The following is a 115,343-nucleotide window of genomic DNA, read 5'->3' on the forward strand; positions in this document are numbered from 1 at the left end:
CGATTACATCGAAATGTTCTATAACCCTAAACGCCGACACAGCAGTGCTATGCAGCTGTCTCCAATAGAGTATGAGAAACGCTATTTCCTGAGCTTGGAGAGTGTCTAGGAAACCAGGGGCGATTCAATATTCACGAACGGTAGCGACATCTTTGAAGTTCTCATCGATGAATTTCGTGTAAACAATGCCTGAAGCAATGCCGATGGTTTTGCCTTTCAAAGCCGTCCGTAACGCCTCTACACCTTCTCGGATTTCTTTCGGATCTGTCCCTAGCGTAACAGCGTTGCTCGCCCCAGGTTTGCCAGGAAGAAGTGCGGCATCCAGGGCGACAAAACTGGCGGGTGTTTGAGCATAGGGGATTGAAAAGGCCATGACCTTTTTCCGGTCTTCGGTGATGACAATCGCATCCATCAACACGTCGAATTTACCCGCGTTGAGGCTCGCGATCATGCCATCCCAGTTCTGGACGACGATGTTGCATCGCAGCTTCATCTTTTCGCAGAGATGATCCATGAGCTCGGGCTCAAAGCCACTGATTTTTCCACCTGGTAATGTCAGATTCCAAGGCTCGTAAGCACCTTCGGTTGCGATATTAATGGATGTCCACTCTTTTGCCTGCAACACAGAGCTCCCTGCCAACGCCATTGCAGCTATAGCCATAGAACCTAACCAACGCGATTTTTTATATACCATTTTGTTTTTCCAATACCTTATATTGATAAGCTTGTGGTTGCGGCCCGGTTGAGCTTGGGCGTAGGCGCTACCGTTATGTGTCGAAGGCTGGGTCTTGTGGTTGCTCACTCCTCTTTTACTAAAATCCAGTATGTACGCTGAGCGTGCACGAAGTGATGTTTGAGGTGCGGTAAATATAAGCAAGAATGTTGCCAGTTCTAAATTGGCCCTAACCGCCTGATTTTTCGAGGCCCGTGCGGATAGGGGGGGTTATGTTGCCTCTTTATGGGTCAATAAGTAGCGCTGTGAGCACATTAGGCTCATTTGGCCACCGTCGCATGCGCCTATAGGTGGGTCCAACCAGAGGTTACCCGCTGCCCGTTTTTAATGTGATGAAATTGTCTACAAAAATGGGTTTGAAACCCAAGTGTTCGAGAAACCTCGACATCCCTGCTACTGAGAGTGATAGGGTTGCTGTATTGATAAGTGGATGACACAGTAGCCGTTCCGACAACCAAATCGATGGGTCTATCACCACTTGTGTGAGGCGTGCTGAATCATTACACAGCGCCAGCAAAGAAACGGCTCCGCGTTCAACGCCGAGGGTTTCCATCAGGCGACCAGAAGAGGCGAACCTTAGGCCTTTGATGCCCAGTGTTTGTGAGAGCGCATGCAGGTCAAGCCGCTGATGGCTCTTGATAACTACCAAGGTGTGATGATTTCCTTTTTTGTCACACAAAAAAATATTTTTAAGCGATTCGCCCTGGATGGCGATGTTCAAGCGCGCTGCGTCCTCACACGTGTGAACCGCTTCGTGCTCTACGTACTGATAGGGAATTGAAAGGGCGTCCAGTAACTGAGTGGCGTTAGTTGAATGGCGCATGGTGAGGGCTCGCTCGCACTACGGGTTGAACTTTTACCGATGGGTTTTTGTTGTATGACAAAAAGCCTGCCACTCAGAAAGTGGCAGGCCGGGCAATTTCCACGCTGCTAGTTCAGGTGTTTTGAAAGAAGCGCGTTGATCTTGCCGCTCCGAACGTGATCAATGACACTGACCATGTCGTTGTAGAAAACGCGATCATTATCCGCTACGGGGACTTCGGTTCTGACCAGGTCATAGACTGCTTTGGTGGTACTCGATGCCTTGGTCACGTCATGGAAGTCTAGCGCCTGGCAGCCGACCAGTAGTTCAATGGCGAGGACGGATTCCAATTTCTGGGACACTTTGTAGGCTTTGATCGCTGCATTGTAGGCCAGACTTACCGGGTCCTCCTGGTTGCCACAGGTAGAGACACTATCAACAGAGGAGGGGTAAGACAGCGTTTTCATTTCAGCGTACAAACCGGCTGCCGTGTACTGCACGATCATGTACCCGCTATTCAGGCCAGGGTTGCGAACCAAAAATGCTGGCATCTCGCTGAAGTGCGAGTTGACCATGCGGTCAGTCCGCCTTTCGGATATTTTTGCGAGGTTGGTAAGGGCGACACACAGGGTGTCCGCCGAAATACCTACGTAGGTGCCATCAAAGTTTGCGCCCGAAATGGCAATCCCGTCGTCATCCCCCAAGGGGTAAATAACAGGGTTATCGCCAGACGATCTTATTTCGCGCTCAATGCTGTCCCGGGTGTAGTTGATGAACTGCTTGGAGGCGCCGTGCACTTGAGGGATCGCTCGAAGGCTATACACATCTTGTAGGCGGTAATCGATGTTTTCATCGACTAACTTGCTGTCCTTGAGAATGGTCTTTATGGTGGCTGCTGTGGCTGCCTGTTCTGTGTGGGCTTTGATCGAGTGATAGCGGGGGTCGAAGGCTCGGATGGTGCCTTTGAGTGCTTCAAGTGACAGAGCGGCCGCAACGTCCGCGACCTCAGCGGCTTGCATGGCATTGTAAAGCGCCAGGATGGTAATGCCGGTCACCGAGGTGGTGCCGTTCAACATCGCGAGGCCTTCTTTGCACTGCAAATCTGTTGGTTCCAGTCCAACTTGTTTTAAGGCGGTGGCGCCGTCAATGAGTTCACCACCTTTAACGCTGGCACGGCCTTCACCGAGCAGAACCAGCGCCAGATGGCCTTCTACCGCCAGATAGCCTACCGATCCTTCGCCTGGGGCATAGGGCACGACATCATTGTTCAATAGGCCAGCGATCAATTCGAGCAGTTCAAAGCGGACCCCTGAGTAACCTTTGCCCAAACTGATCAGGATCATCAACTGGATCGCGCGTACCTGTTCACGGGCGAGGGGCTCCCCCACAGCGACCGCGTGGGACCGTACAATATTGACTTGTAACTCTTTTGCATTTTCGGGCGATATCACATGCTTGACGTTATCGCCGAACCCCGTCGTTACGCCATACACCAAGCGATTCTCATCAAGGAAGCGCTCAATCAACCCCCGTGATTTTTTCACCCGGGTGACGTAGCTGTCCGCAAATGAGACTTTGGCTGCGTACCGGGCGACTGCCACGAATTCTTCAATTGTCGGCTCTCGGTCGCCTAGAACAACGTGAGTGATCTGCTGGGGCATGACGTTCATCGAAGACTCCAAAAATGAAAAGTTGACGGGCTGGTTGGCAGCGCATCGCCCCACCCTGAGCCTGAATTGAGCTTAAGGGTTGCCTTCGTTGAAGAAAATATGGCATTTCCTGTGAGTTTTTGTAGAATTTCTAAACTATTTTGGAGGCCACCATGAGCCGTCTACCTCCCTTGCGAGCACTGCAGGTGTTTGAAACCGTTGGCCACTGCGGAGGGATATCTCAGGCGGCCAGGCGTTTAGGTATTTCGGTTGGCGCGGTAAGCCAGCAAATGAAATTGCTCGAAGACGCTTTGGGCATGAAGTTGACGCTAAAGGATGGGCAGCGTATTCGGCTGAACACGGTCGGCGAGCGATTCCATGCGCGTTGCTCGACAGCGTTTGAAGAGCTGAGGGTGGCGGTTTCCGAAGCTGAAAGGGCAAAAAATCCAAACAACCTGTATGTCAGTTGTTTGCCTTCATTGATGGTCAAATGGCTCGCACCGCTCGTCGACGAGTGGGGGAGTGGCGAAAGTGATCTGGATATTTATCTCGACAGTACGCTAGAGGATACCTCGGAGGAGGAAATCGCCGATTTCAGGATAGGTTATGGGGAACACCCTCAGCACGCAGCGCACAGTGTGCTTCTCTTCAGAGACTGCGTTGTACCTACCTGTTCACCGCTTCTGCTCGAAAGGGTAGGGTGTGCGCGTGAACTGCTTGAGCACCGGCTGATAGGGATTGACTCTCGCCCGAAATTTGATTCACCGCCCTCTTGGACACAATGGTTCGAGGCATTGGAGGGTAAGACGGGAGTGCCCATCGCCATACGCCGAAACTACTCCTCCTCCAGTGCTGCTATTCAGGCGGCCATCGATCAGCAAGGCATTGTATTAGCCCAATTTTCAATGATTGCACGTGATGTGGGTGCCGGCCGATTGGTAATCCCCTGGCCGTTCGCTGTACCTCTCCCTGCGCCCTACTATTTAAGTTGGCATCCAAATACGCTTCACAAGCACCAGTGCCGAGCGTTCCAGCGGTGGATAATCGGGCAGGGGCAAAAGCAGGATAAAATTACGGCTGCAATGCTTGTTGATTCTTGGCCTTCTGCGGTCATGGATCACTCGTAGATCCCTTGCCTCAGTCGCTCCCGCAGCACGCGTGATGGCAGGTTCGTGAGGGTGATCAAGTAGTCTCGCGCTGCTTTTAGAATCAGTTTTAATCTATTTATAACAAAACGATCTGCAAGTTTTCCGCGCCTCGCGCCACAGGCATCAGGAAACCGGAAAACCTGCAGGCCACCGCCAATGCCTTTTTACCTCGACGATGCCCAGCGCGAAGACTTGCTGCGCTTGCAACGCAGCTTCACCGGACGCACCGAATGGCCAACCTGGCTGCTGCTGGCGCTGGTCTACGGCGGCTGGTTTGCCATGTTGCCATTGAGCCACCTGCTGGGCGTCTGGCTCACCACGGCTGTGCTGATCCCGCTGCTGGTGTTGTGGCTGTCGTTGCAGCATGAACTGCTGCACGGCCACCCCACGCGCCTGAACTGGCTGAACAAAGCCCTGGGCTACATGCCCTTTGCCGTCTGGTACCCCTACACCCTGTATCGCGACAGCCACCTGCGCCACCACCGCGATGAGGACTTGACCGTGCCCGGCCTCGACCCGGAGAGCCGTTACCTGAGCGCCCACCACTGGCAACGCAGCGGTGCTGTGGTGCGGGGGCTTTCGTGGGTTGGCAAGACGGTGCCGGGGCGGCTGTTGATCGGCGCGCCACTGGCCTTGTTCGGCCTGGCGCGCGAGGAGTTGGCGCGGCTGGCCCGCGGCGATCGCCAGGCTTGGGCCATGTGGGCGACCCATGGCGTGTGCTGCGTGCTGATGCTCGCCCTGGTTGCCCGCTTCAGTGCGCTCTCGGTGGCGCATTACCTGTTCCTGGTCAGCGTGCCGGCGCTGGGGGTGGCGATGCTTCGTTCGTTCTACGAGCACCGGCCCAGCCTGCGCCCGGAGCAGCGCACGGTCATCAACGAGGCGGGCCGGCCCTGGTCGTGGCTGTTCCTGCACAACAACCTGCACCTGGTGCATCACGATATCCCGGGGCTGCCCTGGTACTTTATCCCCCACGTTTACCGCCAGCACCGCGAGCAATGGCTGGCGCGCAGCGGCGGTTTTCTGGTGCGTGGGTACGGTGAGCTGGTGCGCCGGCACAGCCTGGCACCCATCGACAGCCCCCGACACCCTTTTGCCTGATCTGGAACCCTGCCCATGACTGAAGGATTCGCCGAGCTGTCCATGTACGTCGCCCCGCCGCGGGTGTGTGAGGCCAGCGAGGCCTGGCTGACGCGCATCGTGCAGTTGCTCGATGCCCGTCGCGAACCTGTCGCCGACCTGGAGCCGTTGCAGGTGTGGCGTTCGCCCCGCCTGTTGCTGGCGCAAACCTGCGGTTACCCGTTGATGACCCTGTTGCGCGGCCAGGTGCGGCTGATCGGCAAGCCGCGCTACGAACTGCCCCACGCCCAGGCAGGCAACCATTGCAGCCTGGTGTTGGCCCGCGCCGATGACCCGCGCCAGACGCTGGCGGCCTTCTTTGGCAGCCACGGCCTGGTCAACAGCCCGGACTCCAACTCTGGCATGAACCTGTTCCGCCACCTGTTGGCACCCTTGCAACGCGAGGGCCGGTTCTTCGCCGGCGTCACCTTCACCGGCGGCCACCGCAACAGCCTGCGCGCCTTGCGCGAGGGAAGAGGCGACCTGGCGGCGATCGACAGTGTGACCTACGACTACCTGGCCCGCGACCATAGCTCGGAGGTTGACGGCCTGCGCATAGTCGCTCGCACCGCCAGCGGCCCGAACCTGCCTTTCATTGGCCCCTTGGGGTTGAGCGATGAACAGGCCGAGGGCGTGCGCTTGGCGATGAATCGCGCCCTGCGCGAACTGCCGGAGGTGGCCAACGTCTTGGCCATCAGCGAAGTGCTGCCGGCCAGCGAAGCCGAATACCAGATCCTGCTGGAGTACGAGCGCGAAGCAGCGCAACGGGGTCTGCCCGTTCTTGAATAGCTAAATAGAATATAAAAAGCACTTTTAAATATTTTTAAAGAATAAGCGATCCGTCTAGGATCGGCTCACCGGACCACCGGACATACCCCATCTGCATTTTTTATGGAGCGCCCATGTCCGGTCGCGAAAACCCGCACGGCGAGTACGTCGGCAGCCTGTTCCGCAGCCATTATCCGTGGCTGTGCGCACGCTTGCGCCGGCACTTGGGCCCTGGCGCCGAGGACGTTGCCGCCGATACCTTCGTGCAACTGCTCAGCGCCCCCGACGTGGTGCCGATCCAGCAGCCGCGCGCGCTGCTGACCACCATTGCCCAGCGCCTGATGTACCAGCTCTGGCGGCGGCGGGACCTGGAGCGGGCTTACCTTGACACCTTGCTGGACGACGAAGAATGCCTGGCGCCGTCACCGGAGTCGCTGGCCCAGATGATCGAAGCGCTGCAAGCGATCGATGCCTTGCTCGATGGGCTACCCGCCAAGGTCAAGGCGACGTTCCTGCTGTCGCAACTCAACGGCCTGACTTATCCACAGATCGCCCAGGAGCTGGGTATTTCCCAGCGCTCGGTGAGCGACTACATGGCCAAGGCCTTCAACCGTTGCCTCAAGCTCTCACTGGACTGACATGCACAACGTCGACGAACAGCAACGCTTGATCGAGCAGGCCACCCAATGGCTGGTCCTGCTGCGCTCAGGGCAGGCCAGTGCCGAGGACTACCTGGCGTTCCAGGCTTGGCGTGGTGAGGACCCGCGGCGTGAGCAACTGTGCCAGCGGCTGGAGATCACCTTGGGCGTATTCCAGGTGCCGCTGGCCTTGGGCATCGACGGCCAGCGGGTCCAGCGCGTGCTGCAGGCGCCTTCCGGGCGTCGGCGGTTCCTCCAGCGGGCGCTGGTCGGCGCGGGGGTAGCAGTGGGTGTGGGCCTTAGCCTCAAGCACTCGCCCTTGCCTGGCCTGGGGCTGGGCGCCGACCTGAGCACCCGCACTGGCGAGCGCCAGAACATTCACCTACCCGATGGCAGCCAACTGCTGCTCAATGCCCAGAGCCAGGCCGATGTACGGTTCGATGCCCAGCAGCGGCTGCTCAGGTGGCGAGGGGGAGAGGGCCGGCTGGAAGTGGTCGACGACGCTCGCCCCTTCGTGGTGCACACCGAAGTCGGCAGCATCAGTGCGCAGTCCGCCCGGCTGCTGTTGCGCGAGCGTGATGGGCTGTGCCGGGTCTGTGCGCTGGCCGGGGTGCTGGAGGTCAGCAACCTGGGCGGTGACCGGCTGCAGTTGCGCAAGGGGCAGGGGGTAAGTTTCGACCGTTTGAGCTTTGCCGCGGTGCTGCCATTGCGCGGTGGCGAAGGGGCCTGGGTCGATGGGCTGCTGGAGGTACGCGATACCCCGCTGGCAGAGGTGATCGACGCGCTGCGGCCCTATCGCCAGGGGGTACTGCGGCTGGAGCCGGCGGTGGCCGGGTTGCGTGTCAGCGGCTTGTACCGGCTGGACCAGAGTGACCTGGTACTCGAAGCGCTGACGCGTACCCTGCCGATCAAGGTCAGCCGGTACAGCCAGTATTGGGTGACTATCTCGGCAGCCTGACACCAATAACACGTGGCACAGGCGCTGGAAATCGCCCGGTTCTAACGACATAACCAATTGATCTGCAAGATTTCCCACCCCCATGCCACACCTCAGTTGTAAACGCTGCCGAGGGGGGCAGTGTCATTGGGTTCCTTGGGGGGAATCGTTGTGCGCCATACCGATAAAAACCGTTCCAGCATTCGTTTCAAACGCAACGCCCTGGCCTTCGGGCCGCTGCTTGGCCTGCTGATCGGCGCCGCTCAGGCTGCCGATCAGCAGGCGTTCCACATCCAGGCCGGCCCGCTGGACGAAGTGTTGCTGAACATCAGCCGGCAAAGCGGCCAGGTGATTTCCTTCTCGCCGGAAGTCGAGCGTTACTCATCGGGCGCCATCGACGGCAACCTTACCGCCGAGCAAGCCGTGGATGCCGCCCTGCGCGGCACCGGCCTGCAACTGCAAGTCAGCCCGGGCGGCGCCTTCATTATCAAGGAAGGCGCTGCTGCGCCCACTACCGCCGCCGCACCGGTCGTGCAAACGTCGGCGCCCAGTGCGCCAACCCTGGACCGGGTCATCGCCATCGGCACCCGGCGCAGCGATGCCACGGCCCTGACCAGCGCAGCGCCGGTGGATGTGATCGACAGCCAGGAACTGGTCAAGACCGGCGCTACCACGCTGAACCAGGCGCTGTTCCAGTTGCTGCCGTCGTTCAACTTCCCGCAGAACCAGAGCGCCACCCGTGGCCAGAACCCCAAGGGGGCCTCGCTGCGCGGCCTGGCGCCGGACCAGACGCTGGTGCTGGTGAACGGCAAGCGCCGCCACGCCTCGGCAGTGGTGAATATCTCCGGTGGCGTGCCGTTCATTGGCGCTCAGCCGGTGGACCTGGACATGATCCCGATCAGCGCCATCGATCACGTCGAGGTGTTGCGTGACGGCGCTTCGGCGCAGTACGGCTCGGACGCGGTGGCGGGGGTCATCAACATCGTGCTCAAGGAGCGCGACAGCGGCGGCCAGTTCAACACGCAGCTGGGCAAGTACGGCCAGGGTGACGGCTTTCGCAAGAACGTCGATGGCTGGTACGGCCTTGGCCTGCCGGGCGACGGTTTCCTGACCTTGAGTTTCAACGGAGTCAACAGCAAGCCCACCGACATCGGCGACAAGTACATCGCCGATGGCCAGTTGCAGGAACACCGCTGGGGCGGTGCCAGCCGCGACAAGTTCAACCTGGCAGCCAACGCCGAGGTGGGCCTGAACGACCAGTGGCGGCTGTACAGCTTCGCCACCTATGGGCAAGACAAATCGATCAACAACACGCCGCCGCTGCTGCGTGACAACCCCAACAACGTGCAGGCGCTGTACCCCGAGGGCACGATCCCGAAGTACCGCTTCCGCTATGAGGACGCCTCGGTCACCGTCGGCTCGCGGTTTGAGGACGAGCAGATCGGCCGCCTGGACATCAGCGCCACGTATGGCCGCGACAAACACGACGAAGTGGCCTTCGACACGCTCAACCCAAGCTATGGGGTGAACAGCCCGACCAAATTCGACATCGCCACCCTGATCAACTCCCAGACCAACCTGGCAGTCGATTACGCCCGCGATGTCGGCGTGGCCTGGTCCACCCACCCGCTCACCGTCTCGGCGGGTGTGGCCTACCGTCGCGAGCAATATGAACTGCAGCCTGGCGATTTTGCCTCCTACTCCTTCGGCGGCATCGACGGTGTACAGGTGGGTGGGGTGCAGGCCTCGGGCCTCACGCCCGACGACGCCGGGACTTACAAGCGCGAGGTCGGCGGTGTGTACTTCGGCCTGGAAAACCAGGTCACCGACAAGTTCCAGGTTGGTGTTGCCGGGCGCAGCGAGCATTATTCCGACTTTGGTTCGGCCACCACCGGCAAGCTCTCGGCGCGTTATGAGTTCACGCCGCAGGTCGGCCTGCGGGGTACCATCAACAGCGCTTACCGCGCACCGACCCTGGGCCAGATCGGTACCTCTTGGACCACCACCACCAACGTCGATGTCAACGGCAACCCGGTGCTGACCCGCATTCTGCCGGTCGACCACCCGGCTGCCCAGGCCCTGGGCGCCCAGTCGCTCAAGCCGGAGAAGTCCACCAACTACTCGCTGGGCCTGGTGCTGCGCCCCACCGAACAAGCCTCGCTGACCATCGACGCCTACCAGATCGACATCCGTGACCGGCTGCTCTACAGCGGCGGCATTTCTGGCCCCGACGCCGAGCGCATCCTCACCGCGGCAGGCTTCGGCCAGTACAGCTGGGCGCAGTTCATGACCAACGCGGCCAACACCCGCACCCGCGGCGTGGACATCGTCGGCAAGTACAACCTGGGACTTGAGCGCTACGGCGACCTGGCGCTGACTGCCGGCTACACCAAGGCACGCACCACCATCGAGAAGATCCACGGCAACCCCTACGGCTTCGACGTGCTGACCCGCGAAGCCCAGGGCTTCCTCGAGCACGGCTACCCGGAAGACAAGCTGATCCTCGGCGCCACCCACTACTACGGCCCCTGGACCATCAGCCTGACCCAGACCCGTTACGGCGAGTACCGCAAGTACGCAGCCTCGGCGGCCAATGCGCAGTACGACCAGACCTTCTCGGCGCAATGGATCACCGACCTGGATGTGAACTACGCGTTCACCAAGCAACTGCGTGTCTCGATCGGTGCCAACAACCTGTTCGACAGCAAACCGGACGACTTCAACACGCGTCTGCGCCAGACCCCTGGCCAGCAATACAGCTACCTGGCGCCGTCCGCGCCGGAAGGGGCGTTCTACTACACCCGGCTGAGCTACGACTTCTAAGAGGTATCGCATGACTGTAATGAAGACACTGCTGGGCGGTGCGCTGCTTGCCCTCGGCCTTCTCGGCCAGCCGGTGACGGCGGCCGAGAAGGCTGAGCCTATCCACTTCGGTGACATCACCTGGGAAAGCGGCAGCCTGATCACCGAGATCCTGCGCACGATCGTCGAGCAGGGCTACGGCTACCCGACCGACACCCTGCCGGGCAGCACGGTGAGCCTGGAAGTGGCCTTGGCCAAGAATGACATTCAGGTGATCGGCGAGGAGTGGGCAGGGCGTAGCCCGTTCTGGGTCAAGGCCGAGGCCGAAGGCAAGGTGTTCGGCCTGGGCGACACCGTCAAAGGGGCCACCGAGGGCTGGTGGGTGCCGGAGTACGTGATCAAGGGCGACCCTGAGCGCGGCCTGGCGCCCCTGGCGCCGGAACTCAAGTCGGTGGCAGACCTGGCGCGCTACAAGGATGTATTCCGCGACCCGGAATCGCCTAACCAGGGCCGCTTCCTCAACAGCCCGACCGGTTGGACCTCGGAGATCGTCAACAGCCAGAAGCTCAAGGCGTATGGCCTGAGCGACAGCTACGTGAACTTCCGCACCGGCTCCGCTGCGGCGCTGGATGCCGAAGTGGCCGCGGCGATCCGCCGGGGCAAGCCGGTGCTGTTCTACTACTGGTCGCCCACCCCACTGCTGGGCCGCTACAAGCTGGTGCACCTGGAGGAGCCGCCGTTCGACGCCGAGGCGTGGAAGACCTTGTCCGACCCGAACAATGCCAACCCCAAGGGTTCACGCTCGCTGCCGGCGCGCCTGGCGATCGGCGTTTCGGCGCCGTTCCATGCGCGCTACCCCGAGTTGGTGGCGTTCTTCGAGAAGGTCGACCTGCCCATCGACCTGCTTAACCAGACCCTCGCCCACATGGCTGAAAAGCGCCTGGAGCCGCGCACCGTCGCGCAGGCGTTTCTACGTGAACAGCCGCAGGTGTGGACCGCCTGGGTACCGGCCGAGGTGGCCAGCAACGTGAACCGGAGTTTGAAATGATTGGACGTATCGTGATTGCCCTGGGCCTGGCATTGACCAGTGCCCTGGCCCAGGCCACCGACCCGCAGGTACTGCGTATCGGCTACCAGAAAAGCTCAGTGAACATGGTGCTTGCCCGCGAGCACAAACTGTTGGAAACGGCGCTGCCTAACACCCAGGTGCAGTGGGTCGAATTCGCAGGTGGCCCGCAGCTGATCGAAGCGCTCAACGGCGGCAGCCTGGACGTGGGCAACATCGGCGACATCCCGCCGATTTTCGCCCAGGCGGCGGGTATCGACCTGCGCTACATCGGCGTTGAGCCCAGCGATGGTCGCGGCGAAGCGATCATTGTGCCCAAGGGCAGCCCGGTGCAGCAGCTGAGCGACCTCAAAGGCAAGCGCGTGGCCCTGCAGCGGGGCTCCAGCGCGCACAGCCTGTTCCTCAAGAGCCTGCTCAAGGCCGGGATGCAACTAAGCGACGTGCAACTGGTGTTTCTGCCAGCGGCCGACGCACGCCCAGCGTTCGAGCAGGGCAAACTCGATGCCTGGGTAATCTGGGACCCGTACTACGCTGCTGCGCTGATCGATGGTAGCGCGCGGTTGCTCAGCGATGGCCAGGACGTGCACCCCAGTGGTACCTATTACATCGCCAGCCACGCGTTCACCGCGCAGCATGGCGATGCCATCGCCGCTGTGCTCGAAGCCTTGCGCCAGGCGCAACGGATCTCGGTCGAACAGCCCGAGGCCAGCATCGACAGCATGACCCGGGTGCTGGGGCTCAAGCGCGAAGTGGTCGAGCGCTTTTTCGAGCACCGCTACAACGCCCCGATCCGCCCGTTGGATGATGCCGCCATCGATACTCAACAGCGTATCGCCGACCTGTTCTTTGCCAACCGCCTGATCCCGCGCGCGGTGCAGGTAGGGGATATCGTCTACCGGCCGTAGTCGATCCCGCACGTGCACCAGGGCAGGGGTTTCAATCGGCCTGTTGGAGGAGGAAGGTGAGGGTCTCGCCTTCCTTCGTATTCAGCAGGTACATGGGCTGCCGGCTGTGGTGCGGTGTATCCAGGAGGGCGCCAACCCGGTAGCCCTCGTGGTCGCGCAGGTGGCAGATCAGGCCCTGCTCGGTTTGCTCCAGCGGTTCGATCTTCCAGTCATCGATCACTTCACTTCTCTGGTAGAAGCCCAGGTAGCTGTTGCGGCTCAGCCCAAGCTTTTTCGGCGGGTGCGAGTGGTCGGGCAGGGTGATGTGGTAGTGCAGTCGGTCTTGCGTATGGGCCTCGAAGGCAAAGTGCAAGGCCAGGGAGGCGGCGTTGCCGCCTGCCATCAGCCAGTCGTCCTGTGGCGTGATGCCCCAGTGCCATTTATCGCGGCTGCAGCTCAGCCGCAGGGGCACATAGCGGTCGGCTGCAATCGCGTACAGCGAGCCGTGGAACGATCGGGCGTAAGCGCTCTGAAGGGCTTGGTCCATGGGAGTGTCTCCGAGGTCAATGGGCCTTGCACCTTATGGCCCATGGACGTGGCGCTGGAGACAGAACCTTTTCCCGGCATCCCCTCAGGCAGTGCTGTCGCTTTCGAGCAGCATGAACAGGCGATACAGCACCACGGTGCTGAACAGCTGCAGGAAGCCGCTCAGGCTGTCCAGGGCCAGTTGCACGCCGGGTGAAGGGTCGGGGAAGGCCATCAGCAACAGCCCGTCGATCAGCCAGATCGGCGCCAGTACACCGAGCACACAGATCATGATGCGCATGAAATGCCCGGTGGTCATGCGCGCGCTTTCCCGCATCGACTGCACCACTGGCAGGCCACGCAGCACCAGCAGGTACTCGGCGAACACCAGGTTGATCATGATCCATATCCCGGGGAAGACCAGCAGCGCCAGCCCGGCCATGATCAGCAGCGAGCTGATCAGGATCAGCAGGGCCAGTGGTGGCCACACCTGCACGGCGCGGGCGAACAGGTCGCGCTTGGGCACGTCCTGACCATTGCTGCGGGTGTCGAGGTAGAGGATCAAGGCGGCACTGTAGAGCGGGTAGATCAGCAGGGTGATCAGCATGCCGTAGGCCGGCGAGGCCTGTTCGCCCATCTGCCGGTACAGCAGCTGGGTCAACAGGGATTCCAGCACCACCAGTGGCAGGCACAGCGGGATGATGTTCGCCAGGTGGCGGCGGAAGAAGTACAGGGAGTCGCGCAGAACGCTCAGCGGATTCATCAGTCAACATCGCATGGCAGTAAAAGCAGGGCATAACTTTAGCCCAGAGCGGTCATTTGCTGAAAAAAGTTTCACCCCGCAAGTGATTGAATCCGCTGCCCATGCGCCCCATCTTTGACACGTCCGATGTCCCGCTTCCCATGAGGTAGCCCCATGAACACTGAAGAACAAACCCTGATCGATGGCCTGTTCGGCCGTCTCAAGCAAGCCGAGGACCCAAGCCAGCCACGTGATGCACAGGCACAGGCGCGGATCGAGGAGCACCTGCGCCAGCAGCCGGCGGCGCCTTATTACATGGCCCAGGCGATCCTGGTTCAGGAAGCGGCGATCAAGCGCCTGGACGAGCAGAACAAGCAGTTGGAGGCCGAGCTTCAACAGGCCCGTAGCCAGGCCGAGGCCAGCCGCTCGAGCAGCAACAGCGGCGGTGGCTTCCTGTCCAGCATCTTCGGTGGCGGGTCGCGTAATCCAGAGCCGGCACCGCAGCCACAGCGGCAGTTCTCGCCGCCCGCACCGTCGGCACCGGTGGCCCCGCAAGGTGGCTGGCGTGAGCCGAGTGCACCGGGCTACTCGCAGCCTGCGGCCGCGCAGCCAGGTTTTGGTGCGGCGCCCGCCCGTAGCGGTGCCAGCAGTTTCCTCGGTGGCGCCATGCAGACGGCGGCCGGGGTGGCCGGTGGTGTGTTGCTGGCGCAAGGTATCAGCAGCCTGTTCAGCCACCACTCGCAACCTGAAGAGATCGTCGAGGTGATCAAGGAAGAACCGGCACCGGCCAGTGACACTGGCGGCTGGAATGACCAGGGCGGGCACCAGCAGGTGGCCGACAATGGTGGCTGGGGCAGTGGTCAGGGCGGCTTTGCCGATACTGACTACGACAGCGATGACGGCGGCTTCTTCTCCGACGACGACACCTTCGTCTGAGCGGTCTGGCATACTGCGGGCATTTCCAGGGGCGCTTGGCGCCCCGTTCTGCCGAGGGTATGTAGTGAAGAAGATCGCGCTGTTCGCCGATGTGCAGAACCTCTACTACACCGTGCGCCAGGCCCATGGCTGCCACTTCAACTATGCCGCGCTGTGGGCTGATGTCAGCCGCGAAGGCGAGATCGTCGAGGCTGTGGCGTATGCCATCGACCGGGGTGACAGCAAGCAGCAGCAGTTCCAGCAGATCTTGCGCAACCTGGGGTTCGATGTGCGGCTCAAGCCGTTCATCCAGCGCAGCGATGGCTCGGCCAAAGGGGACTGGGATGTGGGGATCACCCTGGACGTGATCGATGCGGCCAGCCGGGTGGACCAGGTGGTGCTGGCTTCGGGCGACGGCGATTTCGACCTGTTGCTGGAGCGGGTAATCCAGCGGCATGGCGCCGAGGCCGTGGTGTACGGCGTGCCTGGGCTTACAGCGCTGTCGCTGATCCGGGCTGCCAGCCGGTATGTGCCGATCGAGGGGCGCTTGTTGTTGAAGCATTGAGTCGGCGGTGGCGGATTGCCTCGGCAATTGTTCCGCTCATTTAATGCTGTTTTGTAACTGATGTTTGCTTGCGAGCCTCCCTAGACTAAGCACCCGTAAACGGATTTCGAGTGCCTTCCCATGCCTGCCTCCCGTCGTTTCCCATGGCTGCTCATCGGTGCCTTCCTGGCGTTGTACCTGGTCTGGGGCTCCACCTACCTGTTCATTCACATTGGCGTCGAGTCCTGGCCGCCGATGTTGATGGCGGGTGTGCGCTTCGTCACCGCAGGTGGTCTGCTGTACGGGTTTCTGCGCTGGCGCGGTGTGCCGGCACCGACCTGGCCGCAGTGGCGGTCGGCGGGCGCCATCGGTTTCTTGCTGCTCAGCTGCGGGAATGGTGGTGTGACGGTGGCTGAGCATGCGGGCGTGGCATCGGGTGTGGCAGCGCTGGCGGTGGCCACGGTGCCGTTGTTCACCCTGTTGTTCGGCTTGCTGTTCGGCCACCGCAATTCGCGCCTGGAGTGGGCTGGCATCTTGCTGGGGCTGGTGGGTATCGGCCTGCTCAACCTGGGCTCGAACCTGCAGGCAAGCCCCATCGGTGCAGCACTGATTGTGTTCGCCGCCGCCGCCTGGGCGTTCGGTTCGGTATGGAGCAAGAACCTGCCGCTGCCACAAGGCCCGATGGCCAGTGCCGCCGAGATGCTGGTGGGGGGCGCGGTACTGCTGCTGGGCAGCGCCGTGTCGGGAGAGCGCATGACCCAGATGCCGACTGCGGCAGGCTGGGGCGCGTTGGCCTACCTGGTGCTGTTCGGCTCGATCCTGGCGTTCAGCGCCTACATGTACCTGCTCAAGAATGTGCGGCCAGCCGCTGCCACCAGCTATGCCTACGTCAACCCGGCGGTGGCGGTGTTGCTGGGCATCGTCTTTGCTGGCGAGCAGATCGGTGTGGAGGAATGCCTGGCAATGGCCGTGATCATCGGCGCGGTGGTGCTGATCGGCCTGCCCCAGTGGCGCAAAGCGCCTGAGCCTGCGTTGAAGGGCGAAATCTGCAAGTAGGGTGGGGTGTTGCGGTAAACTTGCCGCCTTCGCTGAACCCCCTGACGGTATTGCCATGAATTTCGCCAAACTCGGCCTGATCGAACCTTTGCTGCGCACATTGCAGCAACTGGACTACACCACCCCGACCCCGGTGCAGGCCCAGGCCATTCCTGCGGTGCTGGCCGGCCGCGACCTGATGGCTGCGGCCCAGACCGGCACCGGCAAAACCGCCGGCTTTGCCTTGCCTGTGCTGCAGCGCCTGGCGCTGGAAGGTGAAAAGGTCGCCAGCAATTCGATCCGCGCGCTGGTGCTGGTGCCAACCCGTGAGCTGGCCGAGCAGGTGCACAACAACGTTCGTGAGTACGCTGAAAACCTGCCGTTGAGCACCTATGCCGTTTACGGTGGGGTCAGCATCAACCCGCAGATGATGCGCCTGCGCCGTGGCGTCGACCTACTGGTGGCCACGCCGGGCCGCTTGCTCGACCTGTTCCGCCAGAATGCGGTGAAGTTCAACCAGGTCCAGACCCTGGTGCTCGACGAAGCGGACCGCATGCTCGACCTGGGCTTTGCCGAGGAGCTGCAGGCGGTGTATGCGGCGCTGCCGCGCAAACGCCAGACGCTGTTGTTCTCCGCAACCTTCTCCGACCAGATTCGCATGCTTGCAGGGTTGGCCCTGAACGACCCGCTGAGCATTGAAGTGAGCCCGCGCAACGCCGCCGCCACCTCGGTCAAGCAGTGGCTGGTGCCGGTGGACAAAAAGCGCAAGGTCGACCTGTTCTGCCACCTGCTGCGCAAGCAGCGCTGGAAGCAGGTGCTGGTGTTCGCCAAGACCCGTAACGGGGTGGATCAGTTGGTCGAGCGGTTGCTGGCTGAGGGCGTTAACGCTGACGGCATTCACGGTGATCGCCCGCAGGCGACGCGTCAGCGTGCGCTGGACAGTTTCAAGGCGCGTGAAATTCAAGTGCTGGTGGCCACCGACGTCGCAGCCCGCGGCCTGGACATCGACGACCTGCCGCTGGTGGTCAACCTCGACTTGCCCATCGTTGCCGAGGATTACGTGCACCGCATCGGCCGCACCGGCCGTGCCGGTAACAAGGGCGAGGCGATCTCGCTGGTGTGTGCCGATGAAGTGCAGTTGCTGGCGAGCATCGAAACACTGACCCGCCAGACGCTGCCACGCCATGAAGAGCCGGACTTCATCCCGGATCACCGAGTGCCGATGACCGATGCCAGCGGCCAGGTGATCAAGAAGCCGAAAAAGCCCAAGAAGCCAAAAGAGAACAGCGCCAAGCGCGGTCTTGGTCGCTGGATGGACAGCGGTGAGGAGCAGGCGCCGGTGAAGGCCGTGCGTAAAGTACCCAGCTTCAACAGCGGGCCGCGCAAACGCAAGCCCTAGTAGGCAACGCCAGCGCGTGCTTTGCAGAAGCGGGCTGGGTCAGCCTTGAGCCTTGATCCAGGCTGAGGCAGCCCGGCCGGCGCGAAGGCCGCTGGCAAAGCACGCCGTTAGCAGATACCCCCCGGTCGGGGCTTCCCAGTCCAGCATCTCGCCGGCGCAGAACACCCCCGGCATCGCCTTTAGCATCAAGCCCTCATCCAGCCCTTCGAAGCGCACGCCGCCGGCACTGCTGATTGCCTCGTCCAGCGGGCGGGTACGGACCAGCGTGATCGGCAGCGCCTTGATCGCCTGCGCCAGCGCGGGCATATCGGCAAAGGTCGCCTGATCGGTCAGTTCACGCAGCAGCGCCGCCTTTACCCCGTCGATGCCCAACTGGCTGTGCAGATGCTTCGCCATTGAGCGCGAGCCCCGGGGCTTGGCCAGCGCCTGGGCAATCTTGTCCACAGGCTTGTCCGGCAACAGGTCGAGCAGTACGGTCGCCTGGCCATCGCGGTTGATGGCTTCGCGCAGGGGGGCTGACCAGGCGTACACCAGGCTGCCTTCGACACCTTGGGCAGTGAGGATGAATTCGCCCTTGCGTGGCGCCGTGCCCGGCATGCCAAGGGCGATGTTCTTCAGCGGCGCTCCGGCGAATTTGTCCTTGAGCAATGCACTCCAGCCGGCCACTTCAAACCCGCAGTTGCTGGCTTGCAACGGTGAGATATCCACAGCGCGTTCGGCGAGCCATGGCTGCCAGGCGCCGTCGGAGCCCAGCCGTGCCCAACTGCCACCGCCGAGGGCCAGCACGACCGCATCCGCGTTTACCTGCAGTTCGCCCTGTGGATAAACCACCCGCAGCGAACCGTCGCTGTTCCAACCGACCCATCGATGCCGGTTGTGGATAACTACCCCGCTGTCGCGCAGGCGCTTGAGCCACGCACGCAGCAGTGGGGCGGCTTTCATGTCGGTGGGGAAGACCCTGCCTGAAGTGCCAACGAAGGTTTCCACACCCAGCCCGTGAATCCACTGGCGCAGGGCGTCGGCATCGAAGTCGCGGAGCAACCCGTCGATGGCATCCTGGCGCTCGGCATAGCGCGCGACGAACTGTGGATAAGGTTCGGAATGGGTAATGTTCATGCCGCCGACCCCTGCCAGCAGGAATTTGCGGCCCACCGACGGCATGGCGTCGAACAACTGCACGGCAAGGCCCGCCTGGGCCAGCGCTTCAGCAGCCATCAAACCGGCAGGGCCACCGCCGATCACGACGGCGAGGGGAGGGGAGGCGGGGCGTAGATCGGACATGGGGGCGACGGGCTGTGGAAAAGACTGCGCATTCTAGCCCAGCGCGGCCTGCATAAGCACTGATCAAAAAATAATCAATGCCACGCAGCTCAGGCGGGCAAAGGGCTGCAGACTGTTTCCCGCAGGTTATCCACAAGCGGTTCCACAGTCATTGTGAACAACCCATGACCTTCGCTGCACTGTGGTGAAGGATGCCATGGCGCCGTGCCAAGGCTTCGCGGTCCTTGCTGTAGCCACCGCCGATTACGCCGACCACCGGGATATCGCGGCCCAGGCAATGGCGCATGACATGCTCGTCACGTGCGGCAAGGCCGGCATCGGTCAGTTGCAGGTAGCCCAGGGCATCATCCTTGTGCACGTCCACGCCTGCGTCGTACAGCACCAGGTCGGGCTGATACAGCGGCAGCAGGTAATTGAGTGCGTCCTCCACCACCTTCAGGTAAGCCGCGTCGCCCATGCCCCGGGGCAGGGGGATGTCCCAGTCGCTATGGGCCTTGCGCGCCGGGAAATTCTGCTCGCAGTGCAAGGACACGGTGATGGCGTCCGGGGTGTCGTGGAGGATGCGCGCGGTACCGTCGCCCTGGTGCACGTCGCAATCGAAGATCAGCACCCGGTGCACACGCCCCGCTTCGAGCAGGTAGCGGCTGATCACTGCCAGGTCGTTGAAGATGCAGAAACCGGCCGGGTGGTCGTAGTGGGCGTGGTGCGTGCCGCCGGCCAGGTGGCAGGCCAAGCCATGCTGGAGTGCCATTTCGGCAGTCAGCAGCGAGCCGCCCACGGCGCGCACGGTGCGCCGGGCCAGGGCCTCGCTCCAGGGCAGGCCGAGGCGGCGCTGGTCCTCACGTGACAGCTCGCCATTCATGTAGCGCTCGATGTAGTCGCGATCGTGGGCCAGGGCGAGGATGTCGTTGGGGCAGATTTCCGGGCGCAGCAGCGCCTGGTCGGTGGTCAGCCCGCTGTCGACCAGGTGGTCGCGCAGCAGACGAAACTTGTCCATTGGGAAGCGGTGCTCGGGCGGGAACGCCGGGCTGTAGTCGTCGTGGTAGATCAGCGGCAACGGCATGGTGGGTTCGCAATCGGGGCCAGTGCTGATCTTGCCAGTTGTTGAGTGGTGGGCCAACTTCCAGACCGGTTCGCAGGCAAGGGTGCGCAACGGCCGCCGTTATTTACCTGCGCTCGCCAGCACCCGCTGCCAGTCCGGCTCGTTCAGCCGCCCCAGAATCCGCGCCTTGCCGTCGCCGTTGACAGACACGAACAGCGCGCTGGCATACCCGCTCTCACGCTCGCCGGCGGCCACCTGCTGCTGGCGCTGGAAGTGATCGATGCAGCCATTGTGGGTCACCAGCACCAGGTTATGCCCGGGCTGCTTGCGCGCCAGGGCCTCTTTGGCGAACTGGTTGTCACAGTTCTCCAGCCAGTCTTCGCTCGCCACGGCCTGGCCCAGGATGAAGTGCGCGGTTTGCCGGGTACGCAGTTTGGGGCTGCTGATCAGGTCGGTATTGCCCAGCCCAAGGGTACGCAGGCCCTGGCCTACCCGTGTGGCGGCCTCGCTGCCCGCGACGGTGATGCCGGTTGCATCGTCCAGGCAGGGGCCTGGCGCGCTGTCGCAGCGCTCGGCATGGCGGATCATCACGATGACGGCGCCTTCGGCCCAGTCCTGCAACAGGCCGCTGTCACTCAACTGTTGTTCGTTGCCCAGGTCCACGATATGGGTCCTCGTTGCCAACCAGGTGCTCAACGCCGCCACCACCATGCACAGGCCAAGGGCGGCACCGAGGGCGTTGCGGGACAACCGTCGCTTGCGACGGGCGTGGATGGCGGGGTGTCCCAGGGTGGTGCTGTGCAGCATGCGTCGCTCCGATGGCAGGGCCGCGCTCTGTGCCGCGGCGGATGGCGGCATTGTCTGAAGCGGCCTGTCGGAGCCCGGTGAAGGGGGTGTGAAAATTGCATTTCGCCTACGCTGTAAACTGCAGGACGGCAAAACCGGAGTACGCCCCATGACACCCATTCTTGGACTGGAAAGCGCACGGCTGGTGCTGCGCCAATGGCAGGACGATGACCTGCGCGAATTCGCTGCGCTGTGCGCCGACCCACAGGTGATGCGCTACTTTCCAGCGCCTTTGACGCGCCTGGAGAGCGCCGCGCTGATTGGCAAAATCCGCGGGCATTTCAGTGAATACGGCTTTGGCCTGTGGGCGCTGGAGCGCAAGGACAGCGGCGCCTTCATCGGCATGACCGGCCTGCTCAACGTCAACTTCGAGGCGCCCTTTGCGCCGGCTGTGGAGATTGGCTGGCGCCTGGCCCGGCGCCACTGGGGCCTGGGCTTTGCCAGCGAGGCCGCCTGGACCTGCCTGCGCTGTGCTTTCGCCCAATTGCGCCTGGAGGAGGTGGTGTCGTTCACTACCGAGGGTAATCTGCCGTCGCAGAAAGTCATGCAGGCCATTGGCATGGTCCAGGACCTGCACGGCAGCTTTGAACACCCGCGGCTGCCCAGTGGCGACCCGCTGCGCCCCCATGTGCTGTACCGCATCGACCGGGCGCGTTGGGAGCAGACCTTGCGCGCTGAATGAGCGGCCATGCGCGGCGCCAATGACAAACCCTGTATCATTTGCCTTCATGAAAGCGCCGTAGAGCTGTGATGCCTTGCTAGGAGAACCCCCGATGAGTCATGTGTTGGACGACCTGGTCGACCTGTTGAGCCTCGAGTCGATCGAGGAGAACCTGTTCCGTGGACGCAGCCAGGACCTGGGCTTCCGCCAGCTGTACGGTGGCCAGGTGTTAGGGCAGTCGCTGTCGGCGGCCAGCCAGACGGTTGAAGATGCGCGCCATGTGCATTCGCTGCATGGCTACTTCCTGCGCCCGGGCGATGCCAGCCTGCCGGTAGTGTACTCGGTAGACCGGGTGCGCGATGGCGGCAGTTTCAGCACCCGGCGGGTGACGGCCATTCAGAAGGGCAAGACCATTTTCACCTGCAGTGCGTCGTTCCAGTATGACGAGGAAGGGTTCGAGCACCAGGCGCAGATGCCTGATGTGGTCGGGCCGGAAAACCTGCCTACCGAAGTCGAACTGGCCCGCGCCATGGCCGACAACCTGCCCGAGCGCATTCGCGACAAGGTGCTGTGCGCCAAGCCCATCGAGATACGCCCGGTCACCGAACGTGACCCGTTCAACCCCAAGCCCAACGACCCGGTGAAGTACGCCTGGTTCCGCGCCGACGGCAACCTGCCGGACGTGCCAGCTTTGCACAAGTACCTGTTGGCCTACGCCTCGGACTTTGGCCTGCTGACCACCTCGCTGCTGCCCCATGGCAAATCGGTGTGGCAGCGCGACATGCAGATCGCCAGCCTCGACCACTCGCTGTGGTTCCATGGCAACCTGCGCGCCGATGACTGGCTGCTGTACGCCACCGACAGCCCGTGGGCCGGCAATGCACGTGGGTTTTGCCGGGGCAGCATCTACAACCGGGCCGGGCAACTGGTGGCATCGTCCACCCAGGAAGGTTTGATCCGCCATCGCAAGGACTGGGCATGAGCCTGGCCGATATCCGCAACTGGGTGTTCGACATGGACGGCACCCTCACCGTGGCGGTGCATGATTTTGCCGCCATCCGCGAGGCGCTGGAGATTCCGCCCGAGCACGACATCCTCACCCACCTGGCAGCGCTGCCGGCGGCGGAAGCAGCCGCCAAGCATGCCTGGTTGCTGGAGCATGAACGTGACCTGGCGGTAGCCTCGACGGCAGCCACCGGCGCGGTAGAGCTGGTGCGGGAGCTGGCCGGGCGTGGTTGCCGGCTGGGGATTCTTACCCGCAATGCGCGTGAGCTGGCGCATGTCACCCTGGAGGCCATCGGCCTGGCGGACTGCTTTGCGGTCGAGCACATCCTTGGCCGTGACGAGGCGGCGCCCAAGCCCAACCCCGATGGCCTCTTGAAGATCGCCAACGCCTGGGGTGTGGCGCCGAGCGAACTGGTGATGGTGGGCGACTACCGTTTTGATCTCGATTGCGGGCGAGCCGCCGGGGCGCGCACAGTGCTGGTGAACCTGCCGGATAACCCGTGGCCGGAGCTGGTGGATTGGCATGCAGCGGATTGCCGGGCGTTGCGGGCGTTGCTGGGCTGATTGTTCCGTTGGCAGTGCTGGCTCAATCGCGGGCAGGTACTGTCTATGCTCAACCCCAGTCTTTCCCCGAACGGAGTACCAGCCATGACCCATAAAGCCATCTACGTGCAACCCGGCGGCGGCTACGACAAGGTCGAAATCGGCACCAGCAAGGCTGCTGCCCCTCAAGCCGGCGAGATCACCGTGCGCCTGCATGCCAGCTCACTCAATTACCACGACTTTGCCGTGGTCAGCGGCATGTGGGGCCCGAGCGAGCGGCGCATACCCATGGCCGATGGTGCGGGCGAGGTCACCGCAGTCGGCGCCGGGGTCACAGAGTTCAAGGTTGGCGATCACGTGGTCAGCACCTTCTTCCCGGACTGGCTTGACGGCCAGGCGCTGGTCGAAGGCTTCGCTGCGGTCCCAGGTGACGGCATCGACGGCTACGCCCGGGAGCAGGTTACCGCCCGCGCCACCGCCTTCACCCTGGCGCCCAAGGGCTACAGCCATGCCGAGGCGGCCACGCTGACCACGGCTGGGCTCACCGCCTGGCGCGCGCTGATGAGCGACGATCACCTCAAGCCCGGCGACACCGTGCTGGTGCAGGGCACTGGCGGTGTGTCGATCTTCGCCCTGCAATTTGCCAAGCAGGCAGGTGCCTCGGTGATCGCCACCTCATCCAGCGATGCCAAGCTCGAGCGCCTCAAGGCGCTGGGTGCCGACCACCTGATCAACTACAAGACCACCCCGGCCTGGGGCGAGCAGGTACGTGAGCTCACGAATAACCGCGGCGTCGATCATGTGATCGAAGTGGGTGGGCCGGCGACCCTGGAGCAATCGATGATCGCGGCCCGGATCGGCGGGCACGTGTCGTTGATCGGCATCCTCACCGGTGTTGCCGGGCAATTGCCGCTGGTTCAGGCACTGGTGCGGCAGATCCGTCTGCAGGGCGTGCTGGTGGGCAGCCGCGCGCAGCAGCAGGCGATGGTGCGGGCGATCGATGCCAATGGCCTGCGGCCTGTAGTAGACAAGCATTTCGAGCTGGAACAGATCGTCGAAGCCTTCCGCTACCAGGAGAGCAACAGGCATTTCGGCAAGATCTGCCTGACGTGGTAAGCGGCACTGCTGTGTAACCAGGCCTTACAAGCCAATACATTTGCGCACATCGGCAGGGGGAGGCGGCTGGCTAGAATGCCCCGCTTCAGATGCGACTGATTCTCTACAAGAGGATTCCCCCCGATGTGCCTTTCCTTTCTTGCCTGGCGGCGCCTGCTGCCTGCCTTGATGCTGCTGGCCTCCTGCGCCGGCTTTACGCCAACCGCCAGCGCCGTGCAAGTGACCGATGTGCTGGGCCGCAAGGTCGAGGTCGACCATGCGCCGCAGCGTATCGTGCTCGGCGAAGGCCGGCTGTTTTTTGCCCTGGCCTTGCTCGACCGTGATAACCCCTTCCAGCGCGTCGTGGGCTGGCAGAACGATATGCGCCTGCTCGACCCGCACACCTACCAGGTGTACGCGCAGAAGTACCCGCAGATCGCCAGGTTGCCGCTGATCGGCCAGGCGTCCGAGCAGAGTGTCAGTGCCGAACAGATCCTCGCCCTCAAACCTGACCTGGCGGTGTTCAGCATCGCGGGCGAAGGCCCGACCCAGCACAGCCCGGTGGCCGACCTGTTGGAGAAGGCCGGGGTACCGGTGTTGTTCATCGACTTTCGCGTCCACCCCATCCGCAATACGCGCGTGAGCCTGGAGGCGCTGGGCTGTTTGCTTGGCCGAGAGCCACAGGCGCAGGAGTACTTGAGCCTGTACGACCGCCATCTCCAGCACATCACTGACGGCGTGGCCGGGCTCAAGCAGGGCGAGCGGCCCAAGGTCTTCCTCGAACTGCTGGCTGGGGTGTGGCAGGCGCCGGGGCATACCACCGGCAAGAGTGGCCTGGGCAGCGTGGTCGAAGCAGTGGGCGGGCATAACATCGGTGCCGACGTGGTGCCGGGTGCGTTGGGCGATGTGAGTGTCGAGTACGTGCTGCAAGCTGACCCGGACGTGTATATCGCCACCGGCAACCGTGCGCCTGGGGTACTGCTGGGGGCCGGGGTGTCGGCCGACACGGCGCGCCAGAGCCTGGCAAGGATCACCGCCCGCCCCGAGTTCGCCCCGCTGCGGCCGATCCGCGCCGGGCAGGCCCATGGCTTGTGGCATGACTTCTACAACTCGCCCTTCAACATCCTGGCGGTAGAGGCCATGGCCCGCTGGATTCACCCTGAGCGCTTCAAGGATGTCGACCCGCAAGCGACCATGGCGGCGATCAACCAGATGCTGAAGGTAGGCCTGGACGGCCATTACTGGATCGACGCTCAGTGACTGCGCAGGCCCCCGCAGGGGCTGCGCTGGCGGCCCGTCACTACCGGCGGCTGCTCTGGCGGCGGGCAGCGCTGGTGCTTGGGCTGGCGTTGCTGTTGGTTGCTGCAGTGCTGGGCGACCTGGCCAGTGGCGCCTCGGGCATGGGCCTGGGGCGCTTGCTGCAAGGCATCTTCGACCCGACGACCCTGAGCGCCACGGAGCGGGTGATCATCTGGAACGTGCGCCTGCCGTACTCGCTGATGGCCGTGCTGGTGGGCGCAGCGTTGGCGCTGGCGGGCGCCGAGATGCAGGCGATTCTCGACAACCCTCTGGCCAGCCCTTTTACCCTGGGCGTGTCGTCGTCCGCGGCGCTGGGTGCATCGCTGGCGATCGCTTATCCGCTAGGGGTCGCCTGGCTGGCGCCGAGTGCGCAGGTGACGCTGATGGCGTTCGTTTTCGCCTGCCTGTCGGTGCTGTTGCTGCAGGCCATGCCACGCTTGCGCGGCGCCGGGGTGCAAAGCCTGGTGCTGTTTGGTATCGCCCTGGTGTTCAGTTGCAACGCGTTGGTTTCGTTGCTGCAGCTGCTGGCGACCGAAGATGTGCTGCAGCAACTGGTGTTCTGGACAATGGGGAGCCTGGCGCGGGCTGATTGGCAGAAGCTCGGCTTGCTGGCCGCAGTGCTGTTGCTGGTGCTGCCGTTTTCATTGCGTGCCGCGCCGGCGATGACCTTGCTGCGCATGGGCGAGGAGCGGGCACGCAGTTTTGGCGTGGATACCCGGCGCCTGCGCTTCGCTTCGTTGCTGCGCATCAGCCTGCTGTCGGCCACGGCGGTGGCTTTTGTCGGGACCATTGGCTTTGTTGGCCTGGTCGGGCCGCACATCGCCCGCCTGCTGGTGGGCGAGGACCAGCGCTTTCTACTGCCGGCCAGTGCCTTGGTGGGGGCGCTGATGCTGGCGCTGTCTTCGATTGCCAGCAAGCTGATCATGCCAGGGGTGATCGTGCCGGTGGGGATCGTCACCGCGTTGGTCGGTGTGCCGGTGTTCGTGGTGTTGGTGTTCCGTCGAGGGAGGGCGTTGTGAGCCTGTCGATCAACGATATTACGGTCGCCTATGGCCCACGGCAGATCCTGCATGGGGTGAGCTTGCCTGAGCTGCCGGCGGGTAGCCTGGTGGCGTTGGTGGGGCCTAATGGTGCCGGCAAGTCCACGCTGTTGCGCGCCTTGGCGGGGCTTGAGCGGATGAAAGGCACAGTCAGCCTCGATGGCCAGGATGTAACGCGCCTTGGCTTCGCCGAGCGTTCGCGGCGCCTGGCGTACATGCCGCAGCAGCTGCCACCGGGGCTTGCCTTGGGCGTAATGGAGAGCATTGTTGCGGCCTTGCGGGTGAGCGGTAGCGATGACTTGCTCGGCCATGCCTACCAGGCGCTGCGCCAGTTGGGCATCGAAGGCTTGGCCGAGCGCACGCTCGATAGCCTTTCGGGTGGCCAGCGGCAGTTGGTGGCGTTGGCGCAATTGCTGGCGCGTAACCCGCAGGTGTTGTTGCTGGATGAGCCGACCAGTGCGCTTGACCTGCACTACCAACTGCGGGTGATGGACGCGGTGCGCGAGCGCGTTGTCATGCATCGGCTGCTGGCGGTAGCCGTGTTGCACGACATCAACCTGGCGGCCAGCCAGGCCGATTGGCTGGTGGTGCTGCGTGAGGGCAGGGTGGTGGCGTGTGGGGCGCCCGAACAGGTACTCAGGCCGCAGCTGTTGGCTGAAGTGTATGGGGTACAGGCGCGGGTCGAGCGGTGTTCGCAGGGGCGCCTGCAGGTGTTGGTGGACCGGGCGCTGGCCTGAGGTCTGGCGTTGGCTTGCCCCGCGAAAGGGCAAGCCGCTGCCACGCATATCCAGATGAAAAACAAAACCTTCAAATGGCCAGCAGGCGTGTTTGGATATGCCATTCACGACATCTGGCGTTTATGGAAATGCCCTGTCGTGATCGAACAGTTCCGGGGCGTTCTCGTGTAATTTCCCACAGCCTCACGAGGCTTAAATGAACCTCGAACTTCGCTGGCGCGTTGCCCTATAAAGCGTGCAAAAGGCCTACAACAGAGCGCGAGCAACGTGTCGACTAATTGATTTGAAAGGAGATATTTTCGCCTACGCCTGCCCGTCCTTTCCTTGTGTCAGCAAAAAGAGAACAACATCAATGAACACCGTGGGATCTGATGGCAACCTTGCACAAGGTTTCAAGCCACGTCATGTAACGATGCTGTCCATCGCGGGCATCATCGGCGCCGGACTTTTCGTAGGCTCCGGGCACGCCATTGCGGCGGCCGGGCCAGCCACCATTATTTCTTATTTCGTGGCCGGCACCCTGGTGGTGCTGGTCATGCGCATGCTCGGCGAAATGGCCGTGGCGCATCCCGACACCGGTTCGTTCTCCACCTATGCCGACCAGGCCATCGGCCGCTGGGCCGGCTATACCATTGGCTGGCTGTACTGGTGGTTCTGGGTGCTGGTGATCCCGATCGAGGCACTGGCTGCCGGGCATGTGCTCAATGCCTGGTTCCCGCAGGTGGACAGTTGGATCTTCGCCCTGGCCTCGGTGTTGCTGCTGGCATGCACCAACCTGTTCAGCGTGGCCAAGTACGGTGAGTTCGAATTCTGGTTCGCCATCCTCAAGGTCACGGCAATTCTTGGTTTCATTGGCTTGGGCTTTGCGGCCCTGATGGGCTGGTTGCCCCACCGTGAAGTCAGCGGGCTGAACGGGCTGATTGCCGAGTATGGCGGCTTTGCGCCCAAAGGCTGGTCGGCTGTGATCGGCGCGTTCATCACCGTGATGTTCAGCTTCATCGGCACCGAAGCGGTGACCATCGCGGCTTCGGAGTCCAGCGACCCGTCGCGCAACATCGCCAAGGCCACACGTTCGGTGATCTGGCGCATCAGCACCTTCTACATCCTGTCGATCTTCGTGATCATCTCGATCGTGCCGTGGAACGACCCACAACTGGCGGTGGTGGGGTCGTACCAGCGTGCACTGGAAATCATGAACATCCCCAACGCTGCGTTCATGGTCGACCTGGTGGTACTGGTGGCGGTGACCAGCTGCATGAACTCGTCGATCTATATCGCTTCGCGGATGATGTACTCGCTGGCCAAGCGCGGCGATGCACCGGCCTTCCTCAACAAGACCTCCAAGGTAGGCGTGCCACGGGCTGCGGTGTTTGGCAGTACCCTGATCGGTGCAGCCATCGCCATCCTCAACTACTTCGCGCCCAAGGGGGTGTTCGAGTTCCTCCTGGCCAGCTCCGGCGCTATCGCGCTGCTGGTGTACATGGTCATCGCCATCTCCCAATTGCGCATGCGCCGCCGCCTGGAGCGTGAAAACGCCGAGCTGAAATTCCGCATGTGGCTGTTCCCTTGGCTGACCTGGGCGGTGATCGTCTTCATCGCTGGCGCGCTGGCGGTGATGATGTACACGCCTGAGCATCGGGCGGAGGTGAGCTCGACCCTGGGCCTGGCGATCGTGATTTCGTTCCTCGGCATCGTCACTTCGCGGGGGCATGCGCAGGTGGCTGGGGTGCGGTCGATGGGGTGATTGGCAGCACCGGGTAGCAAAAGCGAAGGCCCCCTTGGATGGGGGCCTTTTGCTTGTGCAGAAGCCGAGGCTAATCGCCCACCATTTCGATGTACCTGGACACTGCCGGGGCTTTTTCGAAACGCCGGTAAATCAGGCTCAACCAGGAGCTGGCGTCACAGTCGCTGATCCGCCGGTAATTCACCTGCGGCAGGCTGATGCGCTGCACCACCGACGCTGGCACCACTGCAATGCCTTGCCCCAGCGACACCAAGGTAATCACTGCCACAAGGCTACCGGGTTGCGGGCCAAGTCGCGGAACGAAACCACCCTGCGCCGCAGCCTCCAGCGTGCCCGAGATCTGCTCGGGGAGGATGAAGGTTTCCTTGGCCAGGCGTGCTGCCGGGATCTGCGGCAACTCGTTGATCCGCGAGCTGGCGGGCAAGGCGAGCACGAAGCCTTCCTGGTGCAGGGCGATGGCTTCGAGTTCTTCGGGTATATCCATGGGCGAGCGTACGTAGGCGAGGTCGAGCAGGCCATCGCGGACCATGCCCGGCAGCTCGACCATGGGCAGTTCGCGGATGTTCAGGCGCACGCCGGGGTGGGCGTCGCTGAAGCTGATCACCTGCCGCTGCAGCATGCCCGAGTAAGCCGCCGAGGCCACGTAACCCAGCTCGATGCTGCCGCTTTCGCCACGGCCGGCACGTTGCGCGCCCAGTTGCGCGGCATCGAACTGGCGCACCGCTTGTTCGGCTTCGACTAGCAACGCCTGGCCAGCAGCCGTGAGATTGACTTCCCGCTGATTACGCTCGAACAGGCGCACGCCCAGTTCACGCTCCATGTCCTGGATCTGCCGGCTGAGGGTCGGCGGGGCGATGCCCAACTGCTCGGCGGCACGGGTGAAGTGGCCGTGCCGGGCGACGCAGAGAAAGTAGCGGAAATGGCGGATTTCCATGGTGTGTTACCTGCAAGCTAATGACGCAGGCCGCTGGGGCTAACAAGCCTTGTGTTCAGCGGCGTTATCGTAAAGGCAACACTACAAGGCTGGGGCCGTGGCGGCAAAGGTTGCCTGGGTGATTGTCGGGGCTGCCCTGCCGCCCATCGCCGCGCTGCCCGGCAACCAGCCCAGCTTTCCGGAGCCTTGCCATGCCCTCTGCGCGCTTCACCCTGTTGACCGCCTCCCTGGTCTGCGCCCTGATCATCCTCGACACCAACATTGTCGCCGTCAGCCTGCCCAGCATCGCCCGCGACCTGTCCGGCGCCTTCGCCGACATCGAATGGGTGGTGAGCGCCTACCTGCTGGCCTTCGCTGCCTGCCTGTTACCCGCTGGCAGCCTGGCCGACCGCTTTGGCCGGCGGCGTATGCTGTTGCTGGGCCTGGTCGTGTTCGGCATTGCCTCCCTGGCCTGCGGCGCGGCGCCCAGCTTGCTGTTCCTCGACCTGGCCAGGGCGGCCAAGGGGGTGGGGGCCGCCATGCTGCTGACCTCGGCCTTGGCCGCCATCGGCCACCGTTTCCACGAACCCCAGGAGCGTATGCGCGCCTGGGCCTTCTGGGGGGCCTGCATGGGCGCGACCATCACCTTCGCGCCGCTGGCGGGGGGCATGATTGCCAGCACGCTTGGCTGGCGCTGGATCTTCTACATCAACCTGCCGCTGGTGGCGGTGCTGGCGCTGATGGTGATGCGCAGTGTCGAGGAGTCGCGCGACAGCAATGCAGCCCGGCTCGACCCCATGGGCAGCCTCACCTTCGGCGGCAGCCTCGGCTGCCTGATCTGGGCCATGATCGATGCCAACCAGGTCGGCTGGACCAGTGTCGATACCCTTGGCCGCCTGCTGGTCAGCGCTTTCCTGTTCGGTCTGTTCATCATGATCGAGCGCAGCCAGCCACGGCCGATGATCGACCTGCAGTTGATGCGCAGTGGGCGCTTCATCGGCGCCTTGCTCGGCATGTTTGCCTATGCCGCCTGTGCCCAGGTGATGATGACCTTGCTGCCGCTGTACCTGCAGAACGGCCTGCAGTTGTCCGCGCTCGCGGCAGGGGCAGGGATGTTGCCGTTTGCCGTGGCGATGTTGTTGACGCCGCGCCTGGGCATGCGCCTGGCCAGCCAGTGGAGCCCGGCGCAGGTATTTGCCCTGGGCCTGGTGCTTGTCGGGTTGGGCAATCTGCTGTGCGCCTGGGCGGTGGGCTATGGCGGTTACCTGGCCTTCGCCCTGGCGAGCCTGGTGCTGGGCGCTGGTGCGGGGCTGCTCAACGGCGATACCCAGAAGAACATCATGGCGTGCGTGCCACGTGAGCGCACCGGCATGGCGTCGGGGTTGAGTACCACTACGCGCTTTGGCGCGATCGTGATCGCCATCGGCCTGCTGGGTGGGGTACTTGCAGCGCGCAGCTACTGCGTGATGCCATGGCCGCACTGGCCCCTGAGCAGTTGGGCAAGGTCAGTGCGATGGCCACCCGCGTTGCTGCGGGTGATTTGCAGGCTGCCTTGTCGCTGCTTGAGCTAGGCTTGCGCGAGGCGGTTGCACCCTTGGCGCAGCAAGCATTCGCAGGGGGCTTCGAGGCGGTGTTGCTGACGGCAGGTGTTGTCGCGTTGGTGTTTGCTGCTGTGGTGGGCGTATTGCTGGGGCGGCCGCTTCCGGTTCATGGCACCCCAGCAGGGCACGTCGCGCGCGCATAACGTTGTGCCCTGCATCCAGAACATTGGGTGTCACGGGTTACGCAACGCATCGATCACCACTTTCATCGATGGCGAGACGCGACGTGCCGCATAGTAGAGGTGATAGCCTTCATACGAAATTGCATGTTCATCCAGAACAACCTGCAACTGACCGTGGGAGAGTTCTTCCTCCATCAAGCTGGTTGGCAACCAGACAAGCCCATGCCCGTCGCAGGCCGCCCGAATCAGGGTTTTGGGCTCGTTGCTCACTAACCTGCCGGCCGGAAGCACCTGCATGGTCTTGCCTGTCGCGGCTTTAAATTCCCACGCCAAGAGGTTGTCATGGGTCGGCAGTTTAAGCCCCAGGCAAGAATGAGCGGCCAATTCGCGCGGCGTGGCGGGTGCCCCCTGAAGGGCCAGATAAGCAGGGCTGCCCGCAACGGCCATCACCATATCGGGGCCGATGCGTGCGGCGATCATGTCTTGTGCAACATCGCCACCTAGCCGAACACCAAGGTCGTACCGCGCTGCCACGATGTCTGTGAAGCGGTCTTCGCTGCACACTTCCAGACGCAGGCGTGGGTGGGCCGACAGCAAAGGTGACAGCCGCGCCCAGATAAGCGTTTGCACGGCGTAGTCCGGCGCGTTGATGCGCACGGTGCCGGCAACCTCGTCAGACTGCTCGATCAAGGCTGACAGTTCCTGGGTGATGTCGTCCAGCCGGGGTGCCACCGTCGTGTAGAGGCGCTGGCCTGCCTCGGTGGGGGCCACGCTTCGGGTCGAGCGGTGCAGCAGGGTAAGGCCCAGGCGCTTTTCAAGATGGCGCACACCATGGCTCAAGGCTGACGGAGTGACCCCTAGCTGCGCTGCTGCACGCGTAAAACTGCCTTCGCGGACCACCGCGGCAAAGGCAGCCAATTCATTGAAATTGGGCATGGCGCTTCCAGTGGTGTGAAAAAAATTCAAAAGGCCTTCAAATTATAGAGGACTACTCCACCCCTGAGGGAGCTTCTAGACTGGCTACCTGCTGTTCACTTTCTTACTGACCTCAGGGGTAGCCCATGTCGAGTCTTCAAAAAAAATGGTTCATCACCGGTGCGTCTGGCGGTCTAGGGCTGGAGCTGACCAAGGCCGCCCTGGCGGCTGGCCACACGGTGGTTGCAGCGGTGCGCCGCCCGCAGGCCCTATCGCAACTGCGTGACCAGTACGGCCAGCACCTGATTCTTGAGCAATTGGACCTGACCGACGTGCCCGCCATCCAGGTTGTGGCTGCACGCCACACCGACGTCGATTTCGTGGTCAATAACGCTGGCGGGGCTGTGATTGGCGCGATGGAAGAGTTCAGTGACGCCGAGATCCAGCAGCAACTGAACCTGAACCTTGTGGCACCCATCTATGTCACCCGCGCCTTCCTGCCGGCGTTGCGTGCCCGCAAGAGCGGCCGCATCCTGTACGTGACCAGTGTGGGCGGGCGTGTTGGCTTCGCCAGCGGGTCCATGTATCACGCCGCAAAGTTTGGCCTGGAAGGTTTTGCCGAAGCGGTTGCTCAAGAGGTTGAAGGGTTCGGCATCAAGACCCTCATCATTGAGCCTGGGTCGATCAAGACCAACTTCCAGGCCAACATCCAGTGGACCCAGGAGTCGGAGGTCTATCGCGATTCGGCAGTGGGCGCTGTGCGGCGGTATATCGAGGAAATGGGTGCAGAGAATACCGCTGGCGACCCGGTGAAAATGGCCGCGGCCATCTTCGCGCTTGCCCAGCAGGCGGAGCCGCCGCTGCGTACCGCGTTGGGTGTGGATGTGTTTGCAACGTTGCAGAAGAGTTATGCAGAGAGCTTGCGGGCGCTGGAGGCGCAGAAGGAGCTGGCGTTGTCGGTTGCTATCGAGGGGAAGAGTGGGTTTGTGCCCAGTTGAGGGGCTGAGGCATTCTGATCACAGTATCAGGAGCAGGGCCACATGGGCCTAATTCCAGCGTCTAGTCCTGACAGGGGATTGCACCTTTTCAGGTAGGCCGTTAGGCCTCAGAGCGCCCGATGCACTGCATCGGGCGTTTTGCTTTTAGCGTTCGGCACCTGGCGGGTGACCAAAGTAGGCCTTGTATGCATGGTTGAAGTTAGCGGGGTTGGCATAGCCCAGACGGTAGGCAATTTGCGCCACCTGCCACTTGCGCTGGCGAAGCAGGTCGCGAGCAAGTTCCATACGTTGCTGGCGCACATAATCCAGCATCGACTGGCCGTAGATGTGACTGAAAGCCCTGCGCAGCGTGGTTTCCCCCACCCCCAGGCTCCGGGCCAGCGCTTGAGTACCGGGAGGGTCAATGAGGTTTGCATCCAGTTGAAAACGCGCTTCATGGGCCAAGTCTGAGTAACCGCGCACGGCAGGCACTGGCTTGGCCGAATGGGGAGCAAGATGCGTCGCCAACTCCACCAGTGCTGCCAGACTCAGGCTTTCCTGATTGAGACGCTCCAGGGCCCCGTGGTACGGAGAGTAATAAATGCGCTCCAGCAAACGCCCCAGCGCAGGACAGCCGCGAAGCGCCGAAAACTGAATGCCGTCGTTAAGTAGCCTGAGTAAGGGCTGGAGTGATGAATCTTCCTCGGACAGCTCGCGCAAATAATCGCCTGCGATGCGCAGCCCTGCCATGCGCGCGTGGCTCCCAGCGGGCAGTTGATCAATGGTTTCCATGCTTTCACTCAGGCCTAACGCATGGACTGCACCAGTGGTGTATTCATTGAGCACACCGTCGACCCGATGCTGCCACTGCCCGCCGAGCACCTGCACGATGCACAAACTGTCGGGCAATATCTTGTGGATCGTCAGCGGCTCGGGGAACTGCAAGTCACAGTCGAAATACTGCAGGTCTGCCCGCACTGTGCGCGCGCGGTAGTGACCGACGGCAGAGCCAACAATCTGACGAGCGCTGTCGTCGAATACGCCGGCCTGGTCTAGAGCGCCCGGGTGATCGAAACAAAAGTGCGTATCAAGATAAGGATTCTGGCGTTTCATCGAGAAGGGGTTGATCACGTCCTTGCATGTCCGACGCATTGTACCCGGCCACCTGTCGTTGTGAACCGCAGCCTTATAGTTGTGCGTAACGGTCTACAAGGTTGGCATATCGCTGAGTGTGAATTTCAATGGCTGGCCGTGAAATTCAAGGAACCCTGAGTATGCTGCTTTATCGCAAATGGGCTGCCGTGCTAGGCAGGGTACTGGCCGTCATGACGGGCAATACCCTCGCTCAAGATTGCCCGGACGTAGCAGGCAAGGTCGCTGCGTATTCGGGTGAGGCCCAGGCCAGTCAGGGCAATGCGCAAGCGTTTCTCACTGACTATCGCCAGGCGAACTGAACCATGAGCCTGTTAAGACAATGGTCATGGGGCCTGGCGATGTTGCTGCTGCCGCTGGTACTGATGGGCTGGAGCAGCATTCAGAGCTGGCGCGCCGACAGCACACTGGAAGAAGCGCATGTGATGCGTCAGTGGCTAGCCAGCCCGAGCGATGAATTGAGGCAGCAACTGCCGCAACAATGGCGCACAACGCCGTTAATCTCGAACGACAGCCTGCGCGGTTACCTGCAACGTGAGGTCGCTCGGGCCGATGCCGACCAGGGTTGGGTGCACACGCGCCAAGTTCTGGCGTTTCTCGGTTACTGGCTGGCCGTCGCGGCCGTGTTGGCGGGCGCAGCTACCTGGTTGAAACTGCGCCTGGATGCCTGGCGCGCGCTGCGCTCGCGGGACTTTCTTTATGATCGCCTGGTCCTGAGCTGGCGCGCACTGGGACAGTGGCTGGTGATCTACACCGGGTTGATTGTGGGGGCGTTGGCGATGACCCTGCTGTATGAAGTCAGCTGGGGTTGGAGCAATCGCCATAACAGCGGGATGATGATACTGCTGGTCGTTGTACCCTTGCTGGTGACGCTGTACCTGGGCGTGCTGTTGATCGGGCGCCTGCGTCGGCAATGGCAGGATATGGAGACACCGGAATCAGGCTTTCTGGGGCGCTCAATCAGCCGGGCCAGTGCTCCGGCCCTATGGGAATGGATCGAGCAGCTAGCCGCCGCCACCAGTGCGCCCGTGCCTGACCACCTCGTGATTGGGGTCGACCAATCGTTTTTCGTCACCAGCGTTCAGGTGGCCCTGCAACCCTCGGGGCAACTGTTGACGGGCCGTACGATGTACTTGCCGCTCACTTTCCTGTCGACCATGAGCCAAGAGGAAACAGCCTCGATTATCGGCCATGAGCTTGGCCACTTCAGCAGCCGCGATACCGAGCGCGGCAGTGAAGCCGGGGCACGGTTCAGCCTGATGTACATGCATTTCCTGAACATCAGTGCGGTGGATGAAACGCCGTCCTGGATCGAACGTCCAGCGATCTGGATGACCTGGCGCTTTTTACACCACTTCCAAATTGCCGTGCATCACTGGAGCCGTGCGCAGGAACTGGTGGCGGACCGGGTAGGTGCGCAAATTGCCGGTGAGCGGCTCTTTTGCCAAGCGCTGCTGCGCGTCATCGCCCTTGACGCCGAAGTCAACAAACTGCTTGGCCAGCGTATCCACCCCAACTTGATTCAGGCGTTAGCGGAACACCTTCGCCAGGCTCCGCTGATCTTGAACGAGGCGGTGATGGGTCACGCCATCGCCCATCCGTTCGATACCCATCCCCCCACTGCCGTGCGCCTGCAGCAACTGGGCGTGGTTCTTGACGACCAGTTGCTGGCGCAGGCAACACGGGCGCCCACCGCGCACGACCGCCAGTGGTTCAGTCAACTCACTCATAATCCGCAGTCGGCTGTCGATGCCACCGAGAATGGAGTACCGGTATGAACCATCCTGATGATCCACTGGCCAGCCTGGCACAATCCCTCACCGAGGAGTTCAACCAACACAGCGGCGATCAACTGCAGGCTGCCATCCAGGAACGCGAGGAATGGCTGAGCACGGTGCCCGCGGTCACCGAACTTGCCTACCCACGCAAGGTGCGTCGCACCCTGTTGCTCTTGTCACTGTTCGCTTTCGTGATGGCCGGCGGGAGTGTTTGGGATGGCAAAAACGCGTTTATGGGAGGGATTTTTGCAATCGTGGCGCTGGTCTTACTTGGCGGCGTGTGGCTGCACCGTCGGGCCGGCGAAGAAATCCTGATGCGCCTGACCCATACCCGCCTGTGGTTTCGCAACCTTGATACAGAAATCGATCTGGTGGATATCAGCGACATCCATATCAAAGAGGGTCGCATCAAGATATGGATCACGCTGACATTGCGCGAAGGTGCCCCCTTGCCCGTCTGCAAAAACGCCGCGGGCCCATTGATGCCTCACGTCAAGATCAAGCGCTCCCGGGAGCCACAGGTTTGCCTGACGCTGTTCGGCCTGCAACTGAACGGTACTGTCCTCACGGGCGACCAGGTGCTGGAGATGCTGGACACCTATTGCAATGCGGCGCGTGTCGAAGTTGAGTTGCAGGCGTTGAAAGCTTCCTGAATGGGTAGGGGCCTACACCTGTCTGTGGCGAGGGGGCTTGCTTGCTCGCCACAGACATAGGTGTATTCGACCGTTTTAGCGGCTGGCCTCGGTACGCCACAGCACCGGCCAATAAACCTGCTCCAGCCCCATGCAGGTGTTCATTTCAGCCGCATGCGTCAGCGCGAAACCGTTACCGTCGTAGCGCCAGCGCAACGCAGTGCCACAACCACCCATGCCCATCGCTATTGCCTCACTGCTCAGCTCACCCGTCGCCGGATCAAAATCGACAACGCCGTGGGGCACTCTTTCCGGCAGATTTGGCACTTCGGCCACCAGCGCTGTACGAGCCTGCTCAGGGTGGTCCAAGGGTGTTTGGTAAATATTGTAGAAACAGTTGTAGGCCCCACAGCTGGTTTCAATGATTACCAACGCTTGATCGGCACTCAAGGCAAAGGCTTTTGCTTCTGGCGCAGCGCCTTCACTCAGGTCCTCCTGCCACTCCTTGCGCGTGGCAGCCACCACCGCATCCGCAACCTCTTTCGCCCTATCCGGTGTCAGCGCAACGGGTGCCTGCCAAGTCGGTACTGACGGCGCAGCAGGTGCTTGCGGCACGCTATTGCCTGGCTCTTGCCCCTTTGAGATCAGTGCGTCCTGTTTGCCAACCCGCCCCTGAACCGAGTCGATCAGCAAAAGAGCCGCACTCATCCCGTTTAGCGAGGCAACGGAGGTGCCGTCCTCAATGGGCAAAATCAACTCCCGCCCGTTGCGCAATTCTGCGATCAAGGCGTTGGCCTTCGTTCCGGTCAGAGCAAAAACCTCAGGCACATCACCTTCTTTGAGTTCGCCAGGCTCGAACCGATTTTTCAGCGGTTTGCCATCGAGTGTTGGCTGACCACGGGCGGCGTTGTAGCTGAACACGCCCACCCGCAAGTCGCCCTGCGGGCCGGCTTCACGCGTTACACGCAGGCTAAAGGTCGAGATGCCGATATCGTCGCGGACCGGAACGGCCCCGATAGCCGTGCAGGCGCGGGTGTTATCACAGCCGATAATCCAGTCCTTGATAGACCGCTCCAAAGGGACATCTTCGGCGGCGTTCACGCTGGTAATGACAGCAGTCATCAGGAATATGAGGGGGAGTCGGGTCATCAAACAGGCGCCTGTAGACTGGAAAAAGTGTATTAGGGCAGGGTTCGTCGCTGAAACCTATTGCATGGCTGTTACACACAACAGAAAGACCGCTTGGGACAATCGGCGCAGCGGATGCCAATTCTGGATAAACAGCATGACTCGATGAAAATGGAAGCACGCACGTGCGGTCGTAGGGCCGGGGTAATCTGAATTAATTCAGTAACATGTTGATTATGTTGGGTGAATTCTGGTTTGAATTTCACATTGGAATACCGATTGGAATACTGCTGCAAGGATTCCTGGCTAGCCGATGATGGCTCGGTCGCCCACTGTTGGCGACCCATGGCCCAAACGCGGTCACTGAGCTAAACGGCCACGGTAACTCACGCCTACCCAAAAATGTGTCCAGGTCATCCAGCATGAGCAGAATAATGACCGGCACCAGCTTGCCGAGCAGGTTGGCGCAGCCCCGCAGTTTATCTCGGTCGACGCTGCGAAGAGCTAAGTGTCAGTACTTCATCAACCACGGCTGCAGTTCCTGGAGATTATTCACCACCAGTTGCTGGGCCTCGGGAAGTATCGCCATGTTGCGGTGGTCGATCTGGTACCGCTGCAACACATACTTCACCAGTGCCCTGCGGCTAGGCACCACCAACCGCCCCTGCGTCATGCCGAAGTCGGTTTCGATAATTGCCTTCTGCGCCTCGTTCAACCGCCAATCAGGCTCGAAGATGATCGGTACTTCGACATTCCAGTCTTCATCCTGCTCGCGGCTGTTCGGCGATTGGTCGAGCAAGTCTGGCTGCCCACGCAGGCGGCTGAGGACGAAGTCGCGATACTGGCCATTCTTTTCGCAGTAAGCCCTCACGTGCCAGCGCATGCCGGTATAGACCAGCGTGTGCGGAGCGATGAGGCGTACCTCCACGTTGGGGGTGTTGAAGGACACGTATTCGGTTTCCAGGCGCAGGCCTTCCCGGCAGGCCTTGAGCAAGGGGCGCAGCACCTCCGGGCGAATAGGCCGGTCCGGCACTTCCAGCACCCGGGTATGCGCATAGGCCAGTGCCAGCCCGTCGATGTGCGGGGCTCGCTCATTGTTCTGGTAAAGCAGGTGCAGGTAGGCGCTGGCGCTGTCATCGATGAACAGCGGTTTGAAGTGCTTGCTTGGCACATAGCCCTTTAGCTGCTTGTCATATGTCAAGTTTTTGGGCGCATGTTCGGTGATGTAGGTATTGATGTCCTTCGACGCCTGCTGGCGGCTGATGCCAAAGCTCTGCATCAGGTGGCCCGTGGTCAGCCGGCCTTCCCACCAGGCAACGGTCTCGATCAAACGATAGCGAAGTGCCAGGTCCCAGCGTACCTGCTCGATGGATTGCTTGCGTTTCATACCCTCTCCATGTGCGCGATTACTTTACCTGTATAAGTCTACATTCTAGACGTGTAGCTTTGCATTACATATCTTCGATTTGTCTTCGGAATACATCGGGGGCAGCAAAGGATATGAGCATGACTGTGCCGGAAGTGGTTGCGACAGGGGCATTGGTGGCGATGGGGATCATCCTGCTGGTGCTGATTCAGCAGGCTTTGAAGCTCGGCGAGCTTGGGAAAAAGGTCGAGCACTGCCAGAGGGACTTGCGCTGGCTACAGATTTGGGAAATGGAAAACCGCGAGCTGCGGTCGGCATTGCGCGCAGAGCGGGAGCATGTTGCGCAGCTGCAGCGCAAGCTGGTGATTTTGCAGGACCTGGCTTCTGGAGAAGGGTGTTAAGGAACGATATGAACAGAATTCAACGGATCAGCGGCTGCCTGCTGGGGGGCGCCGCCGGAGATGCGCTGGGCTCCCCCGTGGAGGTGCTTGAGTGGGCTGTGATCGAGGCCAGGTTCGGGCCACAGGGCATCATTGATTTTGCCCCGGCTTATGGCAGCGCCGGTGCGATCAGCGACAGCACACAGATGATGCTGTTCACTGCCGAAGGCTTGCTGCGGGCTTATGTGCTAGGCAGTTCGCGCCAGGCATGTCATGTGCCCGGCATTGTTCATCACGCGCTGCTGCGTTGGCTGACTACCCAGGATTACCCTTCGCTGATACCGGTCGCCACCGATGGCTGGCTTATCAGGCAAATGGAGCTCTGGTCGCGTCGTGCGCCAGACATAACCGGTATGAGTGCGCTCAAGGTCAGCGGACGATTGGGTATGGTTGCCGAAAACAACAGCAAGGGCTGCGGTGCCTTGGTTCGTGTTGCACCCTGTGCATTCTTTGCCAATGCATTTGACTATGCATCGCAGTCCGGGCGACTGACGCATGGGCACCCGACAGGTTACTTGGCGGCTGGGCTGTTCGCCGACATTCTGCAGCGTGTTGTCGATCGACCAGATAGCTTGGAGCACGCTGTGACGCAGAGTTTGGCCAGGTATGGGCAAGTACCTGGTATCGAGGAAACGCGCAGCCTTGTCGAGCGCGCGATGTTCTTCTTTTACGAGGGGTACACACCCAGCCCTCAACGGATAGACGATTTTACCGGTGGCTGGGGCGCTGAACAGGTGCTGGCGATTGGGCTCTGGTGTGCGTTGACTGCGCGTTCGTTTGAAGAGGGGGTGATTGCGGCGGTTAATCATAGTGGCGACAGCAGCAGTACAGGGCTGGTCGTCGGGCACTTGCTAGGGGCGCAGTATGGTGTTGCCGTTATTCCTGATCGGTGGCTTGAGCGCCTGGAACTGCGGCAAGTGATTGCGCAGGTCGCTGAAGATATCGAGCGTGTTCCGCGGGAGTATTGCGGGGTTGGCGGTGAGTTTGATGAGCAGATTGAACTGGCTTATCCCGCGAGTTGAACGCATTGAAGAAAGTAAGTTTGCGTAGCGACCAAGGAGATTGAAAATGCCGGTAAAACCCAGACCCTTCACTTTTGAATGTGAAGGTTGTGGTTGGACGAAAACAGTGGCGCCGCGCAGTGATGCGTTGGCGCCGGGAGAGTGGATTGATCAGTGTCCTAAGTGTGGGGGCAAGGCATTGAAGGTGCGTACTGCCGGGTGGTTTGCGGGGGCGGTGGCGGATTTGCTGGCGCGGCGGCGGGTTTAGGGTATAAGCGGACAAGTCGATCAATCAGGAGCATTCAGCCATGAAGAATATCTTTGCCGTTGTCGGTTTTATCGTGATCGCTACCAAGGGTTATGAGCTGTACCGCGAATACAGCGAGATGAAGCGCGAGAAAGCGGCGCGGGAGGCGGCCGCCGGTTCGGTTTGACGCGCGCCGAGTTATGGCATTGACGACCTGTTCGAGGATATCGGGAAGGCGGTGGAGCTGAAAGGTTGTCCATTAATTTGTGCATCTGCATTCGAACAAGGAGCATTACTGGGGCTCTGCCCGGCACTCGGCAGGAAAACCGGTTAAAGTTGCGGCAATTTGCCAGTGCTGGGATGGAAGATGAATAGACGCCCACGGAACATGGCAAGCGATCGGAAACCAAGGAGGAATAAATGCGAACGCAGGTCATCGTCGAGGATCATGTTCTGCCACAACTGCTTACTTCGGCCATTGAAGCTTACGAAGTGTCACATAGAGCTCATGCTCGGGGGCGAAGCAACAAGAAGCTCGAGACGTTCGGGTTGCTGTGGGGGTATGCGTTACCGGTGCGCAACGGAGTGCCGGCGCGCCTGGTCGCGGTGGTCGCCACTGTCGAGACCTCGGCACTGAGGCACACCGACTGGGTGCGGCCTGATTTCGAGTCCATCGCGATGAAGCGGGATTTCTTCGGCGAGTACTGGCCGCAGCTTGAGCTGATTGGCACGTTCCATTCGCACCCCTACGAAGATCTGAGTGAGGTCAATGACACCAAGGGGTGGCGCGCTTCGGAGGCGGACATGGCGTTTTGGCCGGCCTTTCACGAGTTCGTTTGCCCGGACATGGATGAATTGGCGCATCTGGTGATCGCAATCACTGGGTTGGCACGTAAGGGTACTGCCGAACCAGATCGTCTGGCAGGCACTGAATATACCTCGGGTTATGTTGTCAGCGCCGACAAGCGCAAGCTGTGGATCAAGGGTTACACATCCGCGCTGCACGAAGAGATCGACGAAGATGCGCCATTTGATGAGGCATTCATGGCGGGAGAAATCGAGTTGGAGCGTTCCTACGATGTCTATGAGGATGAAGATGTACTGTTGGAAATACCCTCGCTGGAGGCGCGCTTCCGGCATCAGCTACTGCGCATGTGAACGTAAGCTGTTCATGCTGAGAAAACACCTGCGGCTGGCTGGCGAGCGAGCCTCGTCTGATCCAGTCGAGCTGGGGCTCATCTCCGAGCCCCTTTTCGACTGTGCTGGCTAGTGAGCTTATGCAGCCTCGAGCGTTGCCATACGGCCGTAGGGCAACGTGAGCAGTAGCTGATTCTCTTGCGATTGAATCAAGTGGCGAGCCTTGTCTTCGATGCGCTGCAGGACCACGGTTTTGTCACCCATGTTACCCCGTACCAGTTCACGATGTTGGGCATTGAGGAATGCCTTGTATTGTTGCATTGCGCCCTGATAACGCTCTGCGCCATCTTCCAGTATCAGTTGGGCGAGCATTGGTTTGCCTACCCGGGCCGCCAGCAAATATTCCGTATGGATGCCGAGCGGCATGATCTCCAGCATCATGTGCGCGAAGTTCACTACCAGCTCGTAGTGCTTGCTGCTCAACTCGTTGCTGTTCTGCGCCAACGCCAGAATGTTGTCGATGAACGACATCGCATGATTGCGCTTGGCTGCGGCTGATGCGAGCAAGGGGAAGGCCATCTCCTTGATTTCGCTAGCCAGGCTGCGGTCCTTTAGCAAGGTGCGGGCTACTTCGATGCTACCGATGTAGTCGGTGACCTTGTCCATGTAATAGACGATGTTTTGGGTATGCAACTCTTTGGAGATTTCGTCGACGGTGTTCTGGATCTTGTCGAGTTTTGCCGCCAGGTATTTGGTTTGGATAATCAGCGCACCGAGAATCACGCAGGTCGACGCGGCGGTGGCCATCACGGTGGTCAACTGCGCGGCCTTGAGTGCTTCTTCGGCGGACTTGAACACGGTTTCCTTGAACGGTAGATGCTGGATGACACCCGTCTTACCACTGCCCGCCGCGTAATAAGCCACGCCGTCATGAATGACAGCCTTACCTGCTGCCAGTGCATCGATAAGGGCCTTCGAAAAAGACGCCTCGTCGAGCACCCAGATTTTTTCCAGAAGTTCTGCTGCTGCCTGCATTAGAAGTGATCCTCTTTTTCATACTGCCGCCGCATGAAGGCGATTTGAATGACAGCCGGGATAGTGACCCGGTACGCCGTACCGCTGAGCAGAGGAACGGTGACGGCGATCGCTGCCAAGGGCCCGGCTATGGCCGCTACCGCGCGCCCACCTACCAGAGCCGCAGCGCCACCTAGGGTTACCCCGACTGCATTACTGAATGAAGCAGTGGCGCCCCTGGCAAGCCAGGATGACCACTGCAATGAGCCCAGGCCACCTGCACGAATTGCATTGAGGATCGCGACCAGCGGCACCGCCCCGAGCGAGCCGTTCAGGTTCATTTCTTCGGCTGTGCTACGCCGCTGTTCTGGCGACATTTGTTCCCAGCTCTTTGCCACCAACTTCTCGATAAGCTGGTTTTCGATAGCGTAGGCGCTGGCTTTGCTGTCGTATTTCACATCGGTCTTGTCGCAGACGTCGCAGAGCATTTCCTTGTAAAGCACACCCTGACGGCGGAACAGGTTGACGATTGAGTCACCAGCGAAATGTTGTAGCTCACCAGCAACCAGTTGCCAGCATCGCCGCCATTGATCTGGCTGGCCCTGCAGCTTCTTGAATTGCGGATCATCAGCGATTTCGCTTGCCCTGCGCTTTTCTCCGTCCTTGTCGAACATGAGATAGGCCGCCAGGTTGCGGATATCGTCTTCCCGGCAATATTGCAGAAAGGTCAGGTCATCATCCGCGCGGTAGCTAATACCCATTCTGAAGTCCCTATGGTTGTGTGTAGCGGTTGTCTGTAGAGGCCGGGATTGTTCGGGTAGCTTCGCTAGCTCCGAGAGCTTGCAATTGTCTACATCCGGCTTCATTCATCCTGACGAACGTTTCCCAACTCATTGCCTGGCGATAATGCAACTCGTACTGCCGATCGACGCGGCAGGCGTCTGGCCGCTGGTCATAGATGCGGCAACCGGCGTCGTTTTCATCCAGGTGCCGGCAGACACCGTCGCCGCGGTCCATCGTGGCGGTATCAGCAAGCAGATGCACGCGTCGGCAGCATTCCATGCAGCGGCTGCAGGCAAAGCGCAGGGGAGTCTCAGGCATACTCACCCATTGCGGCCTGGCACTGGACCAGGCGTTCGCGGTCCTCGCTGAGGCGGCGCTGGTCCTGGCCGAGGCTGCCACGCAGGCTCTGCAGTTTGTCCTTGATCTCGGCGAAGTTGGTCTTCAGGTGGGTATCGACCATGGTGTTCAGCGACCGCGAGAATTCCCAGGCAGTCTCATCGGCGAATGTCTGGATCGCCTGGTCGCGACGCTCGCGCTCCTGGGCCTCGCGTTTGGCCTGTTCCTCCAGGCGCTGCTGGTCAGGGTCGCCAGCGAAGGCGGAGTACAGCGTGCTGCCTACCTGGAAAGCAATCCCGATGACCGGGATGACCTTACCGACGATCTGCTCGGCAACCTTGCCCATGGTGACCGGGCCGACGCCTTTGAACAGTGTCGGCAGCCACTGCTTGCCGACTTTCAGCACGCTGACGACATGCTCGGCCTTGAGCATGCTGCTGGCCTGGCGGACGCCGGATTCGAGTAGGCTCAGGTCGATACCTTGCGATGCGGGCGCCTGGTCGGCGGGAGCTTCAGGTGTATCGAGGTCCGGTGCAGCCTGGGCATTGTAGGCCTGTGGCTGTACCTGCACCTCTCGAATGACTTCGTCCAGCATCTCGGAAGCGTCTAGGCCCAGGCGAGTGAGTGCGTCTTCAAGCTCGCTGCAGATCTGTTCGTTGGCCTGCCCGATAAGCTGCTCGATCTTGCCCTGAGCGCCATCGATGTTCTGGTTCAGCGCAGTGATCGTGCTCTTGCCTACGTAGGCGGCCTTAGCTTCAATCAACGATTTCAAACCGTGGCGAATATCGATCTCGCGACGCGCGATTTCGCCATAGAAAGCGTCCAGGCGTTTGATCGAGGCTTGGTCCTGGTGTTTGTCCAGCTCGGCTACCGTCGCATCGAGGAAGCTGCGCAGTTCGGTGGCGACACGTGCGACGATGGCCTTCTGCTCTACGGATGCAAAGAACCCGGCCAGATCGCTTTCGAACTTCGGAAAGCCCGAGCTGTTCAGCAGGTTCTGCTTGTTCTCCAGTTTCGCCTTGAGCGCGGAGCGGGCGTTGACCTCGACGATCGGGATATGCCCAAGCACTTTCTGGTTACCGGCCTTCTGCTGAATGCGTTCGCTGAGTTCGTCTTTGATGCGGGCCAGGTCGATCGGGTCGAAACGACTCTTGCAGTTGAGTACCAGGAAGATCATCTTGCCAGCAAGTACCAGCTCAAGCAGCACATCGAGGGTTTTCTCTTCCTCGACCACGCCCAGCGGATTGACTACGAAGATCACCACATCCGACTGCACCAGCTGCTCTCGGGTGATGGCTTCATGCTCGAGCGGCGCGTCGATGCCGGGCGTATCGAGCACTTCGAAATCGCCCCAGCGATAGCCTTGCACACGGGCGGTTTCCGGCACATCGGCTACCGCGGCCAGCTCTTGGCCGAGCAAGGCGTTGATCAGCGTGCTTTTACCGGCGTTGTAGACGCCGTACACCATGATGCTCGCGCCGGCCTGGGCCTTCTTCGCCCGGCTCAGTTCGCGAATGCTGGCGACAGCCTGCGGGTTGTAGGTTTCACACAGTCCATCCACTTCCTCATAGAGGGCCAGCAGTTGGGTCATCGGGCCTGGTCGGGTCATTGTGCAGTGCTCGTTTCGAGGGTGATGAGTGCCTGACGCAGGCGCTCCATTTCGATGGTCAGGATTTGGCAGTACTCGAGCATGGAGTCCCTCAGCGGCTCGTAGATGCCCCGTACCTGCTCGGTCAGATAATCTGGTAGGGCATTGGCGTACTGCTCGATGGCCACTTGGCGTTGTTCTTCCAGGTTGTCGCCGACGACCACGTTGTGTTTGGCGCGGATGGCCTCGGCGCCGCGGCCAATCATGCTCGCGGCACTCCCCAGCGAGGCCCCCGCAGCTGCGCCCGCGGGGCCGCCAACGAAGAAGCCAATGACGCCACCGAGAACCGCCCCGCCAGCGCCCCAGGCAGTTTTGGTGCTGCTGCGGGTGCCGCTGGTGTATTCCTTCTCGACCGTAACTTCCCGGTAAGCAGGGATGGCGCCGAGACGGCTGGTGTCGAACGCACGCTGCAGCGTATTTTGCTGGCTTTCACCGATGCCTTTTATGGCCTCGCCAGTCAGCTTGCCTAGCACCGTGGCCAGGCGCTCGCGCAGTTGAAGCTGTGCGTCGTCGGTGCGGGGCCCGTTGAACAGTTGGTTGACGAAACTGCGCATTTCGGTGACGCCCTTCTGGCTCAGAGTTCGCAGCTCGCGCTCTACCGCCTGCTCCTGCTTTTGGATCTGCTGGTCGAACGTCTCGGTCAGCTCCTTGATTAGGCTCAGGTCGTCGCAGGTTTCAGCTATAGCCTTGCGCAGGTTGTTCAGAGGGGTAGTCAGCTTGAGATCGACACCTGGGCCTTGCGCCAATGCCTTGAGAGTTTGGTACAAGGTACCCAGGCCACTTTCTTGCAAGTTCGAGGGGTGGCGCTCGGCAAAACGGGTCGAGATAGGCAGGATGGTGACATGGTTGGCAGCGTCATGTTGCATCTCCACCAAGTTGCCGGTGACCTCCAGGATTTGCCGCTGCTGGGTTTCCTTTGACTTCATCAATACTTCGGTGACGAGTTGCCCATCGTCGTCCTCGTCTTCATCGGTGATGTCGCTGCCGGTCAGCAGAATCATCAACGTGCGCTTACCATCGAGCAGGCTGCTGACCTCGCTCATGTCGGATTGGCGGCCCGGAGCTTGCGAGTTCATGGTGTAGAGAATCAGGTCCGCCTGGTCGACATACTTGCGCGCCAAGTCGCCATTGGCCGAATTGGTCGAATGCAACCCTGGAGAGTCGACCCAGGTGAACCCAGGCAGCTTGAAGCCTTGAATAGAACTGGTGGCCTCGGTGGCGCCGACCCTGAATTGCTTGGAACTGTACGCCTCGCCTTCTTTGTCGCCGCTGGCGACGTCGGTTCGGTCATGGGAGAAATATGTTGGTTTCAGAGTGGCGTGGTCTTTGAGTTGCGCAGTTGGCTCACTGTGCCCCCAGGCCACGTAGTTGCCTAGCGAGCTCTTGCCCGACTTGACCTTGCCGTACACGAATACCAATAGGGAATCGTTGTAGTTTTCACGAAACTCCGCGCCTCTCGCACGTATCTCGGCGCGTTCTTCCCAAACACTGAATTGATCCTTCAGGCGTCGCGCCATCTGGGACGCGCCTTCCTTGAGCGGGTTATTGTCGCTGACGGCGCTAGCCATGGTTTCGGTTTGCTGTCGCAACAGCGTGACAAAACCCGTGCGTAGCGTATCGAAGCGTTGTTGGGCCTGCGCTAAGTCTTGCTTCTTACTGGAAAACTGACCCTGCAGTTGTTGAAAGACCTGCATCAACTCATCGCGAGTAACAGTGCTCATGGATCAATTACGCCTGAAGGAGAAGTTGACGTTTCAGCTGCTGCAGCCGCTCGATACGTGCCAGGGTCGCTTGCGCCTGGGCGAGCGCTGCCTGGTCGGAGGCAGATGCCTCGGCAGGCGCGGTCACGGATTCGAGCAGATTCACGCCCTGCATGAAATGAACGATGTGGCCGCCTTCCATGGCGGGCGACGCCTGAAGAATGGCTTTGACCGTCTTGCCGTAACTCGATGTCGACGATGCGGTGCTACGGATGCGTTGTTCGAGCTGATCCCCTGGCACCCCTTCGAGCGTCAACCGGGTCATATTGTTGACACTTTCAGTGACCGGATTGTGTCTGTCTGACGAGGCGGCTAGCGTAGATGCCGCTCCCCTGAGCTGGGCCTTGAGTTGTTCCCGTCGGTCGCCTGCAAGTGACTGCACTCGGGCCTTCAGGTTTTCGCGTTCCCGCTGGCGCTTGGCTTCCTGCTCCTGCTGACGCCGTTCGCTATCGTCGTGGTGCGTGGTGCTGCTCGAAGATGACGGGCTGTCGTCACTGACCGCTTTGGCAATGGCGGCGGCAGCAGCGACTGCCGCAACGCCGATCAACCAGGGTAGAGGCATTGCAAGTCTCCTTACTTGAGGCTGTCGAGTTTGGTGCGTGCTTTTTGCATTTCGGACGTATGAGCTTTGAAGGTGCGCCGAGCGCCGTCGATGTGCTCTACGAAGGCTTTGGCCTTGACCACATACGGCTCGGTGATCTGCTCGATCAGCTTGAGGTCCCGTTCGATCTCAGCGTCGATCCGCTCGCCCAGCTCCAAAGCACGCCGTGCCAGGCGCTTATGCCGGGCCTCTGCCAGAGACTGAGCGAGGCTTTTCGAAAGTGTTTGCAGATGCTGCGCCAACTGTGGAATGCCGCTTTTCTCGCAGAGCCCTTGCTTGTTCTTCTCTACACCGCTTTTGAAGCGCGTGTTGGAGATGACGAAGCATTCAGGCGCCGTACCCAGATGAATCAAGGCCTGACGTTCGATGGTATCCTTGACTGCGGCGAGGTCGGCGTCCTGCAGCTTGTCCAGCTGGCTGATCACTAGCACCACCCGCTCGCCAACATCCTGGCCAAAAGCGCTGCGCAGCTGGTCGAGTAGGGCCACTTCTTCCTGGTCCAGTTCACCAGGCGGGGCATGAACGAACAGCACAACATCAGCAGCATCGAGGCCCTGGTTCGCTTGTTGAGTGTCATTCTGGTCATAGCCCAGACCTGGGGTGTCCACCAGTACGTAGTTGTCGAGTTCCAGCGCTTGGTTGGTACGGGTGGTACGCACATCACCGGTTTGGAAATGCTCGTCGCTGGCGTGGCCGCTGAGCATATTGAGCAGGGAGCTTTTCCCTGCCTTGACCAGGCCCCAGGCGGCAATGCGGGGCTTGCTCGGGGGGGCATTGTCGCGCTGGTTAACAAACAGCTGGTACTCCGCCTCCAGCGCCTCAAGTCGTTTGGTTCGGTCCATCAGTCAGCCTCTCCTGTCGCATCACTGTTGTTTGCAGTGCATCAGCCCACTGCCAGGCTCAGGGTTCTGAGCATGATGTCATACGGCTATTAAATATGCATTTTGACTTTATTGCCGAGCGCGATCGGTAGACATTGGCAGGAGAGTTACGTCTTTAGCCTTGAGATGTTAAGCCTTGGGCAAGCTCACAATGGGGTCGGGCTATCCAGCATCATCGGACTAATGACCAGAATCCGCTTGCCTAATAGGTTGGAGCCGTCACCCAGTTGATCTGGCATGACGCTGCTGTACAACGTGGCGACCCCCATGACACCAAGTTCGAGGAGGGATGGTAGAGTTTTAACATGCCATGGTGGCATTTTGCCATCTCAACCATGCGGTTTTTGCAGGGGAAGGCCGTAGTCGCTCTGTGAGCTCATCTCCAACGTTTGCAATCGTGACAAATCAGCTCGTGAAGCCCACCCAAGGTCCCGCTCAAGGAATGAACGCAATGATCAAAAAATCGGTGACGGAGCTCGCGTTCGTCAACAGTAAATCGCCCCTACCCACCGTCGAGGTCGATTCGCAGTCCATAGAGGACGCAGGTTTAAGCATCTACCGCACGGTGATGCAGGTACTCACCCAATTGGCTGAACAGGATGCTTCACTGCGGGCGACTCTCTATATGTACGGTACTGTCAGCGTCAATTTCCGCGAGCCGTGCTGGTCTGAGTTTTTGCTGGTCGCAGGCCCAGAAAAAGTGCTGCGTGCCTTGGGGGCTGGCTTTGAACGTTTGCCGGCCGTGAAGTCGCGCTTCAGTGATTACGTTCCGTCTTCCGCAGCCCTGCGCACCTTCCATGTCCAGGATGGCTTAGTATGGGAACAAGAGGATGCCAGCACATGGTACTCCCATGCCCAGACGCTGGCTGACCTGACCGGTGAAGTCGACGAGGCTGAAGAGGCCGACGACGATGGCGAGCTGATCGAGGAGGAGGATGCGGAAGAGACCTGGGATACCGAGGACCAGGAGGCTTCGGATGATCAGGAAGAAGACTCGACAGTCGTTATCGGAAACCGGAAGGCGGCTCGCTATCGGGCCGCGCGCTCGGATGCGAAAGTGAGCACCATACGGGCAAGGATCGAAGATGTCTTCGGATTACCGGAGGGCTCTGTCGCACTCTGTGGGCCAGACGGCCGCGCGTTGCGTGGAAACGCGCTGATCAGGACGCTGCGTAAACGTTGGGACGAAAATTGAATCGGGAAATTCTACCCGCGAAGCCGAGTTCGCTTGTACGGGTCATTACTCTGTCTTTCGCAGAATTACTCAATGCAAGCGATTGGCCGTTGGCATTGGACAGCTATCAGCGTGGTTTCGTCTGGGGGCCAGACAAGCTGACGCAACTGGTCAATGACCTAGCAACATATGCAGCACAGGCGGATATCTCCCTGCCTTACTACATGGGTGGTGTACTGCTGCATCGTAATGCAAGCCAGTCGAAGCGGTTCATTATTGATGGTCAGCAGCGCATCACCGCGCTCTCACTGTTGTACCACCGCTCTACCGGCAAGCTGCCAGTGGGGCAGGTACTCAGCTATTCGGGCCAATCCGCGCGACATATTGCTGAGGGATTGCAAGCATTGAAGCAAATGGAGGCGATTGCGCCGCAGATCATCGAAAGGCTGCGGCTGACAGTGATCGAAGTGGACAGCACTGACCTCGCTTTCACCTTCTTCGACACCCAAAACAACCGCGGGGTGCGCTTGGAGGCCACTGACCTGCTCAAGGCCTATCACCTGCGTGCGATCGACTACGCGCAAGGGAAGACTGAACTCAAGGCTGCACTGCAGCGGGACTGTGCAGAGCGCTGGGAGAGGCTGCAACGCCACCCGGCGGTGCTGAGCCCAGGTCAGGACTTCGCCCCTAACTTATTCAATCGTTTTCTCTGGCGTGCGCGGCGTTGGCGCGGATCGCACACGCCTGCGGGGAAGCACGAGCCGCTCCTGGCAGAATTCCAGCGCGACACTTGGCCCCACGCCGCCGACAGCCGTAGCCGTATTGACAGCGTGCCGCTCTACGCGACCCGGCACAATCGGCTAGCGTCCTGCATGACGTTGGCGGGAGATGGTGATTATGTGCTGCAGGGTAACCAGCTGCGAGTCGGGCAAAATCCTGCAAGCCTGCCTATCGCGTTGCGTCAGCCCATCCATGAAGGTGTAGGGTTCTTTCTATACGCAGACAAGTACGCAGCGTTGCTGCAACGGCTAATGAATGATCCTGCGCCTTGTCCGCAGGTCAGTAGGTTCCGCACGATTTACAAACAGCTGCTGCGTAGTAACCAGGAGTACCTGCGCGAGATCTTCATGCTCTGTAGCCTGATGTATGTCGATCAGTTCGACATTGAGCAATTGACCGCTTTTGCCCTGCGCTTGGAGTTTTTGCTGGGCGCGATTCGCCTGGAGAAAAAACAGGTCAAGCAGGAAACCGCGGCCAATTTCTTCAGGCTGGCCGAGCTGAACCTATTGGATGTGATTGCCCAGAGTTACCACCCGAAGCAGGTGCTGGATTTCCTTCAGCACCGACAACAAGCGGTGGCGTCTTCGTATGCTAACGAAACGGTATCAGCAGGGCAGGGGGTGCAGGGGCGATACAAGAGGGCAGTCCTGGATTTCTATCAAGGGCAGTTGGACTCCGACTGCTCGACCCTTGCGGGTAAATCGCGATGGCTCGAAACGTACTTGAAGGCTTGCCAGGAACATCGCCATGAGTATTGATTCCCGTCTCTTCACCTTGGAACAGCTAGTTAATCAAGACGACGCGGCCTGGTGCTTCAACGTGCCTATCTACCAGCGCCTGTACGTCTGGGGTGATGATCAGATCAAGACATTGCTGACCGATATGGCGAATGCCTTTGATCGGGGCGAAGACCAGTTTTTTCTGGGTGGTGCCCTGCTGGTCGAAAAAACCTCTGAGCAAGATCGCCTTAAGGGGCTGCGCCGCTTCGACCTAATCGATGGGCAGCAGCGCTTCACGACGCTGTGGATGCTCAGCACGATCGCCATATGGAACCAAGTGATGGGCGACTTCAGCAGGGTAGTGCTGAAGGACAGCGTGATTCCACGCCTGCATTTCTCGATACGCGAGCAGGTGAACACCTTCCTTGCCAGCATGATGCCTGGCAAAAGTGGAGCAAGCCCAGAGATCCCGGATACTCAAAGCATGAGAGAAGCTCAGCAACTGATGGCCTCTTTCAAGCAGACCTACAAGCGTGCGGATGGCAAGCCTGTGGATGACGAATACCTCAAGGAGCTGGCTTCCTTCGTTTACCGCAAGGTTTCTCTCGTGCTCACACAGGTGCCTGAGGGGATGGACTTGAACAAGTTGTTTGAGGTCATCAACAACCGCGGGATCCAGCTTCAGCATCACGAAATTCTCAAGGCAAGGCTACTGCGCGACATCCCCGCCGAAAGTCGTTCCCGTTACGCAGCTTTGTGGAACGCTTGTGCCGACATGAGTGGCTTTGTCGAACGTAATCTCTGCCAGGATACCCAGCTTGAGGCTCACCGTTTGGGTGATCTCTATAGCAAAGGGCAGTTGCTTCACGCAGTAGCTGTGCACGGGCTGCTGTCGCGAAGAGCTGAGGCTGCACAAGCGGAGTCTGCTGAACGACTGACCTTGGAGAACATCGTCAACGGTGCAGATTCCGAGTTTGACAATGGATACGCGACCATCGCGGCGGACGAAGGGGAGGCACCATGGGCGCGCAGTATCATTGGCTTCCCTTTGTTCCTTCTGCATGTGCTGCGTATCTGGTTGAAAGAGCAAGGGCAGCCGGATCTGCCCCGCGTGCTGGATCGGCACCTGCTTACCTTGTTCGAGGCCCATTTACTGCAGCCGGCGGAGCCCGCGCAGCGTACCGCGAGGGCACAAGGGTTCATCGACCTGCTTTGGCGTATGCGGGTGCTTTGGGATGAATACGTCATCAAGTGGGTCGATCAGGGGGATGACGAGGTTCATCATATTTGCCACACCTCGATCTCTGCCAATGATGACAAGCGTTACAACAATCGCAGCCGTGACAATGATCTGAAACAAGGCATGTCGTTACTGCAGAGCATGCTCTACCACTCCCAGGAGATCACCACCCATTATTGGTTGACTCCGTTCCTCTATTTCATCCACAAGCATGCGCAAACCGTGCGTGGCAGCGTGGAGGAGGTTGAGCGCTACTACGGCTTCCTGTGCCATTTGGATAACCAATTGCTCGGGGAAGTGACGAGCGATCCCTTGGTAGTGCGCACGCGGGCATTCATGAATGAGCCCTGGCGTACCGCCGCTGCGCTTCAATTCGAGGCAGTGTTGCCCTGCGATTACGGCGTCGACTTTGCCCATTACTGGTTCTACAAGTTGGACTTTGTGCTCTGGCATGAGCAGCATCGTGATCATGATGCATGGGGCAACTTCCGCTTCACAGCCAAGAACTCGGTGGAGCATATTTCGCCGCAGAATCCACAGGTGACCGATACCAATAAGGTCACCAACGCCTGGCTGAACCGCTTTGGCAATCTGGCGCTGGTCTCGCGCAGCATCAACTCCGAGTACAGCAATCTGCCATACAACGAAAAGCGCCAGCGATTCCTCAACAAGCGAGCCCTTGAGAAGCGGCCAGACTCTTTGAAAATGGACTTGATATATTCGAATAGCGAATGGGGTGATGCGAAGGCAGAAGCGCATCAAACTGCAATGCGGGAGGCAATGCGACGCCATTACCAAAGGGATTTCTGCAAAGACTAGCGGGTAGCGAAGGCTTGGGGTTTCAGCGAATCCCATGCCTTCATTCAGCCGCCTGCTTGTTAAGGCATGGAGCGCCCTCGACAAGCCTTTTCGGTCTCCCAAGTCAGGGGGCCATTAGTGGTTCCCGGCTTTACGACGGTTACGGCTCAGGCTAAGGTGATGGCATAAGGATATTATTCTCCGGCATTTTTTCCAAGGAAGGTTCTGGGGGCGCATTGATGCGCCCATTCCACTACGAGCTTGTAGTGCCCCAAAACGTGCTTGGCAAGGTGCTGTCGCTGTCCCCAGCGGGACAGGCGATTGGCGCATCCGTGTGGGTAATGCGGTCTTGCTGAATATCAAAAAATGCTTAATTGAAGGCGGAAGGTATGGATTTTTCGACGTTGTTGCACCTATGGGGTGCAGCAAGCTCTGAGCAGCTGATCGCACCCAAAATGGTTGTTGGTCTCGTTTTCATTCTTTGCGCTTGGTACTTCGTCCGTTACTTCTGTAGGTCATTCAAGCTTAGCGCCCAGCTGAAACGTTTGATTGTTAGCTTGCAGAATGTGAAAACTCTCGATCCACCTCTCCGGCGTTCTGAGCTGGAACGTCTGTTCAGTGGCAGCAGACTGGAGCATTCCTGGCGCGAGTATGCTGAAACGCTGCACGATCAGTTCGAGCTCAAGGAGGGCGAACAGGTTCTTCTCCGATCACGAGCCACTGCCGGTGCTGCACATTTCTTCTCACCGCAAAGTGTGGTTGATACCCCGCTGGGGACCGAGTTCTACAAGCACCTACCGGGTATCTTGACCGGTATCGGGATCGTCGGAACCTTCTTCGGCCTGATGCTAGGTCTTCAGCACTTCGACCCGAGCACGCCTGAACAGGTTAACGCCAGCGTCGATAAGCTGTTGAAAGACGTGCTGTTCGCTTTCATCGGCTCCTTCATTTCAATCATGGCCTCTATCGCCGTCACGCTTACTGAAAAGTGGCGCTTGGGACACTGCTACAAGCTGCTTGAGGCATTCAATGAAACCATCGACGGGCTTTTTGACAGCGGTGTCGGCGAGGAATACCTGGCCGAGCTGGTGCGATCAAGTGCTGAAAGCTCGGTGCAAACCCGTCAGTTGAAGGACAGCCTGGTATCCGATTTGCGGGAAATGTTACAGAACCTGGTTGATACCCAAGTCCGTGAAAGCCTCAAATTGGCAGATACCTTGTCGACGACGTACCGCGACTCTGGGCAGCTGTTGGCCGACCAGGTGAGCGGTGCAATCGAGAACAGCCTCAAATCGCCGCTTGAAGCCATCGCGGGTGCCGTGCAGGCCGCCAGTGGAGATCAGTCCGGGCAGGTACAGAATCTGCTTCAGGATGTTCTGGTTGCCTTCATGAACAAGCTGGAAGGTACGTTCGGCCAGCAGTTCAATGGCCTGCACGAGTTGATGGGCCAGACGGTTGCCGCCATGCAGTCGATGCAGCAGGGCTTCTCGACGCTGATCCAGGATATGCGTTCGGCTAGCGAGTCCTCGAATCAAAACAGTTCGACCATGATTGCCCAGCTACTGGCCGATATGCAGGCCGGACAAAACGCCATGCAAGCCGGGATGAACGAGATGCTCGCCAATCTTCAGGCTTCGGTTACCCGTATTGGCAACGAAGGAGAGGGGGCTGGCGCGCGAATGGCCGAGCAACTGGAGAAGCTGTTCGCTCAAAGCGAGGCTCGCCAACAGGCAATGGCTGAGAATCTCCAGGCTTTTGTCGAGTCGATCAAGCAGAGCATCGGCCAAGGCCAGCAGGAAACCATGGCCAAGATTGCAGGCTCGGTCGAGGTGCTGGGGGAACAGCTCTCTGCAGTCTTCAAGCAACTGGAGCAGGGCCAGCAGCAGATGGATCAATCCACCCGTGCCGCCCAGGCTGACCTGCATCAAGGTACCCGCGAACTGGTGGGCGGCCTCGATGAGCAGGTCAAGGCGTTGCTGCAGACGGTTTCTGAGCAACAGAAATCTGCCCAGGACACGGTCAATGCATTGAGCGCCCAGACAGAGCAGCATCTGCACAGCATGCAGCTAGGTGCGGACAAGATGCGGGCGGCGGCTGAGCGGTTTGAAACCGCCGGACAAAGCGTTGCGCGAGCCAGTGAGTCGACTGCAGGGCTGATGGGTACAGTCCAGGGCGCAGGAGCTGAGCTTGCACAGGCATCCCGTGAGCTGAATACCGTAGTTGCGGACTACCGGAACAATCGTGAAGCGCTCGCGAAAACGCTCGCGGTCATCGAAGGAGTAGTTGCCAGTGCTCAAGGGGAAGCCAGCGGTCGCAGTCAGTATCTCCAGGACCTGAAGGTTCAAAGCGAGCGGATGCAGGCACTTAACCGTGAAGTGTATGAATACCTCGAAAACATCAGTGGTGTGCTGGGTAACGGCTTCAAGGAATTCGGTGAAGGCATGGATCGGGCGTTGAGACAAACCCTGGGCAGCCTCGACACCGAGCTCGATAAAGCAGTCAAGAGCCTCGCTGGCGGTGTGGAAGGGGTCAAAGAAAGCCTCGAAGACTTCAGCGACATCATGGAACGTATCAGGCGGTAGCGGAGGCTAGTCGATGTTTGGTAAGCAAATGCCTTCGGCTGCCCGTTCAAAGGACGAGGGAGAGAAGCCTTTCTGGATTTCCTTCGCTGATTTGATGACCGCGATGATGATTCTGTTCCTCGTGGTCATGGTGGCGGCTTTGAGTTCTGTGACGCAGCGGATCAACCAGGCGGAACAGGGGGAGAAGCAGCGTAGCAAGGACATCAGCCAGATCTGCGAGCACCTGAGCCTCAAGGCGAAGACTGCCAGCAAGACCATCGTTGTGGACTGCAAGGACAACCGAATCAGCTTCGGCGATGCTGGCCGTTTTGGGCATAACCAGTACGCGCTGAGCAACGATGGCCAATCGGCACTTCAGGAGGTCGTGCCGATGATTTTGGACGCGGCTAACAGTGAAGAGGGGCGCAAGTGGTTCAAACAGGTTGTGATCGAGGGATCGACCGACACCGATGGTTCCTACCTGTATAACTTGCACCTCTCACTGCAGCGTTCGGAGTGGGTGATGTGCAGCCTGCTCGATAGTCGTAGCCCGCTCCAGGTCGGATTGTCGCCGGAGCATCAACAGCAGATTAGATCGATGTTTCTGGCGGGTGGTGTGTCGTTCAACAATGCAAAGGACACCAAGGAAGAAAGCCGGCGAGTGGAGTTGCGCATGCAGTTCTTTGGCTTGAAGGAGAAGGAGAGCAGTCTCAAGCCTGATGTGCCGGTGTTCACTAACACTGACGTGGAAAAATGTCAGTTGGCGATGAACCGATGACCAGCTCGATCGCGAGGCTTTCCGCTGCCATTAGCCACAGCCTGTCATCTCATCGCACGGTGCAGGCCCCAGAACCCTTGGAGCGTTTCCCTCGTCTGGCTGCTGCGGGAGTCGATCTTTACGAGCGATTCGAGCGCGCTGAAAAGACCTTGCCGCCCCCCGAAGAAAAGCGCCGTGCTGCGATCAGCAAGTTTCGCAATGTGCTGCCACTCAACGCTTCAGAATGGCGCTTGGTGTTCGCCGGCCTTTCAGACAAGAGTGAGCGAGTCGGGCCGATACTGGACGATGACCAGCTTTACGCCCGCGTGCACGATGAAGTGCATCAGCGTATCGAAAAGCGAAGTCTGAGCCGCCGGGACTGGTTGGCGCTGTGCTTCAGCTACTTTGGCTACGACGCTGCTACGCCTGCGCAGAACGCCAATTGGTGCCTGCTGCGCGAAGATGTTCAGCTCGGTTTCGAATGTGTCATAGGCCAGCAGAAGCGCGTGAAGGAATGGGTGCAGATCGTTCAGCAACATCAGGAGCTCTTTTCCGAGCAGGCAGGTACCGCGCTGGGTGACCAGATGTTCAAGGGCGAGATTAGCGACCTTTCGGCATTGCAGACGATTGCGCAGATCCCGGATAACAGCTGGCTGTGGCGCAGGATATTTACCGTACTGATTTCTCGCATTTTTATGTTGGATGACGCCGAGTTTTCTCAGCGCTTGGCCGACCTAGTCGACATTGGCCGACAGCACCCGCGGTACATGAACGACATTCTAAGTGCATGCCTGTCGCGTTACCACTTGGCAGCTTATCGAGAGAAGCCATCGTCGCTGCTCAAACAGCTCGCGCTCGACAATTGGGGTAGTCCGCAGATCCGCTCCAGACAAAACAGCTGGCTGCAGTATGTCGATAAAGATGTCTGTGCGATGGTTGTGGCGTGGTTTGCAAAGGAGGATCTGGAGCACTTCTTCAACCTGCTCAAAGGGGAGGCAGAAGTCGATCAATCCCGTCTGCATTATTGGCTGCGTTTTGCCAACCAGATGAGTTACACCCGGATTGTCATGGGTTCGGATGCCTGGCATGACAGCGGGCGAGACTTCGTCCACTTCCGAGAGAAGAACAAGGGGCGCCTCAGCCGACTGGTAGGCGGACCCGGCCATAACAATGCCGTCATCATGCAGATCGGGAACTACTTTTTCGTGGAATTCTCCGGTACGGGTAATGCCTGCTATGTGTATCAAGCAGACAAGTCGCCTTTTAACCCAGACAAGATGCAGCTCGAATTGGCGAGCGAGCTGAAGCAGCCTAATCGTGCACTGGATCGAATGCGGCATTCACCTGCACCCAGCCGCCCGGACCGCATAGAGGGTTGGCTCAGCAAATTCGATTATGCCCTCGAGCAATGGGGTATTCGTGTACAGAGTCAGGCCGCAGCGGCAGGCTCAGCCAAACCGTTGCCTTTTGAAGACCAGGTCCGTGACGCTCTAAAGTCGGTCAAACACAAGATCTATGATCAGCGCGAGCGCGGCGGTGCATTTCAGGTCCAGCTTGATGATCATGACCCGGTCGCCGTAACTGCACTGCAGCGCCTGGGCTTCAGGCCCGTCAATAACCAGCCACTCCGGTTCTGGAGACAGTAATGCTCAAGCGTTTCCTAAAAGGTATTGGCCTGCAGCCGAACTCGGCAGTAGAAAATACTGAGCCGGTTTTTTCCATTGAAGAGCAGGGCATCTGTTATCCCCTGAGCTTGGCGGAGAGTACGGAGTCTTGGTCGCTGGCGAGTTATCTTGATCAGCTGGAAGAAGAAGAGTTCGTCTCCCAGCTGAGCGATCGCTGGCTGTTGACGTGGGATGAGCTTTACCGGCTGCTGGATGAGCCAGAGCACGAAACAAGCCTGCCGCTCTTGGGGTTGCCGCCACAGACAGCCCTCATCCCTCAATTGAGCAGCCAGGGCAGCCTTGCCTCCGACGATTTCAAGGTCTCCATCAGTGGCTGGCGTGATCCGCAGTCCAATGCCAACTTGCAGGTGCAGCGAACGGGGGCCATTGTTCAGTATCAGGGCGCTACAGAAATGCTGCCAGAGGCGTCCTGGAAACTGACCGGTGCGGTACGACAGCTTTATCTGGCACAACAAAATGAGCCCGGTGAAGTAACCAACCAGATCGGCTGGGCCAGCATCAGAAAACTGGCGCGCAAGGCTGGCGCTGGCATGGATGGCTTCCTGGACAAGACTGTCGTTATCAAACCCGAGAAGCTGCGACTTAACCCACGAAAGTCGACACTAGGCGATACACCGGTTATCGAGTTGCAACCGAGCTTCGAAGGCCAGCCGGCCAACTGGCTTGAGAGTTTTGACGGTGCCAAGCAGGTTCAGGATCGATACCGGGTAACGGGTGACGATGGCTCGCTGACTCATGTTCTGATTGAGCCTGAAGTCAAATCGGTACTGGACTACGTGCGTTCGTTGCCTGGGCGTCGGGTTGCTGGTGACGATGCCCTTTCATTCGTCCGTAACCCTTACAGCACACTCGGCGAAGGTGCCGCGCAAGTGCTGGATGCCGACGCCTATGAAGACGAGCTCGCCGACGCGGGCATTTTCTTTCATCGATTCCATCTGGAACCCCAATTGGATGAACCGGGCCAGCGTATCGAGCAGGTAACACTGACGCTCGAACCGATTTCTCCAACCCCGCAACCGCCCATCGAAATTGAGTTCAAAGCGGCCCATGAATTCGCGCCGCTGGTGCATGAACTGCACCTGAAGTTGGCCGCCGGCATGCCTGCGGGCTTCTGGCAGGGCTATGAGCTGGAACTCAGCGATTTTGATTTGCGCCAGTTGGCAGGCATCAATGATCTGCTCAAGCGTTGGCAAAACGAAGCGGCCGGAATCGAGTTTGAATCGGTCCTGGACCTTTCTCTCTACGGCGACCGTGTGACAGGCATTGGTGAGGCGGAAAGAATTACTTCGCCTTTCCTGGTCAAAGAGGCGACCGAGAACTGGTTGCCGAAAGATGTGGTAGCGCAGGGCATCGACGCAGAAATCCTGGGTCGGTGGGATCCTTCCGATCGTGCTCAATTTGAAGCGTTTGGGCAGCGGTTGGATGAAGCACGCGCTGCCGGTGATGACACGGTCTGTTTGCCAGAGTCCGAAACACCACTCTCGATTGCCGCAGCAGAACAACTGTTGGATGCCTGGTCGAAGAAGATTGGACCTGTTGAGACCGGCCAGGTTGAGCAACGGGAGAAAGTTGGCCGCGCCGTACTGCAAATCGGCCACAATATTGACGAGCCGACTTACGTTCAGGTCCGTCAAGCAGCGTTACGCGCCGCTTTGGATGCAACGCCAGCGTTGCCTGGCTTGCTCAAACCTGAGGTTGTCCTGCGCGAGCATCAGCTTCAGGGCGTAGCGTGGTTGCAGCATTTGTTCCGCTTGTCCCCCACGGACGTATCGGGTTGCTTGCTCGCTGATGACATGGGGCTTGGGAAAACGATCCAGTTGCTCACCTTCCTGGTCTGGTACCTGGAACAGTACCCAAACGATCAGCCAGCGCTGATCGTCGCTCCGGTTTCGTTGCTCGATAACTGGGAGCGAGAGCTTCACCGGTTCTTCTTTGCTGACGCGCTGCCTGTATTGAAGTTGTATGGCTCAGCCTTGAGTGCAGTGAAGTTCAAGAAAGATGAAATCCCAGCGGACTTGAAAGCCAAGGGCATCAAGAACCTGCTGCGCCCAGGTTGGATGGGCGATGCCCGAATTGTCCTGACGACTTACGAGACACTGCGTGATCAGGAGTTTTCCCTGGCGCGCCAGCAATGGTCCATCGTCGTGTGCGACGAAGCTCAGAAGTTGAAGAACCCCGCGGCACTGGTGACTCAGGCGATCAAAGCCATCCCCGCACGGTTCCGAGTGGCGTGTACCGGTACGCCGGTCGAGAACACCCTGATCGATCTCTGGTGCCTGTTCGACTTCATTCAGCCTGGATTCCTTGGCGGTTTGAATCAGTTCGGTCGCGACTATCAGCGCCCCATCGAAGCCGCACTGGAGCGTGATACGGATGCGTTGGAACGCCTGCGTGGGCTTATCGAACCGCAGACGTTGCGGCGGACCAAGCAGGACATCGCCAAGGACCTGCCAGCCAAGATCGAAGACACAGCATGCCGTTCACTTGGCATGCATGCCCTGCAGCGTAACCTGTATCTGTCCGAAATTTCCGCATACAGCCAGAAGCAGCAGATCGAAGAGCAGCTCGATCAGAAGACCTCCGGCATGCTGGGCTTGCTGCACAAGCTCAAGCTGATTTGTGCCCATCCCTACAGCGTTCAGCCAGACACGAGGTTGCGCGACAACTCGCCGAAGCTTCAGTGGCTGATGCAGACGCTCGAGTCGATCAAAAGGGCCGGCAACGGCGACAAGGTCATCCTCTTTACCGAGTTGCGAGATATTCAGCGGGAATTGCAGCACGCAATTCAGCAGCATTTCGGCTTTCGGGCGACGGTCATCAATGGCGATACCAGTACCAGCAGTCAGAGCTCTAATAGCCGGCAGAGGCTGATCGATCAATTCCAGGAGCTGCCAGGTTTCGCTGTCATCATCCTGTCCACTATCGCCGTCGGATTCGGGGTGAACGTGCAGGCCGCCAACCACGTCATTCACTTCACGCGCTGCTGGAACCCGGCCAAGGAAGATCAGGCGACCGATCGGGCCTATCGGATTGGGCAGCAGAAGGATGTGTATGTGTACTACCCGACGGTTCGAGATGCAGCGATGCCGACGTTTGAGGCGACGCTGGATGAACTTTTGAGTAAGCGACGGGCGTTGGCGCGGGATATGTTGAGTGGGGCTTCGGAGCTTCAGGCTTCGGATTTTGAGGGATTGCTGGGGGCGCGGTGAAGGCTGAGCCTTTAATTAATCAAAATCACAATCGAATTAGAAAGGTGACGGCCAGCCTCGACACACTGTTAATGCCTGCCTCCCTATGCGGGGTTACTTAGCTATGTGTCAATTATGCGTGCAGGTTGTTCATTACTGCATTGGCAATTGCAGAGCTTTCAGCCGCCTGAGGGGTTTCTAACGCAGTATCGCCAGCGAGGCCTGCCTGGATTGTTTACCTGTGAGCTTGTCCAGTCTTGGCGCCGGCAGCTCAATGGCCTACGGTGCGCTGAAGTTTGCATCGCAGGTCGCATACGTCGAAGCAGCTGTGGTGTCCATGATGCCGAGTAGGTTGAGCGAAGAGCTATCCGCCTCGGGCTCAGCATCGCATTCTTCGTAACGGCGGCATCGATGGCCTATTGGATTACTCGCATCCGCTGTTCTGTGAGCGCAACTACCTTTGCTTTCTCACCGGGGGCAGCTCCCGGCAGCTTCAGGACAGACGGGGGATAGTGATGATCCAGCGGCGTGATCCAGTCGCACGGGGGATGTTCATTTCGCCATGCTCTGACGTCACAACGCCGCTCGAGTAGCTTGAGTGGAATACTGGTGCTACCTCTGCAAAAAACAACGCGTTTTGATGGGACGCCAGCTTTACCCATGCTGGCTGGATAGATATTGTGACGTCGTTCGCACACAGTTAGGTCAAAGAGCCATCAGGGACGTGATCAAGGGCTCTAGCGTGGAGACGCCGTCCCAATAATCTCCTCGCTAACCAGATATGCGAGGCCAAGGCAGTTCAACGGGACGGATACATGGACAAGAATTCACTGACTGAGCGCGACATCTGCAGCAAATACATCACGCCTGCCATCACCGCAGCGGGCTGGGATTTGCACAAGCAGGTCCGTGAGGAAGTCAGCTTTACCAAGGGGCGCATCATCGTCCGTGGCAAGCTGCACAGCCGGGGCGAATCGCGCCGCGCAGACTACATCCTGTATCACCAGGCCAACCTGCCGCTGGCTGTTATCGAAGCCAAGGACAACAAGCATGCCCTCGGCGCCGGAATGCAGCAGGCGCTCGGTTATGCCGAGGCGCTGGATGTGCCGTTCGTGTTCTCCAGCAACGGTGACGGTTTTCTCTTCCATGATCGCAGTGGTACCGGCGCGCAGAAGGAAACCGAGCTGAGCCTGAGGCAGTTCCCCAGCCCCGGGGAGCTGTGGCAGCGCTACTGTCAGTGGAAGGGCCTCAGCGGCGAAAGCCAGCAGAAGGCCGAAGCCCCGTATTACGACGACGGCTCCGGGCGCATTCCGCGCTACTACCAGATGAACGCCGTCAACCGTACCGTTGAGGCCGTGGCGCGCGGGCAGGATCGCATCCTGCTGGTCATGGCCACCGGCACCGGCAAGACCTACACGGCCTTCCAGATCATCTGGCGCTTGTGGAAGTCTGGGCAGAAGAAACGCATCCTCTTCCTCGCCGACCGCAACATCCTCGTCGACCAGACCAAGAACAACGACTTCAAGCCCTTCGGCCAGGCGATGACTAAGATTGCCAAACGGCAGATCGAAAAGTCCTACGAAATCTACCTGTCGCTGTATCAGGCCGTGACCGGCAACGAAGAAGAGAAGAATGTCTACAAGCAGTTTTCCCGCGATTTCTTCGACCTCGTGGTGATCGACGAATGCCACCGAGGCAGCGCGTCCGAAGACTCGGCCTGGCGCGAGATTCTCGACTACTTCTCCGGTGCCACTCACATCGGCCTGACCGCTACGCCGAAGGAGACCAAAGAGGTTTCCAGCATCACCTACTTCGGTGAGCCGGTGTACAGCTACACCCTCAAGCAAGGCATCGAAGATGGCTTCCTCGCCCCGTACAAAGTGGTTCGCATCGACTTCGACAAAGACTTGCAAGGCTGGCGCCCGCCCAAGGGCACGCGCGACAAGAACGGTGAGCTGATCGAAGACCGCGTTTATGACCTCAAGGACATGGACCGCGACCTGGTGATCGAGGCGCGCACCCAGTTGGTCGCACGCAAAGTCACCGAATACCTGACGGCTACCGATCCGTACCAGAAAACCATCATCTTCTGCGACGACATCGACCACGCCGAGCGCATGCGCCAAGCCCTGGTCAACCTCAACCCCAAGCGCGTTGAGGAAAACCGCAAATACGTGATGCGCATTACCGGCGACGACAAGGAAGGCAAGGCCGAGCTGGACAACTTCATCGACCCCGAGTCGCGCTACCCGGTGATTGCCACCACCAGCAAACTGATGACCACCGGCGTCGATGCCCAGACCTGCAAACTGGTGGTGCTCGACCAGCACATCAAATCCATGACCGAGTTCAAGCAGATCATCGGCCGCGGCACCCGTATCAATGAGGATTACGGCAAGTACTGGTTCACCATCATGGACTTCAAGAAAGCCACCGAACTTTTTGCCGACCCGGCCTTCGACGGCGAGCCTGTGGTGATCTACAACCCCGAGGGCGATACCTCACCGGTGCCGCCGGAGGATACCGAGGGCGAAGAGGGTGACGTGATCGACGGTGGCGCTGGGGCAACCGAAGGTGACGAAACCACCAGTGGCGGTGACGACGATGACGGCAAGAAGCGCGTCAAATACGTGATCAACAACGTCGCCGTGCACGTTATTGCCGAGCGCGTGCAGTACTACGGCCCGGACGGCAAGCTGATCACCGAATCGCTGCGCGACTACACCCGCACCTGCGTTAAGAAACAGTTCGCCTCGCTGGATGACTTTCTGCGCCGTTGGAGCGATGCCGAGCAGAAGAAAGCCATCATCGACGAACTGGCCAGCCAGGGCGTGATGTGGGAAGCCCTGGCCGAGGAGGTCGAAGCCAAACGCGGCCAGCCGCTCGATCCGTTCGACCTGGTCTGCCATATCGCCTTCGACCAGCCGCCGCTTACCCGCAAGGACCGCGCCGAACAGGTGAAAAAGCGTAACTACTTCGCCAAATACTCCGGCGCCGCCCGCCAGGTACTGGAAGCGCTGCTCGACAAATACGCCGACACCGGCGTCGAGCACATCGAAGACATCAAGATTCTTCAGCTGGCGCCATTCAGCCAGATCGGTGCGCCGATTGAGCTGGTCAAGGCCTTTGGCGGCAAACCGGGCTATCAGCAGGCCATTCAGGAGCTTGAGCGACAGCTCTACGGATAACCGATGCCCAAACTTAATTCATTTGAAATCGCAGCTGCGCTCATCCGTAAGGGCTTTGTTCTGACCGTCGAAAATCAACATGCTAACGGGTATGAGCATCCTGATTTTAACGGTCGTGTCTTCGTCAAAATGAGCAAAACGGGTGCTCCAGTTGCCAAGCAGCCCTTCCTCATTCATCCAGAACATGCCACCACAGGTAAATGGGCCTCCATCAAGGTACTTTCCCCTTCGTTGCCAAATACCGGGTATCGAAACACCAACATGACGGGTTATCCTGCCGTTCCTGCCGTTGCTGGCTCTGACAGTAAATTAGCAATTGCATTGGATATCGCTACAGAGGCCGATCTTCATCAACTGCTTGATCTACTCGGTTATAAATCCTCTGTTTCTGCCCTCCAGTTCGCGACTGCTAAATCTTCGGTCTCAACAGAAGAATTTCTAAACGAACCCAACCTCACCGACACCGAACGCGATGCCCTGATCAAAGCGCGCATCGGCCAGAGCGGCTACCGCGACGACCTGCTGGCCTACTGGGGCGGCTGTGCGATTACCGACTGCTGCGTACCCGAGTTGTTGCGGGCCTCGCATATCAAACCCTGGCGTGCTGCCAGCCCGACCGAACGGCTTGATCCGTTCAACGGGCTGTTGCTCACCCCCAATCTTGATCTGGCCTTCGACTGTGGCCTGATCAGCTTTGACGATCAGGGGCAGATTCTCCTCTGCAAGGATCTCGACCCCGACAGCGCCCGTGCGCTCAACATCACCCCTTGTCTGCGCTTGCGCCAGATCAAGCCGCAGCATCGCGGTTATCTGGCCTGGCACCGTGAACACCTTTTCAGGAAGTAAGCATGTCCATCAGCAGCACCATTAAATCCATCCAGGACATCATGCGCAAGGACGTCGGCGTCGACGGCGATGCGCAGCGTATTGGCCAGCTTGTGTGGATGTTGTTCCTGAAAATCTTCGACGACCGCGAGCAGGAGTGGGAGCTGCTCGATGACAACTACCGTTCGCCGATTCCGGAGAGCTGCCGCTGGCGCACTTGGGCGGCCAACCCGGAGGGCATCACCGGCGATGCCCTGAAGGACTTCATCGACAACAACCTATTCCCGCAGCTGCAGAACCTCCACGAATACAGCACCACGCCAGCTACCTACGTGGTGCGTGGCGTGTTCGAGGATGCTTACAACTACATGAAGTCTGGCCAGTTGATCCGCCAGGTGATCAACAAGATTCAGGAAGGGGTGGACTTCAACAAGGCGCAGGAGCGCCACGCCTTTGGCGACATGTACGAGCAACTGCTGCGCGACCTGCAGAACGCCGGCAATGCCGGTGAGTTCTACACCCCGCGCCCGGTCACCGAATTCATGGTGCGCATGGTCGATCCCAAGCTAGACGAAAAGGTCATGGACCCGGCCTGCGGCACCGGCGGCTTCCTGACCTGCAGCATCGAGCACAAGCGCAAGCGCTATGTGCAAACCGCCGAGGACGAGCGCGCCCTGCAGGCGAGCATCTTCGGCGTGGAGAAAAAGCCGCTGCCGCACCTGCTGGCCACCACCAACATGATCCTGCATGGCATCGAAGTGCCCAACCAGATCAAGCACGACAACACCCTGGGGCGCCCGCTTATCAGCTGGGGGCCGGCTGAGCGGGTCGATTGCATCGTCGCCAACCCGCCGTTCGGTGGCATGGAAGAAGACGGCATCGAAACCAACTTCCCCACTGCCTTCCGCACCCGTGAAACCGCCGACCTGTTCCTGGTGCTGATCATGCACCTGCTCAAGGACGGCGGCCGCGCCGCCGTGGTGCTGCCCGACGGCTTCCTCTTTGGTGAAGGCATCAAGAGTCGCATCAAGGAAAAGCTGCTGACCGAGTGCAACCTGCATACCATCGTTCGCCTGCCCAACGGCGTGTTCAACCCCTACACCGGTATCAAGACCAACCTGCTGTTCTTCACCAAAGGCACGCCCACCAAGGACGTATGGTTCTACGAGCACCAGTACCCGGCCGGTTACAAAAGCTACTCGAAGACCAAACCCATGCGCGTCGAAGAGTTTGCCGTCGAGGAAGCCTGGTGGGGCAGCGAGGCCGATGGCTTTGCCGCGCGGCAGGAGAACGAGTTCGCCTGGAAGGTCAGCTTCGACGAACTGCAAAACCGCAACTGGAACCTCGACTGCAAGAACCCTCACGTCGGCGAACAGATCAGCCACGACCCGGACGAACTGCTGCGCGACTACGCCGCGCTGCAAGGCGAGATTGGTGAACTGCGCGACCAGCTCAAGGCTGTGCTGGCCGAGGCCTTTGCCGCTCAGGCGGAGGAGCGTGACGCATGAGCGCCGTGTTGACCGACAATCTGCCGCTGCTGGCCGGCGCGCCCAATGGCATCAAAAAGCTGCGTGAGCTGATTCTGGAGCTGGCGGTGCGCGGTAAGCTGGTGCCGCAAGATCCGAGTGATGAGCCGGCCAGTGAGTTGCTGAAGCGGATTGCTGAGGAAAAAGTGCGGCTTGTGGCGCAGGGGAAAATCAAGAAGCAGAAACCGCTGGCTGGCGTTGAAGAGGCAGCACTACCGTTTGAATTGCCAGTGGCCTGGGTTTGGGCTCGTCTTGGCGAGATTACCAACTTTGGTACTACAACCAAAAAAGACGAAATCCTAGATGACGCTTGGGTGCTCGATCTTGAGGATATTGAGAAAGACACTTCAAGACTTTTACAGAAGGCTCGCTTTTACGAGCGTAACTCTCTCAGTGACAAGAACAGCTTCGCTAAAGGCGATGTGCTCTATGGCAAGCTCCGTCCGTACCTGAATAAGGTTCTAGTAGCTGAGGATGACGGATTTTGCACAACCGAAATTCTCCCGTTCAGGTGCCACGGACCTTTTGTAGCGCACTACTTTATGGTCGCGCTGAAAAGCCCGTACTTCCTCAGCTATGTGAATGCTAAAAGCTACGGTATGAAAATGCCTAGGCTAGGAACTGAAGACGGTAGGCAAGCCCTTTTCCCTCTACCCCCTCTCGCCGAACAACACCGCATCGTCGCCAAAGTCGATGAGCTGATGGCCCTGTGCGACCGGCTGGAGGCGCGGCAGGCCGATGCCGGCAGCGCCCACGTCCAACTGGTGCAGGCGCTGCTGGGCAGCCTGACTCAGGCCAGCGATGCAGAAGACTTTGCGCAAAGCTGGCAGCGCCTTGCCGAGCACTTCCACGCCCTGCTCACCACCGAATCCAGCATCGACGCCCTCAAGCAAACACTGCTGCAACTTGCCGTGATGGGCAAGTTGGTGACGCAAGATCCTAGCGATGAACCGGCGAGTGAATTGCTGAAGCGGATTGCTGAGGAAAAGACGCGCCTCATCTCCGAAGAAGGCCTTCGAACGACAGCAAGAGACGATGTCCCAGAGGCTGAGCACTACTTCAGGCTGCATACCGGTTGGGCGTCCTGCCGGCTTGGCAACCTTGCTCGCTTCATTGACTACCGGGGCAGGACACCTACAAAAACATCATCTGGCGTACCGCTCATTACTGCCAAAAATGTACGTCCAGGATTCATCAGTAGAGATCCTCAAGAGTTCATTGCTGACACGGACTACTTGTCTTGGATGACAAGAGGCTTTCCACGGGTTGGAGACATGCTTTTCACAACCGAAGCTCCAATGGGGAACGTGGCGATAATTGATATTGCTGAGCGTTTTGCACTGGCTCAGCGCGTGATTTGCTTCCAACTGCATGAGCTGGAAACGGGCCCATTCCTGAAGCTGGCCCTGATGTCCTCTGGCTTTCAGGCGCAGCTTTCAGATGCTGCCACAGGTATGACCGCCACTGGTATCAAATCCTCTCGCCTTAGAGAAATACCAGTTCCGATACCTCCGCTCGCAGAACAACACCGCATTGTCGCCAAAGTCGACGAGCTAATGGCCCTCTGCGACCAACTCAAAGCCCGCCTTAACCAGGCCCGGCAAGTGCACGAGCATCTGGCCAGTGCGCTGATCGAGCAGGCCGTGGCCTGATTTAACAAGAGCACTGATAAGGACATCCTATGCGTCCCGACAAGAAAGCCGTCACCGACCTGTTTACCGAACGCGCGCAGTACCTGATTCCCTTGTTCCAGCGCGGTTACGTTTGGACGCTGAACGAGCAGGTGCAGCCGCTGTGGGAAGACCTCGTTGATCGCCTGGAGGCTATCGTCCAGCATCAGGCCGATGCAGCCATGGTGGGGGCTGGCCGGCTCAGGCCGCTACGCAGGCACTTTCTCGGCACCGTGGTGATCGGCAGCCTCAAGGGCGGCAGCAGTGATGCCGTGGGCAACCGCGATGTGATCGACGGCCAGCAGCGCATCACCACTCTGCAGATCCTGCTGCTGGCGTTTCGCGACCTGGTGGCGCCGCTGGATGACGAGGCGCTGAGCTACGACCTCAAGCCGCTGACGCAGAATATCGGTAAGTACCGTCAGAGCAGCGATTCGCTCAAGGTGCTGCCGACTAATGTCGGCCGCGATGTGATGCAAGCGCTGGCCGAACTGGGCAGCGCGGAGAAGGTTTGCGAGCGCTTCCCGGCCAAGGTTGGTCGGCAGTATCAGGAACGCCCGGCGATGGTGCGTGCCTACCTGTTCTTCCACGCCATGCTGGCCTGCCACCTGCGTGGCCTGCGCTACGATGACCCGTTGCCGGGCGCGGCGGCGGATGAAGAGCGCACCGTGGCCCATGCGGTGATTCGCTCCATCGACGCGGACAACCAGCTGAAACTGCCGGGCGCCGACCTACCGCTGCAGGTGGCGCGCGCCCATGCGCTGCTGGCCACCCTGCGCGAGGGCTTCCAGATCATGTCGCTGGAGCTGGAGGACGAGGACGACCCGCAGATCATCTTCGAAACCCTCAATGCCCGGGGCGCACCGCTGCTGCCGAGCGACCTGATCCGCAACTTCATCTTCCTCCACGCCACACGTAACGGCGAAGACGTGGATGAGCTGTATCGCCAGGGCTGGCAGCACTTCGACGAGACGGTGGACACCAGCAACGGCAAGGGCGCCAAGTTCTGGAAGCAGCAGGAGCGGCAGGGCCGCCTGAAGAACTCGCGACTGGATCTGCTGCTTTACCACTACGTGGGCATGCGCAAGTGCGAGGATCTGAAGGTGGCCCACGTATTCAACGAGTTCAAGGACTGGTGGCAGGATGAGCCGCGCGACACTCAGTGCGAGCTGGCGCGCATCACGCACCTGGCGGGGTATTTCCAGACCTTTATGGTGCCGGGGCAGGCGAGTCGCCTCGATCTGTTCTGCCGGCGTCTGAAGCTGCTGGATGTATCCACGGTTACGCCACTTGTGCTGTATCTACTGGAGCACCATAGGCCGGATTCCACGGAGTTCCTGCAGGCCATTGGTGATCTGGAGTCTTACTTGGTGCGCCGCTTTATCTGTGGCTACACCACCAAGAGCTACAACCGCACCTTCCTCAACCGCTTACTGGCGGAGATGGTGCGCGAGCAGAAGACCGATGCCGCGACCCTGCGTGACAAGCTGCTGTCCCTGCAGGGCGACAGCCAGTGCTGGCCGGATGACGAGGCCTTCGCCCGTAACTGGTGCCATCGCGCTCTTTACCAGGGCCGCAACACCAGCAAGGTCCGTGCGGTTCTCGAGGCGCTGGAGCTGTCCATGCGCGGTAGCAAGCAGGAGAGCCTGGTGCTACCTGATGGCCTGACCGTGGAGCATGTATTGCCGCAGAAGTGGCAAACGAACTGGCCGCTGGCCGAGGACACACCAGAGAACCAGGAAAGGCGCCGCCGCCTGCTGCACAGTATCGGCAACCTCACACTGGTGACCCAGGCCTTCAACTCAGCCCTGAGCAACGAACCCTTTGTCGTGAAGCGGCAGGAGATCGTGACCACCAGCCTGCTCATGCTCAATATGCACTTCCAGGCGTTTGGTGAGAACGATGCCTGGGAAGAAGAGCAAATCGTGTCGCGCGCCGACAAGCTGTTTTCCTATGCCCTGAGCCTCTGGCCTAGGCCGTAATCCCCTCAACGTTGAGTTTTTGCAATTACGTCTTGGATGACTTGAAGATGTTGGATCTTATAAAGCTTATCTGGCCGGATTTTTCGTTGCTGTTCTCAGCAGAAACCAATGGCGTCAGTGCCTGGTTCTGGATTGCTACGGCAGCAATCTTCGCTATTTCTGTGATATTCGTCGGGCTTCACGTAGTGTCTTGGAGGAGCGATAAGCTGCTGGTCACAAAAAATTGGATGGCGATCGGCACCAATTCTCTAGCATTTCGTCGCCCATGCTGACGGCATTTTGCCTTTATGCCATTAAGGTTGGAAGAGTGGATTTTGAACAGGTTCACTCAGCGATAGAATGTCCACGCTAAGATAGTTGAAGGGGAACAGAGAGCCCTGTGGACTGCCTACTCTCGATTCGAGCGTCAGATCAGCAACCCTCGGCCGCTCCCTAATCGCTTCCAGATCAATAGGGCGGTGAGTCGATAGTAATACCGGGTGGCGTCGGAATGGTCTTTCAGGTGCTGAGTGAGAAACCAGCGCACATGCTTGAGCTGCCAGGTCCAGGGATTATCGCGTTGCCATCGCTGTTGAATGGCCGCTTGCATGACTCGTGCTTGGCGTAGGTGACGTTGCTGCGTGGCCTTCGAACCGGTCAGTACGCCGCTCAGGAACAGCGTCATATCGAAGGGTTTGCTCATATTCTCCCGCCAATGTAGGCCGACACCACATCGATCCGGTTATGCCCGAGCTCTAGGCTGATTTGTTGGCGCGCCTGTTGATCAAGGTCACGGTCAATGCGGTAGCAGTGGCCGCCATTGACCGGTGCGGCGTGGCCCGTGAGCTGCTCGTAACGTTCGCAGGCGTAGGCTGCGCGCAGTTCATGAAAACCCTTCAGCCCGTGTGCATGCAGCGTTTCGCGGGCGGGGAGCACGGTTTGGTGCAGAAAAATGGCGTAGCTTTCGTCTCGGGCCAGCAAGTTGCGGCTGCCGGTCGGCGATGCCTGGCGAACCAACTGCAGGGCCGCTTTCACCGCTTCATTGGCGACGACCCATCGCGGCGCTGATGACCCTGAACGGCCGCCTTTGGTGCCGTCCTGGATGTTGATGCGGCCTAATCGTTCGGCTTCGCGGTGTAAGCGTGGCAGGTCAGCCAGGATCGCTTCGCGCAAGCGCATGCCGGTTGCTCGAGCTAGAAGGACTATGGCGGCCACCCGATCGTGTTGCTGTCCGCCAAGCACCTCCGCCAGTCGCCGCACCTGTTGGTGATCTTGGCCATCCGGCGCGCGAGTGCGTACGCTCGAGCGCTGCTGTCCCAACGCCTGACTCGGGCTGGCGATCCTCACCTCTTGATCACCGCGCAGCGCAGCAAGGGTGCGGTTGACGCTGCTCAGGCGGTTCTGCGCGGTGGCGATGCAGAGTGCACCTTGCTGGATCTGATGGCGCAGATACTCGGTGTAGTCTTGTAGCGTCTGTCTATCGATCTGGCGCGCATCGTTGTAGCCGGGGCCGTTCTCTGAGCGGCACCAGCGCACGAAGGCTTGCCAGCGATCGCTGTGTGCTTTGACGGTGGCGAAATGACCGCTGGCAAACAGATCTTCCAGTGCCTGTCGACCGGCGTAGCTCAGTTGGCGACCGTAGCCAAAGTTGCGACCGTCACGCCGTCCGGCCAGCGCCATTGTCTTCACATCGATTGGTTTGTAGGAGCAGCAGCAGGGCTTTCCAGTGGGGACCGATGGTGTCCAACTGTCCCCAGTGTGCTGGGCGGATGAGGAGGGCGCTTTCGCAGTGTTCCAGCAAAGCCCCTTCTTCTTGCAACTGCTCGATGAGCTGAGCGAGGTCGATGGGCTCTGATGTTGGAGTGGCGACAGCGGCGACACTGGCGACAACCCCCACTGCATATCGCTTGGCAGGTGGCGACAAAGTGGTGACGGTGGCGGCGACACTCCGTAACTCGGACGACGAGGGATGTTGCGCCTGGTAGCGGCGCACGGCGTCATTGAGGCGGAACATGGCGCACCTCGAATGTGTCTCCGGCATTGTTCAGCCAGTTATGGGTAACCAGCTGCAGCAATAACTCGAAAGTGTGCTGCGTGCTTTTACGGGCAAAGCGAGGGCCGTTGCGTGTGATGTCGCGGAGGCGAAACGGTGGCCAGTTCTTCTTTATCAACCAGCGCAGCAGGCAGTCGGCCTCTGCGCGAAGCTTATTCAATGGTTCCTGTTCGGTCAGGCGCTGGTTCTCGGCCAGGTAGTAGTCCATCAGCGTAGAGGCGCGCTGAATGTGGACTTCTTCCAAGGCAGTACACTCCTCAACCACCGCCATTAGGCCAGCCATGCGTAAAACGTTCGCGGCGGCTTTGCTCGCAGCAGCTTGCACATTGACCAGCTCGCCGAATTCCCCTGATTCGCATTCAATGGTGTCGTGAATGGCTACCCAGGCCTCCCGGGCGCGGGGGCTCAACTCTAGGGTTACAGGGTTGAGGCCGCCGTCTTTATGGCGTGACCAAGGCTTCTGCATCAGCGCGGCAATGCGCTGCTGGTACCGGTGCACCTTTGGATCTCGGGTCAGGTTGATAGCTTTGTACAGTCGTTGTCCAACCAGACGCTCGGGCCAACTGATCAGGCAGCGCCCCAGGATGCCTTGGTCTTTTATATCGACGTCCTGGAGTAAACGGTCGGCCAGGCGGGGCTGAAGCATCAAGTGCATGCTGAGGCGGCGATCATAGGCACGCAGACTTTCCCCAGCCATCGCGCGCGACCGATCAATCGGGCTACCGTCCCACAGCGTCGACAAGTGAGTGATCGCCTTGATCATGTTGTCCTTGCTCATGGTGCTACCGCCCAAAAACTGCCCGCCCTCATCGCTGAACAGCCCCATGCTGGGCAAACCATGGCACAGGCTTTTCACTAGACCTTCAATGGTAGGCTCAGCAGTGAGCAGTCTTGGTTGGACAGGTTCTGGTTGGGCGTCCAGCGCTAGCTGTGCTGACTTTTTCGAGGTTGGCGATTTCGCGGTGAGGCTCATTGAAGCCCGGTGCGCCTTGAGTTGTTCGCCGTAAGCGATCCACTGCTGTCTCTCCCAGTCGCGTACGGCCTGCAGCGCAATATGGCCCACCGCGCTTTTGCGATCACCCGAGCAAGCCACCGTCAGCAAGTACAGCGACAACGGATAAATTCGGCCGTCGAGGTAAACATTGGCGTGCGCCTGGCTCGCCAAAGCTGCCGTGGCTAGAACAGATTGCGCGGCCATGGCGCAGGGCACGCCGATCACATCGGCCATGCGTTCCACGGCAGGGCCCAATAGGTCGCCCAGCGCCGCGACCGGGTAGGGTAGGGGCGTAACCTGCTGTTCCAACAAGGGGCGTGGTGGCCCTTGTACTTCGCGCAGTTGCATAACCGTCCTCCATAAATTACCGATCTCTCCCTCACGTCATCCCGCCAAGAATGCTGAGTGTTATCAGGGATCAAGGCCCCTGCGACCTGTGAGGGTGTCCACTGACGCGGGACTGGCGGCTCCTTACGTCCGGGAGCAAGGGCATCTCATGATCTGGCCTCCTGAGCACCGTTACCGGTGGGCGGGTGGAGGCTGCATTGGCTGACGAGACCAGTGCCGCGAGATCCTGAGCCAGGTGCAAGCAGCACTGCGATGACCGGGGCATGCCTGACTGTCAGTCAGGTGCAGTCCATTCCTTGGTCTGCGGCACCATCATCTACAGCGCTGTTGCTGGTGACATCGGCGTTTGTCACGCCGATTGTCACGAGGGGAATTGCCGCAAAGCCATGTGCGATGAGGGCTGCAGCAGTGGTAGGAGCGCCCGTCTCTTTTCTGGCAAAAGAGACGGGCGAACGGTTGGCGCAAAACGTTGGTCGAGCAGGTTCGTTGCTGCAGGGCTAAAGGGTTAGCGGGCAGCCGCACTAGGCGGATTGTTTAGAGGGCGTCCATCATTCTGGCGAATGACCGTGCGAGCCTCCGGGCGCGAATCGCACTTTGGGATGAACCACCGGATTAGCGGCATGACCTTGAAGGCTCTGGTCATCTGGGGTGCTGCCTAAGGCAGCGCTTTGAACCTTCGTTCTATCGGTCACCGCGGCATTGGTCAATTGGTGAAGGGCACATGGAAATGCGCCAGATTCCTTCTTTGGCGTGCTTTGGAAGTCGGTGGGTGTCAGTGGCAAAGTGGCCGTTTGTCGCTTTTCTAGTGTTAGCCCGTGAGCATAGGGATGCGAAGCCTCCCCATGCTCACGGGCTTAGCCGGAGAAGCCAAACTTGAGGCGAGTTGGCGACTGTCGCCATCCGCTCAGACGGCAAGGATGTAGATGGCACGCGGTCTGTCGCCAGTGTCGCCGTTGTCGCAGCGCCCTATCGGATGGGTATTACATTCCGATCCCTAGCCACATTCATCGCGTTGGCCGAGAGATTACCCGTCGACGCCTTCAGAATGTACTCGCTCCACCAAGCCATCATCGGCCGCCGTCGCTCGATGTAGTCGGCTCGGTTGTAGGCACTGCGCACCTCATCCTTGTCGACGTGCGCCAGCGCCACTTCGATGAGCTCCGGGTCCCACCCATGTTCATTCAATATGGTGCTGGCCATCGAGCGCATGCCGTGGCTGACCAAGCGGTCCTGGAAGCCCATACGTTTCAACGCCATGTTGGCGGTCTGACTATTGGCATGAGTACGAGGGTTTCGGTCGGCCGGGAAGACGTATTCCCGATGACCACTGTGGGACTTCAGTATCTCCAGCAATGACATGACTTGATCGCTCAACGGGATGCTGTGCGGACGGCGCTTCTTCATCCGCTCCGGTGGAATGGTCCAGACACGCCTTTCAAAGTCGATGTCAGCCCAGCGAGTAGTCGCCGCCTCGGCGGGGCGAGTCATGGTGTGCAACTGCCATTCGATCAGGCAGCGGGTCGTGCGCTTGATACTAGCGTTCGCTATTTCCAGCATGAGCTCAGGAAGCTCCTCGGGTGGAAGCGCCGCCATGTTTTCTTTCTTCGGTTTCTTGAACACCGCCCGAATCCCGCTTAGCGGGTTCGCGAAGATCATTCCCGAATTGACACCGTAAGTCATGATCTCGTTGAGGCGCTGGCTAAGCCGCTTCACGGTTTCCAAGCTGCCTTTGGCTTCGATGGGCCGAAGAATTTTTATCACCATCGGTGCGCTGACTTCGGAGATTGGAGTCGATTTCATGCTCGGAAAAACGTGCAGCGTGAGTGAGCGCCAGATGTCCTCAGCATAGGCCGGCGTGACCGAGTCCTTTTTCAACTCGAACCAGGCGCTAGCTACTTTCTCGAACGTATGTTCTGTCTCGGCTAGCTTGGCTTGCGCGAGATCATTGCGCTGAGCTTTGGGGTCGATCCCCTGGGCAAGTACTTCCCTAGCTTCAACCGCTTTTCGCCGAGCTTGCGCCAGAGAGACCTCGGGATAGGAGCCGAGCGCCATGTTGATTCGATTCTTGGTGACCGGATGCCTGTAGTTGAAATTCCACTGCATCGAGCGGTTGACCCGGACTCGGAGCTGGAGCCCGTCGCCATCCGTGAGGACGTAGTCCTTGTCTTTGGGCTTGACCGCCTTGAGCTGGCGGTCGGAGAGGCGAGCTGTTTGAGCGCACATGGGTGGGGCTCCATGACACCTTTGGTATTCCCAAGATTAGTCTCAGGAAGGCTGGAATACCACCGGGAATACCGGGATGACTGGAACTCAAAAAACCATTGTGGTCCTCAAAAGAGCAGTAAACCCTTGATTTCACTGACTTCCAGGCACAAAAAAAGACGTCCTTGGACGTCTTTGATTGATCATTTGGTGGAGCCGGGGGGATTTGAACCCCCGTCCGCCAGTACTCCGCTGTCGGTACTACATGCTTAGCCGTGTCTACTGAGTTAATCCGCAGCCGCCCGACGGGCAGGGTGCTTTGGACGAGTTGGGTAAGTTTTAGTCGCTTTGCCCCCAACGTGCTACACGACGATCCTGTTCTGTATGACAATCATTTCGGGTTTACAGGCATCCCCTGATGATTGCTGGAGCCGAAGCTACCAGGAGAGCGGGCTCAGCTGCTTACGCAGCGAGAGCGTAACCCTCGTAGTTTTCGTCATTGGCAACTATAGAAAGTTGCAACAGTGGATTTACGAGTTCTGTTACCAACTCGGCATGCACCTAGAGTTTCGCTACCGGCGTCGAATCCTAATCGGCCCCACACTCAGCTCTAGCTGACGTACCTTTCGGCACGTGGGCTGAGTATACGCCTTTACGCGGGCGGCGTCGACAGCCGGTTCTTGCCGCCCGCTCTAGGCTCAAGCACCGCTGCCGCCGGCCGAGCCGCTGCCCTTGTCGGTTTTCTCCAGGCGTTCGAGGACTTTGCTGGTGATAGCGATGCATTTCTTGGTATCGCCCGAGGCCTGGGCGGCCTTGGCTTCGTCGATGTGTTCAGTGATCGCCTTGTCCAGGCCTTCGGAAGTGGCGCCGGCGGTGGCCATGCTGTCGTCGATCTTCTGCAGGTTAGCGGCGCAGAGGTCGTCAGCGGCAAACACCGGGGAAGCCAGGAGGGTAGCGGCCGCGAAGAGGGCCGAAAGCGCGGTACCTTTCATGGGTGTCTCCTTTGCAAGGCCTCTGGAAGGTGGGCCTGTAAGGGTGGACCGCTGCGTTTTGGCGAGGGTTCAATCGGCGTGCTGGCTAGGGGACATGACTGTGTGTGGCGGGATGTTGCGGGCGAGGGCTTTGCCCTCGATTCGCGGGGCAAGCCCGCTCCCACAGTATGGATGGCGGTGGGCCTGTGGGGCGGGGTAGCGTTTAGTGAGGCTTGGTCAGGCCGCGTTCCATGTCGTCGATGAGTGCCTTGGCCATCTCGCTGATGATGCGCGCCGCGCTGCCGGCCTGGCGGTCGTTTTCCATTTCGGCTTCGGTGGTGAGGTGGCGGATGCAGCCGAGCAGGACGGACAGCTGGCTGAAGGCTTGCTCGAAGGGGACGCCGGGTTGCAGGCGGAAGAGGTCGAACGATTCCTTTCCTGCGGTGGTGATCTTTTTCAGTTCGTCATGCATGGGGTCACCTCTGCCTTTGCGCGTTGTAGAGGTCGGTCAAGGCGTGCTCGATCAGCGCGCGTGAGGTTTCGCAAGCGTGGGCGGCGTTGCTGAGCATGTTCAGGCCGGGTTCGCCGGCGTGGGTGCGGCAGTGTTCGTCGATGGTTTCGGCGACGCCGCGCAGCAGTTCGCTGGCGTGAGCGAGTGCATCGGGTGTGGGCATGTCGCTGTGGATGGAGAAGTAGGGGGTGGCGATGACGCGCAGGCAGGGTGGGTCGGGTACGAGTTTCTTCATGGTCAGTTCCCAGTTTGTTGCTCAACGGGGGCCGCCAGCTTGAACCTTCTCACGGGGTTAGGGTGGCAGCCATGCGCGGGGTGAGAAACCGGTAAACATGGGAAATCCGGCCAGACCGAGGTCTGCCCGCGCAGGGCCGCCATTACGAGGCTGCTGTCATGTTTACGGGGTTCTCACACCCCATCGTTCGAAAACGACTCAGGGAAATTAGCCCTGATGGTTGTGAGCAACAACAGTGAAACGGCAGCGGCGGTCGTAGGATAATTCCCAAAGCATCCCATTCAGAAGCATTTGGTTGCAGGTTAGGAAATGTCTTACGGCTGGAGGGCGTGGGCGAGGGCTTTGCCCTCGATTCGCGGGGCAAGCCCGCTCCCACAATGGACCACGCCAGGCGTTAGATGGTGCGCGGGCGGGTGACGCGGTCTACCAGGTAGACGAGGCCGTGATAGTCGATGCCGCTGTGGGTGGATAGCCCGATCTCGCAGGTGCGACTGGTGGAGATGCCTTCGCTGCAATACTGCACCGCATCCTTCAGGCTACGCAGCGAGTGGGCGTTGAGCTCCGGTGTGGTGAAGCCCTTGTCACCGGCAAAACCGCAGCAGTGAATGCCTTCTGGTATCACCACTTGCTTGCTGCAGCGGCGGGCCAGGTCGATCAGTGCCTGGCTCTCGCCCAGGTGCTGGGTGCTGCAGGTCACGTGCACGGCTACCGGCTCTTCCTGCGGGGTGAACTCCAGTTTGTCCATCAGGTGGGTGCGGATGAAACGCACCGGGTCGTACAGGTCCAGGCGGGTCTCGCCAAGGTCCTGTACCAGGCGCAGGGTGCAGGGGCTGGTGTCGCAGTAGATGGGATCGAGGCCGCCGCGGCTGGCATGCAACAGCGCAGCGATCAGCTCCTGGCGCTTGTGCTCGGCCTGCTCGGGGTAGCCTTTGGAGGCGAACGGCTGGCCGCAGCAGAGGCTGTCGGCGTTGTCGGGGAACACCACCTGGTAACCGGCCTTTTCCAGCAGGGCGCGGGTCTTGTCGAGCAGGGAGCTTTGCTCGCGGTCGGCGTAGGCTGGGCCCATCACCCGTGACACGCAGGCCGCCAGGTACACCACCCGGGGGCGGGCATCGTTGCTCGCCGCGCCGAAGTCGATACTGCGCAGCGGCTGCGGTATGGCAGGGGTCCATTGCGGCAGGCGGCCTTTGCTGGCTTTACTCAACGACGCGCTCAGTCGGCCCAGGCGCGGGGCGCCCAGCAGCTTGCGGGCGGTGTTGGCGGCAGTCAGCGTCAGGCGGGCACCACCCAGCGCGGTGTGGAAATGCTCGGCCAGCCAGTCGGCGGTCTTTTCGTGTTCGGCGGCCTGGCTGCGCAGTTTCTTCACCAGCTCGCCGGTGTTGATGCCCACCGGGCAGCGCTGGGCGCACAGGCCGGTCGCGGCGCAGGTGTCGATGCCTTGGTACTGGTAGGTTTGCAGCAGTGCGCGGGTGTCGATGCCGGCGCGTTTTTTCGCCTGAATGTCACGCCACATCACGATGCGCTGGCGGGGGCTGAGGGTCAGGCCTTTGGAAGGGCACACCGGTTCGCAGAAGCCACACTCGATGCACTTGTCGACAATCTCGTCGGCGGCGGGCAGTGGCTTGAGGTTTTTCAGGTGGATGTCCGGGTCGGTGCTCAGCACCACATCGGGGTTGAGAATGCCGTTGGGGTCGAGCAGGCGCTTGAGCTTCCACATCAGCTGGTAGGCATCACTGCCCCATTCCAGCTCCACGAACGGCGCCATGTTGCGCCCGGTGCCGTGTTCGGCCTTGAGCGAGCCGCCGAACTCCACCGCCACCAGCTGTGCCACATCGTCCATGAAGGCCTGGTAGCGCGCGACTTCTTCGGCACTGTTGAAGCCTTGGGTGAAGACGAAGTGCAGGTTGCCTTCCAGCGCATGGCCGAAAATGATCGCTTCGTCGTAATGGTGCTTGTCGAACAGCTGGATCAGGCGGTTGACGCCTTCGGCCAGCTGTTCGACAGGGAAGGTCACGTCTTCGATGATCACGGTGGTACCCGTCTGGCGCACGGCGCCGACGGCGGGGAAGGTGTCCTTGCGGATTTTCCACAGCTGGTTGTACACCGCCGGGTCTTCGCTGAAATCGACCTGCTGCTCCAACGGGTAGTCGGCGATGGAGGCCATCACCTGGTGCAGTTGTTCATGCAGCAGGCTCTGGCTGGCGGCGCGGGACTCGATCAGCAGGGCGCAGGCATTGTCCGACAGGCCTTTTACCCACACCGGCATGCCCGGCATGTTCTGCACCGAGCGCAGGCTGCGGCGGTCGAGCAGTTCCACGGCGGAAACGGGCTGGCGCTTGAGCACGGTCACGGCGCGGCAGCAGCTTTCTACGCTGGGGAATACCAGCAGTGCGCTGGCCTTGTGCGGGTGGTCGGGGACGGTGTCGTAGGTGACGGCGCTGATGAAGCCCAGGGTGCCTTCGGAACCGACCAGCAGGTGCTGCAGGATATCCAGCGGCTTGTCGTAGTCCACCAGGGCGTTGAGCGACAGGCCTGTGGTGTTTTTCAGGCGGTATTTATGCCGGATGCGGTCGGCCAGTTCGGTGTTGGCGCGGGTTTCGCGGCCAAGCCTGGCCAGCGCTTCCAGCAGGCTGGCGTGGCTGGCCTGGAAGGCGGCGACGCTGGCCGGGTCTTCGCTGTCCAGGCGGGTGCCGTCAGCCAGCACCAGGCGCAGGCCGGCCAGGGTGTGGTAGGTGTTCTGCGCGGTGCCGCAGCACATGCCGCTGGCGTTGTTGGCGACGATGCCGCCGATCTTGCAGGCGTTGATCGAGGCCGGGTCGGGGCCGATCTTGCGCCCGAAAGGCGCCAGCCAGGCGTTGGCCTGGGCACCGATGACGCCAGGTTGCAGGCGGATCTGCTCGCCTTGGCCACGGATTTCCTTGCCGCCCCAGTTGTCGCCAAGCACGATCAGCACCGAATCGCTGATGGCCTGGCCAGACAGGCTGGTGCCGGCAGCGCGGAAGGTGACCGGCACGCGATCGCGTTGGGCCAGGTGCAGCAGCCCGACCACTTCGTCCTCAGACTCCACGCGCACCACCAGCTTGGGGATCAGCCGATAGAAGCTGGCGTCGGTGCCAAAGGCCAGGGTGGACGTTGCGTCGTCGAAACGGCGTTCGGCGGGTATCAGGCGCTCGGCATCACGCAGGAACGCGGCGGGCAGGCTCATGCAATCTCCTCGCGGGGCCATGGCGTCTGCGCGCCGTGTGCCCCGGTCATTCAGGCGGTGTTCTGACAGGCGCTCAGGCGCCCAGTTCGCGGACCAGCGAGTCGCGGCTGATTTCGCTGATCGACTTGGCGCCGGTCAGCACCATGGCCACGCGCATTTCTTTTTCGAACAGTTCGAGCAGGTTTTTCACCCCGGCCTGGCCATGCACTGCCAGGGCCCAGAGGAAGGCACGGCCGATCAGCACGGTGTCGGCGCCCAGCGCAATCATGCGCACCACGTCCAGGCCACTGCGGATGCCGGAGTCGGCGAGGATCTTCAGGTCGCCCTTCACGGCGTCGGCAATGGCTGGCAAGGCGCGGGCGCTGGACAGCACGCCGTCGAGCTGGCGGCCGCCGTGGTTGGAGACGACGATGCCGTCGGCGCCAAACTTGACGGCGTCACGGGCGTCGTCGGCGTCGAGGATGCCCTTGATGATCATCGGGCCGTCCCAGAATTCGCGGATCCACTCCAGGTCTTTCCACGAAATCGACGGGTCGAAGTTGGCGCCCAGCCAGCCGATGTAGTCGGCAAGGCCGGTGGGGTTGCCACGGTATTTGGAGATATTGCCCAGGTCATGCGGGCGGCCCATCACGCCGACGTCCCAGGCCCATTCGGGGTGGGTCATGGCTTGCAACACGCGGCGCATCGGGCCGTTGGCGCCGCTCATGCCGGAGTGGGCGTCACGGTAGCGGGCACCGGGTACCGGCATGTCGACGGTGAACACTAGGGTTTTCACCCCGGCGGCCTTGGCCCGCTCCAGGGCATTGCGCATGAAGCCGCGGTCCTTGAGCACGTACAGCTGGAACCACATGGGCCGGTCGATGGCCGGGGCGACTTCTTCGATGGGGCACACCGACACGGTGGACATGGTGAACGGGATGCCGTGGGCCGCTGCGGCACGTGCCGCCTGCACTTCGCCACGGCGGGCGTACATGCCGGTGAGGCCGACCGGGGCCAGGGCCACAGGCATGCTCAGGGTTTCGTCGAACAGCCGGGTTTCCAGGCTCAGCTCAGACATGTTCTTCAACACGCGCTGGCGCAGGGCGATGCTGGCCAGGTCCGAAACGTTGTGGCGCAGCGTGTGCTCGGCGTAGGCCCCGCCGTCGGCGTAGTGGAAGAGGAAGGGGGGCAGCTTGCGTTGGGCCGCGGCGCGATAGTCGGTGGAGGCGGAAATGATCATGGATTCTCGCAGCGTTGGTTGAAGGAAATACCGGGCGCGCGCTGGCGCCCGGCCCCTTTCACTTTAGTGATGAACCAGCATGCCGGTCAGCCAATAGGCCTGGATCAGGGTAATCAGGCCGACGATGGTGGCGAAGAACAGGCTGTGCTTGACGGTGAAGCGGAACAGGTCGGATTCCTTGCCCACCAGGCCGGTAGCGGCGCAGGCCACGGCGATCGACTGCGGCGAGATCATCTTGCCGGTCACGCCGCCGCTGGTGTTGGCGGCTACCAACAGGGTGTCGTTGACGCCAATCTGGTGCGCAGTGGTGGCTTGCAGCGAACTGAACAGGGCGTTGGACGACGTGTCCGAGCCGGTCAGGAACACACCCAGCCAGCCGAGGAACGGCGAGAAGAACGGGAACGCGGCACCGGTGCCGGCCAGGACCAGGGCCATGGTCGACGACATGCCCGAGTAGTTGGTGACGAAGGCGAACGCCAACACCATGCCGATCGACAGGATGGGCCAGCGCAGCTCCCAGAAGGTTTCCTTGAAAGTGGTCAGACCAGTTTTGACGTTGATCTTCAGCACTGCCATGGAGATCAGCGCAGAGAGGAAGATCGCAGTGCCGGTCGCAGAGATCGGGTCGAGCTTGAACACCGCTGGCATGGCGGTCGGTGCTGTGACGATGGGCGCGGTCTTGATCACCAGCTGGTCGAGGTGCGGGATGGCGAAATTGAACACGAAGTTGTACATCGCACCGCCCGGGGCGAACGCGGCCTTGAATGGCTTCAGCGTCCAGATGGTGACCAGCACGGTGAGGATCAGGAATGGCGACCAGGCTTTGAAGATTTCGCCAAAGCTGTAGGGGCTCGGCTGGCTGCCGCCGCTGCTGACCACGGCTGCGCCAACGCTGCCTTTGGCTTCGGCGAACGAGCGCTTGGGCTGCCAGACTTTCAGGAACAGGGTCAGGGCGATCAGGCTGGCCAGGGCCGAGGTGATGTCGGGCAGTTCCGGGCCGATGAAGTTGGAGGTGAAGTACTGGGTCACGGCAAAGCTCAAGCCGGCGACCAGGGCTGCAGGCCAGGTTTCCTTCACGCCGCGCAGGCCGTCCATCATGAATACCAACCAGAACGGCACGAACAGCGACAGCAGCGGCAGTTGGCGGCCGGTCATGGCGCCGATGTGGAAGGCGTCGATGCCTGTCACCTGGCCGGCAACGATGATCGGAATACCCAGGGCGCCGAAGGCCACCGGCGCGGTGTTGGCGATCAGGCACAGGCCAGCGGCATACAGGGGGTTGAAGCCCAGGCCCACCAGCAGCGCGGCAGTGATGGCCACTGGGGCGCCGAAGCCGGCGGCACCTTCGAGGAAGGCCCCGAAGCAGAAGCCGATCAGCAGCACCTGCAGACGTTGGTCGTCGGTGATCGACAGTACCGAGCTGCGGATGACTTCGAACTGGCCGCTCTTGACCGTGAGTTTGTACAGGAACACCGCGGCAACGATGATCCAGGCAATCGGCCAGAGGCCGTAGAGGAAGCCATAACCCGCGGCGGCGAGGGCCATGTCGACAGGCATCTGGAAGGCGAAGATCGCCACCAGAATCGACAGGGCAAGGGTGATGCTACCGGCGACGTGGCCCTTGAGGCGGAACACGGCGAGGGCGAGGAAGAAGAACACGATAGGGATGACCGCCGCCAGTGCGGACAGGCCAAGACTACCAAGCGGGCTATAGAGTTGTTGCCAGGTTTGCATATGGGGTGGCCCCTAATTGTTGTTGGTCAGGCACTGGCATTGGATAATTGGTAAGACCAATTTACAATGGCTGGTCGCTAGGTTAAAAGCGCTGTCGTGGGTGTGTCAATTTGTCCCGCGCAAAACTTTGGTCGGGCACCGATGAATGGCCCGCTGTTTGCCAGGGAAAAACCCCACCTGATGGGTGCTGGCGCTGCGTGGATCGGCGAGAATAGGCTCCCCCCGAAATGTGCCGGGGGTTTGTGGAGAGCAAGTGATGGTTTTTGATCAGGTCCGCCAACGGCGCCTGTCCGACGACATCGTCGATCGGTTGGAAGGGATGATTCTGGAAGGCACGCTGACCTCCGGGCAGCGGCTGCCGGCCGAACGTGTCCTCGCCGAACAGTTCGGTGTGTCGCGCCCCTCACTGCGCGAGGCGATCCAGAAGCTGGTGGCCAAGGGGCTGCTGGTCAGTCGCCAGGGCGGCGGCAACTATGTGGCCCAGTCGCTGGGGTCGACGTTCAGCGACCCGTTGTTGCAGTTGCTAGAGCACAGTGCCGAGGCGCAGCGCGACCTGCTGGAGTTTCGCCATACGCTGGAGGCCTCATGTGCGTATTACGCGGCCCAGCGGGCCACCGAGCCTGATCGTCTACGCCTGAAAGCAGCGTTCGATACCTTGCAGGATTGCTATGCACGGGCCGACGAGGTTACCCGTGCAGAAGAGGGGGCGGCGGATGCGCGTTTTCACCTGGCGATTGCCGAAGCCAGCCACAATGCCGTGCTGCTGCACACCATTCGCGGGTTGTTCGACCTGCTCAAGCGCAACGTGGTGACCAACATTGGCGGCATGTACCAGCAGCGTAGCGAAACGCGGGACATGCTGATCAGCCAGCACCGCGAGCTGTACCTGGCAATTGTCGAGGGCAGGGCGGACGAGGCGCGCGAGGTGTCCAGCCGGCACATTCTGTATGTGCAGGAAGTGCTGGAAGAGGCGCAGGACGAGGCGCAGCGGGTAGCGCGGGCGGAGCGGCGCAGCGGGCGCTAGTGTGCTGCGGCCCCTTCGCGGGGCAAGCCCGCTCCTACAGGATTAAGGCCGCACGCCAATCCTGTAGGAGCGGGCTTGCCCCGCGAAGGGCCTGCACAGGCAAAAAGAAGTCTTAGTCTTCCTTGCCCTTATTGCGCACCGCACGCTGCAGCTCGCGGTTGGAATCGCGTTCGCGCACGGTATCGCGCTTGTCGTATTCCTTTTTACCCTTGCCGAGCGCGATTTCGCACTTGATCAGGTGCTTGCTCCAGTACAGCGCCAAGGCCACGCAGGTGTAGCCCTTCTGCGCCACAGCGGCTTCCACGCGCTCGAGCTCGCGCTTGTTCAGCAGCAGCTTGCGGGTGCGGGTAGGGTCGGCGATGACGTGGGTGCTGGCAGTGGTCAGCGGGGTGATGTGGCTGCCGAACAGCCAGGCTTCGCCATCCTTGAGCAGCACGTAGCTGTCGGTCAGGTGCGCCTTGCCGGCCCGCAGGCTTTTTACTTCCCAACCGGACAGGACCAGCCCGGCCTCGAACTTGTGTTCGATGAAGTAATCGTGTCGCGCTTTCTTGTTTTGCGCGATGGTCCCGGTCGGATGTTTCTTTTGCTTAGCCATAGGGGCGGCATTATAGGCAAGTCATCGCGTCGTCGGCTACGGGATTTCGGTGTGCTTGAGCCACCGCAATGAATACCGGACAATACAGGCCCTGTCATACGCACAGAACCTGTTTTCGGCACGCTGCGAAGCGCCGCCACCCAGCCTTGGAAGTGACGCCTGGATGACTACCCATATTCAACGCTCCGCCCTGCTGCCGTACCCTGCCCAGGCGCTCTACGATCTGGTCAACGACGTGGCCAACTACCCACAATTTTTGCCCTGGTGCTCTGCATCGACGGTGATCGAGGCCAGTGACACGCACATGCGGGCGAAGCTGGAAGTGGCCAAGGGCGGCATGAGCCAGCAGTTTGTCACGCGCAATGTGCTGGTGCCGGGGCAGTCCATCGAGATGAACCTGGAAGAAGGGCCGTTCACCCAACTGCATGGCGTGTGGGTGTTCAAGCCGCTGGGCGAAAAGGCCTGCAAGATCAGCCTGGACCTGTCCTTCGATTACGCTGGGCCGATTGTGCGCGCTACGTTGGGCCCGCTGTTCAACCAGGCCGCCAATACCTTGGTGGATGCGTTTTGCCAGCGCGCCAAGCAGCTCTATAGCTGATTGCTGGCAAGCGGTTGCCCACAAAAAAGCCCGGGCCTTGGCCCGGGCTTTTCATGTCACCTGCAATTACTGCGGCGACGTTTCCAGAGGGGCAGGGGTCGGCACCGGCGTAGTTTCGATGGTGTCGATCTCGCGCTGGATGGACTCTTCCACCGAACCGGCCTTGGCCGGTTTCTCTTCCGGCTGCGGCGCTGGCTGGCCTGGCTCGGTGGCCGGGCTGACCGTGGTATTGCTGCTGCCGCCGAGGATTTCCTGGTCGCGGCTCACGCCTGGCATGAAGTCGCCCGACAGGCTCACCAGTTGGTCGCTGTCGTTGAAGAAGATGCTCATGCGTTCCTGCTGGCGTTGCCCGCCACCAGGCTGCAAGCTGTACAGGTAATCCCAACGATTGGTGTTGAACGTATCCTGGAGCAGCGGGTTGCCCATGATAAACCTTACTTGCCGACGGGTCATTCCGGGGCGTAATTGGTCTATCATGTCTTGCGTGACGACATTGCCCTGCTGGATGTCGATTTTGTAAACCCCGGGAAACGAGCAACCGGCGAGTGCGAGCAGTCCCACGAAGGTGAGGCTGGTTAGCAAGTGCTTGGTGTTGTTTTGCATCGGTGGGCGACTTCCACTATCTTGGCTGGACAACGTAAACCCCGATCATACCCGTATTAAGAGAAGCTGCGAAGCAGCATCGGCGAGAAAGCTGACCATGGTTGAAAATAGCGAATTGCGCAAAGCCGGTCTCAAGGTGACACTGCCTCGAGTCAAGATCCTTCAGATGCTCGATTCGACCGAGCAACGTCACATGAGCGCCGAGGATGTCTACAAGGCGCTGATGGAGGCTGGCGAGGACGTCGGTCTGGCAACCGTTTATCGCGTACTGACCCAGTTCGAAGCGGCTGGTCTGGTGGTGCGCCACAACTTCGATGGCGGTCACGCGGTTTTCGAGCTCGCGGACGGCGGTCACCACGACCATATGGTCAACGTGGAAACCAGCGAAGTGATCGAATTCATGGATGCCGAAATCGAGCGGCGTCAAAAGGAGATCGTGGCCGAGCATGGCTACGAACTGGTGGACCACAACCTGGTCCTCTATGTGCGTAAGAAAAAGTAACGATTTCGATCGTTATGAACTGCAAAGGCGACCCTAGGGTCGCCTTTGTGCTTTCTACGCTATCAACTCCAGGTCGACTCCCTTGCCTGCGAAGAGGGTGACTGAGGCTCACGCCTTGCCGCTGACGACCATCTTGCGCGCGTGCGCCAACGATTCCTTGGTCAGGTCGATCCCGCCCAGCATCCGTGCCACTTCCTCGACCCGCTCGCGTTTGCCCAGGTTGGCCACGGCGGTGTGGGTGGTGTCGCTGTTGCGCACCTTGTGTACGAACAGGTGGTGGTGCCCTTGCGCTGCAACTTGTGGCAGGTGGGTGACGGTCAGCACCTGGCCCCGTTCACCCAGCCGGCGCAGCAACTGGCCGACGATCTCGGCGGTAGGCCCGCCGATACCCACGTCCACCTCGTCGAATACCAGTGTTGGTATGCGCGAGGTTTGTGCAGTGATGACCTGAATCGCCAAGCTGATACGTGACAATTCACCCCCGGAGGCTACCTTGGCCAGGCCTTTGAGCGGCTGCCCCGGGTTGGCGCTGACCAGCAATTCGATCTGCTCCAGGCCGTGTGGCGACAGGTCGCTGCCTTCGTTGGGCGTGAGCTCGATACAGAAGCGGCCACCGGGCATGCCCAGGCGCTGGATTTCCTGCTCAACCGCAATCGCCAGTTGCTGCGCAGCCTGCTGGCGCAAGGCACTCAGCTCGATGGCCCTCTCTTTGTAATGCTGGGCAAAGGCGGCCAGTTCTTCGCCGAGGCGTTCAATCGACTCGTCGCTGGCATTCAGGCCTTCGATCTCTTCCATCAACTGCTGTTGCAGGTGCGGCAGTTCAGTGGGGTGCACGCGGTGTTTGCGCGCCAGGGTATAGATGGTGTCCAGGCGCTCTTCCAGTGCCTGTAGGCGCATGGGGTCTGCGTCGAAGTTGTCGAGGAAACGATTGAGCTCGCCAACGGCTTCTTCGATCTGGATCTGCGCGCTGGCGATCAGGTTGGCGGCCTCACCCAGCGCCTTCGGGGTGTTGTTCGCCGCGCCCAGGCGGTTGAGGCTGGCGGTCAGGGCGCCGAGCACATTGCCCGAATCGCTTTCGCTGCATTGGTCGATGACCTGGCGGCAGATGCCGAACAGGGCTTCGGCATTGGTCAGGTTCTTGTGTTCCTGCTCCAACTGCTCCAGCTCGTTTTCACCCAGGCCGAGGTTATCGAGTTCTTCGAGCTGGTAGCTGAGCAACTGATGGCGGGCGCGCTGCTCGTCACCGGAGTTGGACAGCCGCTCGAGCTCCAGGCGGGTCTGGTTCCAGCGCTTGGCCGCCAGTTGTACTTGGCGGGCCAGGTCGATGGCGCCGGCGTACTCGTCGAGCAGGCGGCGGTGGGTGTCGGTCTTGAGCAGCGATTGGTGTTCATGCTGGCTGTGGATGTCGATCAGCAGTTCGCCCAGGGCCTTCAGATCGCTCAGCGGGCAGGGGGTGCCGTTGATGTAGCCGCGGCTGCGGCCCTCTGCGGTGATAACCCGGCGCAGAATGCAGGGCCCGTCGTTGTTCAGGTCGCGTTCGGTGAGCCAGGTATGTGCTTCGGGAATGTCCACCAGGTCGAAGGTGGCCAGGATGTCTGCCTTGTCTGCACCGGGGCGCACCACGCCGCTGTCGGCGCGATCCCCCAGGGCCAGGCCGAGGGCGTCGAGCATGATCGACTTGCCGGCACCGGTTTCGCCCGTGATGACGGACATGCCACGGGCAAGTTCGAGGTCGAGGTGTTCGACGATGGCGTAATTTTGAATGGACAGGTGCACCAGCATGGGGGCGGCTCCCGAAGGTCAGGTCTGGTTATTTATACAGTACTTTTTTCAGGTCTGCCAATGCCCGCCGAGAGATTCCTGATAGGCCCTGAAAAGCGCATTGCCCCTTGAAGCTGGTTTTTCCGGCCCCATATAGCCGGCAGACACGGCGAGCTTTGCTCGTACTACAGAAATTGCGAAGGAGAGACCCCATGGCTGACGAACAGCTGAATGAGAAAGACCTTAACGCTGAAGAGACTGGTGCAGTAGAAATCGGCGCCCGTGTTCAGGAGCTCGAGGAGCAGCTGGCCGCCGCCAAGGATCAGTCCCTGCGTGCCGTTGCCGACCTGCAGAACGTGCGCCGTCGCGCCGAGCAGGACGTCGAGAAGGCACACAAGTTTGCCCTGGAGAAGTTCGCAGGCGATCTGCTGCCGGTGATCGACAGCCTGGAACTCGCCCTGGCGCACTCCAGTGCTGAAGATGAGCACGTCAAGAAGATCCGCGAAGGTGTTGAGCTGACCCTGAAGATGTTCCAGGACACCCTCAAGCGTTACAACCTCGAAGCCATCGATCCGCACGGCCAACCATTCAATGCCGAGCACCATCAGGCGATGGCCATGCAGGAGAGCGCTGAAGCAGAGCCCAACAGCGTGCTGAACGTGTTCCAGAAGGGTTACCTGCTCAACGGCCGCCTGCTGCGCCCTGCCATGGTAGTGGTCAGCAAGGCGCCGAGCGCCCCGCAACCTTCGATCGATGAAAAGGCTTGAAATCCGTCGGGGCATCCCCATCTAGGTGTCAAGCCTTCAAGTATTACTGCAGTTGGCCAACGTAGTCGCTGCTACCAAATTCAAGTTTCGGGAGAGTTAACATGGGTAAAATCATCGGTATCGACCTGGGGACCACTAACTCGTGCGTCTCCATTCTGGAAAACGGTAACGTCAAAGTCATCGAAAACGCCGAAGGTGCGCGTACCACCCCTTCGATCGTGGCCTACGCCAACGATGGCGAAATCCTGGTAGGTCAGTCGGCCAAGCGCCAGGCTGTCACCAACCCGCACAACACCCTGTTCGCAGTGAAGCGCCTGATTGGCCGCCGCTTCGAAGAAGACGTCGTGCAGAAAGACATCAAGCTGGTGCCGTACAAAATCGTCAAGGCGGGCAACGGTGACGCCTGGGTCGAGGCTGCTGGCAAGGAAATGGCTCCGCCGCAGATCAGCGCCGAAGTCCTGAAGAAAATGAAGAAGACCGCCGAAGACTACCTCGGTGAGCCTGTTACCGAAGCGGTCATCACTGTTCCGGCCTACTTCAACGACAGCCAGCGCCAGGCGACCAAAGACGCCGGCCGCATCGCTGGCCTGGACGTAAAACGTATCATCAACGAGCCGACTGCCGCTGCACTGGCGTATGGCATGGACAAGGCCAAGGGCGACCACACCGTCATCGTTTATGACCTGGGTGGTGGTACCTTCGACGTATCGGTCATCGAAATCGCCGAAGTCGACGGTGAGCACCAGTTCGAAGTGCTGGCCACCAACGGCGACACCTTCCTGGGTGGTGAAGACTTCGACATGCGCCTGATCGACTACCTCGTCGAGGAGTTCAAGAAAGAGTCCGGCATGGACCTGAAGAACGACCCTCTGGCTCTGCAGCGCCTGAAAGAAGCTGCGGAAAAGGCCAAGATCGAGCTGTCGTCCGCTCAGTCGACCGACGTCAACCTGCCGTACATCACTGCAGATGCGACCGGTCCGAAGCACCTGAACGTGAAGATTTCCCGCGCCAAGCTGGAGTCGCTGGTAGAAGACCTGGTCAACCGTACCATCGAGCCTTGCCGCATCGCGCTGAAAGACGCTGGCATTGACGTGAGCAAGATCGACGACGTGATCCTGGTCGGTGGCCAGACCCGTATGCCGCTGGTGCAGAAGTCTGTTGCCGACTTCTTCGGTAAAGAAGCACGCAAAGACGTCAACCCGGACGAAGCTGTCGCCATGGGTGCAGCCATTCAGGGCGCGGTTCTGGCCGGTGACGTCAAAGACGTACTGCTGCTGGACGTTAGCCCGCTGACCCTGGGTATCGAAACCATGGGCGGCGTGATGACCTCGCTGATCGAGAAGAACACCACCATCCCGACCAAGAAGTCGCAGGTGTTCTCGACTGCCGACGACAACCAGGGCGCCGTGACCATCCACGTGCTGCAGGGTGAGCGTAAGCAGGCTGCGCAGAACAAGTCGCTGGGCAAGTTCGACCTGGCTGACATTCCGCCAGCACCGCGTGGCGTTCCGCAAATCGAAGTGACCTTCGACATCGACGCCAACGGCATCCTGCACGTCAGCGCCAAAGACAAGGCCACTGGCAAGTCGCAGTCGATCGTGATCAAGGCCAACTCCGGCCTGTCGGACGAAGAAATCGAGCGCATGGTGCGTGACGCCGAGGCGAACGCCGAGGAAGACCGCAAGTTCGAAGAGCTGGCCGCCGCCCGTAACCAGGGTGATGCGCTGGTGCACTCGACGCGCAAGATGGTCGCTGACGCCGGTGACAAGGTCACTGCCGAAGAGAAGGCTGCCATCGAGGCTGCCGTGGTTGCCCTGGAAGCCGCTGTCAAAGGCGACGACAAGGCTGCCATCGAAGCCAAGGTCGAAGAGCTGTCCAAGGTCTCGGCACCGGTCGCGCAGAAGATGTACGCCGACCAGGCTCAGCAGCCTGAAGGCGGCGCCCAGCAACAAGCCGAGCCGGAAGCCAAGCACGATGACGTGGTTGACGCCGAGTTCGAAGAAGTGAAAGGCGACGACAAGAAGTAATCGTTGCATGTTGTCGGCCAGCTCACCGGCGTTTGCGGGTGAGCTGGTAGGATGTCGCCGCGCGGGGGCTTGCTCCCGCGTTGGTGTGTCTGGAATACGAGAATTTTTACAGCATCTGTCAAAGCCTTCGAGCGGTGGCGGGTGCTGCGGCACAGCGCATAGCGCAGAGGTATGCCGAACGCCCCCAAGAGTGCAAATGACCTATGGCAAAGCGTGATTATTATGAGGTCCTGGGTGTCGAGCGCGGCGCCAGTGAAGGTGATCTCAAAAAGGCCTATCGCCGCCTGGCGATGAAGTTCCACCCCGACCGCAACCCGGGCGACAAGGAGTCGGAAGAGCAGTTCAAGGAGGCCAACGAGGCCTATGAAGTGCTGTCCGATGCCAGCAAGCGCGCGGCGTATGACCAGTACGGCCATGCCGGCGTCGACCCTAGCATGGGTGGCGGTGGTGCCGGCTTCGGTGGCGCCAACTTCTCCGATATTTTCGGTGATGTGTTCAGCGATTTCTTCGGTGGTGGTCGTGGCGGTTCGCGTGGCGGTGCCCAGCGTGGCAGCGACCTGCGCTATACCCTGGAGCTGAACCTGGAAGAAGCGGTGCGTGGCACCACGGTCAGTATCCGCGTTCCCACCCTGGTCAACTGCAAGCCGTGCGATGGCTCCGGTGCCAAGAAAGGTTCCACCCCGGCCACTTGCCCGACCTGTGGCGGTATCGGCCAGGTGCGCATGCAGCAAGGCTTCTTCTCGGTGCAGCAAACCTGCCCGCGCTGCCATGGCCAGGGCAAGATCATTACCGACCCATGCACCTCGTGCCATGGCGAAGGCCGTGTCGAGGAATACAAGACGTTGTCGGTCAAGGTGCCGGCAGGTGTCGATACCGGCGACCGCATTCGCCTGTCCGGCGAGGGCGAGGCGGGGACCCACGGCGGCCCTACCGGTGACCTGTACGTGGTCATCAACGTGCGTGAGCATGCGATCTTCCAGCGTGATGGCAAGCACCTGTACTGCGAAGTGCCGATCAGCTACACCGACGCTGCCTTGGGTGGCGAGCTGGAAGTGCCGACCCTTGACGGTCGCGTCAAGCTGAAGATCCCCGAAGGTACCCAGACCGGCAAGCAGTTCCGCCTGCGTGGCAAGGGTGTGGCGCCAGTGCGTGGTGGTGCGGCCGGTGACCTGCTGTGCCGCGTGGCAGTGGAAACCCCGGTCAACCTCAGCCGCCGCCAGCGCGAGCTGCTCGAGGAACTGCGGGATTCGCTCGAAGGCGACAGCTCCCATTCGCCCAAGGCCAGTGGCTGGTTCGAAGGCGTGAAGCGCTTCTTCGGCGATCTCTGAAAAGGACATGGCTATGCGACGTATTGCAGTGATGGGCGCGGCAGGGCGGATGGGCAAGACCCTCGTTGAAGCGGTGCAGCAAACCCCGGGTGCCGGGCTCACGGCGGCGATCGATCGTCCTGACAGTTCGCTCGTCGGGGCTGATGCCGGTGAGTTGGCGGCCCTCGGGCGGATCGGCGTGTTGCTGTCCGATGACCTGGCCAAGGTGGCTGACGAATTCGACGTGCTGATCGACTTCACGCACCCTTCGGTGACCCTGAAGAATTTGGCGTTCTGCCGCAAGCACGGCAAGGCGATGATCATCGGTACCACCGGTTTCACCGCTGAAGAGAAGCAGTTGCTGGTCGAGGCAGGCAAGGACATTCCTATCGTGTTCGCCGCCAACTTCAGCGTAGGCGTCAACCTGAGCCTCAAGTTGCTGGACATGGCGGCGCGGGTGCTGGGTGATGATGTCGATATCGAGATCATCGAGGCGCACCACCGGCACAAGGTCGATGCACCCTCGGGGACTGCGCTGCGGATGGGCGAAGTGGTCGCCAATGCGCTGGGGCGTGACCTGCAGGAAGTGGCGGTGTATGGCCGTGAAGGGCAGACCGGCGCGCGCGATCGCAAGACCATCGGCTTCGCTACTGTGCGTGCCGGCGATGTAGTGGGTGACCACACCGTGTTGTTCGCCGCTGAAGGCGAGCGCCTGGAAATCACCCACAAGGCCTCCAGCCGCATGACCTTCGCCAAGGGTGCGGTGCGTGCAGCGCTGTGGCTGGATGGGCGTGAGGCTGGCTTGTACGACATGCAGGATGTGCTGGAGCTGCGCTAAGCCGTTCAAGCAGTGTTGATTTCTTCGCGGGGCAAGCCCGCTCCCACAAGGACTCCACAATCCTCTGTGGGAGCGGGCTTGCCCCGCGAAGAATGCCCCGCCGATCCCTGTCTGTCGCAATCATGTGTTTTAGAGGCACATATACGGTAGACCCAAAACGCACTTTTCTGTAAGCTACAGCTTTAGTGTGTCCACTAAAAGCGCGCAGCGAATTGAATTCAGCACATAAAAGCGGGGTGACGTGTCCATACGTCACTCCGCTTTTTTGCAACCTGCGATCGCCCTTTCATGCTTGATTTACGGGAGGTCTTCTTGACAAAGCCAGCCATACTCGCCCTTGCCGACGGCAGTATTTTTCGCGGTGAAGCCATCGGTGCCGACGGTCAGACCGTTGGTGAGGTGGTGTTCAACACCGCTATGACCGGCTACCAGGAAATCCTTACAGACCCTTCCTACGCGCAGCAAATCGTTACCCTGACCTACCCGCACATTGGCAACACCGGCACTACCCCGGAAGACGCCGAGTCGAACCGTGTCTGGTCGGCTGGCCTGGTCATCCGTGACCTGCCGCTGCTGGCCAGCAACTGGCGTAACACCCAGTCGCTGCCCGACTACCTCAAGGCGAACAATGTCGTTGCCATCGCGGGTATCGACACCCGTCGTCTGACCCGTATCCTGCGTGAAAAGGGCGCTCAGAACGGTTGCATCCTTGCCGGTGACAACATCAGCGAAGAAGCCGCCATCGCCGCTGCCCGTGCCTTCCCGGGCCTGAAGGGCATGGACCTGGCCAAGGTCGTTTCCACCAAGGAGCGCTACGAGTGGCGCTCCAGCGTGTGGGAGCTGAAAACCGACAGCCACCCGACCCTGGACGCATCCGAACTGCCGTACCACGTGGTCGCCTTCGACTACGGCGTCAAGCTGAACATCCTGCGCATGCTGGTCGCCCGCGGTTGCCGCGTGACCGTGGTGCCTGCCCAGACCCCGGCCAGCGAAGTGCTCGCCCTCAACCCCGATGGCGTGTTCCTCTCCAACGGCCCAGGTGACCCCGAGCCATGCGACTACGCGATCCAGGCAATCAAGGAAATCCTTGAAACCGAGATCCCGGTATTCGGCATCTGCCTGGGCCACCAACTGCTGGCCCTGGCTTCCGGCGCCAAGACCTTGAAAATGGGCCACGGCCACCACGGTGCCAACCACCCAGTCCAGGACCTGGACACCGGCGTGGTCATGATCACCAGCCAGAACCACGGTTTCGCGGTGGACGAAGCCACCTTGCCGGGCAATGTCCGCGCCATCCACAAGTCGCTGTTCGACGGTACCCTGCAGGGTATCGAGCGTACCGACAAGAGCGCGTTCAGCTTCCAGGGCCACCCTGAAGCGAGCCCAGGCCCGACCGACGTCGCGCCCCTGTTCGATCGTTTCACCGATGCCATGGCCAAGCGCCGCTGAGCATCCTGCATCAAGGCCCCGGGACGGCTTGCGCCGCGCCCGGAAGCGCCTGACCCAGATTGTTCAAGACGGCTTGCCGACTGACCCGCGGATTTGAGTGACAACCATGCCAAAACGTACAGACATCAAAAGCATCCTGATTCTCGGCGCTGGCCCGATCGTGATCGGCCAGGCCTGCGAATTCGACTACTCCGGCGCCCAGGCTTGCAAAGCCCTGCGCGAGGAAGGGTTCCGCGTCATCCTGGTGAACTCCAACCCTGCCACCATCATGACCGACCCGGCCATGGCCGACGCCACCTACATCGAGCCGATCAAATGGCAATCGGTGGCCAAGATCATCGAGAAAGAGCGCCCTGACGCGCTGTTGCCGACCATGGGCGGCCAGACCGCACTGAACTGCGCCCTGGACCTGGAGCGCCACGGCGTTCTGGAAAATTTCGGCGTAGAGATGATCGGTGCCAACGCCGACACCATCGACAAAGCCGAAGACCGTTCGCGCTTCGACAAGGCGATGAAGGACATCGGCCTGGAGTGCCCGCGCTCCGGTATCGCCCACAGCATGGAAGAAGCCAACGCGGTCCTCGAGCGTCTGGGCTTCCCGTGCATCATCCGTCCGTCCTTCACCATGGGCGGCACCGGTGGTGGTATCGCCTACAACCGTGAAGAATTCGAAGAAATCTGCGCCCGTGGTCTGGACCTGTCGCCGACCAAGGAACTGCTGATCGACGAATCGCTGATCGGCTGGAAGGAATACGAGATGGAGGTGGTCCGCGACAAGAAGGACAACTGCATCATCGTCTGCTCCATCGAGAACTTCGACCCGATGGGCGTGCACACCGGTGACTCGATCACCGTGGCGCCGGCACAGACCCTGACCGACAAGGAATACCAGATCATGCGCAACGCCTCGCTGGCGGTGCTGCGTGAAATCGGTGTCGAAACCGGCGGTTCCAACGTGCAGTTCGGTATCTGCCCGAACACTGGCCGCATGGTCGTGATCGAGATGAACCCGCGCGTTTCGCGTTCCTCGGCCCTGGCTTCGAAGGCCACCGGCTTCCCGATCGCCAAGATCGCCGCCAAGCTGGCCGTCGGCTACACCCTGGACGAGCTGCAGAACGACATCACCGGCGGTCGTACCCCGGCGTCCTTCGAGCCGTCGATCGACTACGTCGTCACCAAGCTGCCACGCTTCGCCTTCGAGAAATTCCCGAAAGCCGACGCCCGCCTGACCACCCAGATGAAGTCTGTGGGTGAAGTTATGGCCATCGGCCGTACCTTCCAGGAATCCCTGCAAAAGGCCCTGCGTGGCCTGGAAGTCGGTGCCTGTGGCCTGGACCCGAAAGTCGACCTGGCCAGCCCAGAAGCCAGCAGCATCCTCAAACGCGAACTGACCGTACCAGGCGCCGAGCGCATCTGGTACGTGGCTGATGCCATGCGTTCGGGCATGACGTGCGAAGAAATCTTCGCCCTGACCGGCATCGACATGTGGTTCCTGGTTCAGATGGAAGACCTGATCAAGGAAGAAGAGAAGGTCAAGACCCTGGCCCTGTCGGCCATCGACAAGGACCTGATGCTGCGCCTCAAGCGCAAAGGCTTCTCGGACCAGCGCCTTGCCAAGCTGCTCGGCATCACCGACAAGAACCTGCGTCGTCACCGCCACAAGCTGGAAGTGTTCCCGGTCTACAAGCGCGTCGACACCTGCGCCGCCGAGTTCGCCACCGACACCGCCTACCTGTACTCCACCTACGAGGAAGAGTGCGAGGCCAACCCGTCGACCCGCGACAAGATCATGATCCTCGGTGGTGGCCCTAACCGTATCGGCCAAGGCATCGAGTTCGACTACTGCTGCGTACACGCGGCACTGGCGCTGCGTGAAGACGGTTACGAGACCATCATGGTCAACTGCAACCCGGAAACCGTTTCCACCGACTACGACACCTCCGACCGTCTGTACTTCGAGCCGCTGACCCTGGAAGACGTGCTGGAAGTCTGCCGCGTCGAGAAGCCCAAGGGCGTGATCGTTCACTACGGCGGCCAGACTCCGCTGAAACTGGCACGCGCCCTGGAAGAAGCCGGCGTACCGATCATCGGTACCAGCCCGGACGCCATTGACCGCGCCGAAGACCGCGAGCGCTTCCAGCAGATGGTTCAGCGCCTGAACCTGCTGCAGCCGCCAAACGCTACCGTGCGCAGCGAAGACGAGGCCATCCGTGCCGCTGGCGGTATCGGTTACCCACTGGTCGTGCGCCCATCGTACGTACTGGGCGGCCGCGCCATGGAGATCGTCTACGAACTGGACGAGCTCAAGCGCTACCTGCGTGAAGCGGTACAGGTGTCCAACGACAGCCCGGTGCTGCTCGACCACTTCCTCAACTGCGCCATCGAGATGGACGTGGATGCGGTCTGCGACGGCACCGACGTGGTGATCGGCGCCATCATGCAGCACATCGAGCAGGCCGGCGTTCACTCCGGTGACTCGGCGTGCTCGCTGCCGCCGTACTCGCTGAGCAAGCAAGTGCAGGACGAAGTCCGCGAGCAGGTGCGCAAGATGGCCCTGGAACTGGGCGTTGTCGGCTTGATGAACGTGCAGCTGGCCTTGCAGGGCGACAAGATCTACGTGATCGAAGTCAACCCGCGCGCCTCGCGTACCGTGCCGTTCGTCTCCAAGTGCATCGGCACTTCGCTGGCGATGATCGCGGCGCGCGTCATGGCTGGCAAAACCCTGAAAGAACTGGGCTTCACCGAAGAAATCATCCCGAACTTCTACAGCGTCAAGGAAGCCGTCTTCCCGTTCGCCAAGTTCCCAGGGGTTGACCCGATCCTCGGCCCTGAGATGAAATCGACCGGTGAAGTCATGGGTGTCGGCGACAGCTTCGGTGAAGCGTTCGCCAAGGCCCAGATGGGTGCCAGCGAAGTGCTGCCAACCGGCGGTACCGCATTCATCAGCGTGCGTGACGACGACAAGCCACAGGTGGCTGGCGTTGCCCGTGACCTGATCGCCCTGGGCTTCGAAGTGGTTGCTACTGCAGGTACCGCCAAGGTTATCGAAGCGGCTGGCCTGAAAGTGCGCCGCGTGAACAAAGTGACCGAGGGTCGCCCGCACGTGGTCGACATGATCAAGAACGACGAAGTGTCGCTGATCATCAACACCACCGAAGGCCGCCAGTCGATCGCCGATTCCTACTCGATTCGTCGCAATGCGCTGCAGCACAAGATTTACTGCACAACCACCATTGCGGCTGGTGAAGCCATCTGCGAAGCGCTGAAATTCGGCCCTGAAAAGACCGTTCGTCGCTTGCAGGATTTGCATGCAGGACTCAAAGCATGAGCATTACCAAGTACCCGATGACCGTCCAGGGCGCTCGCGCCCTGGAAGAGGAGCACCTGTTCCTGAGCAAGACCGAGCGCCCGCGCCTGAGCCAGGCGATCGGTGAAGCACGCGAGCTGGGCGACCTCAAGGAAAACGCCGAATACCATGCCGCCCGTGAAGAGCAGGGCATGGTCGAAGCGCGTATCCGCGATATCGAAGGCCGGCTGCAAAACTCGGTAGTGATCGATGTGACCACTATCCCTCACACCGGCAAGGTGATCTTCGGCACCACCGTGGTGCTGGCCAACACCGAAACCGATGACGAGGTGACTTACCAGATCGTCGGCGAGGACGAAGCCGACGTGAAGCAGGGCAAGCTTTCGAGCAGCGCACCGATCGCCCGCGCCATCATCGGCAAGGAAGAAGGTGATACTGTCGTCGTCAAGACGCCGAGCGGCACGGTCGAGTACGAGATTGTCGAAGTCAAGCACATCTGATCGGCGCCTGCGGGCGCCATCCCTCGAGGGCATCCTCTGGCAACTGGCCCAGGTTTTCTGGGTCGGTGGCTTGTGGGTGTTTCACGTGGGGCTGGTGCCTGCGCTCAAGGTCAGTGGCCTGGCGCCGCTGCTGGTGCAGGACATCGCAGGGCAGATCGACCGCTGGTTGATCGGCGTGGCGTTGCTTGGCTTGTTGACCCAGCTGGCAGTGCTGGCGAGGGTGGACGGCCTGGCGGCCTGGTGGCGGCAGTTCCGTGGCCAGATGCTGTTGCTCGGCTTTGGTGCCTGCGTAGGGTATTACACCTTGCGCTACGGTATTTCCGTGGGCGAGCGCTGGCAGATGTTCTGCTTCCTGGTGCTGGGCTTTTCCGGCATCGTGCTGGTGGCCCAGCCGGTCCCGGTCAGGGCGCGTTCACCGCGCCACTGATCGGAGCTACCGTTACTTGTAACGGTGGATGTTGGACAGCTGCTTGTTCGGCTGTGGGTTCTTGCGGTAGATCAGGGCTTTCTTGCCGATGGTCTGCACCAGTTCGGCACGGCCGGCCTTGCACAGCTCGGCGATGGTTTCGGCGCGTTCCTCGCGGTCTTCCGAACGAATCTCGACCTTGATCAGTTCATGGTCGGCCAGCGCGCGTTCCAGTTCGGCGATGACGCCTTCATTCAAACCGTTGCCAGCAACGATCAGGACCGGCTTCAGGTCATGACCAATGGACTTGTATTGCTTCTTCTGCTCGTTATTGAGCGGCATAATCTGACCCTTTCCGTCTGATTCTGTAAAATTGACCGGCATTTTACCCGAGGGCCACCGGCTCCGCCCAGTCAATCACGACGCATATCATCGAGGTGCCCCGTGGTACAACGTTCCAAAAGCAGCGCAAACTGGCTGCGAGAGCATTTCAACGATCCTTTTGTGAAGCAGGCGCAGAAGGATGGCTACCGCTCGCGCGCGAGCTACAAACTGCTGGAGATTCAGGAGAAGGACCGCCTGATTCGCCCTGGCATGAGCGTGATCGACCTGGGCGCAGCGCCTGGGGGCTGGTCGCAGGTGACCAGTCGTCTGATTGGTGGCCAAGGTCGACTGATCGCTTCCGACATCCTGGAAATGGACTCGATCCCTGATGTTACCTTCATTCAAGGCGACTTCACCCAGGACGAAGTGCTGCAGCAGATCCTCCAGGCGGTCGGTGATTCGCACGTAGACCTTGTGATTTCCGACATGGCCCCCAATATGAGTGGTACGCCTGCGGTGGACATGCCGCGTGCCATGTTCCTCTGCGAGCTGGCTCTGGATCTGGCGACCCGCGTGCTCAAGCCCGGCGGGGACTTCCTGATCAAGATTTTCCAGGGCGAGGGTTTCGATGTGTACCTCAAGGACGTGCGTAGCAAGTTCGACAAGGTACAGATGCGCAAGCCATCGTCTTCGCGGGATCGTTCCCGTGAACAGTATCTGCTGGCCAAGGGATTCAAAGGGGCATGAGGCGTGTTGCGGGGTGGCTGATAGTTAATTCCAATCGGCCAGCCCGTCTGGATCGTCCGAACTTCGTGTAGTCTAGGTTTCACAAAGGGTTACAGACGGTGCCTGCGGATGCGTAGGTAATGTAGTAAGTTAGGGCGATGAATATCATGCGAGGCACGGCTGCGTCGTGCGCCGGCCTCAGAGGGTAGCGAATTGAACGACATGGCAAAGAATCTGATCCTGTGGTTGATCATCGCAGCTGTCCTGGTGACGGTGATGAACAACTTCTCCAGCCCTAACGAGCCGCAGACCCTCAACTACTCCGACTTCATCCAGCAGGTCAAGGATGGCAAGGTCGAGCGTGTGACCGTCGACGGCTACATCATTACCGGCAAGCGCGCCGACGGTGACAACTTCAAGACCGTGCGCCCGGCCATTACCGACAATGGCCTGATCGGCGACCTGGTCGACAACCACGTCGTGGTCGAAGGCAAGCAGCCTGAGCAGCAGAGCATCTGGACCCAGCTGTTGGTCGCGAGCTTCCCGATTCTGGTGATCATTGCCGTATTCATGTTCTTCATGCGCCAGATGCAAGGTGGTGCGGGGGGCAAGGGCGGCCCGATGAGCTTCGGCAAGAGCAAGGCGCGCCTGCTGTCCGAAGACCAGGTCAAGACTACCCTGGCTGACGTCGCTGGCTGCGACGAGGCCAAGGAAGAGGTCGGCGAACTGGTCGAGTTCCTGCGTGACCCGGGCAAGTTCCAGCGCCTGGGTGGCCGCATTCCACGTGGTGTGTTGATGGTCGGCCCGCCAGGTACCGGTAAGACCCTGCTGGCCAAGGCCATTGCCGGCGAAGCCAAGGTGCCGTTCTTCACCATTTCCGGCTCTGACTTCGTCGAAATGTTCGTCGGCGTGGGCGCGAGCCGCGTGCGTGACATGTTCGAGCAGGCCAAGAAGCACGCACCGTGCATTATCTTCATCGACGAAATCGACGCCGTTGGTCGCCACCGTGGCGCCGGCATGGGCGGTGGTCACGACGAGCGCGAGCAGACCCTCAACCAGTTGCTGGTGGAGATGGATGGTTTTGAAATGAACGATGGCATCATCGTCATTGCAGCGACCAACCGTCCGGACGTCCTCGACCCTGCACTGCTGCGCCCGGGCCGCTTCGACCGTCAGGTCGTGGTTGGCTTGCCGGATATCCGCGGCCGTGAGCAGATCCTCAAAGTGCACATGCGCAAGGTGCCGATCGGCGATAACGTCAACCCGGCGGTCATTGCTCGTGGCACCCCTGGCTTCTCTGGTGCCGACCTGGCCAACCTGGTCAACGAGGCCTCGCTGTTCGCTGCGCGCTCCAACAAGCGCCTGGTCGAAATGAAAGAGTTCGAGCTGGCCAAAGACAAGATCATGATGGGCGCCGAGCGCAAGACCATGGTCATGTCCGAGAAAGAAAAACAGAACACTGCCTATCACGAGGCAGGCCACGCCATCGTTGGTCGCCTGGTGCCGGAGCACGATCCGGTCTACAAGGTGTCCATCATTCCTCGTGGTCGCGCCCTGGGCGTCACTATGTTCTTGCCAGAGGAAGACCGTTACAGCCTGTCCAAGCGCGCCCTGATCAGCCAGATCTGCTCGCTGTATGGCGGCCGTATCGCCGAGGAAATGACCCTGGGCTTCGATGGCGTTACCACCGGCGCGTCCAACGACATCATGCGCGCCAGCCAGATTGCACGGAACATGGTGACCAAGTGGGGCCTGTCCGAAAAACTCGGCCCACTGATGTATGCCGAAGAAGAGGGCGAGGTGTTCCTCGGCCGTAGCGCCGGCAGCCAGCACGCCAGTGTTTCGGGCGAGACTGCCAAGCTGATCGACTCCGAAGTACGCAGCATCATCGACCAGTGCTATGCCACTGCCAAGCAGCTGCTGACCGACAACCGCGACAAGCTCGACGCCATGGCCGAAGCGCTGATGAAGTACGAGACCATCGACGCTGACCAGATTGACGACATCATGTCTGGTCGTACCCCGCGCGAACCGCGTGACTGGGACGACGACAAGACCTCGGGCACTCCGGCTGCCCAGAATGATCGTCCGGAATCGCCGATTGGCGGCCCCGCGGCTCAACACTAAGGGCATCTATGAGCTCGAAGCTGTACCCGACCCGGTTGCCTTGCGGCAACCGGGTTCTTGATTTGTCCCGTACCCATGTCATGGGTATCCTCAATATCACCCCTGATTCGTTCTCCGACGGCGGGCGCTTCACCCAGCGTGACGAAGCGTTGCGCCATGCCGAGGCGATGGTTGCGGCCGGTGCCACACTGATCGACATCGGTGGCGAATCGACGCGCCCGGGTGCGCGCGCTGTATCCGTCACCGAAGAGCTCGAGCGGGTGGCCCCGATGGTCGAGGCCATCAACAGCCGTCTCGACGTCGTCATCTCTGTCGATACCTCTACCCCAGCCGTCATTCGCGAGGCCGCGCGCCTGGGTGCTGGCCTGATCAACGATGTCCGTGCACTGGAGCGCGATGGCGCCCTGGATGCTGCAGCGGATACGGGGTTGCCGGTGTGCCTGATGCACATGCGTGGCGAGCCGGGGAACATGCAGGACAACCCGCATTACGAGGATGTGACCGCCGATGTAACGCGCTATCTTGAGCAGCGAATGGCTGCTTGCGCAGCGGTGGGCATCGGTGCCGAGCGGGTCATTCTTGACCCGGGTTTCGGGTTCGCCAAGACACTGGCGCACAACCTCAGCCTGTTCAAACACATGGAAGCGCTCTATCGCCTCGGGCGTCCGTTGTTGGTGGGCGTTTCACGCAAGAGCATGATCGGCCTGGCGCTGGATCGCCCGGTCGGCGAGCGACTGTACGGCAGCCTGGCGCTGGCGGCGTTGGCCATGACCAAGGGCGCCAGCATTCTGCGCGTCCACGATGTGGCCGAGACTGTCGATGTAGTGCGCATGATTGCTGCGGTGCAAGGCGCCGAATAAGAACACTGGAGTTTCTATGAGCAGAAAATATTTTGGTACCGACGGCATCCGTGGCCGTGTCGGCGAATACCCGATCACTCCTGACTTCATGCTCAAGCTGGGCTGGGCGGCGGGCATGGCCTTCCGCAAGCAAGGCAATTGCCGCGTGCTGGTGGGCAAAGACACGCGCATCTCCGGTTACATGTTCGAGTCTGCACTGGAGGCCGGGCTGTCCGCAGCAGGTGCCGACGTCATGTTGCTTGGCCCGATGCCCACGCCCGCCATCGCTTACCTTACCCGCACGTTCCATGCCGAGGCGGGTATCGTCATCAGTGCCTCGCACAATCCGCACGATGACAACGGTATCAAGTTTTTCTCGGGCCAGGGCACCAAGCTGCCGGACGAAGTCGAGCTGATGATCGAAGAGTTGCTTGATCAGCCCATGACGGTGGTCGACTCGAGCAAGCTGGGCAAGGTGTCGCGTATCAACGACGCTGCAGGCCGCTACATCGAGTTCTGCAAGAGCAGCGTGCCCAGCAGCACCAGCTTTGAGGGCCTCAAGCTGGTGATCGACTGTGCCCACGGTGCTACGTACAAGGTCGCGCCGAGCGTGTTCCGTGAGTTGGGTGCCGACGTGACCGTGCTGCATGCACAGCCCGACGGGCTGAATATCAACGAAAACTGCGGTTCGACCCATATTGAGTCGCTGCAGGCCGCAGTACTGGTTGGCCATGCCGATCTGGGCATCGCTTTCGACGGTGATGGCGACCGTGTGCTGATGGTGGACCATACCGGTGCCATCGTCGACGGTGACGAATTGCTGTTCATCATCGCCCGCGACATGCACGAGCGAGGCAAGCTGCAGGGCGGTGTGGTCGGTACCTTGATGAGCAACCTGGGCCTGGAGCTGGCGCTCAAGGACCTGGATATCCCGTTCGTGCGGGCCAAGGTCGGCGACCGTTACGTGATGGCAGAGCTGCTTGAGCGCGAGTGGCTGGTCGGTGGCGAGAACTCTGGCCACGTGGTGTGCTGCAACCATACCACTACCGGTGATGCGATCATTGCCGCACTGCAGGTGCTGATGGCACTCAAGCGCCGCGGCGAGACGCTGGCACAGGCCCGCCAGGCCCTGCGCAAGTGCCCCCAGGTGTTGATCAACGTGCGCTTCGGTGCAAGCAAGGTCGACCCTCTGGAGCACCCTGCGGTCAAGGAGGCCAGCGCCAAGGTGACCGAGGACATGGCAGGGCGCGGGCGTGTGCTGTTGCGCAAATCCGGTACCGAGCCGTTGGTCCGGGTGATGGTCGAAGGTGACGACGAGCACCAGGTGCGCACCCACGCCGAAGCCTTGGCCAAGCTGGTCAAAGAAGTTTGTGTCTGAAAGAGGCTTGCCAGCGCAGATCGGGTTGGGTAAGATCTGCGCCCACTTTGACCGACGAGGTAAAGCATGCGTCGCCCCATGGTAGCTGGTAACTGGAAGATGCACGGTACCCGCGCCAGCGTCGCTGAGCTGACTCAGGGTTTGGGCAAAATGCTCATTCCCGAAGGTATCGAAGTCGCGGTATTCCCACCGGCCTTGTTCATCAATGAAGTCATTGATGGCCTGAAGGGCAAGGGAATCATCGTTGGAGCACAGAATTCTGCAGTACAACCCGAACAGGGTGCGCTGACCGGTGAAGTTGCACCGAGTCAGTTGGCTGAAGCAGGTTGCAAGTTGGTATTGATTGGCCATTCCGAGCGTCGCCAGATTATCGGCGAAAGTGAAGAAGTGCTGAATCGCAAGTTTGCAGCTGCTCAGAAAAGTGGTTTGACGCCGGTGCTCTGCATAGGGGAAACTCTTGAAGAGCGTGAGGCAGGCAAGACGCTTGAAGTTGTTGGGCGTCAACTAAGCAGTGTTATCGACGCGTTCGGTATTACCGCTTTTGCCAATGCAGTAGTTGCCTATGAGCCTGTCTGGGCCATCGGTACAGGTTTGACGGCCTCGCCGCAACAAGCTCAGGATGTGCATGCTGCCATCCGCAAGCAGTTGGCAGCGATGGACGCCGAAGTTGCAGAAAACGTGCAGCTTCTCTACGGCGGTAGCGTGAAGGCGGCCAATGCGGCCGAACTGTTCGGCATGCCGGATATTGATGGGGGGCTCATTGGTGGAGCATCCCTGAACGCAGACGAATTCGGTGCAATTTGTCGCGCCGCAGGAAACTGAACAAATGCTGGAAACAGTCATCGTTGTTTTTCATCTGTTGGCAGCGCTGTCGCTAGTAGTGCTGGTTCTGTTGCAACAGGGTAAAGGTGCGGAAGCAGGTGCATCTTTCGGCGCAGGTGCTTCAAATACTGTGTTCGGAAGCCAAGGTTCTGCTACCTTCCTAAGTAAATTTACTGCTATACTTGCTGCCACTTTCTTTTTGACGGCACTTGGGTTAGGATACTTCGCCAAGCAACAAGCTCACCAGCTGAGCCAGGCGGGTCTTCCGGATCCGGCGGTGTTGGAAGTTAAAGAGCCAAAGCCGGCAGTAAATGATGATGTACCGGTGCTCCAGGAGCAGAAGAGCGAAACCACCCCCAAAGGTGATGTACCTCCTCCAGCCGAAGAGCAGAAGTAACGGGTTTCAAGATGTAGTATTGCCGAGGTGGTGGAATTGGTAGACACGCAACCTTGAGGTGGTTGTGCCCATAGGGTGTAGGGGTTCGAGTCCCCTTCTCGGTACCAATTAAAGCTTGAGAGCCCGCTTTAGCGGGCTTTCTTGCAGGTGGAGGTTGGATTGACCCAGCAACGGGTTCGGTCTTATACTTTCGCCCCAGCTTTGTCGCGGGGTGGAGCAGCTTGGTAGCTCGTCGGGCTCATAACCCGAAGGTCGTTGGTTCAAATCCAGCCCCCGCAACCAGCTTCAGCGGAGCCCCTTTTCAGGGGCTTTTTGCTAGCCGAACAGTTTACGGCGTCGTTGTCCTACGGCGCTTTCAGGGATGGGCGCTTCGCCCATTTTTTATTTGCACAGCATGCACGAGGGGGTTCAGGTGTCGAGCAAGCTAGAACAGTTGCAGGCCTTGTTGGCCCCGGTTGTCGAGGGTCTGGGCTATCAATGCTGGGGGATCGAGTACGTTTCCCAGGGTAAGCATTCGGTATTGCGCATCTACATCGACAAGGAAGGCGGCATTCTGGTGGACGACTGCGAATCGGTCAGCCGCCAAGCCAGCGCCATCCTCGATGTGGAAGATCCGATCAGCAGTGAATATACCCTTGAGGTGTCCTCTCCTGGCATGGATCGCCCGCTGTTCACACTGGAACAGTTTGCCTCGCATGCCGGCGAACAAGTGAAGATCAAGCTGCGTACACCCTTTGAGGGGCGTCGTAACTTCCAGGGCCTTCTCCGCGGTGTGGAGGAGCAGGATGTGGTGGTCCAGGTGGACAGTCACGAGTTCCTGTTGCCGATCGACTCGATCGACAAGGCCAATATTATTCCCAGTTTTGACTGAGACGTGCCGGGCCCGGCGGACTATCCGGGCCCAATGGCTTGCGCAAGGCGAGGCGTACGATGAGCAAAGAAGTACTGCTGGTTGTTGAATCGGTATCCAACGAAAAAGGTGTACCGCCCGGCGTCATTTTCGAAGCGCTGGAAGTGGCCCTGGCTACTGCAACCAAAAAACGTTTTGAGGACGAAGTCGACCTGCGTGTGGAAATCAACCGCCACACCGGTAGCTATGAGACCTTCCGTCGCTGGACCGTGGTCGATGAGGCCGATCTGGACGATCCGGCCATCGAGACCTGGCTGGCCAAGATTCACGAGACCCACCCTGATGCCAAGGTAGGTGACGTGATCGAAGAGAAGATCGAGTCCATCGAATTCGGTCGTATTGCCGCCCAGACCGCCAAGCAGGTCATCGTGCAGAAGGTCCGCGAGGCCGAGCGCGCCCAGGTGGTGGATGCCTACCGCGAACGCGTGGGCGAGATCATCTCGGGGACTGTGAAAAAGGTCACCCGCGACAACGTCATCGTCGACCTGGGCAACAACGCGGAAGCGCTGCTGGCCCGTGAAGACATCATTCCGCGTGAGACCTTCCGGGTTGGCGTGCGCTTGCGTGCGCTGCTCAAGGAAATCCGCACCGAGAACCGCGGCCCTCAGCTGATCCTGTCGCGCACTGCGCCGCAGATGCTGATCGAGCTGTTCCGCATCGAGGTGCCGGAAATCGCCGAAGGCCTTATCGAAGTCATGGCCGCGTCCCGTGATCCGGGTTCGCGTGCCAAGATCGCCGTCCGCTCCAAGGACAAGCGCATCGACCCGCAAGGTGCCTGTATCGGCATGCGCGGTTCGCGTGTCCAGGCCGTATCCGGCGAGCTGGGTGGTGAGCGTGTGGATATCGTCCTGTGGGACGAGAACCCGGCGCAATTTGTCATCAACGCCATGTCGCCGGCTGAAGTCGCGGCGATCATCGTTGATGAAGATGCCCATGCCATGGACATCGCCGTTGCCGAGGACAACCTGGCCCAGGCCATTGGCCGTGGTGGTCAGAACGTTCGCCTGGCCAGTCAGTTGACCGGCTGGACCCTGAACGTGATGACCGAAAAGGATATCCAGGCCAAGCAGCAGGCTGAAACCGGTGACATCCTGCGCAACTTCATCGAGGAACTGGAAGTCGACGAGGAGCTGGCCCAAGTGCTGGTCGACGAAGGCTTTACCAGCCTCGAAGAAATTGCCTACGTACCGTTGGAAGAAATGCTCAACATCGATGGCTTTGACGAGGATATCGTCAATGAGCTCCGCGCTCGAGCCAAGGACCGTTTGTTGACCAAGGCCATCGCTACCGAAGAAAAACTGGCAGACGCCCATCCGGCCGAAGACCTGCTCTCCCTTGAGGGCATGGACAAGGACCTGGCGGCGGAACTGGCGGTGCGCGGCGTGGTTAACCGCGAAGACCTGGCCGAGCAGTCGATTGACGACCTGCTCGACATCGACGGCATCGACGAAGAGCGTGCCGGCAAGTTGATCATGGCCGCCCGAGCCCACTGGTTCGAGTAATTAGGCGCGGCCTGAGGAGAGAAGTGCATGACGCAAGTCACGGTGAAAGAACTGGCCCAAGAGGTCGAGGCACCGGTAGAGCGCCTGCTGCAGCAGATGCGTGAGGCAGGTCTGCCGCACACCGACGCCGGTCAGGTAGTGACCGACAATGAGAAGCAGACTCTGCTGACCCATTTGAAGAGCAGCCACAAGAGCAAGGCGGAAGAGCCGCGCAAGATTACCTTGCAGCGCAAGACCACCAGCACCCTGCGTGTCGCCGGTAGCAAGAGCATCAGCGTAGAAGTACGCAAGAAGAAAGTATTCGTGCAGCGCAGCCCGGAAGAGATCCAGGCCGAGCAGAAGCGCGAGCAGGAAGAGCGCCGCGCGGCTGAAAACGCCGCTCGCGAGAAGGTCGAGGCCGAGGTTCGCCAGCGTAACGAAGAGCAGGCCCGTCGCCAGGCTGCCGAAACGGCCACTGCTGCGCCTGCAACGGCTGCCAAGGCAGAGCCGGCACCTGCCGCTGCCCCGGCACCGGTAGTCGCCGACGCTCCGGCGTCCGAAGACGCCGCTGCCCGTGCTGCCGAGCGCAAGAAGGACGAGACTCGCCGCAACGAAAGCCGCACTCGCGATGACGACCGTCGTCGTGGCGAGGCGCCGCGGGTGTCGATCAAGGTCAAGGTCAAGGAGAAGGAAAAGGCTCCGACGCCGCGTGCCGCTCCGCGCACCACCGACGAAGAGAGCGATGGCGCTCGCCGTGGTCGTGGTGGCAAGGGCAAGCTGAAGAAGCGCAACCAGCATGGCTTCCAGAACCCGACCGGTCCTGTCATCCGTGACGTGACCATCGGCGAGACCATCACCGTCTCGGAGCTTGCACAGCAGATGTCGGTCAAGGCCGCCGAAGTCGTCAAGTTCATGTTCAAGCTGGGTACCCCGGTCACCATCAACCAGGTGCTCGACCAGGAAACCGCTCAGCTGATCGCAGAAGAACTGGGCCACAAGGTGACCTTGGTCAGCGACACTGCCCTGGAAGACTCCCTGGCCGAGTCGTTGAAGTTCGAAGGCCAAACCGAATCGCGTGCCCCGGTCGTTACCGTAATGGGCCACGTTGACCACGGTAAGACCTCGCTGCTCGACTACATCCGTCGTGCCAAGGTTGCTGCTGGCGAAGCCGGTGGTATTACCCAGCACATCGGTGCCTACCACGTGGAAACCGACCGCGGCATGGTCACCTTCCTCGATACCCCAGGCCACGCCGCGTTCACCGCAATGCGTGCCCGTGGTGCCAAGGCTACCGACATCGTCATCCTGGTGGTGGCAGCGGACGACGGTGTGATGCCGCAGACCCGCGAAGCCGTCCAGCATGCCAAGGCAGCCGGTGTTCCACTGGTTGTTGCAGTGAACAAGATCGACAAGCCGGGTGCCGACCTCGATCGCATCCGTAACGAACTGGCTGTCGAAGGCGTGACCTCCGAGGACTGGGGTGGTGACACGCCGTTCGTCAAGGTTTCGGCGAAGATGGGTACCGGTGTCGATGAACTGCTCGAAGCCGTGTTGCTGCAAGCCGAGATCCTCGAGCTGACCGCTACCCCGACCGCTCCAGGTCGTGGTGTCGTGGTCGAATCGCGCCTCGACAAGGGCCGCGGCCCGGTAGCCACCATCCTGGTTCAGGACGGTACCCTGCGTCAGGGCGACATGGTCCTGTGCGGCTCCAACTACGGCCGTGTTCGCGCCATGCTCGACGAGAACGGCAAGCCTGTGAAGGAAGCTGGCCCGTCGATCCCGGTCGAGATCCTCGGCCTGGACGGCACGCCGGAAGCCGGTGACGAGCTGTCCGTGGTTGCTGACGAGAAGAAAGCCCGCGAAGTTGCACTGTTCCGTCAGGGCAAGTACCGCGAGGTCAAGCTGGCCCGTGCTCACGCCGGCAAGCTGGAAAACATCTTCGAGACCATGGGTCAGGAAGAGAAGAAGACCCTCAACATCGTCCTCAAGACCGACGTACGTGGTTCCCTGGAAGCACTGCAGGGTTCGCTCGGCGGCTTGGGCAACGACGAAGTTCAGGTTCGTGTGATCGGTGGCGGCGTCGGTGGTATCACCGAGAGCGATGCCAACCTGGCGCTGGCGTCCAACGCGGTGCTGTTCGGCTTCAACGTGCGTGCCGATGCCGGTGCGCGCAAGATCGTCGAGCAGGAAGGTCTGGATATGCGTTACTACAACGTGATCTACGACATCATCGAAGACGTCAAGAAGGCCCTGACCGGCATGCTGGGCAGCGATGTTCGCGAGAACATCCTGGGCGTCGCCGAAGTACGTGACGTGTTCCGTTCGCCGAAGTTCGGCGCCATCGCTGGCTGTATGGTCATCGAGGGTACCGTGTACCGCAACCGTCCGATCCGCGTACTGCGCGAAGACGTTGTGATCTTCGAAGGCGAGCTGGAGTCGCTGCGTCGCTTCAAGGACGACGCTGCCGAAGTGCGTTCGGGCATGGAGTGCGGTATTGGCGTCAAGAGCTACAACGACGTCAAGGTCGGCGACAAGATCGAAGTCTTCGAGAAAGTCCAGGTTGCTCGTACCCTTTAATGGGCGAGCATGGCGCCAGCCCCCGTCCCAGGGCGGTGGCAGCGCCTCAGTAGGTAGCGCCCGGTCAGGCTTCAGCCTGACCGGGCGTTTGCCGCTTTACGTTACAGGTAGCAAAAATGGCCAAAGAATACAGCCGTACCCAACGTATCGGTGATCAGATGCAGCGCGAGCTGGCTGAACTGATCCGCCGTGAAGTCAAGGATCCACGCGTCGGTCTGGTGACCATCACCGCCGTGGACGTCAGCCGCGACCTGGGGCATGCCAAGGTTTTCATCACCGTCATGGGTGAAGAAACCCCGGACGCGGTGCAGCAGTCGCTCAAGGCGCTGAACAGCGCCGCCAGTTTCCTGCGCCTGCACCTGGGCCGCTCGATGCAGCTGCGCAGCGTGCCGCAACTGCACTTCCACTTCGATGAAAGCGTCAGCCGTGGTGTACACCTGTCGGCGCTGATCGAGCGTGCGGTGGCCGAAGACCGCCTGCACAAGGACGCCGACGAGCTGGACACCAAGGAGTAAGTGGTGGCCCAGGTCAAACGTATCCGCCGCAATGTCAGCGGCATCATCCTGCTCGACAAGCCGTTGGGGTTCACCTCCAACGCTGCATTGCAGAAAGTGCGCTGGTTGCTCAATGCCGAGAAGGCCGGCCACACCGGCAGCCTCGACCCCTTGGCCACTGGCGTGCTGCCGTTGTGCTTTGGCGAGGCGACCAAGTTTTCGCAGTACCTGCTCGATTCCGACAAGGGCTACGAAACGGTCATGCAGCTGGGGCAGACTACCAACACTGCCGACGCTGAAGGCGAAGTCCTGCAAACGCGGGAGGTGACCGTTGGTCGTGTCGATATCGAGGCACTGCTGCCTCGTTTTCGCGGCCCGATCAGCCAGATACCGCCCATGTACTCGGCCCTCAAGCGTGACGGTCAGCCGCTTTACAAACTGGCACGTGCAGGAGAGGTAGTGGAGCGCGAGGCGCGTTCTGTTACTATTGGCCGCTTGGAGTTGCTCGAGTGCGAAGGCACCCGTGCACGGCTGAGCGTAGGATGCAGCAAAGGCACCTATATCCGCACCCTGGTGGAGGATATCGGTGAGGCCCTTGGCTGCGGCGCCTATGTTGCCGAGCTGCGCAGGACCCACGCGGGGCCCTTCGAGCTGGCCCAGACCGTGACCCTCGAGGAACTCGAACAGGCACACGCCGAAGGTGGCAACGAAGCGCTCGACCGCTTCCTCATGCCTGCCGACAGTGGTCTGCAGGACTGGCCGCTGGTTGGCCTGTCCGAACACAGCGCTTTCTACTGGCTGCATGGTCAGGCAGTACGTGCGCCGGACGCGCCGCAATTTGGCATGGTCCGGGTACAGGATCACAATGGTCGCTTCATCGGTATCGGTGAAGTGAGCGAAGACGGGCGCATTGCGCCGCGTCGACTGATTCGGTCGGAATGATCGAAACCACGGGTCAAGGCTTCGGCTGCGGCCCGCGGACACAAGGGTGGCTGTCAGTAGGCACGGTCACACCTTTTTTATTAATACAGGGATTTGTCCCTGGCCTATTGGACCCGTTCGCGGGTTCCGTTATCAGGAGAAGCCTCATGGCCCTCAGCGTTGAAGAAAAAGCTCAAATCGTTACCGACTTCCAGCAAGCCGCTGGCGACACTGGTAGCCCGGAAGTTCAGGTCGCTCTGCTGACCGCGAACATCAACAAGCTGCAAGGCCACTTCAAGGCCAACGGTAAAGACCACCACTCGCGTCGTGGCCTGATCCGTATGGTTAACCAGCGTCGTAAGCTGCTGGACTACCTGAAGGGCAAAGACACCACTCGTTACAGCGCCCTGATCGGTCGCCTGGGCCTGCGTCGCTAATAGCGGCCTGGTCAGTGGTGTGCATGGCGTGTTGCATGCTTCGGGAACGCTGCCTGGCAGCGTTTGCGTCGAACACGCCACGCGTATCTTCGAGGTTGGCAGCCTGGCAATGTTGAGCGGATTATCCGCTCGGCGCCAGGCTCCCAGCCTCGTGTTGTATCTGGACGGTCAATGGGGCCGATTCCCCGTTCTGCCCAAGAATTCGCAAGAAACCAGTTCCCCCAGAGCCACTGAAAAAGGTAGGAAACCGTGAACCCGGTAATCAAGAAATTCCAGTTCGGTCAGTCGACCGTTACTCTCGAGACGGGCCGAATTGCCCGCCAGGCAACCGGCGCCGTGCTGGTTACCGTCGACAACGACGTCACCGTGCTGGTGACCGTGGTCGGAGCCAAGCAGGCCGACCCAGGCAAGGGCTTCTTCCCGCTGTCGGTCCACTACCAGGAAAAGACCTACGCCGCCGGCAAGATCCCGGGTGGCTTCTTCAAGCGTGAAGGCCGTCCTTCCGAGAAAGAGACGCTGACCTCGCGCCTGATCGACCGTCCGATCCGCCCGCTGTTCCCTGAAGGCTTCATGAACGAAGTCCAGGTCGTCTGCACCGTGGTGTCCACCAGCAAGAAGACCGACCCGGACATCGCTGCGATGATCGGTACCTCGGCTGCCCTGGCCATCTCCGGCATTCCGTTCGAAGGCCCGATCGGCGCGGCTCGCGTTGCCTTCCACGAAAGCACCGGCTACCTGCTGAACCCGACCTACGAGCAACTGGCTGCCTCCAGCCTGGACATGGTCGTTGCCGGTACCGAATCTGCTGTACTGATGGTTGAGTCGGAAGCCCAAGAGCTGACCGAAGACCAGATGCTGGGCGCCGTTCTGTTCGCCCACGACGAATTCCAGGCCGTTATCCAGGCTGTCAAAGAGCTGGCCGCTGAAGCTGCCAAGCCGACCTGGGACTGGAAACCAGCCGTTGCCAACACCGAACTGTTCAACGCCATCCGCGCCGAATTCGGTGAGGGCGTTTCTCAGGCCTACACCATCACTGTCAAGGCTGACCGCTATGCGCGCCTGGGCGAGCTGCGTGATCAGGCGATCGCCAAGTTCTCCGGTGAAGAAGGCCAGCCATCGGCGTCCGAAGTCAAAGAAATCTTCGGTGAAATCGAATACCGCACCGTTCGCGAGAACATCGTCAACGGCAAGCCGCGTATCGATGGTCGTGACACCAAGACCGTGCGCCCGCTGAACATCGAAGTCGGCGTACTG

The 115,343-nt window shown here is 60.4% G+C and carries 100 protein-coding genes, 2 tRNA genes, 1 other RNA gene and 2 pseudogenes (1 of these 105 running past the window's edge); 69 read left to right on the forward strand and 36 right to left on the reverse strand.

Going from position 1 to position 115,343, the window contains the following annotated elements; all coding sequences use genetic code 11:
• The coding region (locus L6D80_RS15950; RefSeq protein WP_135199453.1) for an IS3 family transposase at positions 1–109 on the forward strand (109 nt) is incomplete at its 5' end.
• A 15-nt stretch (positions 110–124) separates the two neighbouring features.
• Here L6D80_RS15950 and L6D80_RS15955 read toward each other — a convergent pair.
• The 3 genes from L6D80_RS15955 to L6D80_RS15965 all read right to left on the reverse strand — a co-directional run bounded on the left by L6D80_RS15955 (position 125) and on the right by L6D80_RS15965 (position 3,205).
• Entirely contained in the window at positions 125–802 is a 678-nt protein-coding gene (locus tag L6D80_RS15955) for a transporter substrate-binding domain-containing protein (RefSeq protein ID WP_236183056.1), read from the reverse strand.
• Between the two features lie 238 nt (positions 803–1,040).
• A complete protein-coding gene (locus L6D80_RS15960; RefSeq protein ID WP_176515173.1) occupies positions 1,041–1,556 on the reverse strand; it encodes a prolyl-tRNA synthetase associated domain-containing protein in 516 nt (171 codons plus the stop codon).
• Between the two features lie 107 nt (positions 1,557–1,663).
• On the reverse strand, positions 1,664–3,205 hold the full coding sequence (locus L6D80_RS15965; protein WP_176515171.1) for an HAL/PAL/TAL family ammonia-lyase: 1,542 nt from the start codon (positions 3,203–3,205) through the stop codon (positions 1,664–1,666).
• 152 nt (positions 3,206–3,357) lie between these two features.
• On the opposite strand from L6D80_RS15965, the gene L6D80_RS15970 reads away from it, so the two are divergent.
• From L6D80_RS15970 to L6D80_RS16005, 8 genes are all read left to right on the forward strand, one after another.
• On the forward strand, positions 3,358–4,311 hold the full coding sequence (locus L6D80_RS15970; RefSeq protein WP_176515169.1) for a LysR substrate-binding domain-containing protein: 954 nt from the start codon (positions 3,358–3,360) through the stop codon (positions 4,309–4,311).
• Between the two features lie 177 nt (positions 4,312–4,488).
• Complete coding sequence (locus tag L6D80_RS15975; RefSeq protein WP_176515167.1) at positions 4,489–5,430, forward strand: fatty acid desaturase; 942 nt, start codon at positions 4,489–4,491, stop codon at positions 5,428–5,430.
• A 15-nt stretch (positions 5,431–5,445) separates the two neighbouring features.
• Positions 5,446–6,237 (forward strand): phosphate/phosphite/phosphonate ABC transporter substrate-binding protein, encoded by a 792-nt coding sequence (locus L6D80_RS15980; protein WP_176515166.1) that lies wholly within the window; start codon positions 5,446–5,448, stop codon positions 6,235–6,237.
• A gap of 113 nt (positions 6,238–6,350) precedes the next feature.
• Positions 6,351–6,854 (forward strand): sigma-70 family RNA polymerase sigma factor, encoded by a 504-nt coding sequence (locus L6D80_RS15985; RefSeq protein WP_054900894.1) that lies wholly within the window; start codon positions 6,351–6,353, stop codon positions 6,852–6,854.
• A 1-nt stretch (position 6,855) separates the two neighbouring features.
• Positions 6,856–7,812 (forward strand): DUF4880 domain-containing protein, encoded by a 957-nt coding sequence (locus L6D80_RS15990; RefSeq protein WP_176515164.1) that lies wholly within the window; start codon positions 6,856–6,858, stop codon positions 7,810–7,812.
• A gap of 150 nt (positions 7,813–7,962) precedes the next feature.
• The gene (locus tag L6D80_RS15995) at positions 7,963–10,614 is read left to right on the forward strand and encodes a TonB-dependent receptor domain-containing protein (protein ID WP_371263302.1); all 2,652 of its coding nucleotides are present in this window, start codon (positions 7,963–7,965) and stop codon (positions 10,612–10,614) included.
• Between the two features lie 10 nt (positions 10,615–10,624).
• On the forward strand, positions 10,625–11,641 hold the full coding sequence (locus L6D80_RS16000) for an ABC transporter substrate-binding protein (RefSeq protein ID WP_054900896.1): 1,017 nt from the start codon (positions 10,625–10,627) through the stop codon (positions 11,639–11,641).
• Positions 11,638–12,564 (forward strand): aliphatic sulfonate ABC transporter substrate-binding protein, encoded by a 927-nt coding sequence (locus L6D80_RS16005; protein ID WP_054900897.1) that lies wholly within the window; start codon positions 11,638–11,640, stop codon positions 12,562–12,564. Before L6D80_RS16000 ends, L6D80_RS16005 begins: the two co-directional genes overlap by 4 nt.
• 31 nt (positions 12,565–12,595) lie before the next feature.
• Here L6D80_RS16005 and L6D80_RS16010 read toward each other — a convergent pair whose 3' ends face one another.
• The gene (locus L6D80_RS16010) at positions 12,596–13,090 is read right to left on the reverse strand and encodes a hypothetical protein (RefSeq protein WP_176515162.1); all 495 of its coding nucleotides are present in this window, start codon (positions 13,088–13,090) and stop codon (positions 12,596–12,598) included.
• 84 nt (positions 13,091–13,174) lie between these two features.
• A complete protein-coding gene (locus L6D80_RS16015; protein WP_054900899.1) occupies positions 13,175–13,831 on the reverse strand; it encodes a YciC family protein in 657 nt (218 codons plus the stop codon).
• A 153-nt stretch (positions 13,832–13,984) separates the two neighbouring features.
• Here L6D80_RS16015 and L6D80_RS16020 point away from each other — a divergent pair, with 153 nt between their 5' ends.
• From L6D80_RS16020 to L6D80_RS16035, 4 genes are all read left to right on the forward strand, one after another.
• Positions 13,985–14,746, forward strand: coding sequence for a DUF2076 domain-containing protein (locus L6D80_RS16020; RefSeq protein WP_176515159.1), 762 nt, complete (start codon positions 13,985–13,987; stop codon positions 14,744–14,746).
• 64 nt (positions 14,747–14,810) lie between these two features.
• Entirely contained in the window at positions 14,811–15,290 is a 480-nt protein-coding gene (locus L6D80_RS16025; RefSeq protein WP_054900901.1) for a LabA-like NYN domain-containing protein, read from the forward strand.
• Positions 15,291–15,410: 120 nt separating this feature from the next.
• Entirely contained in the window at positions 15,411–16,325 is a 915-nt protein-coding gene (yedA, locus tag L6D80_RS16030; RefSeq protein ID WP_176515157.1) for a drug/metabolite exporter YedA, read from the forward strand.
• Positions 16,326–16,380: 55 nt separating this feature from the next.
• On the forward strand, positions 16,381–17,703 hold the full coding sequence (locus L6D80_RS16035; protein WP_176515155.1) for an RNA helicase RhlE1: 1,323 nt from the start codon (positions 16,381–16,383) through the stop codon (positions 17,701–17,703).
• 39 nt (positions 17,704–17,742) lie between these two features.
• Here L6D80_RS16035 and L6D80_RS16040 read toward each other — a convergent pair whose 3' ends face one another.
• The 3 genes from L6D80_RS16040 to pmrG all read right to left on the reverse strand — a co-directional run bounded on the left by L6D80_RS16040 (position 17,743) and on the right by pmrG (position 20,833).
• Positions 17,743–18,984 (reverse strand): TIGR03862 family flavoprotein, encoded by a 1,242-nt coding sequence (locus L6D80_RS16040; RefSeq protein ID WP_176515153.1) that lies wholly within the window; start codon positions 18,982–18,984, stop codon positions 17,743–17,745.
• 148 nt (positions 18,985–19,132) lie between these two features.
• Positions 19,133–20,047, reverse strand: a complete 915-nt coding sequence (locus L6D80_RS16045) for a histone deacetylase family protein (protein ID WP_054900905.1) — start codon at positions 20,045–20,047, stop codon at positions 19,133–19,135.
• A 99-nt stretch (positions 20,048–20,146) separates the two neighbouring features.
• Positions 20,147–20,833, reverse strand: coding sequence for a lipopolysaccharide core heptose(II)-phosphate phosphatase PmrG (pmrG, locus tag L6D80_RS16050; protein ID WP_176515151.1), 687 nt, complete (start codon positions 20,831–20,833; stop codon positions 20,147–20,149).
• A gap of 148 nt (positions 20,834–20,981) precedes the next feature.
• Between pmrG and L6D80_RS16055 the strand changes: the two genes are divergently transcribed.
• From L6D80_RS16055 to L6D80_RS16090, 8 genes are all read left to right on the forward strand, one after another.
• Positions 20,982–21,554: a GNAT family N-acetyltransferase gene (locus tag L6D80_RS16055; RefSeq protein ID WP_176515149.1), complete on the forward strand. Its 573-nt coding sequence runs from the start codon at positions 20,982–20,984 to the stop codon at positions 21,552–21,554.
• A 91-nt stretch (positions 21,555–21,645) separates the two neighbouring features.
• Positions 21,646–22,515 carry an acyl-CoA thioesterase II gene (tesB, locus tag L6D80_RS16060; RefSeq protein ID WP_176515147.1) on the forward strand — a complete coding sequence of 290 codons (870 nt, stop codon included), beginning with the start codon at positions 21,646–21,648 and terminating at the stop codon, positions 22,513–22,515.
• Positions 22,512–23,102, forward strand: coding sequence for an HAD family hydrolase (locus L6D80_RS16065; protein WP_054900909.1), 591 nt, complete (start codon positions 22,512–22,514; stop codon positions 23,100–23,102). Before tesB ends, L6D80_RS16065 begins: the two co-directional genes overlap by 4 nt.
• 84 nt (positions 23,103–23,186) lie before the next feature.
• Positions 23,187–24,197, forward strand: a complete 1,011-nt coding sequence (locus L6D80_RS16070; RefSeq protein WP_176515145.1) for a zinc-dependent alcohol dehydrogenase family protein — start codon at positions 23,187–23,189, stop codon at positions 24,195–24,197.
• A gap of 123 nt (positions 24,198–24,320) precedes the next feature.
• The gene (locus L6D80_RS16075) at positions 24,321–25,436 is read left to right on the forward strand and encodes an ABC transporter substrate-binding protein (RefSeq protein WP_176515143.1); all 1,116 of its coding nucleotides are present in this window, start codon (positions 24,321–24,323) and stop codon (positions 25,434–25,436) included.
• A complete protein-coding gene (locus L6D80_RS16080; RefSeq protein WP_176515141.1) occupies positions 25,433–26,494 on the forward strand; it encodes a FecCD family ABC transporter permease in 1,062 nt (353 codons plus the stop codon). Before L6D80_RS16075 ends, L6D80_RS16080 begins: the two co-directional genes overlap by 4 nt.
• On the forward strand, positions 26,491–27,252 hold the full coding sequence (locus L6D80_RS16085; protein WP_054900913.1) for an ABC transporter ATP-binding protein: 762 nt from the start codon (positions 26,491–26,493) through the stop codon (positions 27,250–27,252). The genes L6D80_RS16080 and L6D80_RS16085 overlap by 4 nt, the downstream gene beginning before the upstream one ends.
• A gap of 352 nt (positions 27,253–27,604) precedes the next feature.
• Positions 27,605–28,996 carry an amino acid permease gene (locus tag L6D80_RS16090; protein WP_054900914.1) on the forward strand — a complete coding sequence of 464 codons (1,392 nt, stop codon included), beginning with the start codon at positions 27,605–27,607 and terminating at the stop codon, positions 28,994–28,996.
• Between the two features lie 70 nt (positions 28,997–29,066).
• On the opposite strand, the gene L6D80_RS16095 is transcribed toward L6D80_RS16090, so the two are convergent.
• Positions 29,067–29,930: a LysR family transcriptional regulator gene (locus L6D80_RS16095; protein ID WP_054900915.1), complete on the reverse strand. Its 864-nt coding sequence runs from the start codon at positions 29,928–29,930 to the stop codon at positions 29,067–29,069.
• 191 nt (positions 29,931–30,121) lie between these two features.
• Between L6D80_RS16095 and L6D80_RS16100 the strand changes: the two are divergent.
• Positions 30,122–31,653 (forward strand): annotated as a pseudogene (locus L6D80_RS16100) (MFS transporter).
• Between the two features lie 30 nt (positions 31,654–31,683).
• Here L6D80_RS16100 and L6D80_RS16105 read toward each other — a convergent pair.
• Positions 31,684–32,568 (reverse strand): LysR family transcriptional regulator, encoded by an 885-nt coding sequence (locus L6D80_RS16105; RefSeq protein WP_176515139.1) that lies wholly within the window; start codon positions 32,566–32,568, stop codon positions 31,684–31,686.
• 125 nt (positions 32,569–32,693) lie between these two features.
• Here L6D80_RS16105 and L6D80_RS16110 point away from each other — a divergent pair, with 125 nt between their 5' ends.
• Positions 32,694–33,545, forward strand: coding sequence for an SDR family NAD(P)-dependent oxidoreductase (locus tag L6D80_RS16110; protein ID WP_176515137.1), 852 nt, complete (start codon positions 32,694–32,696; stop codon positions 33,543–33,545).
• 144 nt (positions 33,546–33,689) lie between these two features.
• Here L6D80_RS16110 and L6D80_RS16115 read toward each other — a convergent pair whose 3' ends face one another.
• Positions 33,690–34,637, reverse strand: a complete 948-nt coding sequence (locus L6D80_RS16115; protein ID WP_176515178.1) for a helix-turn-helix transcriptional regulator — start codon at positions 34,635–34,637, stop codon at positions 33,690–33,692.
• A gap of 161 nt (positions 34,638–34,798) precedes the next feature.
• Here L6D80_RS16115 and L6D80_RS16120 point away from each other — a divergent pair, with 161 nt between their 5' ends.
• From L6D80_RS16120 to L6D80_RS16130, 3 genes are read left to right on the forward strand one after another with little or no spacing between them, the layout of a single operon-like run.
• Positions 34,799–34,978, forward strand: coding sequence for a hypothetical protein (locus tag L6D80_RS16120; RefSeq protein ID WP_176515135.1), 180 nt, complete (start codon positions 34,799–34,801; stop codon positions 34,976–34,978).
• 3 nt (positions 34,979–34,981) lie between these two features.
• Positions 34,982–36,454 carry a M48 family metallopeptidase gene (locus L6D80_RS16125; RefSeq protein ID WP_223849188.1) on the forward strand — a complete coding sequence of 491 codons (1,473 nt, stop codon included), beginning with the start codon at positions 34,982–34,984 and terminating at the stop codon, positions 36,452–36,454.
• A complete protein-coding gene (locus L6D80_RS16130) occupies positions 36,451–37,107 on the forward strand; it encodes a hypothetical protein (RefSeq protein WP_176515133.1) in 657 nt (218 codons plus the stop codon). The genes L6D80_RS16125 and L6D80_RS16130 overlap by 4 nt, the downstream gene beginning before the upstream one ends.
• A gap of 75 nt (positions 37,108–37,182) precedes the next feature.
• Here L6D80_RS16130 and L6D80_RS16135 read toward each other — a convergent pair whose 3' ends face one another.
• On the reverse strand, positions 37,183–38,235 hold the full coding sequence (locus L6D80_RS16135; protein WP_176515132.1) for a DUF1176 domain-containing protein: 1,053 nt from the start codon (positions 38,233–38,235) through the stop codon (positions 37,183–37,185).
• 490 nt (positions 38,236–38,725) lie between these two features.
• Positions 38,726–39,601 carry a BrxR family helix-turn-helix transcriptional regulator gene (locus L6D80_RS16140; RefSeq protein WP_172221901.1) on the reverse strand — a complete coding sequence of 292 codons (876 nt, stop codon included), beginning with the start codon at positions 39,599–39,601 and terminating at the stop codon, positions 38,726–38,728.
• 119 nt (positions 39,602–39,720) lie between these two features.
• Here L6D80_RS16140 and L6D80_RS16145 point away from each other — a divergent pair, with 119 nt between their 5' ends.
• The 4 genes from L6D80_RS16145 (at position 39,721) to L6D80_RS16155 (ending at position 42,426) form a co-directional block, all read left to right on the forward strand.
• Positions 39,721–39,981, forward strand: a complete 261-nt coding sequence (locus tag L6D80_RS16145; protein ID WP_172221899.1) for a hypothetical protein — start codon at positions 39,721–39,723, stop codon at positions 39,979–39,981.
• Positions 39,982–39,989: 8 nt separating this feature from the next.
• Entirely contained in the window at positions 39,990–41,042 is a 1,053-nt protein-coding gene (locus L6D80_RS16150; RefSeq protein ID WP_176515130.1) for an ADP-ribosylglycohydrolase family protein, read from the forward strand.
• A gap of 287 nt (positions 41,043–41,329) precedes the next feature.
• Positions 41,330–41,455: a hypothetical protein gene (locus L6D80_RS30100; protein ID WP_256678437.1), complete on the forward strand. Its 126-nt coding sequence runs from the start codon at positions 41,330–41,332 to the stop codon at positions 41,453–41,455.
• 233 nt (positions 41,456–41,688) lie between these two features.
• A complete protein-coding gene (locus L6D80_RS16155) occupies positions 41,689–42,426 on the forward strand; it encodes a hypothetical protein (RefSeq protein WP_172221893.1) in 738 nt (245 codons plus the stop codon).
• A 117-nt stretch (positions 42,427–42,543) separates the two neighbouring features.
• Here L6D80_RS16155 and L6D80_RS16160 read toward each other — a convergent pair whose 3' ends face one another.
• The 7 genes from L6D80_RS16160 to L6D80_RS16185 are packed head-to-tail and all read right to left on the reverse strand — an operon-like array spanning position 42,544 to position 49,389.
• On the reverse strand, positions 42,544–43,440 hold the full coding sequence (locus L6D80_RS16160) for a hypothetical protein (RefSeq protein ID WP_172221890.1): 897 nt from the start codon (positions 43,438–43,440) through the stop codon (positions 42,544–42,546).
• Positions 43,440–44,180 (reverse strand): DUF3944 domain-containing protein, encoded by a 741-nt coding sequence (locus tag L6D80_RS16165; RefSeq protein WP_172221887.1) that lies wholly within the window; start codon positions 44,178–44,180, stop codon positions 43,440–43,442. Before L6D80_RS16165 ends, L6D80_RS16160 begins: the two co-directional genes overlap by 1 nt.
• A gap of 10 nt (positions 44,181–44,190) precedes the next feature.
• Positions 44,191–44,520, reverse strand: coding sequence for a YkgJ family cysteine cluster protein (locus tag L6D80_RS30340; RefSeq protein WP_323054622.1), 330 nt, complete (start codon positions 44,518–44,520; stop codon positions 44,191–44,193).
• Positions 44,513–46,147, reverse strand: a complete 1,635-nt coding sequence (locus L6D80_RS16170) for a GTPase (RefSeq protein WP_172221884.1) — start codon at positions 46,145–46,147, stop codon at positions 44,513–44,515. Before L6D80_RS16170 ends, L6D80_RS30340 begins: the two co-directional genes overlap by 8 nt.
• Positions 46,144–47,907, reverse strand: coding sequence for a dynamin family protein (locus L6D80_RS16175; RefSeq protein WP_176515128.1), 1,764 nt, complete (start codon positions 47,905–47,907; stop codon positions 46,144–46,146). The genes L6D80_RS16170 and L6D80_RS16175 overlap by 4 nt, the downstream gene beginning before the upstream one ends.
• Before the next feature lie 7 nt (positions 47,908–47,914).
• Complete coding sequence (locus tag L6D80_RS16180; RefSeq protein WP_176515126.1) at positions 47,915–48,508, reverse strand: hypothetical protein; 594 nt, start codon at positions 48,506–48,508, stop codon at positions 47,915–47,917.
• Positions 48,509–48,519: 11 nt separating this feature from the next.
• Entirely contained in the window at positions 48,520–49,389 is an 870-nt protein-coding gene (locus L6D80_RS16185; RefSeq protein ID WP_176515124.1) for a GTPase, read from the reverse strand.
• 490 nt (positions 49,390–49,879) lie between these two features.
• On the opposite strand from L6D80_RS16185, the gene L6D80_RS16190 reads away from it, so the two are divergent.
• The 13 genes and pseudogenes from L6D80_RS16190 to L6D80_RS16250 all read left to right on the forward strand — a co-directional run bounded on the left by L6D80_RS16190 (position 49,880) and on the right by L6D80_RS16250 (position 71,793).
• The gene (locus L6D80_RS16190) at positions 49,880–50,623 is read left to right on the forward strand and encodes a hypothetical protein (RefSeq protein ID WP_176515116.1); all 744 of its coding nucleotides are present in this window, start codon (positions 49,880–49,882) and stop codon (positions 50,621–50,623) included.
• 95 nt (positions 50,624–50,718) lie between these two features.
• Positions 50,719–52,140, forward strand: coding sequence for a DUF262 domain-containing protein (locus L6D80_RS16195; protein ID WP_176515114.1), 1,422 nt, complete (start codon positions 50,719–50,721; stop codon positions 52,138–52,140).
• Positions 52,130–54,160: a DUF262 domain-containing protein gene (locus tag L6D80_RS16200; protein ID WP_176515112.1), complete on the forward strand. Its 2,031-nt coding sequence runs from the start codon at positions 52,130–52,132 to the stop codon at positions 54,158–54,160. Before L6D80_RS16195 ends, L6D80_RS16200 begins: the two co-directional genes overlap by 11 nt.
• 368 nt (positions 54,161–54,528) lie before the next feature.
• A complete protein-coding gene (gene zorA1 / locus L6D80_RS16205) occupies positions 54,529–56,721 on the forward strand; it encodes a type I Zorya anti-phage system protein ZorA1 (RefSeq protein ID WP_176515110.1) in 2,193 nt (730 codons plus the stop codon).
• A 13-nt stretch (positions 56,722–56,734) separates the two neighbouring features.
• Positions 56,735–57,478 (forward strand): type I Zorya anti-phage system protein ZorB1, encoded by a 744-nt coding sequence (gene zorB1, locus L6D80_RS16210; RefSeq protein WP_012053768.1) that lies wholly within the window; start codon positions 56,735–56,737, stop codon positions 57,476–57,478.
• A complete protein-coding gene (zorC, locus tag L6D80_RS16215) occupies positions 57,475–59,103 on the forward strand; it encodes a type I Zorya anti-phage system protein ZorC (protein WP_176515108.1) in 1,629 nt (542 codons plus the stop codon). Before zorB1 ends, zorC begins: the two co-directional genes overlap by 4 nt.
• Positions 59,103–62,351: a type I Zorya anti-phage system protein ZorD gene (gene zorD, locus L6D80_RS16220; protein WP_176515106.1), complete on the forward strand. Its 3,249-nt coding sequence runs from the start codon at positions 59,103–59,105 to the stop codon at positions 62,349–62,351. The genes zorC and zorD overlap by 1 nt, the downstream gene beginning before the upstream one ends.
• Before the next feature lie 794 nt (positions 62,352–63,145).
• Positions 63,146–65,518, forward strand: coding sequence for an EcoAI/FtnUII family type I restriction enzme subunit R (hsdR, locus tag L6D80_RS16225; RefSeq protein ID WP_176515104.1), 2,373 nt, complete (start codon positions 63,146–63,148; stop codon positions 65,516–65,518).
• A 453-nt stretch (positions 65,519–65,971) separates the two neighbouring features.
• Positions 65,972–66,364: pseudogene (locus L6D80_RS30345) on the forward strand (HNH endonuclease); the annotation flags it as partial.
• A 2-nt stretch (positions 66,365–66,366) separates the two neighbouring features.
• Positions 66,367–67,851 (forward strand): type I restriction-modification system subunit M, encoded by a 1,485-nt coding sequence (locus L6D80_RS16235; protein ID WP_176515099.1) that lies wholly within the window; start codon positions 66,367–66,369, stop codon positions 67,849–67,851.
• Entirely contained in the window at positions 67,848–69,521 is a 1,674-nt protein-coding gene (locus tag L6D80_RS16240) for a restriction endonuclease subunit S (protein WP_176515097.1), read from the forward strand. Before L6D80_RS16235 ends, L6D80_RS16240 begins: the two co-directional genes overlap by 4 nt.
• 29 nt (positions 69,522–69,550) lie before the next feature.
• Positions 69,551–71,521, forward strand: a complete 1,971-nt coding sequence (locus tag L6D80_RS16245; protein WP_176515095.1) for a DUF262 domain-containing protein — start codon at positions 69,551–69,553, stop codon at positions 71,519–71,521.
• A 47-nt stretch (positions 71,522–71,568) separates the two neighbouring features.
• Positions 71,569–71,793, forward strand: coding sequence for a hypothetical protein (locus L6D80_RS16250; protein WP_176515093.1), 225 nt, complete (start codon positions 71,569–71,571; stop codon positions 71,791–71,793).
• A 134-nt stretch (positions 71,794–71,927) separates the two neighbouring features.
• Here the strand turns inward: L6D80_RS16250 and L6D80_RS16255 are convergent, their stop codons facing one another.
• From L6D80_RS16255 to L6D80_RS16310, 12 genes are all read right to left on the reverse strand, one after another.
• Complete coding sequence (locus tag L6D80_RS16255) at positions 71,928–72,203, reverse strand: hypothetical protein (protein WP_033701633.1); 276 nt, start codon at positions 72,201–72,203, stop codon at positions 71,928–71,930.
• A complete protein-coding gene (locus L6D80_RS16260; RefSeq protein ID WP_176515091.1) occupies positions 72,200–73,180 on the reverse strand; it encodes an integrase domain-containing protein in 981 nt (326 codons plus the stop codon). The genes L6D80_RS16255 and L6D80_RS16260 overlap by 4 nt, the downstream gene beginning before the upstream one ends.
• Positions 73,158–73,514, reverse strand: a complete 357-nt coding sequence (locus tag L6D80_RS16265; protein WP_176515089.1) for a hypothetical protein — start codon at positions 73,512–73,514, stop codon at positions 73,158–73,160. The genes L6D80_RS16260 and L6D80_RS16265 overlap by 23 nt, the downstream gene beginning before the upstream one ends.
• Positions 73,498–74,895 carry a YfjI family protein gene (locus L6D80_RS16270; RefSeq protein WP_176515087.1) on the reverse strand — a complete coding sequence of 466 codons (1,398 nt, stop codon included), beginning with the start codon at positions 74,893–74,895 and terminating at the stop codon, positions 73,498–73,500. Before L6D80_RS16270 ends, L6D80_RS16265 begins: the two co-directional genes overlap by 17 nt.
• 966 nt (positions 74,896–75,861) lie before the next feature.
• Positions 75,862–77,118 (reverse strand): integrase domain-containing protein, encoded by a 1,257-nt coding sequence (locus tag L6D80_RS16275; protein ID WP_176515085.1) that lies wholly within the window; start codon positions 77,116–77,118, stop codon positions 75,862–75,864.
• Positions 77,119–77,305: 187 nt separating this feature from the next.
• Positions 77,306–77,697, reverse strand: a transfer-messenger RNA (tmRNA) gene (gene ssrA / locus L6D80_RS16280).
• A gap of 98 nt (positions 77,698–77,795) precedes the next feature.
• Positions 77,796–78,089, reverse strand: a complete 294-nt coding sequence (locus tag L6D80_RS16285; protein ID WP_176515083.1) for a hypothetical protein — start codon at positions 78,087–78,089, stop codon at positions 77,796–77,798.
• Positions 78,090–78,291: 202 nt separating this feature from the next.
• Entirely contained in the window at positions 78,292–78,540 is a 249-nt protein-coding gene (locus tag L6D80_RS16290) for a DUF3077 domain-containing protein (protein WP_176515081.1), read from the reverse strand.
• A 4-nt stretch (positions 78,541–78,544) separates the two neighbouring features.
• A complete protein-coding gene (locus L6D80_RS16295; protein ID WP_176515079.1) occupies positions 78,545–78,814 on the reverse strand; it encodes a hypothetical protein in 270 nt (89 codons plus the stop codon).
• A 394-nt stretch (positions 78,815–79,208) separates the two neighbouring features.
• Entirely contained in the window at positions 79,209–82,019 is a 2,811-nt protein-coding gene (locus tag L6D80_RS16300; RefSeq protein WP_176515077.1) for an FAD-binding and (Fe-S)-binding domain-containing protein, read from the reverse strand.
• 73 nt (positions 82,020–82,092) lie between these two features.
• On the reverse strand, positions 82,093–83,238 hold the full coding sequence (lldD, locus tag L6D80_RS16305; protein WP_054900940.1) for an FMN-dependent L-lactate dehydrogenase LldD: 1,146 nt from the start codon (positions 83,236–83,238) through the stop codon (positions 82,093–82,095).
• 63 nt (positions 83,239–83,301) lie between these two features.
• Positions 83,302–84,972, reverse strand: coding sequence for a lactate permease LctP family transporter (locus L6D80_RS16310; protein WP_176515075.1), 1,671 nt, complete (start codon positions 84,970–84,972; stop codon positions 83,302–83,304).
• 256 nt (positions 84,973–85,228) lie between these two features.
• Between L6D80_RS16310 and L6D80_RS16315 the strand changes: the two genes are divergently transcribed.
• Positions 85,229–85,996 (forward strand): FCD domain-containing protein, encoded by a 768-nt coding sequence (locus L6D80_RS16315; protein WP_054900942.1) that lies wholly within the window; start codon positions 85,229–85,231, stop codon positions 85,994–85,996.
• 112 nt (positions 85,997–86,108) lie between these two features.
• Here L6D80_RS16315 and smpB read toward each other — a convergent pair whose 3' ends face one another.
• A complete protein-coding gene (gene smpB, locus L6D80_RS16320) occupies positions 86,109–86,591 on the reverse strand; it encodes an SsrA-binding protein SmpB (RefSeq protein WP_054900943.1) in 483 nt (160 codons plus the stop codon).
• A 163-nt stretch (positions 86,592–86,754) separates the two neighbouring features.
• Between smpB and L6D80_RS16325 the strand changes: the two genes are divergently transcribed.
• Entirely contained in the window at positions 86,755–87,189 is a 435-nt protein-coding gene (locus tag L6D80_RS16325; protein WP_054900944.1) for a type II toxin-antitoxin system RatA family toxin, read from the forward strand.
• A gap of 66 nt (positions 87,190–87,255) precedes the next feature.
• Here the strand turns inward: L6D80_RS16325 and L6D80_RS16330 are convergent, their stop codons facing one another.
• On the reverse strand, positions 87,256–87,792 hold the full coding sequence (locus L6D80_RS16330; protein ID WP_054900945.1) for an outer membrane protein assembly factor BamE: 537 nt from the start codon (positions 87,790–87,792) through the stop codon (positions 87,256–87,258).
• A gap of 97 nt (positions 87,793–87,889) precedes the next feature.
• On the opposite strand from L6D80_RS16330, the gene fur reads away from it, so the two are divergent.
• Positions 87,890–88,294 carry a ferric iron uptake transcriptional regulator gene (gene fur, locus L6D80_RS16335; protein ID WP_008096237.1) on the forward strand — a complete coding sequence of 135 codons (405 nt, stop codon included), beginning with the start codon at positions 87,890–87,892 and terminating at the stop codon, positions 88,292–88,294.
• A 108-nt stretch (positions 88,295–88,402) separates the two neighbouring features.
• On the opposite strand, the gene recN is transcribed toward fur, so the two are convergent.
• Complete coding sequence (gene recN / locus L6D80_RS16340; protein ID WP_176515073.1) at positions 88,403–90,076, reverse strand: DNA repair protein RecN; 1,674 nt, start codon at positions 90,074–90,076, stop codon at positions 88,403–88,405.
• A gap of 191 nt (positions 90,077–90,267) precedes the next feature.
• On the opposite strand from recN, the gene grpE reads away from it, so the two are divergent.
• From grpE to L6D80_RS16380, 8 genes are all read left to right on the forward strand, one after another.
• A complete protein-coding gene (gene grpE, locus L6D80_RS16345; protein ID WP_054900947.1) occupies positions 90,268–90,822 on the forward strand; it encodes a nucleotide exchange factor GrpE in 555 nt (184 codons plus the stop codon).
• Between the two features lie 101 nt (positions 90,823–90,923).
• The gene (dnaK, locus tag L6D80_RS16350; RefSeq protein ID WP_054900948.1) at positions 90,924–92,849 is read left to right on the forward strand and encodes a molecular chaperone DnaK; all 1,926 of its coding nucleotides are present in this window, start codon (positions 90,924–90,926) and stop codon (positions 92,847–92,849) included.
• Between the two features lie 203 nt (positions 92,850–93,052).
• Positions 93,053–94,177 (forward strand): molecular chaperone DnaJ, encoded by a 1,125-nt coding sequence (gene dnaJ / locus L6D80_RS16355; protein ID WP_054900949.1) that lies wholly within the window; start codon positions 93,053–93,055, stop codon positions 94,175–94,177.
• 13 nt (positions 94,178–94,190) lie between these two features.
• Complete coding sequence (gene dapB, locus L6D80_RS16360) at positions 94,191–94,994, forward strand: 4-hydroxy-tetrahydrodipicolinate reductase (protein ID WP_054900950.1); 804 nt, start codon at positions 94,191–94,193, stop codon at positions 94,992–94,994.
• Positions 94,995–95,306: 312 nt separating this feature from the next.
• Positions 95,307–96,443 carry a glutamine-hydrolyzing carbamoyl-phosphate synthase small subunit gene (carA, locus tag L6D80_RS16365; RefSeq protein WP_054900951.1) on the forward strand — a complete coding sequence of 379 codons (1,137 nt, stop codon included), beginning with the start codon at positions 95,307–95,309 and terminating at the stop codon, positions 96,441–96,443.
• A 106-nt stretch (positions 96,444–96,549) separates the two neighbouring features.
• Positions 96,550–99,771, forward strand: a complete 3,222-nt coding sequence (gene carB, locus L6D80_RS16370; protein WP_176515071.1) for a carbamoyl-phosphate synthase large subunit — start codon at positions 96,550–96,552, stop codon at positions 99,769–99,771.
• Positions 99,768–100,250: a transcription elongation factor GreA gene (greA, locus tag L6D80_RS16375; RefSeq protein WP_082422760.1), complete on the forward strand. Its 483-nt coding sequence runs from the start codon at positions 99,768–99,770 to the stop codon at positions 100,248–100,250. The genes carB and greA overlap by 4 nt, the downstream gene beginning before the upstream one ends.
• A complete protein-coding gene (locus L6D80_RS16380; protein WP_012053750.1) occupies positions 100,228–100,677 on the forward strand; it encodes a hypothetical protein in 450 nt (149 codons plus the stop codon). Before greA ends, L6D80_RS16380 begins: the two co-directional genes overlap by 23 nt.
• 12 nt (positions 100,678–100,689) lie before the next feature.
• Here the strand turns inward: L6D80_RS16380 and yhbY are convergent, their stop codons facing one another.
• A complete protein-coding gene (gene yhbY, locus L6D80_RS16385; RefSeq protein WP_051101222.1) occupies positions 100,690–100,998 on the reverse strand; it encodes a ribosome assembly RNA-binding protein YhbY in 309 nt (102 codons plus the stop codon).
• 102 nt (positions 100,999–101,100) lie between these two features.
• On the opposite strand from yhbY, the gene rlmE reads away from it, so the two are divergent.
• From rlmE to pnp, 15 genes are all read left to right on the forward strand, one after another.
• Positions 101,101–101,727 (forward strand): 23S rRNA (uridine(2552)-2'-O)-methyltransferase RlmE, encoded by a 627-nt coding sequence (gene rlmE / locus L6D80_RS16390; RefSeq protein ID WP_016391785.1) that lies wholly within the window; start codon positions 101,101–101,103, stop codon positions 101,725–101,727.
• A 201-nt stretch (positions 101,728–101,928) separates the two neighbouring features.
• Positions 101,929–103,833, forward strand: coding sequence for an ATP-dependent zinc metalloprotease FtsH (gene ftsH / locus L6D80_RS16395; protein ID WP_054900953.1), 1,905 nt, complete (start codon positions 101,929–101,931; stop codon positions 103,831–103,833).
• A gap of 8 nt (positions 103,834–103,841) precedes the next feature.
• Positions 103,842–104,693, forward strand: a complete 852-nt coding sequence (gene folP, locus L6D80_RS16400) for a dihydropteroate synthase (protein WP_054900954.1) — start codon at positions 103,842–103,844, stop codon at positions 104,691–104,693.
• A 16-nt stretch (positions 104,694–104,709) separates the two neighbouring features.
• Positions 104,710–106,050, forward strand: coding sequence for a phosphoglucosamine mutase (glmM, locus tag L6D80_RS16405; RefSeq protein ID WP_176515062.1), 1,341 nt, complete (start codon positions 104,710–104,712; stop codon positions 106,048–106,050).
• Between the two features lie 66 nt (positions 106,051–106,116).
• On the forward strand, positions 106,117–106,872 hold the full coding sequence (tpiA, locus tag L6D80_RS16410; RefSeq protein WP_176515060.1) for a triose-phosphate isomerase: 756 nt from the start codon (positions 106,117–106,119) through the stop codon (positions 106,870–106,872).
• Between the two features lie 4 nt (positions 106,873–106,876).
• Positions 106,877–107,269, forward strand: a complete 393-nt coding sequence (secG, locus tag L6D80_RS16415; RefSeq protein ID WP_054900957.1) for a preprotein translocase subunit SecG — start codon at positions 106,877–106,879, stop codon at positions 107,267–107,269.
• A gap of 21 nt (positions 107,270–107,290) precedes the next feature.
• Positions 107,291–107,376: transfer RNA gene (locus tag L6D80_RS16420), tRNA-Leu, on the forward strand.
• 98 nt (positions 107,377–107,474) lie between these two features.
• A tRNA-Met gene (locus tag L6D80_RS16425) sits at positions 107,475–107,551 on the forward strand.
• 130 nt (positions 107,552–107,681) lie between these two features.
• Positions 107,682–108,140, forward strand: coding sequence for a ribosome maturation factor RimP (gene rimP, locus L6D80_RS16430; protein ID WP_054900968.1), 459 nt, complete (start codon positions 107,682–107,684; stop codon positions 108,138–108,140).
• 59 nt (positions 108,141–108,199) lie between these two features.
• Positions 108,200–109,681, forward strand: a complete 1,482-nt coding sequence (nusA, locus tag L6D80_RS16435) for a transcription termination factor NusA (RefSeq protein WP_054900958.1) — start codon at positions 108,200–108,202, stop codon at positions 109,679–109,681.
• Positions 109,682–109,708: 27 nt separating this feature from the next.
• Complete coding sequence (gene infB, locus L6D80_RS16440; RefSeq protein WP_054900959.1) at positions 109,709–112,237, forward strand: translation initiation factor IF-2; 2,529 nt, start codon at positions 109,709–109,711, stop codon at positions 112,235–112,237.
• Positions 112,238–112,353: 116 nt separating this feature from the next.
• Entirely contained in the window at positions 112,354–112,752 is a 399-nt protein-coding gene (rbfA, locus tag L6D80_RS16445; RefSeq protein ID WP_016391794.1) for a 30S ribosome-binding factor RbfA, read from the forward strand.
• Between the two features lie 3 nt (positions 112,753–112,755).
• Positions 112,756–113,673: a tRNA pseudouridine(55) synthase TruB gene (truB, locus tag L6D80_RS16450; RefSeq protein ID WP_176515058.1), complete on the forward strand. Its 918-nt coding sequence runs from the start codon at positions 112,756–112,758 to the stop codon at positions 113,671–113,673.
• A gap of 146 nt (positions 113,674–113,819) precedes the next feature.
• Positions 113,820–114,089, forward strand: a complete 270-nt coding sequence (gene rpsO, locus L6D80_RS16455; RefSeq protein WP_012274241.1) for a 30S ribosomal protein S15 — start codon at positions 113,820–113,822, stop codon at positions 114,087–114,089.
• Between the two features lie 249 nt (positions 114,090–114,338).
• On the forward strand, positions 114,339–115,343 hold the 5' end (the start) of the coding sequence (gene pnp, locus L6D80_RS16460) for a polyribonucleotide nucleotidyltransferase (RefSeq protein WP_054900961.1). The gene runs 1,101 nt beyond the window's last position; 1,005 of the gene's 2,106 nt are visible here — the first part of the coding sequence; its start codon is at positions 114,339–114,341; the stop codon falls past the right edge of the window.

Origin of the sequence: Pseudomonas ceruminis, assembly GCF_021602025.1 — a bacterium.
Lineage (GTDB): Bacteria > Pseudomonadota > Gammaproteobacteria > Pseudomonadales > Pseudomonadaceae > Aquipseudomonas > Aquipseudomonas ceruminis.

Excerpts from the sequence above, each read along its gene's own strand:
- zorD (WP_176515106.1), top strand. The coding sequence starts at position 59,103 with ATGCTCAAGCGTTTCCTAAAAGGTATTGGCCTGCAGCCGAACTCGGCA.
- L6D80_RS15975 (WP_176515167.1), top strand. The coding sequence starts at position 4,489 with ATGCCTTTTTACCTCGACGATGCCCAGCGCGAAGACTTGCTGCGCTTG.
- L6D80_RS16240 (WP_176515097.1), top strand. The coding sequence starts at position 67,848 with ATGAGCGCCGTGTTGACCGACAATCTGCCGCTGCTGGCCGGCGCGCCC.
- pmrG (WP_176515151.1), bottom strand. The coding sequence starts at position 20,833 with ATGCTGCACAGCACCACCCTGGGACACCCCGCCATCCACGCCCGTCGC.
- L6D80_RS16155 (WP_172221893.1), top strand. The coding sequence starts at position 41,689 with ATGCGAACGCAGGTCATCGTCGAGGATCATGTTCTGCCACAACTGCTT.
- L6D80_RS16290 (WP_176515081.1), bottom strand. The coding sequence starts at position 78,540 with ATGCATGACGAACTGAAAAAGATCACCACCGCAGGAAAGGAATCGTTC.
- L6D80_RS16200 (WP_176515112.1), top strand. The coding sequence starts at position 52,130 with ATGAGTATTGATTCCCGTCTCTTCACCTTGGAACAGCTAGTTAATCAA.
- L6D80_RS16135 (WP_176515132.1), bottom strand. The coding sequence starts at position 38,235 with ATGACCCGACTCCCCCTCATATTCCTGATGACTGCTGTCATTACCAGC.
- L6D80_RS16035 (WP_176515155.1), top strand. The coding sequence starts at position 16,381 with ATGAATTTCGCCAAACTCGGCCTGATCGAACCTTTGCTGCGCACATTG.
- dnaK (WP_054900948.1), top strand. The coding sequence starts at position 90,924 with ATGGGTAAAATCATCGGTATCGACCTGGGGACCACTAACTCGTGCGTC.
- zorC (WP_176515108.1), top strand. The coding sequence starts at position 57,475 with ATGACCAGCTCGATCGCGAGGCTTTCCGCTGCCATTAGCCACAGCCTG.
- rpsO (WP_012274241.1), top strand. The coding sequence starts at position 113,820 with ATGGCCCTCAGCGTTGAAGAAAAAGCTCAAATCGTTACCGACTTCCAG.
- L6D80_RS16325 (WP_054900944.1), top strand. The coding sequence starts at position 86,755 with ATGACTACCCATATTCAACGCTCCGCCCTGCTGCCGTACCCTGCCCAG.
- L6D80_RS16265 (WP_176515089.1), bottom strand. The coding sequence starts at position 73,514 with ATGTTCCGCCTCAATGACGCCGTGCGCCGCTACCAGGCGCAACATCCC.
- L6D80_RS15960 (WP_176515173.1), bottom strand. The coding sequence starts at position 1,556 with ATGCGCCATTCAACTAACGCCACTCAGTTACTGGACGCCCTTTCAATT.
- carB (WP_176515071.1), top strand. The coding sequence starts at position 96,550 with ATGCCAAAACGTACAGACATCAAAAGCATCCTGATTCTCGGCGCTGGC.
- L6D80_RS16065 (WP_054900909.1), top strand. The coding sequence starts at position 22,512 with ATGAGCCTGGCCGATATCCGCAACTGGGTGTTCGACATGGACGGCACC.
- L6D80_RS16175 (WP_176515128.1), bottom strand. The coding sequence starts at position 47,907 with ATGAGCACTGTTACTCGCGATGAGTTGATGCAGGTCTTTCAACAACTG.
- L6D80_RS16330 (WP_054900945.1), bottom strand. The coding sequence starts at position 87,792 with ATGCAAAACAACACCAAGCACTTGCTAACCAGCCTCACCTTCGTGGGA.
- folP (WP_054900954.1), top strand. The coding sequence starts at position 103,842 with ATGAGCTCGAAGCTGTACCCGACCCGGTTGCCTTGCGGCAACCGGGTT.
- L6D80_RS16040 (WP_176515153.1), bottom strand. The coding sequence starts at position 18,984 with ATGTCCGATCTACGCCCCGCCTCCCCTCCCCTCGCCGTCGTGATCGGC.
- L6D80_RS16180 (WP_176515126.1), bottom strand. The coding sequence starts at position 48,508 with ATGCCTCTACCCTGGTTGATCGGCGTTGCGGCAGTCGCTGCTGCCGCC.
- L6D80_RS16285 (WP_176515083.1), bottom strand. The coding sequence starts at position 78,089 with ATGAAAGGTACCGCGCTTTCGGCCCTCTTCGCGGCCGCTACCCTCCTG.
- ftsH (WP_054900953.1), top strand. The coding sequence starts at position 101,929 with ATGGCAAAGAATCTGATCCTGTGGTTGATCATCGCAGCTGTCCTGGTG.
- L6D80_RS16255 (WP_033701633.1), bottom strand. The coding sequence starts at position 72,203 with ATGAGCAAACCCTTCGATATGACGCTGTTCCTGAGCGGCGTACTGACC.
- L6D80_RS16315 (WP_054900942.1), top strand. The coding sequence starts at position 85,229 with ATGGTTTTTGATCAGGTCCGCCAACGGCGCCTGTCCGACGACATCGTC.
- infB (WP_054900959.1), top strand. The coding sequence starts at position 109,709 with ATGACGCAAGTCACGGTGAAAGAACTGGCCCAAGAGGTCGAGGCACCG.
- L6D80_RS16095 (WP_054900915.1), bottom strand. The coding sequence starts at position 29,930 with ATGGAAATCCGCCATTTCCGCTACTTTCTCTGCGTCGCCCGGCACGGC.
- yhbY (WP_051101222.1), bottom strand. The coding sequence starts at position 100,998 with ATGCCGCTCAATAACGAGCAGAAGAAGCAATACAAGTCCATTGGTCAT.
- L6D80_RS15980 (WP_176515166.1), top strand. The coding sequence starts at position 5,446 with ATGACTGAAGGATTCGCCGAGCTGTCCATGTACGTCGCCCCGCCGCGG.
- L6D80_RS16160 (WP_172221890.1), bottom strand. The coding sequence starts at position 43,440 with ATGCAGGCAGCAGCAGAACTTCTGGAAAAAATCTGGGTGCTCGACGAG.
- L6D80_RS16150 (WP_176515130.1), top strand. The coding sequence starts at position 39,990 with ATGAACAGAATTCAACGGATCAGCGGCTGCCTGCTGGGGGGCGCCGCC.
- L6D80_RS16000 (WP_054900896.1), top strand. The coding sequence starts at position 10,625 with ATGACTGTAATGAAGACACTGCTGGGCGGTGCGCTGCTTGCCCTCGGC.
- zorB1 (WP_012053768.1), top strand. The coding sequence starts at position 56,735 with ATGTTTGGTAAGCAAATGCCTTCGGCTGCCCGTTCAAAGGACGAGGGA.
- lldD (WP_054900940.1), bottom strand. The coding sequence starts at position 83,238 with ATGATCATTTCCGCCTCCACCGACTATCGCGCCGCGGCCCAACGCAAG.
- grpE (WP_054900947.1), top strand. The coding sequence starts at position 90,268 with ATGGCTGACGAACAGCTGAATGAGAAAGACCTTAACGCTGAAGAGACT.
- L6D80_RS15970 (WP_176515169.1), top strand. The coding sequence starts at position 3,358 with ATGAGCCGTCTACCTCCCTTGCGAGCACTGCAGGTGTTTGAAACCGTT.
- L6D80_RS16005 (WP_054900897.1), top strand. The coding sequence starts at position 11,638 with ATGATTGGACGTATCGTGATTGCCCTGGGCCTGGCATTGACCAGTGCC.
- L6D80_RS30100 (WP_256678437.1), top strand. The coding sequence starts at position 41,330 with ATGAAGAATATCTTTGCCGTTGTCGGTTTTATCGTGATCGCTACCAAG.
- L6D80_RS16130 (WP_176515133.1), top strand. The coding sequence starts at position 36,451 with ATGAACCATCCTGATGATCCACTGGCCAGCCTGGCACAATCCCTCACC.
- L6D80_RS16045 (WP_054900905.1), bottom strand. The coding sequence starts at position 20,047 with ATGCCGTTGCCGCTGATCTACCACGACGACTACAGCCCGGCGTTCCCG.
- L6D80_RS16270 (WP_176515087.1), bottom strand. The coding sequence starts at position 74,895 with ATGCAACTGCGCGAAGTACAAGGGCCACCACGCCCCTTGTTGGAACAG.
- L6D80_RS16245 (WP_176515095.1), top strand. The coding sequence starts at position 69,551 with ATGCGTCCCGACAAGAAAGCCGTCACCGACCTGTTTACCGAACGCGCG.
- L6D80_RS15965 (WP_176515171.1), bottom strand. The coding sequence starts at position 3,205 with ATGAACGTCATGCCCCAGCAGATCACTCACGTTGTTCTAGGCGACCGA.
- L6D80_RS16145 (WP_172221899.1), top strand. The coding sequence starts at position 39,721 with ATGACTGTGCCGGAAGTGGTTGCGACAGGGGCATTGGTGGCGATGGGG.
- L6D80_RS16310 (WP_176515075.1), bottom strand. The coding sequence starts at position 84,972 with ATGCAAACCTGGCAACAACTCTATAGCCCGCTTGGTAGTCTTGGCCTG.
- smpB (WP_054900943.1), bottom strand. The coding sequence starts at position 86,591 with ATGGCTAAGCAAAAGAAACATCCGACCGGGACCATCGCGCAAAACAAG.
- L6D80_RS16115 (WP_176515178.1), bottom strand. The coding sequence starts at position 34,637 with ATGAAACGCCAGAATCCTTATCTTGATACGCACTTTTGTTTCGATCAC.
- yedA (WP_176515157.1), top strand. The coding sequence starts at position 15,411 with ATGCCTGCCTCCCGTCGTTTCCCATGGCTGCTCATCGGTGCCTTCCTG.
- L6D80_RS16090 (WP_054900914.1), top strand. The coding sequence starts at position 27,605 with ATGAACACCGTGGGATCTGATGGCAACCTTGCACAAGGTTTCAAGCCA.
- dnaJ (WP_054900949.1), top strand. The coding sequence starts at position 93,053 with ATGGCAAAGCGTGATTATTATGAGGTCCTGGGTGTCGAGCGCGGCGCC.
- recN (WP_176515073.1), bottom strand. The coding sequence starts at position 90,076 with ATGCTGGTGCACCTGTCCATTCAAAATTACGCCATCGTCGAACACCTC.
- L6D80_RS16070 (WP_176515145.1), top strand. The coding sequence starts at position 23,187 with ATGACCCATAAAGCCATCTACGTGCAACCCGGCGGCGGCTACGACAAG.
- tesB (WP_176515147.1), top strand. The coding sequence starts at position 21,646 with ATGAGTCATGTGTTGGACGACCTGGTCGACCTGTTGAGCCTCGAGTCG.
- dapB (WP_054900950.1), top strand. The coding sequence starts at position 94,191 with ATGCGACGTATTGCAGTGATGGGCGCGGCAGGGCGGATGGGCAAGACC.
- secG (WP_054900957.1), top strand. The coding sequence starts at position 106,877 with ATGCTGGAAACAGTCATCGTTGTTTTTCATCTGTTGGCAGCGCTGTCG.
- L6D80_RS16105 (WP_176515139.1), bottom strand. The coding sequence starts at position 32,568 with ATGCCCAATTTCAATGAATTGGCTGCCTTTGCCGCGGTGGTCCGCGAA.
- greA (WP_082422760.1), top strand. The coding sequence starts at position 99,768 with ATGAGCATTACCAAGTACCCGATGACCGTCCAGGGCGCTCGCGCCCTG.
- L6D80_RS16075 (WP_176515143.1), top strand. The coding sequence starts at position 24,321 with ATGTGCCTTTCCTTTCTTGCCTGGCGGCGCCTGCTGCCTGCCTTGATG.
- L6D80_RS16260 (WP_176515091.1), bottom strand. The coding sequence starts at position 73,180 with ATGGCGCTGGCCGGACGGCGTGACGGTCGCAACTTTGGCTACGGTCGC.
- zorA1 (WP_176515110.1), top strand. The coding sequence starts at position 54,529 with ATGGATTTTTCGACGTTGTTGCACCTATGGGGTGCAGCAAGCTCTGAG.
- L6D80_RS15990 (WP_176515164.1), top strand. The coding sequence starts at position 6,856 with ATGCACAACGTCGACGAACAGCAACGCTTGATCGAGCAGGCCACCCAA.
- rbfA (WP_016391794.1), top strand. The coding sequence starts at position 112,354 with ATGGCCAAAGAATACAGCCGTACCCAACGTATCGGTGATCAGATGCAG.
- L6D80_RS16300 (WP_176515077.1), bottom strand. The coding sequence starts at position 82,019 with ATGAGCCTGCCCGCCGCGTTCCTGCGTGATGCCGAGCGCCTGATACCC.
- L6D80_RS16185 (WP_176515124.1), bottom strand. The coding sequence starts at position 49,389 with ATGGACCGAACCAAACGACTTGAGGCGCTGGAGGCGGAGTACCAGCTG.
- L6D80_RS15985 (WP_054900894.1), top strand. The coding sequence starts at position 6,351 with ATGTCCGGTCGCGAAAACCCGCACGGCGAGTACGTCGGCAGCCTGTTC.
- L6D80_RS16110 (WP_176515137.1), top strand. The coding sequence starts at position 32,694 with ATGTCGAGTCTTCAAAAAAAATGGTTCATCACCGGTGCGTCTGGCGGT.
- glmM (WP_176515062.1), top strand. The coding sequence starts at position 104,710 with ATGAGCAGAAAATATTTTGGTACCGACGGCATCCGTGGCCGTGTCGGC.
- L6D80_RS16120 (WP_176515135.1), top strand. The coding sequence starts at position 34,799 with ATGCTGCTTTATCGCAAATGGGCTGCCGTGCTAGGCAGGGTACTGGCC.
- L6D80_RS30340 (WP_323054622.1), bottom strand. The coding sequence starts at position 44,520 with ATGCCTGAGACTCCCCTGCGCTTTGCCTGCAGCCGCTGCATGGAATGC.
- L6D80_RS16015 (WP_054900899.1), bottom strand. The coding sequence starts at position 13,831 with ATGAATCCGCTGAGCGTTCTGCGCGACTCCCTGTACTTCTTCCGCCGC.
- L6D80_RS16250 (WP_176515093.1), top strand. The coding sequence starts at position 71,569 with ATGTTGGATCTTATAAAGCTTATCTGGCCGGATTTTTCGTTGCTGTTC.
- tpiA (WP_176515060.1), top strand. The coding sequence starts at position 106,117 with ATGCGTCGCCCCATGGTAGCTGGTAACTGGAAGATGCACGGTACCCGC.
- hsdR (WP_176515104.1), top strand. The coding sequence starts at position 63,146 with ATGGACAAGAATTCACTGACTGAGCGCGACATCTGCAGCAAATACATC.
- L6D80_RS16140 (WP_172221901.1), bottom strand. The coding sequence starts at position 39,601 with ATGAAACGCAAGCAATCCATCGAGCAGGTACGCTGGGACCTGGCACTT.
- L6D80_RS16295 (WP_176515079.1), bottom strand. The coding sequence starts at position 78,814 with ATGAAGAAACTCGTACCCGACCCACCCTGCCTGCGCGTCATCGCCACC.
- L6D80_RS16190 (WP_176515116.1), top strand. The coding sequence starts at position 49,880 with ATGATCAAAAAATCGGTGACGGAGCTCGCGTTCGTCAACAGTAAATCG.
- L6D80_RS16020 (WP_176515159.1), top strand. The coding sequence starts at position 13,985 with ATGAACACTGAAGAACAAACCCTGATCGATGGCCTGTTCGGCCGTCTC.
- L6D80_RS16165 (WP_172221887.1), bottom strand. The coding sequence starts at position 44,180 with ATGGGTATTAGCTACCGCGCGGATGATGACCTGACCTTTCTGCAATAT.
- nusA (WP_054900958.1), top strand. The coding sequence starts at position 108,200 with ATGAGCAAAGAAGTACTGCTGGTTGTTGAATCGGTATCCAACGAAAAA.
- L6D80_RS16125 (WP_223849188.1), top strand. The coding sequence starts at position 34,982 with ATGAGCCTGTTAAGACAATGGTCATGGGGCCTGGCGATGTTGCTGCTG.
- L6D80_RS16235 (WP_176515099.1), top strand. The coding sequence starts at position 66,367 with ATGTCCATCAGCAGCACCATTAAATCCATCCAGGACATCATGCGCAAG.
- L6D80_RS16275 (WP_176515085.1), bottom strand. The coding sequence starts at position 77,118 with ATGTGCGCTCAAACAGCTCGCCTCTCCGACCGCCAGCTCAAGGCGGTC.
- fur (WP_008096237.1), top strand. The coding sequence starts at position 87,890 with ATGGTTGAAAATAGCGAATTGCGCAAAGCCGGTCTCAAGGTGACACTG.
- L6D80_RS16010 (WP_176515162.1), bottom strand. The coding sequence starts at position 13,090 with ATGGACCAAGCCCTTCAGAGCGCTTACGCCCGATCGTTCCACGGCTCG.
- L6D80_RS16170 (WP_172221884.1), bottom strand. The coding sequence starts at position 46,147 with ATGACCCGACCAGGCCCGATGACCCAACTGCTGGCCCTCTATGAGGAA.
- L6D80_RS16055 (WP_176515149.1), top strand. The coding sequence starts at position 20,982 with ATGACACCCATTCTTGGACTGGAAAGCGCACGGCTGGTGCTGCGCCAA.